This is a genomic window from Streptomyces sp. GbtcB7 (genome assembly GCF_019091445.1).
In the GTDB taxonomy this organism is placed as follows: Bacteria; Actinomycetota; Actinomycetes; order Streptomycetales; family Streptomycetaceae; genus Streptomyces; species Streptomyces mirabilis.
In genome coordinates this window covers 1-115,343 of sequence record NZ_JAGXJM010000029.1, presented here as the reverse complement: position 1 = coordinate 115,343, position 115,343 = coordinate 1, and the positions used below count along the sequence as shown (strand labels likewise).

Here is a 115,343-nt window from a genome sequence, read left to right as displayed (position 1 = left end):
AGGCCCGGCAGGTTCGCGGGGATGTCCAGGGCGAGGGTCCAGCCCGGCATCGGGAAGGAGAGCCAGCCCGGATCGCCCTCGCCGAAACGCTTGAGGACGGCGAGGAACGACGGGCACCGGCGTTCGGCGATGCCCCGCACGATGCGCCGCAGGGCCTCCTCGCGCCCGTGTCCGACGACGAACTGGTACTGCACGAAGCCACCGCGTCCGTAGATCCGGTTCCAGTGCGGCACCCCGTCGAGCGGATGGAAGAAGGCCGGGATCCGCTGTAGCTCACCGGCACGCGCACGGGGTGCCTTCCGGTACCAGAGCTCGTTGAAGAGGCCCACCGTCCCGCGGCCGAGCAGTCCCTCCGGTACGAAGGCGGGCGCGGACGGGAACCGCGGCGGTCGGAACGCCAGCGGGCGCCGGCGCGCGCGTGGGGGGAGCGCGTCCAGGGGGGCGTGTTCCCCGCGGGTGAGCACCGAGCGTCCCGTCGAGCGGCCGCGCGCGAGCAGGTCGATCCAGGCGACCGAGTACCGGTAGCGGTGGTCCGTGGCGGTGAGACGGGCCATCAGGTCGTCCAGGTCCACCGCGCGTTCGGTGTCGACGGACATCAGTGAGGTCTCGACGGGCTGGAGCCGGACGGTCGCCGTGAGGATCACCCCGGTCAGACCCATGCCGCCCGCGGTGGCGTCGAAGAGGGGGGTGCCCCGGCCCACCGTGCGGATCGCGCCGTCCGCGGTCAGCAGCTCGAAGGAGAGGACGTGGCGGGCGAACGCGCCGGACACGTGGTGGTTCTTGCCGTGGATGTCCGCGCCGATCGCGCCGCCGACGGTCACCTGGCGGGTCCCGGGCGTGACCGGCACGAACCAGCCGAGCGGGAGCAGGACTTCCATCAGCCGGTGCAGGCTCACGCCCGCGTCGCAGAGCACGGTCCCGCCGTCGGCGTCGATCGCGTGGACGCGGTCGAGGCCGGTCATGTCGAGCACGGCCCCGCCCGCGTTCTGCGCCGCGTCCCCGTACGCCCGCCCCAGGCCCCGGGCGATGCCTCCGCGGGCCCCGCAGGCGCGGACGGCCGCCACCGCTTCTTCGTAGGTGCGCGGGCGGACCACACGGGCGGTGGTCGGGGCGGTGCGGCCCCAGCCCGTGACGGAGACGGGTTCGGTCGGGTCGGAGGCGGATCCGGCCGGGTCGGAGGCGGTGTCGGCAGGCATGACCGTGACCGTATCGGCGAAAAAGGTGTGTAAAGCCCTCACCTCTCCCGTCTTCGCGGCTCCTCACCGAAATGGGTGATTAATGGGATGTCGTACAAGATTTCCGTAATTCTGCGGCCACTCCCTAGAAGAGTGAGATCACATGGACGACCTTGACGACATGGACCGCCGACGGTGGGACGGCATGGACCGTCGGCTGCTGTCGGCCCTCCACGAGCGCGGCACGGATCCACGCGTGGCGGCCGTCGCACGCGCCCTGTCCTGGAGCGGGGAGCACGGCGTGCTGTGGCTCGCGGCCGGGCTCACGGGCGCGGTGGTCGACCGCGGGCGGCGCGGCGCATGGCTGCGCGGCACGGCGCTCACCGCCACCGCGCACCTCGCCAGCATGGGCGTGAAGCGGATCGTGCGCCGTCCACGCCCCGCGCACGTCGTCCCGCTGGTGCGCACGGCCGGACGTCACTCGTTCCCCAGCTCCCACGCGGCCTCCGCGACGGCCGCGGCGGTCGCCTTCGGCGCGCTCGGAGTCCGCCCGCTGCCGCCGCTCGCCGCCGCGATGTGCCTCTCCCGGCTGGTGGCCGGCGTCCACTACCCCTCGGACGTGCTCGCGGGCGCCGCCCTGGGCGCCCTGACGGCCCGTCTGGGCGCCCGCTGGATCGAGGCCGGCCATGGCTGAACGCACGGTGCTCCTGGACCCCACGCCGACCGCCCCGGTTCCCGTGCGGACCCTCACCGGCCTCGCCCGGGGTCTCCTCAGGACCACCCGCCCCCGCCAGTGGGTGAAGAACCTGCTCGTCGTGGCGGCCCCGGCGGCGGCGGGCCGGCTCTGCTCCCGCCACGCGGTGATCCAACTCGCGCTCGTCTTCGTCCTGTTCACGGCCTGCGCCGCCGCCGTCTACCTGATCAACGACGCCCGGGACGCCGAAGCCGACCGCGCCCACCCGGTCAAGCGCCACCGCCCGGTCGCCACGGGCCAGGTCCCCGTCCCCGTCGCCTACGCCACGGGAGGCGTGCTCGCCGTCCTCGCCCCGACCGCCGCCGCCCTGCTGTCCTCCCCGGTCACCGCGGCACTGCTGACCGCCTACCTCGGCATGCAACTCGCGTACTGCGTCAGCCTCAAGCACGTCCTGGTCGTCGACCTCGCCGTCGTGACGACCGGGTTCCTGATGCGGGCGATGATCGGCGGGCTCGCCCTCGACATCCCGCTCTCCCGCTGGTTCCTGATCACCACGGGCTTCGGCGCGCTCTTCATGGTGGCGGCGAAACGGTACTCCGAGGCCGTCCAGCTGGCCGGGAACGTCGGTGCCACCCGCGCGCTGCTCACCGAGTACACGACCGGCTATCTGCGCTTCGTCTGGCAGCTGGCCGCCGGGGTCGCCGTGCTCGCCTACTGCCTGTGGGCCCTGGAGGAGGGCGGCGCGCCCAGCGCCGGGGTGCTGCCCTGGCGCCAGCTGTCCATGGTCGCCTTCATCCTGGCCGTCCTGCGGTACGCCGTCTTCGCCGACCGGGGCGCGGCGGGCGAGCCCGAGGACGTCGTCCTGCGCGACCGCGCGCTCGCCCTGATCGGACTGGTGTGGCTCGCGATGTACGGGCTCGCGGTCGTGAACTGGTGAGCCTCGCCCGGCGGCCCCTGACCCGGGAGCTCCTGGGCTTCGCCACCGTCGGGGTCCTCGCCTACGCCGCCGACCTCGGCCTCTTCCTCTGGCTGCGCGGCCCGGTGGGCCTCGACCCGCTCACCGCCAAGGCGCTGTCGTTCGTAGCGGGCTGCTCGGTCGCGTACACCGGCAACGCGCTCGGCACGTACCGGCACCGCCCCGTGCGGGGGCCCCGGCGGTACGCCGACTTCCTCGTGTTCCTCGCCGTGAACCTCGCGGGCGCCCTCGTCCAACTCCTGTGCGTCGCCGTCAGCCACTATGGCCTCGGGCTCACCTCGCGACGCGCCGACACGGTCTCCGGTGCGGGGATCGGTATGGCACTCGCCACGGTCCTGCGTTTTTGGGGTACCCGGACATGGGTTTTCCGAGGTGAGGGCAGAGTCGGATCATGGACTGGCTGAAAAAGCTCCCCGGCGTGGGGCCGTTGGTCACCCGCCTGATGGCCACACACGGGTGGCGGTCGTACGAGCGTCTGGACCGGGTGAAGTGGACGCGGCTCGCCGCCGCGATGACCTTCATCAGCTTCGTGGCGCTCTTCCCGCTGCTGACCGTCGGCGCCGCGATCGCCGCCGCCACCCTCACCAGCCAGCGGCAGAAGGAACTTCAGGACAAGATCGTCGAGCAGGTGCCGGGCATCTCCGACCAGCTCGACATCAACGCACTGGTCCAGAACGCCGGCACCATCGGGCTCATCGCGGGCGCCGTCCTGCTGTTCACCGGCATCGGCTGGGTCGGCTCCATGCGGGACTGTCTGCGCGCGGTCTGGGAGCTGCCCGACAGGGAGGAGAACCCCCTCCTGCGCAAGCTCCTGGACGCCGGGATCCTCGTCGGACTCGGCGGTGCCGTACTCGTCACCATCGCCGTCTCCACCATCGCGTCCTCGCTGGTCGGCTGGACGGCCCGGCAGCTCGGCATCGGCGAACACGACTGGGGGAGCGTGCTGCTGCAGTCGGCCGCGTTCGCCGTCGCCGTACTCACCGACTTCCTGGTGCTCCTGTACGTCCTGACCCTGCTGCCGGGCGTCGAGCCGCCGCGCCACCGGCTCGTCGTCGCCGCGCTGATGGGCGCCGTCGGCTTCGAACTGCTCAAGCTGCTGCTCAGCAGCTATATGCGGGGCGTGGCGTCGAAGAGCATGTACGGCGCCTTCGGTGTGCCCGTCGCGCTGCTGCTGTGGATCAACTTCACCTCGAAACTCGTCCTGTTCTGCGCCGCCTGGACGGCCACGGGACATGCCGACACCGGCCCGAAGCAACGCGACGACGGCTCCGACGAGCCCGCGGAGCCCGGCGGCATCGGCGCGCCGGGTCCGGCGGCGGCCGGGGGCGCCTGACCGCGGGTGGTGGTGAGGGGGTTCGGATCCGGGTGGCGCCGCGCTCGGGGCCCGCGGCGGTCGACGAGGTTCTCTCCGTCGGTGGGCCGGACCGGTCGGTGGGTCAGCGGCGGCGGCGCATCAGGTCGGGGAGCGGCCAGCGGCGGTTGACGAGGAAGACGGCGCCGGCGACCAGGGCGAGCAGGCCGCCCGTGATGGCCAGGGCGGTCCCGATCCCGCTGGAACCGCCCTTCGCCGCCGCGGAGGCGGCCACCGGCGACGACGAGGCCTTGGCCCCCTGGTCTCCGGACGACACCGGCGTGTTGGACCCGGTGGACGCGGTCGCACCCGCCTGCACGCCGGTGTCGACGCCCTTCGGCGGCACCAGCTCACCCACCGGTGCGACCTTGCCGGCCGCGCTGAAACCCCAGTCGAGCAGCCGCGCGGCCTCCTTGTAGACCTCGTTGTGCTCGTCCTTCTCCGGGTTCATCACGGTGACAAGGAGCACCTTGCCGTTCCGCTCGGCGACACCGGTGAACGTGGCGCCCGCGTTGGTGGTGTTGCCGTTCTTCACCCCCGCGATGCCCTGGTACGTGGAGACGTCGGTGTCACCGGTCAGCAGCCGGTTGGTGTTCTGGATCTCGAAGGACTCGCGGGTCGTCTTCCCCTTGTCGTTCTTCTTCGTCTCGCCCGGGAACTTCGCCCGCACCGTCGAGCAGTACTCCCGGAAGTCCTTCTTCTGCAGCCCGGAGCGGGCGAACAGCGTCAGGTCGTACGCCGACGACACCTGGCCCGGCTGGTCGTAGCCGTCGGGGCTGACCACATGCGTGTCGAGGGCTTGCAGGTCCTCGGCGTGCGCCTGCATGTCCTTGACCGTCTGCTCCACGCCGCCGTTCATCGCCGACAGCACGTGCACGGCGTCGTTGCCGGAGCGCAGGAAGACGCCGAGCCACAGATCGTGCACGCTGTACGTCTCCTCCTCCTTTATCCCCACCATGCTGGAGCCCGCGCCGATGCCCGAGAGGTCGGTGACGGCGACCTTGTGCTGCTCGGTCCTGGGGAACTTCGGCAGCACGGTGTCGGCGAAGAGCATCTTCAGCGTGCTCGCCGGGGGCAGCCGCCAGTGCGCGTTGTGGGCGGCCAGCACGTCGCCCGACTCGGCGTCGGTGACGATCCACGAGCGCGCGGTCACATCCTTGGGCAGCACCGGGGCGCCCGTACCGAGATCCACCTGCGTCCCGGCCTCTCCCAGCCGCGCACCGCCCACCGTCGACATGTTCGCCGGGGGAGTCGCGCTCGGGCTCGCCGTCGGTGACGGTGACGACGACGGCTTGTCGGCCGCGAAGACGGGGACCGTCGTCGTCAGCGAAAGGGACAACAGAGTGGCGGAAGTGACCAGCATCGATCGCCGGATGGTCTTTTTGGTGGCGGGCACGGTCGAGAAATTACAGGGCGCAGGCCGGGAAGTCCCCTCACCCGATGCTGGGGTCCCCTGGTCCCGGCCACCCCGGCGCCGGGTCCCGGCCGGCGACGGCGATACTGGACCCATGAAGCTCAGCCGCCCCGTCTCCTGGTTCCTGCTCGCCTTCGGAGTGTGGAGCTGGATCATCTGGGTCACTTTCGTCAAGAATTTGTGGAAGGACGGCAGCGGGCTCGCGTTCAACGACGCGGGGGATCCGACGGCGTACTTCTGGGTGCACCTGACGCTCGCCGTCGTCTCCTTTGTCTTGGGGACGGTCGTCGGCGGCATCGGGTTCCGCGGACTGCGCGCATTGCGCCAGACGTCATAACAACAGGGGACAAACGGGGGACAACGGAACACAGCGGCGGACAGCGGGGGGATACGGCGTCTTGGTCATCGTCTTCGTACTGGTGGGACTGCTCGCCCTTGCCGCGGTCGCGGGGCTGTACTGGTACGTGTGGCGCCGCCTGGTGCGCGACACGACGTCCGGTCCGGGGCTCGCCCGGCGCGCGGGCACGGTGGTCTTCGTCGCCGGGCCGGTGCTGATGATCGCCGCGGTCACCGCGGAGCGCGCCGGTGCGCCCTTCCGGCTCCAGCAGGTGCTGGCCTGGCCGGGGTTCCTGTGGATGGCGCTGTCGATCTACCTGCTGCTGGGGGTGGTGGCGGGGGAGGTCGTACGACCGTTGCTGCGCCGGGTCATGGAGCGGCGCGCGGCCCCCGCTGCGGCCGTACCGCAACCGGCACCCGTACGGAACCCGGCACCCATACCGCACACGGAGTCGGTGCCGCGCACGGAGTCGGTGCCGACGGGAGCGGCGGCTCCTGAGGAGCCCTCACCCGCCGAACCGCCACGGCCCGTCACCACCCCCTCGCGGCGGCTCTTCGTCTCGCGTGCCGTCGGCGGGGCCGCCGCGGCCGTCGCCCTGGGGACCGTGGGATACGGGACGTACGGGGTGCTGCGTGGGCCCCGGGTGAAGCGGGTCACCGTGCCGCTGGCCAAACTGCCCCGGTCCGCGCACGGTTACCGGATCGCCGTCGTCAGTGACATCCACCTCGGCCCCACCCTCGGGCGGGACTTCTGTCAGCGGGTCGTCGACACGATCAACTCGACGCAGCCCGACCTGATCGCGGTGGTCGGGGACCTCGTCGACGGGAGTGTGAAGGACCTCGGACCCGCCGCGGCGCCTCTCGCGCGGCTGCGGGCACGGCACGGCTCGTACTTCGTCACGGGCAACCACGAGTACTACTCCGGCGCCGCGCAATGGGTCGGGGAAGTACGGGAACTGGGTCTGCACCCGCTCGAGAACGCCCGGACGGAAATGGCCGGATTCGATCTCGCGGGCGTCAATGACGTCGCCGGGGAGAGCGAGGGGCACGGGCCCGACTTCGGGAGGGCGCTGGGGGACCGGGACACCGCGCGGGCCGTGGTGCTGCTCGCCCACCAGCCGGTCCAGATCCACGACGCCGTCAAGCACGGTGTCGACCTCCAGCTCTCGGGGCACACCCACGGCGGCCAGCTCTGGCCGGGCAACTACATCGCGGAACTGGCCAATCCCACGGTCGCGGGCCTGGAGCGGTACGGCGACACGCAGCTGTACGTCAGCCGGGGCGCGGGCGCCTGGGGACCGCCGACGCGAGTGGGCGCGCCGTCGGACATCACCGTCGTGGAACTGGCGTCCCTGCAAGCCTGAGAATCGGCTGTGAAACAGGGGCGAAACGGTCTTTCCCAATACCCCGTCTGATTCTTCGGACACCTCTTCCCACAGACGAAACACCTGTGGTTGGGTGATCCGCGTCACTGGGGAGTGACACGGGGCGTGGCCTGGGGAGGGGCGCCGATGCGATCGGTTCGCATACGGATTCTCGCGGTGCTGGTGGTGCTGGCGGCCGTGGGTGTGGGCGGCTGGCAGTTACTGCCGTCGAAGGAGAACGACAACAGGACCATCACGGTCGGGACGACGGACGCCGTCACGTCACTCGACCCGGCGGGCGCGTACGACGCCGGCTCCTGGGCCCTGTTCAGCAATGTGTTCCAGTCACTGCTGACGTTCGAGCCCGGTGGCGCCGCCCCCGTGCCGGACGCGGCGAAGAGCTGCGGGTTCGTGGGCGCGGGACTGCGGACCTATGTCTGCACCCTGCGCGACGACCTGACGTTCCCGAGCGGGAGCAAGGTGACCGCCGAGGACGTGAAGTTCTCCTTCGACCGGGTCAAGGCCATCAACTCCGAGGTGGGGCCCGCGTCCCTGCTCTCCACCCTCGGCTCGGTGGACGCCCAGGGCCTCAAGGTCACCTTCCACCTGTCCTCGCCGGACGCCACCTTCCCCTTCAAGGTGGCCACCGGAGCCGGGTCGATCGTCGACCACACCCGCTACCCGAAGCACGCCCTGCGCAAGGACGCGGGCGCCGACGGCACCGGAGTGTACGTACTGAAGTCGTATACGAAGGACAAGCGGGCCGTGCTCGCGCCCAACAAGCACTACAAGGGCTCCGTCGAGGGGAGCGGCACGCCCACCGTGCTGCGCTACTACGCGACCCCCAAGGCACTGGAGAGCGCCTGGAAGGCGAAGCAGGTCGACGTCGCGACGCGTCAGCTGCCGCCCGCGACGCTCGCCACCCTCTCGCCGAGCGACCCGAACCAGCACGTCACCGAGTCCGACAGCGCCGAGACCCGCAACCTCGTCCTCAACGTCCGCGCGAACTCGCCGCTGCACAGCCGCCTCGTACGGCAGGCCGTCGCCGTACTGATCAACCGCGAGCAACTGGTCAGCCAGACCTACAAGGGGACGACCGATCCGCTGTACGGGCTGATCCCGGCGGGCATCACGGGGCACTCGACGTCGTTCTTCGACGCCTACCCCAAGCCCGACGCGAAGAAGGCGAAGGCCCTGCTGACCGAGGCCGGGGTGTCGACGCCGGTGCGCTTCACCTACGGGTACGCCGAGGGGCGGGGCGCCGCCGGCGAGGAGGCCACCGAGCTCAAACGGCAGCTGGAGGCGAGCGGCCTGTTCAAGGTGGACATCAAGGGCTACGAGTGGACCGACTTCCAGAAGCGGTACGCCGAGGGCCAGTTGGACGCCTGGGCGGTCGGCTGGGTCGCCGACTTCCCCGACCCGGACACCTTCAGCACCCCGCTCGTCGGCACCGGCAACAGCATGAAGAACGGGTACAGCGACAAGGACGTGGACCGGCTGATTCAGGACAGTCAGCAGTACGAGGACCGCAGCCGCACGTCCGACGACTTCCAGGCACTGCAGGAAATCGTGGCCCGCGATGTTCCCCTGATTCCCCTGTGGCAGCGCAAGGAGTATGTACTCAGCAGTGAGGACGTCGGAGGCGGCCAGTATCTGTCGGACGGGACCGGTGTCTTCCGCCTCTGGCGGCTGAGCTGGATATGACACGTGACGTGATCTCGCGGGGTGGCCCCCCACCCCGGTGACATCGCGCTCTCGCCCAACGCGCCACCATGCGCGCACTATGTGCCGGAGGTGTGCGCGCGGTGAGGAGCTGAGGTGTTGAGACGCAACGCGTTCCGGCTGCCCCGGCACCCGGCGTCCGTCGGACTCGCCCGGCGCCGGGTACGCGACCATCTGCGGGACTGGGGCCACAGCACCGACGACCCGGCCCTCGCGGACGTCGTCCTGATCGTCTCCGAGCTCGCGACCAACGCCGTACGCCACGGACCCCTTCACGAAGGTCACGAAGGGGAGTTCGAGGTCGCGGTGACCGCGCTCGCCGACGGTTCCTGCTTCGTCGAGGTCTCCGACGAGGGCCTCGCCGTACCACGGCCGCGGCCGGTCTCCGTGGGGGAGGAGACCGGCCGCGGCCTGCACCTCGTGGAGGGCGTCGCCGTGGCGTGGGGGGTGTGGAGCCGGGGCCGCTACGGCAAGACCGTGTGGGCGCTCGTGGCGTCCCCGGCCCCGTGAGTCACGGCGCCGGGGTCGAGCCGTACGCCGTCAGGAAGCGGTCGCGGAAGGCGTTCATCTTCCAGACCGGGGTGTCCTGCTTCGGCTGCAGGCCGTCCGCCCAGTTCCAGCCGGCGATCTTGTCCAGGACCTTCGGGTCCTTGGCGACGATCGAGACCGGCACGTCACGGCTGGCGTGGTTGCCGCTGACCCGGGCGATGGGCTGGTGGTCGCCGAGGAAGATCAGCACGGTGTTCTTGTTGCCGTACTTCACCAGGTAGTTGATGAGGCTCGACACCGAGTACTGGATGGACTTGCCGTACTCCTGCTTCGACTTGGTGGAGTCGGTGATGATGTCCGCGGGCTTCTTGCCGGCCTTCTCGATCGCGTTGTAGATCGAGCCGTCACCGACCTGGTCCTGCGGGACCAGCTTGGGGATCGGCGCCCAGGGCTGGTGGCTGGAGGTCAGGATGATCGTCGACATCAGCGGCTTGTCGTGCTTCTTGCTGTGCACCAGACGCTCGAACGCGGTCAGCGCGTACTGGTCGGGCATGGTCGACCAGCTGAACTTCGGTCCCTTGTAGCCGAGTTTGTGGGAGTCGTAGAGCTTGTCGATGCCGTAGAACTTCTGCTCCGGCCAGGCCTTCTGGATGCCCGGCATGACACCGACCGTGTCCCAGGCGCCCGTCTTCTTGAACGCGCCGGGGAGGGTCAGGCGCTCGCCCGCGGTGACGGTGCGGTAGCGCTGCTGGTTGCTGATCCACAGGCCCGACATGAAGGTGGAGTGACCCAGCCAGCTGCTTCCGCCGTACGTCGCCGAGGTCAGCCAGCCGCTCTTCGCCGCGAACCCGGCGTCGGTCAGCTTCTTGTTCTCGGCGGTGAGCGTCGCGTCGACGCCCGGCGCCATGACCGGGTCCTCGATCGCGCTGCGGCCGTAGCTCTCGATGAAGGTGATCATCATGTCCTTGCCGCGCAGCCCGGTGAGCAGCTGGTCGGGCGGCGTGTTGGCGAAGTCGTCCTTCTTCGCGATCTTGGCGAACTCGGCTTCGTCCCGCAGCGTCCGCCGCACCTGCTCCGCCTTGAACTGGAGGGCCTGCATGGTGTGCTCCGAAGCGATGGGTATCCCCGCGGCGTACTGCACGCCCAGCGCCGCGCAGGTGACCCAGGCGATGGCCAGCACCAGCGTCGTGCGGGTCGCCGTCTCGGTGTTCCGGGCCGCCAGGTTGCCCAGCCGGATCACCGACATCGTCACGAGGGCGAGTACGGCGATCACGAGCGTCACGGCCAGGGCCGCGATGCCGAGCGCGCCACTCTTGCCGAACGTGTCCTGGAGGTATCCCTGCGCATCACTGAAGAGCGACCAGTCGAGGACGACGTTGAAGCCTCGCCCGAGGTATTCGTTGAAACCGATGTCGAGGAAGTTCACGACGGTCAGGGCGCCCAGGCCGAGCCCGGCGAACACCGCCACGGCGATCCGCGGCTTGCGGGGCAGGACGATCAGCAGGGCGGCGCCGAAGATCGCCTCCACCGGGAGACGCACGAAAGCGGCCAGCCGGAACTTGTCCGCCTGGGTCGGCATGAGCAGCGCGACGACCACGACGGCGAGGGCCACGGCAGTGGTGGTCCACCAGAGAACGCGGGCCGCGACCGGGTACTTCTCCCGCCACCCACCCCAACCACGCCGCCGCCACCAGCGTTGGTGGGGGGTGGCGGGGGTGTCGGGGGCGGGTGTGGCGGCGTCCGGCTCCGGGACTTCGGCCTCCGGAGCACTGGCCTCCGGGACTTCGGCCTCCGGTGCTTCCGCCTCGGGGGTCTCAGCCTCCGGGGCTTCCGCCTCGGGAGCCTCCGCCTCCGCGGCATCCGCTTCTGGAGTCTCCGCTTCGGGAGTCTTCGCCTCTGGAGTGCTCACCTCGGGAGTCTCCGCCTCAGAGGTCTCTGCCTCCGGGATCTCCGCTTCCGGGGTTTCCGCCTTCAGGGGGTCGGCCTTCGGGGGCTTCGTCTCCGACGCTTCAACCTGGACGGTGTCCCTCGGAGCGGGGGCGTCCAGGGGCGTGACCTCCTGCGAGGGCACGTCCTCCGGTGCCTCGTCCGTGTTCGACAGCTGTCGAGAGCTCGTGTTGAACGACAACCCGGCGGTCCTTCCGTGCGAAGCCCGGTGGTGGCGCGGCGGACCAGGCTGAGGTCGGGGCCGCCTTCATCTGTTGGGTACGAGGTCGTACCGGCCGGTGTTCAATCATCCGGGTTTGCTTATGTTCAAGCGAGTCACCGAGCTTGTTCAAGCACCTCACTGTGCTTGTTAAAGCAGCTCACCGCGTCGGAAGCGTCACCGTGACCTCGAGCCCCGCTCCCGGCGCCGTCCGTACCGCCACGTCACCCCCGTGCGCGGCCACCACTCCCTGCACGATCGCCATCCCCAGCCCGCTGCCCGCACCACCGCCCGCCCGGAAGAACCGGTCGAAGATGCGCGCCGCGTCCTCCTCCGCCAGCCCGGGCCCCTGGTCCGCGACACACAGCCGTACGGTCCCGTCCTCCCGTTCGAGACCGAGCCGCACCGGCACGTCGGCGGGCGTGTGGGTGCGTACGTTGGCCACCAGGTTGCCCAGCACCTGCCGCAGCCCCGACTCGTCGGCGTGCACCAGCAGTGTCCCGTCGGCGCCCACGGTCACCGGACGCCCGGGCTGCTGGGCCCGCAGATCCTCGGCCGCGTCCCGCACCAGACGGCTCAGGTCGACGTTCTTGAAACGCAGCTCGGGGCTCTGGTCGAGGCGGGCCAGGATGAGCAGTTCGTCCACGAGGCGTCCCATGCGGTCGGCCTCGGCGTTCATCCGGTCCCAGGCCCGCCGGCGCTCACCCGGCTCGCGCAGCATCCCCTTCTCGTACAGCTGGAGGTAGCCGCGGATCGCCGACAGCGGGGTGCGCAGCTCGTGCGAGGCGTCCGCGACGAACCGGCGCAGCTGCGCCGCGCTGCGCTCGCGGGTCCGGTACGCCGATTCCACCTGGTGGAGCATGGAGTTGAGGGCGAGCCGCAGCTGTTCGACCTCCTGGGTCGGATGGTGGCTGGAGGGCACGCGCCGGGTGAGGTCTCCCTCGGCGATGGCGGACGAGGTCTCCACCATGTCCTCCAGTGGCCGCATCCGGCGACTCACACTGATCATGGTCAGCACCGCGAGCAGCGACAACAGCAGGGTGCCGACGCCCAGATCGAGTTTGAGGGCCTTGGCGATGCCCTTGTGCAGGGCGTCGGTGGAGGCGGCGAGCAGCACGTACGTGCCGTCGGCGAGCCGGGCCCCGGTGACCCGGTAGGAGGCGCCGTGCACGGTGGTGTCGTGGAGGGCGGGGTCGTGCGCGAGGGCGCTCGGGTCGTCCACCGCGGCGACCAGCGCGCGCTGGATGTCGGTGGGCTTGAAACCGCCGACGCTGAGGGGGGTCCCGTGGCCGTCCACCGCCGCGAAGATCGAGTCGGGCTTGTCGGACCGGTCCGCGCCGGGGACCATCCGCTCGCGTACGAAGGCGAGCGCGGTGAGCGAGTCGATCTGGTGGAGGGTGAGCCGCGAACCGGTCAGCGACTCCCGCGTCTTGAACAGTTCCGTGTCGACCTGGTCGAGCAGATAGTGCCGCATGCCCATCAAACTGACGGCGGTCGCCACGATGATGCCCAGCGCCAGCAACCCCACGTTCGCGAGCGTCAGCTTGCCGCGCAACGAGTGGACCCCGTGATGACGCCGGGGGCGCCGCACACTCACGTACGCGGGAATCCCCGCACAGAGGGCGAGCTCGGTCCGGGATGCGGGTTCCGCGCGGGGGGAGGGCTCCGCGGGCGCCGCGGCGACCCCCGGGTCCGGGGATGCCGGCGTCATGCGAGGCCGTATCCGACGCCCCGGCGGGTCTGGATCACCGGTGGGCCGAGGGGTTCGAGTTTGCGGCGCAGATAGCTGATGTACGTCTCGACGACGGTCGACTCGGCGGAGTGTTCGTACTGCCAGACGTGCCGCAGGAGTTGCTCCTTGGGCACGATCCGGCCGCCGTTGCGGACGAGGAAGCGCAACAGGGCGTATTCGGTGGGGGTGAGCTCCACCGTGCGGTCCCCGCGGTGCACGGAGTACGTCGTCTCGTCCAGTTCGAGTTCGCCGTAGCGAAGGGGCGGGCGCTGGGGAAGGACGTCGTCGGGGCGGGTGCGGCGCAGTACGGCCGTGATCCGGGCGACGACCTCGTCGATGTTGAACGGCTTGGTGATGTAGTCGTCGCCGAAACCGAGCGCGCCGACGATCTCGGCGGGCGCGTCCCGCGCGGTGAGGAAGACGATCGCGAGGTCGGGCCGGCGCAGGCGCAGTTCACGGCCCAGCGCCCGCCCGTCGCCGTCCGGCAGCATCACGTCGAGCAGCGCCGCGTCGGGGCGGGTGCGTTCGGCGAGCGTGAGCGCCTGACGGACGGTGCCCGCGGTCATCACCTCGAAACGGTGGTAGCGCAGCGCGATGGCGAGGACGTCCGCGATGCTCGGCTCGTCCTCGACGACGAGAACGGTGGCCCCCTCGTGAGCGGTCATGCCCCCAGTATCCGCACGCGGGTCGCGCCAGGGGGCGGCTCCCCCTTTGGAGTTCCTTGAGAGTCATGGGCGGTCTGTGTCGTCGCTCGAGCGTGCCGGTCGATGGTTGGTCCCAGGACCTGGGGGACCAACCGACAACCGAACGACCGGATGACCGGTCGACTAAGGAGCGTTGAGCGTGGCGACATTGGCACGGTGGTGCTATCGGCACCGGCTGGTGGTCCTGTTGCTGTGGGTGGGGGCACTGCTCGGGCTCGGGGCCGCGGCCTCGACCGCGGGCACGGATTACGCGAACGTCTTCTCCCTTCCGAACACGGACTCCAAGCGCGCGTACGACCAGATGGAGAAGGCCTTCCCGGAGCGCGCGGGCGACACCGACACGGTGGTGTGGAAGGTCGACACGGGAACCGTCCGGGACCAGTCCGTACAGTCCCGGATCCAGCCCGTGCTGGAGAAGATCGGCAAGATGGCGGGGGTCGGCGGCGTCACCAGCCCGTACGCGGGCGACCGGGGCGCGGCGCAGATCAGCGCCAACGGCAGGATCGCCTACGCCCAGATCACCTTCGCCGAGCAGGCGAACGCGGTGCCCAAGGAACTGGTGCAGGACGTGGTCGACACCGCGCAGGGCGCCCGAGGCGGCGGTCTGCACGTCGAGCTGGGCGGTCAGGCGATCCAGCGCGTCCAGGAACCGCCCACAGGACTCGCCGAGATGATCGGCATCCTGGCCGCGGCGGTCGTCCTCTTCCTCGCCTTCGGCTCGCTCTTCGCGATGCTGCTCCCGATCGGCATCGCTATCTTCGGGGTGGGCACGGGCCTGTTCTCCACCCAGCTGCTCAGCCATGTGACGTCGGTGCCCGACCTGGCTCCGCTGCTCGCCACGCTGATCGGTCTCGGCGTCGGCATCGACTACGCGCTGTTCATCGTCACCCGGCACCGGCGCGGCATCCTGCGCGGCATGGACCCGGAGGAGTCGGCGGTCACCGCCCTCAACACCTCCGGCCGCGCGGTGCTGTTCGCGGGCGGCACGGTGTGCATCGCGCTCGCCGGGATGCTCGTGACCAACCTGCGCTTCCTGGACGGCGTGGTCATCGGCACCTCGCTCACCGTCGTGTTCAGCGTGCTCGCGGCGGTCACGCTGCTGCCCGCGCTGCTCGGCCTCCTCGGCTCCCGGGTGCTCAGCCGCCGCCAGCGGCGCAAGCTGGCCGCCGAGGGCCCCGAGCCGGAGCGGGCCAGCGGCTTCGCGGCACGCTGGTCGGCGAGCGTCCAGAAGCGCCCGCGGTCGATCGCCGTCATGGCCCTCGTCGTCATGGCGATCCTCGCGATCCCGGTGCTGTCGCTGCGGCTCGGCGCGACCGACCAGGGCAACGACGACGCGTCGACGACGACCCGGAAGGCGTACGACCTCCTCGCGGAGGGCTTCGGACCCGGCTTCAACGGCCCGCTCCAGGTGGTTTCCACCAGCGGCGACACGAACAAGCTGGTGCAGGGCATCCGCGCGACCGACGGCGTCGCCCAGGTCGCGGCGCTGCCGCCCGCGCAGGGCGTCACGGTGATCCAGGTCGTACCGACCACGTCACCGCAGTCCGAGAAGACGGACCAGCTCATCGACACCCTGCGGGACAAGGTGATCCCGGACGCCGGGGCGCAGGCGCACGTCGGCGGTGTGACGGCGATCTCCAAGGACTTCTCGACCGTCACGGGTGACCGGCTGCCGCTCTTCATCGCCACCATCATCGGCCTGGGCTTCCTGTTGCTGATGGTCGCCTTCCGCTCCCTGGTGGTGCCCCTGACCGCCGCCCTGATGAACCTGATCGCGGCCGCCGCGTCCTTCGGCGTCCTCGTCGCGATCTTCCAGTGGGGCTGGGGGCTGAGCCTGCTGGGCCTCGGCAAGGAGGGTCCGATCAACGCCTTCCTGCCCGTCATCATGCTCTCCCTCCTCTTCGGCCTCTCCATGGACTACCAGGTGTTCCTGGTGAGCCGGATGCACGAGGAGTGGGTGCACACGAAGGACAACGCGCGGGCGGTCCGGGTCGGCCTCGCGGAGACCAGCCGGGTCATCAACTCCGCCGCCCTGATCATGGTCTGCGTCTTCCTCGCCTTCGTCCTCAGCGGTGACTCGGGGGCGGCGATGGCGGGCGTGGGCCTCGCGGCGGCGGTCGCGCTCGACGCGTTCATTCTCCGTACGGCGCTGGTGCCGGCCGCCATGCATCTGCTGGGCAAGTCCAACTGGTGGCTGCCGGCGGGTCTGGAGAAGCGGTTGCCGCACCTGGCGGTGGAGCCGGCGGAGGAGGCGGAGTCGCTGCCGCGGGCTTCGGCGGGAGGACCGACGGTCGTGCACGGCTTCGTCCGTGACGCGGAGGGCGCGCCGGTCGACGGGGCGGTCCTCACCCTGCTCAGCAAGGGCGGGCGTCAGCTGGACCGGGTGACCTCACTGGCGGACGGTTCCTACATCGTCTCGGTACCGGCTCCTGGCACGTATCTGCTGTCGGCGACGGCCTCGTCGTACGGCGCCCGCGCCCGGCACGTCATCGTGACCGACGAACCGCTGGTGCACGACCTGGAGTTGACGGAGGGGGAGGTGGACGCCGTCAACTAGCCGTGGGGTGCCCGGCTTCGAGGATCCTTTTCACATCAAGGGTGACCTTGCCGCCGACGGACTCGGGGAGCGTGACGAGTTCGTCGGCGGTGTGGATGCCATGCACCTTGTAGCGGTCCGCGACCGGATCAGTGAGGACGTGAAGGCGCTGGTGCTGGCGGTCGACGATGACGTAGACGGGGATGCGGGCCCTGGCGTAGGAGGAGACCTTGTCCCGCAGATCCGTTTTCCAGTTGGTGGAGGTGACTTCCATGACGAGGCGGAAGCAGGTCGGGTCGTAGCAGCTGTTCTCCACCAGGTGATGGCGGTAGTCGTCGTCGACCACCGACAGGTCGGGGATCACGTAGTCCTCTGGACCGCTGGGCAGCCAGAGGCCGATTCCCGGCAGGGCTCGCACCAGGCCCAGTTGCATGAACGGGGCAGCGAAGAGCATCAGGGCCTCGGAGTGAGGGCCGTCCGGTGCTGGGCTCACGAGGATCTGGCCTCCGATGATCTCGACGCGGCGGCCCGGAAGACTCTCCATGATGAGGTTCGCCTCGGCGATCAGCGGCCGGTCCTCGTGCGGTCGCTCGACAGCTGCTGCGGACATCACGTGCCTCCCATGGGCTGGTGTCGAGAACATCATCGTAGGCCGGACGTCTCCCCCGTGTCCTGTACTGGCGGCGTCACCCGATCGTGGAGCCCCGCCCCGGATCCGGCAGCAGCTTCGTCATCCCCGGCAGGAAGTCCGTGAACAGCTCGTGCACCTCGTGGACGAGCGGGCGCAGGACGCGGAAGCGGGCCAGTGAGACGCCCCGGGTGGTGATGCGGGCGCCGCGCTCGGCGAGCCGGTAGCTGCGTTCGCGCCCCTCCGTGCGGTCGAAGACCCAGTACAGGACGAGCCCCATCTGCGACAGCCACATCAGCTCGGGCAGGACGTCCTTCAGCTCCTCCGGAACCTTCGCCTTCGACCCGGCGAGCACCTCGCGGTGTATGGCGATGGACTCCTCGCGCGGGCCCGCCGACTCGGGGGAGAAGGGGCTGAGCGGGCTCTCCGGATCGGCGGCGTTCTTGAAGAACTGCGCCGCGAACTCGTGGTACGGCTCCGCCACGTCCAGCCACGCCTTCAGCACGCCCGCGATCCGCGCCTCCAGATCCTTCTCGCGCTCCAGGACCGGCCGGATCGCCGCCTGGTGCTCGGCGCCGATCCGGTCGTAGAAGCCCTGGATGAGGTGCTCCTTGCCGGCGAAGTAGTAGTACGCGTTGCCGACGGAGACCCCGGCCTCCTGGGCGATCGCCCGCATGGTCGTCTTGTCGTACCCCCGCTCCTGGAACAGCCGCAGCGCGGTCTCCAGGATCAGCGCGCGGGTCTGCTCGCTCTTGGCGGGACCCTTTTCCTGGGCCTTTCCGGGCGCGCTGGTGTCGTCCGGGCCGGGGCTGTCTGTCGGTGCTGGCACGGGAACAGAGCCTAACGAGTCGAACAGGAGCCGTCGTCACAGCCGGGAGGCAGGTACATCCACCCGATGCTCGGCTCGTACACCCACCCGTCGCCCCGCCGGTACGCGCCTCCGCCCCACCCCTGCGGGGTGTGCGCGGAGCGCCATTTCGCGGCGGCGAGCATCGCGCCCTTGGCGAGCCGGGCCCCGGCCGGGGTGCTCAGCCGGTGGGCGAGCGGCCGGTGCTCGCGCAGCGCCCACAGGCAGACGACCCAGGCGGCGGCCCCGCGGTAGACCTGACCACCGTCCCCGACGACGGTGATCTCGTCGAGGGTGGCGCGGTGGTCGAGGGCGGGGAAGAGCGCCCTGGCCTGCTCGGAACCGGCCGGCACGAGCCGCAGCGGCACCAGCTGGGGCTGCTTGCCCAGCCAGTCGCGCAGGAAGGTGCACAGCGAGCACGAGGCGTCGTAGAGGACGGTGAGCCCGAGGACCGGGACGCGTGCGGCGTCCCGGTCACGGGTGGCCTCGAGGCCGGTCATGGTGCTCACGCCCCGGCCGTCGGCGCGACCCAGTCCGTCGGCGCGACGGGCGGCAGCTGCTCCCGCTCCATGACGCCCCGCCGCCGGATCTTGTTGAGCACGTACACGTTGCCGAGGTGCATGACCCCGAGGACGAGCAGGACGACGCCGAGCTTGGTCGACAGGGCCTCGAAGATCCCGCGGGTGTCGGTGATCTCGCCGTCGTCGCCGTTCAGGTAGAGCGCGACGAAGCCCAGGTTGACGAGGTAGAAGCCCACCACCAGGAGGTGGTTGACGGCGTCGGCGAGCTTCTCGTTCCCGTGCAGCACGTCGGCGAGGAAGATCCGCCCGTTGTGGCTGAGCGTGCGTGCCACCCAGACCGTCAGCGCGATGCTGACCAGCAGATAGATGACGTACGCGACGACCGTGAGGTCCATGTCCCCACCCCTTCTTGAACGCGTTCAAAACGCTGTCGAGAAGGAATGTAGACCTGCTTTTGAACATGTTCAAGTCAGGGCGGCGTGAAGCGCGGGGTGAGGCGGGTCACGCCTGACGGCGGCCCAGCTCGGGCCGCTTGCCGTAGTCCGTGAAGCCGATGACGTTGCCCCAGGGGTCGGCGATCTCGACGGTCCAGCCGGTGGCGACCGGGAAGACGGGGGCGAGCGGCCGGATGCCCGCCGAGGCCAGCGCGTCGGCCGTGGCCCGCGCGTCCCGGACCTCCAGCCACACCCGTGCCGAGGCCCACAGCGGCGGCCGGAGGCCGAGCTCCTCCTCCAGTCGCAGCAGCAGTCCCGGCGTCTCCTTGCCCACCTTCAGCAGCGCGATCCCGGCCTCGTCGAGCCGGAACGCCACCGGAATGCCGGCCCGCCCGTAGAACTCGACCGCGGCACCGAGGTTCCCGACGGGCAGCAGTACGTTGTCGAAGCCGAGCAGCTCGTACGACACATCATCTGACATGCCATCAGATTAGGTACGGGCCGCGCAGGGAGCCCGGTGGCTGACCGTGCGGGTCCCCCAGGTGGTGCAAGGCCGAGCGTGCCGCGTGGTAGCCGCACATGCCGTGCACGCCGGGGCCGGGCGGGGTCGCCGCCGAGCACAGGAAGACGCCGGGGATGCCGGTGTCGTAGGGATCGAGGGCCGCGCGGGGGCGCAGGACCAGCTGGCGCGGGGTGTTGGCGCCGGTGAGGATGTCACCGCCCACGTAGTTGGCGTTGTACGCCTCCAGCCGGGACGCGGACATCGACGCACGGGCGACCACGCGCTCCCGCAGGCCCGGTGCGAAGCGCTCGATCCGGTCGAGTACGGCTTCGGTGGCGTCGCCGTCGTACCCGTGCGGGACGTGCGCGTACGCCCAGACGGGGTGCACGTCTCCCGCCGAGCGGACCGGGTCGGCGAGGTACTGCTGGGACACCAGCACGAAGGGACGCTCCGGCATCCGCCCGCGCGTCACCGCCCGTTCGGCGTCCACGACCTCTTCCAGCGTGCCGCCCAGATGGACGGTCCCGGCCCGGCGGCAGACCTCGTCGCGCCAGGGCACACCGCCCTCGACGGCCAGGTCGACCTTGAAGGCGGCGGGCCCGTGCCGCCAGCGGGTGTACGCGCGGCGGGTGCGGGCGGGCAGTCGGTCGCCGCACAGCGCCACGGCGGCGCGCGGCGCGACGTCCAGCAATGTGACGCGGGCGGGCGGCAGTTCGGCCAGCGACCGCACCCGGACGCCGGTCTCCACGGTGCCGCCGAGTTCGGCCAGGCACGCCGCCAGGGCACGGGTGACGGCCCCTGAGCCACCGTGCGCCACGGGCCAGCCGTGCCGGTGCGCCGCCGCGGTCAGCATGAGGCCGATGGCGGCGCTGCCCGGCGCGGTCAGGGGCGCCATCGCGTGCGCGGCGACGCCGGCGAACAGGGCGCGGGCGCCCGGCGTGCGCCAGCGGCGCGCGACGGCGGTGGCGCCGAGCGCCGCGTGCAGTCCGAACCGGGCCAGGGGGAGGGGATGCCGGGGCAGCCGCAGCGGTGGGCGCAGCAACTCCGCCGCGAGGGAGTCGTACTGGTCCGTCAGCGGCCCGAACAGCCGCTCCCACGCGGCTCCGTCCGGGCCGAGGGAGCGTGCCGTGGCCTTGAGGGACCGGCGCAGGACGGCCGCGGGGCCGTGGTCGAGCGGATGGGCGAGATCGATCTCGGGCCGTCGCCACTCCAGGCCGTGCCGCTCCAAGTCGAGGGACCGCAGGAAGGGTGAGGCGAGCGCCATCGGGTGGACGGCCGCGCAGTGGTCGTGGAGCAGCCCGGACAGGGTCAGTTCGCTGGTCCGGGTGCCGCCGCCGAGCGTGTCGGCCGCCTCCAGGACGGTGACGGCGAGCCCGCGCCGGGCCAGGACCACGGCGGCCGCGAGACCGTTGGGCCCCGACCCCACCACGATGGCGTCCGGTGTCACCGCGGGATGCCGCCGGTACGGCGCATCCACCGCAGATAGGCGGGGGAGGGGGAACCGAGTCCGGTGGCGTCGTCGTAGCCGGGGACGGCGTGCAGGCCGTAGTCGCGGCCCAGGGCGTAGAGGACGTAGCGCTGCTGGTCGTCGGACGGGGCCTGGGCCGTCGGCGAGGGGCCGTAGTCGCGGACGACGGTGAGCGGGCCGGTACCCGCGGCGGCGGGGTGGTCGGTGACGTCGCGGAAGACCGGACTGCCGCCGAGCGCGTACAGCAGCGGGTTGGCGAAGCCCAGCGGACGACCGGTCTCCTGCTGGGCGTCGGCCTGGAGCGCGGCGAAGGCGGGGGTGGCGGCGGAGGTGCCGCCGAAGCCCACGAGCTGGAAGGTGCCGCCGTCGGTGAGCCCGACCAGGACGGGCAGCGCGCCGTCGCCCTCCATGGCCACGTCGGGGGTGGTGCGCCGCGCCGGGGTGCCGTGGCTGCCGGCGGGTGTGCGCCCGCGCTGGTACCAGGGCTGCGGGAAGTCGCTGGGGCCGCCTCCGCCGCCGAACGCGAACACTCCGGGGAGGGGGCCCCAGGCCTTTCCGGATGCCCGGGAGGCGGATGCCCGGGCGGCGGAGGTGCTGTCGGTGAGGACCGACAGCTCGTCGCCCATGCTGGTCTCCCAGGCGTAGTTCCCGTGCCGGTCGAGGGCCAGGGTGGTGCCTCCGACGGAGGTGACCCAGGGGGAGCCGCTGGGGAAGTCCGCCTGGGCGGCGGTGGTCTTCGGGTCGCAGTTGACGCCGGTCTCGGCGGCTCCGGGCGAGGAGTCTCCGCAGTCCCCGGCGGCGAAGTACACCCCGATGCCCTCCGCGGCGGCCTGCTCGAACAGCAGGTTCCAGGCGTTCACGAGGTCCGGGGTCAGATGTCCGGGGTCGGAGTGGATGATCTCGGCCCAGGAGTTGGAGATGGAGTCGGCCAGGCGGTGGTCGATGACGGTGGCCTCGGCGTCCATGAGGTCGGCGTCGAGACAGGAGTCGGCGCCCATGTAGAGGACGTGCGCGTCGGGGGCCAGACCATGGGCCATGTCGACGTCCAGCGCCTCCTCGCCGGCCCAGGACGCGGGAGGCGCACACGCGGAGCCCACGTTCCAGTCCTTCGGGGTGACCCGCTGGCGGTACTGGCCCGGACGGAAGGGGCGGTCACCGGTGGCGCGGGCGTACCGGTCGGCGTCGGCGGGCATGGTGGGGGAGCCGTAGGCGTCGACGATGGCGATCGTCGTGCCCTTGCCGGTCGCGTGGGCACCGCCCGCTCCGTAGGCGTGACGCAGTTGTGCGGGGACGTACGGGCAGGGCGCGTACGTGGGTGTCGCGCCGTAGGCGGTCGGCAGACCGGTGGCCGGGGTCCCGCCGAAGGAGGGGGAACAGACGGCGCCGGTGCCGTCGGCGACGGCGCCGGAGGGCCGCGGGTGCAGTGGGGTGGTGGTGCGGTGGGACTGCGGGTGGGCGGCGGCGGGCGCGGACAGCCCGGAGACGGCCACCACCTCGGTGCCGAGGGAGCTCGGGACGCTGAGGTCGCCGGACGGCGCGCTGACCGTCCCCCGGGCCGTGCGGTAGTGGTGGATGGGGCTTCCGAGCGCCTGCCGTACGGCTCTTTCGGGGCCGGAGACGTCCACGTAGTGCGCGGTGTCCCGGGTGACGGTGAGGCCGGACCGGGTCAACCAGTCGGCCACGGCCCGGTGTTCGGCCGGTCCGAGGGCGAAGCGCCGCTGGTAGGCGGTGGGGGTGAGGAAGTGCCGGTAGTGCGGGCTGTGCGGGTCGGTCACCTGCCGGAGGAACGCGGCCAGGCCGCCCGGGTCGCGGGAGCCGAGGTAGAGGCGGGCGGTGAGGCGTTGGTCGGCCGGCACCGCGCCCGCGTCCGCGCCGGCGGTGGCGTATCCGGGACGCGAGCCGGACAGGGTGTGCCGCTGCGGGGAGGGGTCCGCGGCGTGCGCGGCGGGCGAGGCCAGCACCGTACCCAGGAGTGCGGTGCAGACGGCGGCGGTGAGCGCGCCGGGGCGTATGCGCGGGTGTGCGGACATGGTGAGCCCTTCTGGGGAGCCGAGGTGGCGTCCGGGCCGGCCGTACGGAGGTCGCGGGCGGACGTGAAGAGACGTGACGGGTCGCGGGCGGACGTGAAGAGGGGGAGGCGCAAGGGTGGTGCGGGGTGGTCCCCGGTGTGGGGGGGGGCTTTCAGGCAGGCAGGGGACCTTCAGGTACGCAGCGTGCGTCCCCGGTGCAGCGTTCCGGTGATGCCGGTGAACCGGAGGTCGAGGCCGAGCCCGTCGCGCTCGGCGTGCAGGTGCAGATGGGGCTCGGTGGTGTTGCCCGAGTTGCCGACCTCGCCGAGGAGTTGGCCCGCGTGTACCCGGTCGCCGGTGGCCACGGTCACGGTGCCGGGCCGCAGATGCGCGAGTTTGACCAGCTCGCTGCCGGTGTCGATGAACACGTGGTTGCCGTAGGGGGGTTCGTAGCGGATGGTGCCGGGGACCTGGTCCGCGTAGTCGTCGGCGGCGGAGACCACGTCCCCGTCGCACGGGGCGTACAGCTTCGCGCCGTAGATCAGGTAGGTGTCCGGCGACGCACCGGAGCGCAGCCGGGCGCCGCGCGCGCCGACGCCGATGACGTCGATCGCCCCGCGCTGTTCGGGGTGGGGCGTGTGGTGGTTCAGGCCGGGGCCGCCGCCCTGCGCGATGAACCAGGTGCCGTCGCGCAGCGGGAAGCGCAGGGGTGCCGACAGCTCCGCCCCCCAGCGGTGGCGTCGCGCCCACGCCAGGTACCCGGCGATTCCGCCCAGCAGGACAAGACCGGTCACGAGCTCCGAGCCGAGGTGACCGGCGGGCAGCGAGGGCAGTCGCCAGGCCGAGGCGAGCGCCGCGGGCCCGCCCGCTTCCATGGCCCGGCGCAGCCACCGGGGCAGCCGGGCAGGCATGAGACGCCCCTCCATGAGGAGATACGCGGCGGCCACGATCAGGACGTCGCCGCACCAGGAGGTCACCGACGACGCGGTCCAGCACGCCGCGACGCGCACGACCAGCAGTACGCACCACAGGGCCCAGCCCACGGCGAAGCGTGCTCCGGCCGGGACGCGCAGCCGGGGCGGCCGGTAGGGGCCGGGGGCGAGACGGAGGTTGGTGAGGCGTCCGCCGGCGTCGGCGGCGGCGAAGGCCAGGGTCCGTCCCGCCGTCCCCTGGATCACCAGCCCGTCCGGGCCGTCCGTGACCGAGCGCACGTCTCCCACGTGGGCGAGTGTCGCCCCGACCACTTCGTGCAGCCGCCGGTCGCCCACGGCGTCGACGACGCGCGGCGCCAGCTCGCCCCACTGCCCGGGGTCGGCCAGGAGGAAGCGCTCCAGGGCGCGGGCGGCGTCGGTGCTGTCGTGCCTAGGCATCGGCCGCCCCTTCCCGAGGCGCGAGGACGGCGAACGCGGAGACCGTGGCGGGTCCGGCGCCGACGGCGCCGTCGGGGCGGAGCCGCTGGGCGAGGCGCGAAGTGACGCCGACCGCACGCTTTTTGAGGGACCGGTAGTCCTCGTCCCGCAGGCAGGTGCAGTCCGCGCCGATCATCAGCAGCCCGAAGCACACCAGTCCCATGCAGGCCATGATGCCCAGGTGCATGCCCTCCAGCGCCAGGGTGTTGGCCTTCCGCACCCAGGCGCGGGCGGACAGGATCGCGAACGGGAGCGCCAGTTCGGCGAAGATGGTGAAGTAGCTGACCGCGGTGCCGACATAGGCGTTGCCCATCGCGTGTGCGTACGTCGACGACATCTGGAAACCCGTGATGCGGCTGATGTAGTACATGGCGACGCCGTCCTGCCACATCTTCCCGGTGATCTTCCAGTAGCCCGCGGCGAAGTACAGCACCGCGGTCTGGAAGACGATCAGATACGCCCCCAGGTTGTGCACGACCGTGCCGACCGACGGGGCGCTGCGGGCCCGCAGCCCGGTACGCCTGGCCTTGGCCCCCGGAGCGAAGTAGGCGTTGGAGACGGTGAAGACCATGAAGATGACGAGGATCTGGGCGAGGTTGTCACCGCCCTCCAGCACGTCCTGATTGCGGTTGTGCAGCGACCACATCAGCACGGCCTGGGCCACGGTCAGCACCCTGCCGCCGCACACCATGAAGGCGGCGGAGACCAGGATCGTGGCGTGGAAGACGATCTCGAACCAGACCGTGGAGTGGCTGAAGAGGTAGAGGGAGAAGGCGCCGTGGGTCAGCGCCGCCTTCGCGGTGTGGATCGAGTTGTAGGAATCGGGGCCCCACAGGAACCGCCGGTTTCCGTAGTCGGCGAGGCAGTACATGACCGTCGCCAGCCCGATCACGATCCGCAGCAGCGCGATCCCGATCAGCCGGTGTTCGCGGCTCGCCATCCGTAGCAGCCCGGCATCGATCCGCGCCAGCCCGTACTTGGCCCATCCGCGCATCAGCGGGCCACCCCCGGAACGTAGTCCATCCACGACGTCTCCAGAATTCCCTTGCTTTTTTCTTCGGGTTTCGGAGTCACATAGCGCTCCGAGAAAGGAATGATGGGCCTGGTCTTGAAAGCGGCTTTGACGGACACGATGTCCACCCCCGGGTACATCGTGGCGGCCCGGGCGGAAAGGAAACGCTGGATTTCCTGGAACTCCGGTACGTACTGCTTGTCCAGATCGGCCTGAGCCGCCTTGCGCTGCGCCGCGGGAAGCTTTTTGAAGTCCGTCACCAAACGTGCGTACCGATTGGCGGCGGCGTCGAACGCCAGCGGGATGCCCGGAAGCTTCGTCGGATTCAGCGGGAATGCGCGCGGGGCGCGGTCGATGGCCTGCTCGATTTCCACCGGGCTGGTCTGCACGACCTGGTCGGAACCGGCGGTCCGCATGCGCACCGTCAGGTAGATGAGGTCGTCGTTGCTGCCCGGGGTGGGGCCGAAGAGCTGCCAGTCCTGCCAGAAATACGGCTGCATGACATGGGCGACCGGTCCCTGGATACGGGACTTGGCCGGAGAATCGGGCGCGTTGTAGACCAGGCAGGCGGCCGTGTACAGGGCCACGGGCAGCAGGGCCAGGAAGGCGCAGATCCGCAGCCGCGCCGTGACCGCGCGAGCGTCCGCGCGAGGGCCGTTGCCGGCGTCCGCGCGAGGGTCGTCGGCGGCGTCCACGCCGGTCGGGCCGTCGGCGGCGTCCGCGCGAGCCGGGTCGTCGTCGGCGTCCGCGGGGACTCGCCCGAAGACTCTCATCGTGCGACATCTCCCTTTCGCTGAGGTGAAGGGGTGCGCCCGGCGGCCGGGAGGACCGCCGGGCGCGTGTGCGAGTGGTACGTCACCGGATGCCGGGGCCGGTCAGGGACGCGGCCCCGGCGCGGTCAGTTGGCGTCGTACTGGACGTCCCCGGGGATGACCCCGTGCAGGCCGTTCGCGCTGATGGCGGGGCCACCGCTGGACGACGAGGAGGACTCGCTGGAGGACGAGGACCGGAGCTTCGTCGAGACCTTGACCGCCGCCTCGGTGACCTTGACCGCGGTGGCGGCGACCACGCTCTGGGCGACGGCGTGCCAGAACTGCGGCTGGACTCCGTCGTTGACGACGGTGGCGGTGGCGACCGAGTGGTGGGCGGCGGTCCGCTGCTGCGGCAACGACGTTGCCGAGGCGTTGGCGGCGCCGAGCCCCGCGGCCCCCGTTGCGGCGACCGCGGTGATGACGGTCGCCGCTATGACACGCTTGGCGTTCACGATGCTGAGCCTTCCTGTATGGAATTTGGATGGTCTTCCGGGAATTTCCGGCATGGCGAAGCCGCACCGGAAACGTGAGGGATCCCTGGAATCGATTCGCTAGCGAGATGGTGCGCATGACGCGGCAGATCTCTGGCTGCCGCAGGAAACAGTGAGGCCTCATCCGGGAGAGTGGTCAGCTCGGCCGGAGAGAAGAAGTTGCACCTGTCCCCCGTCGGGGCGCGCCGCCGAGCATCCGGGAATCTGCAGAATTCCCCACCGCGTACGCCGGCCGTCCCGATCGAAGGCCCCCGGTGGTCAGTCGGGGCGCCTTTCCCATGAGAAACCTATCAAGAGGCCAATCGCCCCTCAATGGCGAATTCGACTACGGAGAGCAAGGTCCTTCCGTACCCTCAGGGGAACCTCATATCGATGAGGTTTTCTTTACTCTGGGGTGCCCCGGCACGCCCAGGCGGGGGCGATACACAACGGAACCATTGCTTCCCATGGCAATCTTTTACCGGCGGCCCGGCCCGCGGCGCGTTCTCCACGCTTCGGGAAAGGCCGAAAAACACGGTCCGTCAACGACTGTGGGCCCCGCTCCCACAAGGGGAACGGGGCCCACGGCGCCGTACGACCGGAAGGCCGGCCGGAAGATCAGAAGCGACGCGTGATCAGCGCGCGCTTCACTTCCTGGATCGCCTTCGTGACCTCGATACCGCGCGGGCAGGCGTCCGTGCAGTTGAACGTGGTGCGGCAACGCCACACGCCGTCCTTGTCGTTGAGGATCTCCAGGCGCTGCTCGCCCGCTTCGTCACGGCTGTCGAAGATGAAGCGGTGCGCGTTGACGATGGCGGCCGGACCGAAGTACTGGCCGTCGTTCCAGAAGACCGGGCAGGACGACGTGCACGCCGCGCACAGGATGCACTTGGTGGTGTCGTCGAAGCGCTCGCGGTCCTCGGCGGACTGCAGACGCTCGCGCGTCGGCTCGTTGGTGTCCTTCGTGATCAGGAAGGGCATCACATCGCGGTACGCCTGGAAGAACGGCTCCATGTCGACCACGAGGTCCTTGAGGACCGTCAGACCCTTGATGGGCTCGACCGTGATCGGCTTGTCGGGGTTGATGTCCTTGATCAGCGTCTTGCAGGCGAGGCGGTTCTTGCCGTTGATCCGCATGGCGTCCGAGCCGCAGATGCCGTGCGCGCAGGAGCGACGGAACGTGAGGGTTCCGTCCTGGTCCCACTTGATCTTGTGGAGGGCGTCGAGGACGCGCTCCTTCGGGTCGATCTCCAGCTGGAAGTCTTCCCAGACCGCCTCTGCCGCGACCTCGGGGTTGAAGCGGCGGATGCGGAAGGTGGCGGTGATGTACGGCGAGTCGGCGAAGCCCGCCTCGGGCTGGCCGGCGCTGTCCGCCTTGTCGAGGGTCGGGGTAGCCATCAGTACTTACGCTCCATCGGCTGGTAGCGGGTCTGGACGACCGGCTTGTAGTCGAGACGGATGGACTCGGTGCCGTCGTCGCCGACCTCGCGGTACGCCATGGTGTGGCGCATGAAGTTGACGTCGTCGCGGTTCGGGTAGTCCTCGCGGTAGTGACCGCCGCGGGACTCCTTGCGGGCGAGCGCGGAGACGGCCATGACCTCGGCCAGGTCGAGCAGGTTGCCCAGCTCGATGGCCTCGAGGAGGTCCGTGTTGAACCGCCTGCCCTTGTCCTGGATCGAGACGTTCCGGTAGCGCTCGCGCAGCTCGGCGATCTTCTCGACCGCCGTCTTGATCGTCTGCTCGGTGCGGAACACCATCACGTTGGCGTCCATGCACTCCTGCAGCTCCAGGCGCAGCGCGGCGACCCGCTCCGTGCCCGTGGAGTTGCGCAGGTGCTCGACCTGCGAGACGACCTGCGAGGCCGGGTCCTCGGGCAGCTCGACATAGCCGGCCTTCGCCGAGTACTCGGCGGCGGCGATGCCCGCGCGGCGCCCGAACACGTTGATGTCCAGGAGCGAGTTGGTGCCGAGGCGGTTGGCGCCGTGCACGGACACACAGGCGACCTCGCCGGCTGCGTACAGGCCCGGCACGACGGTCGTGTTGTCGCTGAGCACCTCACCCTGGACGTTCGTCGGGATGCCGCCCATGGCGTAGTGCGCGGTGGGCTGGATCGGGATCGGGTCCGTGTAGGGCTCGATGCCGAGGTAGGTGCGCGCGAACTCCGTGATGTCCGGGAGCTTGGCGTCCAGCTGCTCCGGCGGGAGGTGGGTGAGGTCGAGGTAGACGTGGTCGCCCTCGGGACCGCAGCCGCGGCCCTCACGGATCTCCGTGTAGATGGAACGCGAGACGACGTCACGGGACGCGAGGTCCTTCATGACCGGCGCGTACTTCTCCATGAAGCGCTCGCCGTCCTTGTTGCGGAGGATGCCGCCCTCACCGCGGGCGCCCTCCGTCAGCAGGATGCCCATGCGCCAGATGCCGGTCGGGTGGAACTGGAAGAACTCCATGTCCTCCAGCGGCAGCCCGCGACGGTAGACGGCCGCCTGGCCGTCACCCGTCAGGGTGTGCGCGTTGGAGGTCACCTTGAAGAACTTGCCGGTGCCGCCGGACGCGTAGATCACGGCCTTCGCCTGGAAGACGTGGATCTCGCCGGTCGCCAGTTCGTAGGCGACCACACCGGCCGAGTGCTTGACGCCGTCGACCTCGGTGATCAGCTGGTCGAGGACGTAGAACTCGTTGAAGAACTCCACGCCCTCCTTGACGCAGTTCTGATACAGCGTCTGGAGGATCATGTGGCCGGTGCGGTCCGCGGCGTAGCAGGACCGGCGGACCGGGGCCTCGCCGTGGTTGCGGGAGTGACCGCCGAAGCGGCGCTGGTCGATCCTGCCCTCGGGCGTCCGGTTGAAGGGAAGGCCCATCTTCTCGAGGTCGAGGACCGAGTCGATGGCCTCCTTCGCCAGGATCTCGGCGGCGTCCTGGTCGACCAGGTAGTCACCGCCCTTGACCGTGTCGAAGGTGTGCCACTCCCAGTTGTCCTCCTCCACGTTGGCGAGCGCGGCGGCCATGCCGCCCTGCGCCGCGCCCGTGTGGGAGCGGGTGGGGTAGAGCTTCGTCAGCACGGCGGTGCGGCTGCGCTTCGTCGCCTCGATGGCGGCGCGCATGCCGGCGCCGCCGGCGCCCACGATGACGGTGTCGTACTTGTGGATCTGCATGAGTCGGTTACCTCAGCCCCGTGCCTAGCGGATGTTCGGGTCGAAGGTGAAGATCACCAGCGTGCCCAGCAGGATGGTGAACACCGTGGCGGTGTAGAGCAGGCCCTTGAGCCACAGCCGGGTGTTCGCGCGCTCCGCGTAGTCGTTGATGACCGTGCGCAGGCCGTTGGCGCCGTGCAGCATCGCGAGCCACAGCATCGCGAGGTCCCAGGCCTGCCACCACGGGGAGGCCCAGCGGCCCGCGACGAACGCGAAGCCGATCTTGGAGACACCGCCGTCGAGGACGAGCTGGATGAGCAGGTGGCCGATGACCAGGACGACCAGCACGATGCCGGACAGGCGCATGAACAGCCAGCCGTACATCTCGAAGTTGCCACGGGTGGACTTCGGAGTCTTCTTGGTGCGCTTGCGCGGGGCCTCGATGAACGGCGCCGGGTTGTCGACGCTGTACGCGGAGAACTCACCCGCGCCCTCGACGGGGCCGATGCCGGAAGCGGCGGTCTCAGTAGTGGACATCTGCGTCAGCTCCCGAAGACTTCGCGGAATGCGTGACCGAGGACGGGGTAGAGGGCCCCGACCATCAGCACGACCCAGATACCGACGACGGACCAGAGCATCTGCTTCTGGTAGCGCGGGCCCTTCGACCAGAAGTCGACGGCGATGATGCGCAGGCCGTTGAGCGCGTGGAAGAGGATGGCGGCGACGAGGCCGTACTCCAGCAGCGCGACGATCGGATTCTTGTACGTGGACACGACCCTGTCGTAGTCCTCGGGGGAGACACGGACGAGAGCGGTGTCCAGCACGTGTACGAACAGGAAGAAGAAGATGAGGACGCCGGTGACTCGATGAGCCACCCAGGACCACATTCCTTCCCGGCCGCGGTACAGCGTTCCAGCCGGCACGGAAGAACCCTCCGGGAGCGGGGATTGGGGCCTGCCGGCTTCTGTGTCGGTCGGCCCGGCCGGGTACGGTCCACCGGCCCCGGCCATCGTAGCGACGACTTGTCGGAACGTTTACAGCGGCCCTATCTATGTGATCAAACTGGCAATCAATCAGGCACGTTCGGGCTATTCCGGACGGCCCAGGGCCCCTCGTTCCCGAGGAGGCGCGTCAGGCGCCCCCTGGCCAGGCGGCGCAGCTCCTCCGCCGCGACGAGCCGCTCCTCTTCGGGATCGTGTGTCAATCGTGACCGGATTCCGGCGAGCACCTGATCCAGTGATTCCTCCGGGGAGAAGTCGTCCAGACAGATGACGAACACGTGCCCGAATCGGCTTTCGTAGGCCGCGTGCGCCGCGCTCAGGGCCGTGTGGGCGGCGGAGTAGGCGCCGTCCGGGAGCAGCGTGAGGGACTCGCCCGCGAGGGCCTCGGTCAGGTCGGCCGGGGTGAGGTCGTAGGCCGCCTCGTCGGCCGCGGCCAGGAAGGCGTCCAGGTCCGGGTAGGGCCGGTGATCGGCCAGCCGGTGGGCCCAGCGCAGGCTACGGCAGCAGGTCAGGAGCGCGCGCACGACGGAGTCGGCGGGCGCCGAGTTGAACGGCTCAAGGCGCGCCGGGGACGACGGCACGCTCTTCTGCTCGGGTGGGGCGACCTGGCCGGGGAGGCGTGGAAGACGGTGCGAAGGCAGCGTGGGTCCTCGGCGGTGGGATGTCGACGGGATGCCGTGGCGTCCTGTGAACGTCACGTGTGGTGTGGCAGGGGAAGAAGTGAGAGTCGTGCCGCCACGTTATCCACGATTGACGGGAGGTGTCCGACGGAGTTCCGAATTTCACCCGGACGGGAGAGTTTCGGAACCTGCGGTGGACGGGTCACGTGGAGAGGGGGACCGTGGAACGTCCGGGGGTGTACGACGTGAGGTGTACGAGGCGCTCGCTGCGTACGTCAGGGCGTGGGCCTCGGTTACCGAAGCGAAGGGCGTGGTGCGGTGAGCACGGGCAGGCGACGACGGGCGCCGGTGCAGGACGGGAAGCGGCCGGTACTGATAGCGGTCGGGGTGGCGGCGGTGACGGGTGCCGTGGTGGCGACCGTCTCGCTGTGGCCGTCCGGTGACGCCGGCGCGCCGACCGGGGCGAGCGTCACTCCGGGCCGGACGGCGGCCGGGGCCGCGAACCGGACCGGGGCCGCGCCCCCACCGTCTCCCACACCGACCCGGACCTACCCCCTCTCCCAGACCCCGCGCACCATCCCCGCCGTACACGAGCACACCCCGGCGCGCGGCCCCGGCTGGCGTCCCGCGGCGGGCGCCCGCGTGGTCGTCGACGACGCCGGCCTCGCCGACGAGGGAAAGCTGCTCGCCGACGAGCTGAAACTGTCGTACGCCGGACAGACGGCGGCCAAGGACGGTGACGTCGAGCTCGGCCTGAACACCGGCGGCGCCGACCCGGAGTCGTACACCCTGACCGTCAAGAACCGCCGGGTCACCATCTCCGCGCCCGGCGAGGCGGGCGTCTTCTACGGCACCCGCACCCTCAAGCAGGAGGTGCACGGCGGCGGTACGGCGCCCGAGGGCGTCGTGCGCGACCAGCCCGCCAAGCCGCGCCGCGGGTTCATGCTCGACATCGCGCGCAAGCCCTACTCCGCGGCCTGGATAGAGGACCGGATCCGGGAACTGGGCGATCTGAAGTACAACGAGCTGGGGCTGCACTTCTCCGACGACCAGGGCTTCCGTATCCAGTCGGACACCCACCCGGAGATCGTGTCGAAGGACCACCTCAGCAAGACGGACGTCCGCGACATCGTCGCCCTCGCGGAGAGCCGCCACATCCATGTCGTCCCCGAGATCGACTCGCCGGGCCACCTCGGCGCGGTGATCGCCGCCCACCCCGACCTCCAGTTGCGCAGCGTCGCGGGAACCGCCCCGCGCGGCACCGTCGACATCTCCAAGCCCGCCGCGGCCTCCATCGTCGACGACCTGCTGAACGAGTACGCCGGTCTCTTCCCCGGCCCGTACTGGCACCTCGGCGGCGACGAGTACCAGGCCCTGACCGTGGCCAGCCCGTCGACCTCCTACCCTCAGCTGGCCGCCGCCGCCAAGCAGGCCTACGGCCCCGGCGCCACCGTCGCGGACCTCACCACCGGCTGGCTCAACGCCCGCGCCCAGGTGGTGCGCGGCCACGACCGGACCGCACGGGCCTGGAACGACGGGTTCTTCCGCGGCGGCACGGTCCAGGCGGACAAGGACCTGGAGGTCGCGTACTGGACGGGCAAGGAGCTCGGCGCGCGCCCGCCCGTCGAGTACCTGAGCGCGGGCCGCAAGCTCATCAACTACAACGACGAGTACCTCTATTACGTCCTCGGTGAGCCGCAGACCTTCGTCTACCCGACCGGGCAGCGCATCTACGAGCAGTGGACCCCGCTCGTCGTCCGCGGCACCACACCGGTCCCCGCCAAGTACGACGGCCAGATCCTCGGCGGGAGCTTCGCCGTCTGGTCCGACCGCGCGAACTCCCAGACCCAGGACCAGGTGGCGGCGGGGATCAGGATGCCGCTGCGCGCCACGATCCAGAAACTCTGGGACCCGGGCCGGCCGGCGCTGTCCTGGACGGACTTCAAGAACCTGGCGAACCGGCTGGGCTGAGGCGTATCTTCCCTGCGATTCGTGTGCCGGGTGTGCCCCTGGAGAGCGGTCGCGGTACTGCTCGGCGTGGTCGTCGCCGTGGGTCTCTTCGCGATCTGGGCGGGCGTCAAGGTCTACGACCTACCTCGTCTGGTTCTACCGGGTGCGGATCAACGCCGAGGCGTTCGACCCGTTCGGCCACGAGATGGGGCGCGCCTGGACGGGCTGGGGCTGGTTCGTGCCGGTGGTGAACCTCTGGTTCCCGCGCCGGGTCATGCTGAACACCTGGGACGCGAGCCGTCCCGCCGGCTCCCGCACCTCGCACGGGCTCGTCAACGCCTGGTGGGCGATGTGGACCATCACGCTGGTCGTCGGCCGGACCGGGTTCGTCAGTTACCGCAAGGCCGAGACCGCCGCGGAGCTCGACGTCGCCGCGGGCGACGTGTTGTTCGCGGACGTCACCGGCGTCGTGGCCGCCGTACTCGCCGTCCTTGTCGTCCTGGCGGCGCGCCGGTTCGGCCGATTCCCTGGCCAATTCCCTTGCCCCTGTGGTGTATTCGGCGCGGCCGAACCGAAACACCACCGGGGGGAAACCGGCATGGGCTACTGGGGCTACTACGTCGTGGGCAGAAGCGAGCGGCCGCTCGCGGAGCTGGACGCACTGGGCGCGGCGCACGGGATGGTGCTGCGGACCACGGCGCCCGACGGCTGGCAGGTCTGGGAGTACCCGAGCGGTGACGGCGACGTCGGGAGCATGAACACGCTCGCCCGGGAGACCGGCGCGCCCGCGCTCTTCGGGTACGTCATGAACAGCGACTGCGTGGTCGTCGAGGCGGCCGGTCCCGGGAGCGGAGCGTGGACGACCTGTCTGGCGCGCACGGCGATGGCCGCGCACCTGGGGCAGGGCGAGGAGGGGCTCACCGTCGACGACTACTTCCTGGAGCCCTCCGACGCCGCCGCACGGGCCGTCGCGTGGGCCGCGGAGGCCGGGCACACGGTGGTCGCCGAGCCCCTGCTCGCCGTGCTGACCGCGGACGCCGACCCCTTGGCCGAAAACCTTCTCTTCCGGTTCCTCGACCGGCTCGGAGTGGTGCCCCTGTGACACTCCCGCTCCGGAGCACGCAGTAAGGGAAAGTGCGGGCTCCGTAAGCGGGAGCGCCCTGTCGAGGGAGGCGTGATGAGCCTGGTGGACCTGATCGCTCAGGCCGACGAGCGTGGTCTGGCAGCGAGCGGGCTGGCTTGTTTGGATCGGTGCGTGCCGCTGCTGGGCGGCGACGACGAGGTCCTGCGGCCGCTCTGGTCGAGCCTCGCGGACGGCGGCGCGGACGGCGACGCCTGGGGCGCACGGCTCGCCAAGGCGCGCGCGGAACTGGACTCCGCCGACCTCTCCGCCGACCCCGTCTCCGTCCCCGCCCCGGGGTCCGGTTCAGGAGCCGAGACCGAGGCCGAGGCCGCCGTGAGTGACGAGGACCGCGCCGCCGCACTCGCCCGCCGTATGCTCGCCACCGCCCCCGACGACCCCTGCGCGTCCGCCCTGCGCGCCTGGGCCGACGCCTGTTCGGCGGCGGCCCTGCAGATCCACCGGCTCCTCGATGTCGCCGCCGACGGCGACGGCCCCCTCGTCGCGGCCGAACGGCGCCGCCAGGTCGCCGTCCTGGAACTGCTCGCGGGCCGCGGCGCGGGCGGCCTGCGCCCCGCCCTGGAGGTGTCGACGGAGGGGCGGCGCGTCCTGCGCGCGGTGGTGTCGCGCCGGGCGCGCGGACGGTCGTAAACCTGTTTCCCTGAGGGGTTCCTGTGACCGTCCTGGGGCCGGAGATGGGGGTCCTGGGCCGGTGTCGCGAAGGCGCCCGGGACGCGTGACGAATCCCGTCCGGAAGGCGCTCTTCCGAGTGTGAACGCAACTAGTGCGAACCCGATCCGGGCGACCAGGCCCTCCGCCGCGACCAAGCCCGTGCGCTGGGCCGCGGACACCGTCGCGACGATGCGCGAGGGCGCCCGGCTGCGCCTCGACTACTCGGCGCAGAGCCTGTGGCGCGTCGACCGGCTGATCGAGGAGATACGCCGGGAGGGGGCGCCGTACGCCGCCCTCCACACCGTGCTGCGCGGCTTCGGCGCGTACGCCGGTGAGGTCGTCGTCCGGCGCACCGGCGCCGAGTGGTGGGAGACGGGCGGCGAGCACTGGCTGCGCACCCCCGACGGGCGTCTGTGGGACCCCATCGACGAGGCCCGCCGCTGCTACGCGGGCGACGGCTCGCTGCGGCTGCTGTGCCGCGAGGCCGTGGGATAAGGGGAAGGGTGCCGAACGGCGGCGAGATTGCCGGTTCTTAAGGTACGCGACCGTTCCCAAACGGCGGTCTCCGGAGTGAACATGAGGACAACCGCCGGACCCGGGAGGCCTCGTGGCCGACAACCGCCGTTGGTGGGCGCTCGTCGTCATCGCGCTCGCCCAGTTGATGGTCGTCCTCGACATGACCATCGTGAACATCGCCCTGCCCTCCGCCCAGAGCGACCTGCACATGTCGGACGGCAACCGGCAGTGGGTCATCACCGCGTACACCCTCGCCTTCGGCGGACTGCTGCTGCTCGGCGGCCGGATCGCCGACCTCGCGGGTCGCCGACTCACCTTCATGATCGGCCTGTTGGGCTTCGCCGCCGCGTCCGCGCTGGGCGGCGCGGCAGCGAACTCCGGGATGCTGTTCGGGGCGCGCGCCCTCCAGGGCGTGTTCGCCGCGCTGCTCGCTCCCGCCGCCCTGTCGCTGCTCACGACGACGTTCACCGACCCCGCGGAACGCGGCAAGGCCTTCGGCGTGTTCGGCGCGATCGTCGGCGCGGGCGCGGCGTTCGGGCTGCTCGCGGGCGGCTTCCTCACCCAGTACCTGGACTGGCGCTGGTGCCTGTACGTCAACGTGCCCATCGCGCTGGTCGCGTTCGCCGGCGCCCTGGCGGTGCTCAGCGGCGGCGGCCGTTACGAGGACGCGCGCCTGGACGTGCCGGGCGCGGTGCTCGGCTCCGCCGGAATGCTCTCGCTGGTCTACGGCTTCTCGGAGGCGGAGTCGAGGAGCTGGGGTGACGGACTGGTCCTCGGACTGCTGGCCGCCGGGGTCGTGCTGCTCGGCGTGTTCGGTCTCTGGCAGACCCGCGCCCGGGTGCCCCTGCTCCCGATGTCGGTGGTCAGGGACCGGCAGCGGGTCGGGGCGTTCCTCACCATCCTCTTCGTCACCATCGGGATGTTCGGGGTCTTCCTCTTCCTCACCTACTACATGCAGCGCGTGCTCGGGTACTCGCCGATGAAGACCGGACTCGCCTATCTCCCCATCACCGTCGGCATGATCACCGGCTCCACGCAGGTCGCGGCCCGCCTCCTGAACCGGGTCCCGCCGCGCGCCCTCATCGTCCCCGGGCTGCTGCTGGCCGCGGGCGCGCTGGCGATCATCGCGCAGGTCGGGGTGGCACCCGCGTACGCCTCGCACATCCTGCCCGGCATGCTGATGCTCGGCCTCGGCATGGGCACGGCGATGATGACCTCCATCTCGCTGGCCACGGTGAGCGTCGCGCCCCGGGACGCGGGCGCGGCCTCCGCCACCTTCAACACCGCCCAGCAGGTCGGCGGTTCGATCGGCACGGCGCTGCTCAACACGATCGCCGCGAGCGTGACGACCCGGTACGCGACCGCGCACGCGGCCCCCGGTGTCGACCGTCGCGCCCTCGCCTCCCGGGCCGCCGTGCACGGCTTCAACGTGGCCACCTGGTGGGCGATGGGAGCGCTGCTGCTGGCCGCGCTGATCGCCGGGGTCGTGGTGAACGCGGACCGGATGCCGGCCCCGCAGGCGCGTCCGACCCCGCTGCCCGAACCGGTGGAGACAGACGCCTGAGCCAGGACGTGTTCCGAGGGACGCCCGGGGCGCCTGACGAGCTGTGACATTTCTGTGGGGCCCGACGCAGATGACCACGTGGGCGTCGACACGGCCGACCGTGTCGCACGGTGCGCATTCTGACCGACTCGGGGCGAACGAGGACAGCGTTGGGCCAGGGAGGGGAACCCCGCCGCGTACCGGCGTACGACGGTGAGCTCGGCGCGGCCGTGGCGCGGGCGCAGCAGGGGGACGAGGCGGCCTTCGCGCTGGCGTACCGGATCGTGCAGCCCGGACTGCTCGGGTACGTGCGTGGGATCGTCGGGGACGACGCGGAGGACGTGGCGTCCGACGCCTGGCTGGAAATCGCGCGGGACCTCGGGCGGTTCAAGGGGGACGGGGCGGGGTTCCGCGGCTGGACCGCGACCATCGCACGGCACCGCGCGCTCGACCATCTGCGGAGGCAGAAGGTACGGCCCCGGGCGACCGGGCTCGAGAACGACGTACTGGAACTGCCCGGCACCCACAGCACCCACGACCAGGCGCTGGAGAGCCTCTCCACGGAGCGCGCCCTGGAACTGGTCGCACGGCTGCCCCGCGACCAGGCCGAGGCCGTACTGCTGCGGGTGGTCGTCGGCCTCGACGGTCCCGCCGCCGCCCGTGTCCTCGGCAAGCGCCCGGGCGCGGTCCGCACCGCCGCCCACCGTGGCCTCAAGCGACTGGCGCAGCAGCTCGGCGCCGACGGGGAGCCCGGGGTGTGACGCCCAAACGGCCCCTGGACGCCAAGGGATTCGGGACGAGCGTCAGGAAGCAAGCGCCGACCGGGGCGCGAGTTCAAGGGGAGCTGGAGAGCCGATGGCAACGGTCGGGGCCGCCACCCCCCACAGGAGAGGCCCCGACCGTCGCGCGGCACGGGCCGCGCGGCGACCCGTACTCTCTACAGCGCCGCGGCTGCGTTTTCTGTCACACCTCGCTGTGTCACCAGTTAGTTGCATCCTGTACGAACATGGACGGGGAGCGGTTTCAGGCCGTAACGTGCCATTCGCGCCGGGGTGCGGAGGACGGACAACCGCACCCATGAGGGGCCTAGGACCGCAACGACCAATCGAGGAACCACAACGGCGAGCAGCCCGGTCCGCGAAAGCGGCGCCGGCTTAGGCGGAGAAGGGCGCGCGGTGCTGGGGGACGACGCGGAGCTGACCGCCGCGGTGCTTGCGGCACAGGACGGGGACGAGACCGCGTTCCGGACTGTGTACCGCTCGGTGCACCCACGGCTGCTCGGATACGTACGGACGCTGGTCGGCGACCCGGACGCCGAGGACGTCACGTCCGAGGCCTGGCTGCAGATCGCCCGTGACCTGGAGAGGTTCAGCGGTGACGCGGACCGCTTCCGTGGCTGGGCCGCCCGGATCGCCCGCAACCGCGCCCTCGACCACATACGCATGCGCGGGCGCCGCCCCGCGATCGGCGGTGACGAGACGGAACTGACCGCGAAGGCGGGGGATTCCGACACCGCGGGCGAGGCGATCGAGGCGCTGGCCACCGACAGCACCCTCTCGCTGATCGCCCAACTCCCCCAGGACCAGGCGGAGGCGGTCGTACTGCGCGTGGTCGTCGGCCTCGACGCCAAGACCGCGGCCGAGACCCTCGGCAAGCGTCCCGGAGCCGTCCGCACCGCGGCGCACCGCGGTCTCAAGCGGCTCGCGGAGCTGCTCGGCGCGGATCCGGAATCCGCCGGCGGCCTCGGTGCCGTCCCCCCACAAAGAGAGTCACGAACAGAGTCGCGCACACGCGCGGTGACGTCCGCGGGTGTGACGCATACGCGTTCGCGGACGCAGAAGGACATGTGATGGCCGACGAGCAGGACAAGTGGCTGGACCGTGACGCCGCGGAGCGTCTGCTGCGTGGTGAGCCGCTGGAAGCCGTCGACGCCGACACCCAGGGCCGGGCCAAGCGGCTCGCCGACGTGCTCGGTGCGCTGGCCCCCGAACCCGCGCCGACCAGTGCCGAACTCCCCGGCGAGGCTGTCGCGTTGGCCGCGTTCCAGCAGGCGCGCGCGGGCCGGAACGGCGAGGTCGCCCAGCGCGGCGGACGGGTGCGCCCGGGGGCCGCGGCCCACTCCGCCGACACGGGTCTCGTCCGGCTGGGCCGTCCGGCTCCGGCCCCGCGGGGGCCCCGTTGGGGCCGTCCGGTGCGCCTCGGGGTCGTCGCCGCGCTGGCCGCGGGGATGATCGGCGGGGTCGCCGTCGCGGCCGGAACCGGAGTGCTGCCGACTCCGTTCCGTGACGACTCGCCGCACCCGGCCGCGACGATTTCCGCGGCACAGACACCGCGGCAGCCGTCCCTCTCGCCGTCGCCGGGAGCGTCGAAGGCCGATGGTTCGCAGGCGCCGGTCCCGGGCGCCACCACGAGCGCGCCGACCGGTTCCGGCGACGACGAGGCCCAGGGGCCCGGCGCGCCGAGCGGACAGCCCGACTCCTCCGACGCGGGGCGGTCGGCCCGCGCCCGCGAGTGGTGGGCCAAGACACGCTCGTACTGCCGCGACGTGCTGGACGGCAAGACCCTGGAGTCCGGCCGCAGACGTGTCCTGGTGGACGCCGCGGGCGGCGGCCGGCGCGTGACGAAGTACTGCAAGGGCGTCCTGGGCCGCGCGGGCGAGGACCAGGGCCGGCAGGGCGACGAGGGCGCGGACTCCGGCTCCGACCAGGGGGCCGTGGGCGGTTCCGGCGACGGCTCCGGTGGCGGGGACAGCGGCGGTGACGGCGACGGCCTCACGGGCTCCGGCGGCACGGGGGGCCACCACGGCCACAACGGGATCCTCGCCCCGTCGCCGAGCTCGGTCGTCGCGCCGCTGCAGTCGGCCCTCTGAGCGAGCTTTCGGCCATCCGGCCCGGGCATGTTCTCAGCCACCCGGACTCCTGGAACCCTGCAATCTTCCCTCTGACCTGCGGTTTCTCACTCCCTCGGAATTTTCTTCCGCACGGGTGTGACGTTTTCGGCCGCGCCGACGCAGTACTGGGTGAGCCGACTGGTCATCGGCCGTCGCACCGCGCCGGGGTTCCCCCCGTACCCAGGCCTGGTGCACATCGGCGCGGGCGGGACACGTTCCCCCGGTCCCGCCCGCGCCCCATCACTCCTTCCGCCCCTCCGGGCCGGCCGTCACCAGTAGACGACGACCTTGTCCCCGTTCCGGACCTGCGCGAACAGCGCCGCGATCTTCCCCTCGTCCCGTACGTTGACGCAGCCGTGCGAGGCGCCGTAGTAGCCGCGGGCCGCGAAGTCGGGGGAGTAGTGGACCGCCTGGCCGCCGCTGAAGAACATCGCGTACGGCATGGACGTGTGGTAAATCGTCGACACGTGGTAGCGCGATTTGAAGTAGACGCTGAAGACCCCTTCCCGGGTCGGCGTGTACTGCGAGCCGAACCGCACGTCCATCTCCCGTCGATCATCCAGCGCAGGGTGCGGCTCGTCTTGCTGACGCACAGCACCCGGCCCGTCATGCAGCGCGGGTCGGGCCGCGCGGCGGGCTGCCCGCCGTACGGGTACAACTCCCACGCGGCCGGCTTGTGCGTCATCCCCCGCAGCCGCTCCCAGGTGACGGCGTCCAGTTCGCCGGTCCGCGGCAGCCCGCGCTTGCCCTGGAACCCCTTCACCGCGGTGACCGTCGGGGTGTCGTACGTCCCCGTCGGCGCCGGGATGAGCCAGGCGAGCTGGTGCAGCCGGGCCTGGACCTCACGGACGTCGTTCCCCTTGTCGCCGCGGGACCAGAGGACCTTGGGGGCGGCGGACGGCGTCGTGCCGCCCGGCTTGTCGTCCCCGGGCGTGGCCGAACGGTCCGTCTTCGAGGCGGACGGCGGCGTGCTGCCCCGCGTGCTGCCCGGCGTCTTTCCCTGCGTGCTCCCGTGCGTGCTCCCGTGCGCGTCCACGGCCTGGGCCGTACAGCCGCTCACCGCGACGAGTGCCACAAGGGCGGCCAGCGATCTCCCCATACCAGTCGTACGCATTCCAACCCCCGGTGCGTCGTCGTGTCCCCTGAGATGCTCCCCACGCGCGCCCGGTTGCGAACGACGCGCCATCCTGGGGAATGAAGCGTGTGAGCAATGAATCCTGAGAGCGATGAAGCCTGTGAGCAAGGTCCCAGCGCGGTCCTCTCCATCCCGCGCACGGCCGCCGCTACAGTCCGTGGCGAGGGTCGGACCTACCAGTAAGTAACTTCAGCGGGAGGCACAGCAATGGCGCGCGAGTCGGAGTCCGGACTGCCCATCGAGCCCCTCTACGGACCCGAGGTTCTGGAGGGCTGGGATCCGGCCGAGAAGCTGGGCGAGCCGGGCGCGTACCCCTTCACCCGCGGTGTCTACCCGTCGATGTACACGGGCCGCCCGTGGACGATGCGCCAGTACGCGGGCTTCGGCACGGCCGTGGAGTCGAACGCGCGCTACAAGCAGCTGATCGCGAACGGCACGATGGGCCTGTCGGTCGCCTTCGACCTGCCCACCCAGATGGGCCACGACTCGGACGCGCCGATCGCGCACGGCGAGGTCGGCAAGGTCGGCGTGGCCATCGACTCGGTGGAGGACATGCGGATCCTGTTCGGCGGCATCCCGCTGGACAAGGTGTCCACGTCGATGACGATCAACGCTCCCGCGGCGCTGCTCCTGCTCATGTACCAGCTGGTGGGGGAGGAGCAGGGCGTCCCGGCCGACGAGCTGACGGGCACGATCCAGAACGACGTGCTCAAGGAGTACATCGCGCGCGGCACGTACATCTTCCCGCCCAAGCCCTCCCTGCGGCTGATCGCGGACATCTTCAAGTACTGCAAGGCCGAGATCCCGAAGTGGAACACGATCTCGATCTCCGGCTACCACATGGCCGAGGCCGGCGCCTCACCCGCGCAGGAGATCGCGTTCACCCTCGCCGACGGCATCGAGTACGTCCGCACGGCCGTGGCCGCCGGCATGGACGTCGACGACTTCGCCCCCCGCCTGTCCTTCTTCTTCGTCGCCCGTACGACGATCCTGGAGGAGGTCGCGAAGTTCCGTGCGGCCAGGCGCATCTGGGCGCGGGTGATGCGGGAGGAGTTCGGCGCGAAGAACCCGAAGTCGCTGATGCTGCGCTTCCACACCCAGACCGCCGGGGTCCAGCTGACCGCCCAGCAGCCGGAGGTGAACCTGGTGCGCGTCGCGGTCCAGGGCCTGGGCGCGGTCCTAGGAGGCACGCAGTCGCTCCACACCAACTCCTTCGACGAGGCGATCGCGCTCCCGACGGACAAGAGCGCGCGCCTGGCCCTGCGGACGCAGCAGGTCCTGGCGTACGAGACGGACGTGACGGCGACGGTCGACCCCTTCGCCGGCAGTTACGTCATCGAGAAGATGACCGACGATGTCGAGGCGGCCACGGTCGAACTGATGGCGAGGGTCGAGGAGCTGGGCGGCGCGGTGTCCGCGATCGAGCACGGCTTCCAGAAGGGCGAGATCGAGCGCAGCGCCTACCGGATCGCGCAGGAGACCGACTCCGGTGAGCGGGTCGTGGTCGGCGTCAACCGCTTCCAGCTCGACGAGGAGGAGCCGTACGAGCCCCTCCGCGTCGACCCGGCCATCGAGGCCCAGCAGGCCGAACGCCTCACCAAGCTCCGCGCCGAGCGCGACCAGTCGGCGGTGGACGCGGCCCTCGCCCACCTCAAGAAGGCGGCCGAGGGCACGGACAACGTCCTCTACCCCATGAAGGACGCCCTGCGCGCCCGCGCGACGGTGGGCGAGGTGTGCAACGCGTTGCGGGGGGTTTGGGGCACTTACGTGCCGTCGGATGCGTTCTGAGGGTGCCGATCCGGATACGCTCTGTGAAAGGGGTGTATCCGGGGAGGAGTTGGCGCAGTGGTGTCATCACGGCGGCGGACGACTGTCATCGAGGCCGAGGCCTGGCTCACTCGTGAGCTGACCGGGGGGAGATCCTCTACGGGAGGCTCACCGCCACGCCGTGGGCCGACGGTCCGCATCAGCGGACGTTGACGCGCCTCATCACGAAGTTCTTTGACGCCGGACTGGATCAGGCAGGGCTCACGTGCCTGCTGGGCATCGGGCTGTGGCTGCCCACAGGGCCGGAGGACTTCGCCGTTCCCGACCTCTCGATCGTCGAGGCGGACTTCCTGAGCACGCACGTCCAGATCAACTGTTATGCGCCCCGCGCCTTCCGGATGGTCTTGGAGGTGACCGCCTGCAACTGGTCCGACGACCTCGGCCTCAAGGTCGCCTGCTACGCCGAGGCGGGAATTCCCGTCTACGTCGTGGTCGACCGCCGGCACGACGAGGTGCTGCTCCACCAGAACCCGGTCGACGGGAGATACCCCGCGCCCCAGCGCTTCAGGCGCGGTCAGACTGTCCCCGTGCCCGAGTTCGTCGGTGTCACGCTCGACCTCTCCGTCGACACCCTCCTGGACGGGGATTGACCCTCGGCACCCGTTGGGTCCGTTGTCGTACTCTCGTGCGACACTCCACCTCATGCTTGGTGTTATCGACCTCCCGACCTATCTCGCGGGACTCGTGCTGATCGTTCTGCTTCCCGGTCCGAACTCGCTGTACGTGCTGTCCGTCGCCGCCCGCAAGGGCATACGCACGGGGTACACGGCCGCCGCGGGTGTCTGGTGCGGGGACGCCGTGCTGATGACCCTGTCCGCGGCCGGAGTCGCCTCGCTGCTGCAGGCCAACGCCGTGCTGTTCGGGATCGTGAAGTACGCCGGGGCCGGATATCTGACATGGCTGGCGTTCGGGATGCTGCGCGCCGCCTGGGGCATGTGGCGCGCCCGGCACGAGCGGGCCGAGGAGAGCGAGGCCGCTGCGGCGCCGGCCGCCGAGGAGCGGCCCTACCGGCGGGCGCTGGTGATCAGCCTGTTCAACCCGAAGGCGATCCTGTTCTTCGTCGCCTTCTTCGTGCAGTTCGTGGACCCGGGCTACGCCTACCCGGCCCTCTCCTTCGTCGTCCTCGGCGCCTTCGCCCAACTCGCCAGCTTCCTGTACCTCACCGCGCTGATCTTCAGCGGGACGAAGCTGGCGGCGGCCTTCCGGCGGCGCAAGCGGCTCTCGGCGGGGGCCACGACCGCGGCGGGCGCCCTGTTCCTGGGCTTCGCCGTGAAGCTCACCCTGGCCAGCGCCTAGGACGGCTCTTCGGCCAGGTCCTGGGAGAGGCCCTGGCCCAGGACGCCCAAGCGCCTCGCGTACTCCCGCAGCCCCGAAGCCGTGTCGCCCGTCCACCCCACGTAACCGTCGGGGCGGATCAGGAAGAGGCCGGTGCCGTACGACTCGTGCGCGGGGATGCCGACCGTGCGGACGGGGAGTGCCGCTGCCTGGACTTCCGGGCCGGCCGCGAGCAGGGTCCAATGGGGGCCGCGGAAGGCGTCGAAGAGCCGGGTGCCGTCGGGGAGGGTGCCGTCCGGGGCGCGGTCGCCGGCCCGCAGGGCGTTCTCCGGGAGGCCCTCGCGCAGGTCCGTCGAGACTGACGAGTCCCGGTAGCCCAGGCCGAGTTGGCCCGTCGTCCGCTTGCTGCGCCGGGCCTCGCCGCGGTGGACGGCCGTGGACAGGCCGAGCATGCGCGCGGCGACGGGCCGTCGTTCCTCCTCGTAGGAGTCGAGGAGTGCCTCGGGGGCGCCGTCGCCCAGCACCGCGCCCAGTTTCCAGCCCAGGTTGTAGGCGTCCTGGACGCTGGTGTTGAGGCCCTGGCCGCCGGCCGGGGAGTGGATGTGTGCCGCGTCCCCGGCGAGGAAGACCCGCCCCGCGCGGAAGCGGTCCGCCAGCGCCGCCCGCGGGCGGAAGTCCGAGGCCCAGCGCACCTCGGTCACGGCCTCGGGGGCGAGGTGCGAGCGGGCGGCGACGACCTTCCGTACGCCCTCCAGGGACAGGTCGGGTTCGGTCCCCTCCGGGAACCGGGCGGCGAGCTGGAAGTCCTCGGTGCCGGCGAGCGGGCAGATCGCCAGGAAGCCGTCGTCGTCACCCCGGGGCGGGAACACGTGCCAGTGGTCGCGGTCCAGGCCCCTGACGCGGACGTCGGCCACCAGCGCCGGATGCGGGTCGACCGTCTCGCCGGACATGGCGATCCCGAGCGTGCGCCGCACGGTCGAGCGGCCGCCGTCGGCGCCGACGAGGTACCGCGCGCGGACGGGAGCGCCGGCGGCGAAGTGGGCCGTCACCCCGTCCGGGTCCTGGGCGACCGTCAGCAGTTCGCGCCCGAAGGCGACGCTTCCGCCCAGTTCGACGAGGCGCGCGCAGAGGATCTCCTGCGTACGCCACTGCGGCACCATCCACGGCTCGGTGTACGGCGAACCGTCGCTCGCCTCGGCCGGGTCGAACATCCGGTGCTCGCCCTGCGGCTTCCCGTCCTGCCAGATCATCCCGACCGGGTAGGGGCCACCGGCCGCGCGGATCGCGTCGAGTACGCCGAGGTCCTCGAAGACCTCCATCGTGCGCGGCTGGATGCCCTTGCCGCGCGACCCCGGGAACAGACCGTCGGTCCGCTCCACGACGAGCGCGTCCACCCCGCGCCGGGCGAGGTCGACGCCGAGGGCGAGACCGGCGGGGCCCGCCCCCACGATCAGAACGTCCACGTCCACATCCACGTCCGAGTCCACGTCCCGGCCCGCGCCCGCCGTCGTTGTCTGTGCTGCCATGACCACACTCTCCTTAACGCTGTTAAGTCCCGGCGTTTCCGGGCGTGGCCTTAACGGTGTTAAGTTGTCAAGTGTGAGTACGGAACGACGAGCGCCGCTCGACCGCAAGCGCGTCGCGGACACCGCCCTGAGACTCCTGAACGAGGGGGGACTGGAGGGCCTGACCCTGCGCGCCATCGCCAAGGAGCTGGACGTCAAGGCACCCGCCCTGTACTGGCACTTCAAGGACAAACAGGCGCTGCTCGACGAGATGGCGACGGAGATGTACCGCCGGATGACCGAGGCCGCGCCGGTCGACCCCGACGCCACCTGGCAGGAGCGGCTCCTGGCGGCCAACCGCGCACTGCGCGCCGCGCTGCTGAGCTACCGCGACGGTGCCAAGGTCTTCAGCGGCTCACGCTTCACCGGCACTCTGCACGCGGTCGAGATGGAACAGAACCTGCGCCTGCTCACGGACGCGGGCTTCACCCTCGCCCAGGCGGTCCGGGCGGCCACGACGGCCTACCTCTACACCCTCGGGTTCGTCACCGAGGAACAGGGCGTCCAGCCGCTTCCGGGGGAGCGCCGCGCGGGGTACGACGTGGACGACCGCGCCCGCCGGATGGCCGACTTCCCTCTGTCGGCCGCGGCGGGCGCGGAGATGTTCGAGGACTACGACCGGCACTTCGAAGAAGGGCTGGCCCTGGTGATCGCGGGGATCGGGACGCGGTACGGGGTCGGCTGAACCCGCGCGGTGTGCCCTACGGCCGAGACGTCCCCACGGTCGGCCGGGGCTTCGCCAGCGCCGTGCGCAGTTTGGGCGTCAGCCAGTTCTCCACGTACCGGTTAAGCAGCCAGGCCAGGAGCAGCATGCTCGCCGCCGTCAGCAGGAACGTGGCGTACGACGGGATGTGCAGCCCCTGGTGGAGGGCCTTGATGACGACCCAGCCCAGGTGCTCGTGGACGAGGTAGAAGGGGTACGTCAGCGCGCCCGCGACCGTCAGCCAGCGCCAGTTGGCCCAGCGCAGCCAGCCCAGGGCGATCGCGGCGACCGCGACGTAGCCGAAGGTGACGACGAGGACGATGCCGTAGGTGGTGCGGTAGGAGAAGCCGCCTGCCTGCGGGGCGTGCCACAGCCCCTGCACCGCGTAGTGCTGGCCGATCAGCCAGCTCACGGCCACGATGCCCCAGGCGTACACGTCCTTGCGGTCGCGGTGCACCAGGTAGAGGCCGACGCCGCCGATGAAGTACGGCGCGTACTCGGGCATCAGGACGATGTCCAGCAGCGGCATCTTGGCGCCCTGCGCGATGACGTAGGCCAGCGTCCAGCCGGCGCAGAACATGATCACGCGGCGGCGGTTCGCGCCGGGCAGGACGATGCACAGCGCGAAGAGGGCGTAGAAGCGGACCTCCGCCCACAGCGTCCAGCACACGCCCAGCACGCGGTCGACGCCGAGCGGATACTGCAGCATCGTGAAGTTGACCAGGGTGTCGCTCGGCGAGACCGTCTTGAACGCGACCATCGGCAGCGCGAACACCACCGTCACCAGGATGATGGCGGCCCAGTACGCGGGCAGCAGCCGGGAGGCGCGGGAGGCGAAGAACGAGCGCAGCGGGCGGCCCCAGCCGCTCATGCAGATGACGAAGCCACTGATCACGAAGAACACCTGGACGCCCAGGCAGCCGTACGCGAAGTACCCGTGCAGCACGGGGAACTGGTGGCGCGGCGAGCTGCCCCAGGCTTTCGCGACCTCGCCGTCGCGCCCGCCGTAGTGGTACGCGGCCACCATCAGCGCGGCGACCAGCCGCAGTCCGTCCAGTGCGCGCAGCCGCGTCTCCCGGCGCTTGGCCGGTATCGCGGGGGGCGGTGCGTCCGTGGGCGGCAGGACGGTGCGGGCCACGGTGCCCGTGGAGGCCACTTGGACGGCCTCGCGCGAGTCGATCACAGATTTCCCCTCAACGGGACTCAGTGGACCCACAGCACACTAATCCGATTAATAAGGTTTACCTGGCCACCTGACCGACGATTCGCCCGACGGTCCCTACGCGTTCACCTGCACGTCGTTTCGGGTTCCTGGGCCGGTTCGCGCGGCCCGGCCCAGGAACCGGATCAGCGACCCACCGCCCGCTTCAGCGAGCGGGCGCGGCGTGCCACGCGGCGCACGGTGGCGTTGCGCGGGATGAACGCCAACTGCGCCGGGACCGCGCCGGGCAGCGCCAGCGAGGTGAGGCGCTTGCGCTTGAAGTAGCGCCGGGTGTGATGGTTCAGATGCCTGGTCAGGTAGGTCTCGGTGGCCGGGCGCAGGTCCGGGTAGATCTTCGGCTGCATCGCGAAGCCGACGGCCCGGACGAGGTCCGTCAGTTCCGTCACGTCCATGCTCCGGCGCTGCTCGTTGACCGCCGCCTCGTCCGTCAGTTCGGGCAGCAGCGCGTCCACGATCGTGACGGGGACGCGGTTGCTGTTCTCGTACGGCGTGAGACGGTCGAGAAGGGGGCCGGTACCGACGCGGGCGACCGGCAGGCCGTACAGCGCCGACGCGGTGAGCAGCGCGGTGGAGAAGCAGCCGACCACCAGGGCGGGGCGCATCCGCTGGTAGAGCACCTCGGCGAGGACCGGGGTGTCGAGCACGGTGAGGTCGGCGCCGAGCTTCTCGGCCTCCTTCTCCAGCAAGCGCGACCAGCGGGCCGGGGCCGAGGGGTGCGGCTTGAACACCACACGCGTGTGGCCGAGCGCGAGGGCGCCCTTCAGCATCCGTACGTGGAGGTTCTCCTCCTCCTCGGCGGTGAGGATGTCCAGCGCGGAGAGGTACTGGCCGAGCAGGAGGGCCGGTTCGTCGATGAAGGGCAGCTCGTCGCCGGTGTCGACCAGCTCGGCGAGCACCTTCGAGAACGCGTCCGTCGGCACGATCTCCGGCTCGACGCCGAACTCGGTGAGGAGCAGCGGCTTGAGGCCGGGGACGAGGTCCAGGTGGAGCAGGCGGGTCACGCGCGTGCCGACCAGCGGGTCGATCTTGTTGCGGGTGGGGCCGTAGCTCATCAGGCCGTCCGCGTACACGGTGACGGGCGCGCCCATGAAGATCTGCGAGATGCCGAGTGCCGGGTTGACCTGGATCGACTCGACGGCCAGCTCGATGTCGTCGTCGCCGAGGTTCCAGGCGAGCCGCAGATGCCGCTCCCACAGGGGGACGTCGTCGAGCCGCGGGGCCCAGCCGCCCGGGTGGAAGGGGGAGATGGTCTCGTTCCACGAGATCACGTCGTCGAAGCGGCCGCGCAGCTGCTCGAACCCCGGCATCTCGTCGAGGCCGGGCGTCGTCTCGGGCGTCGCCGCGTTGTTGGAGACGAGCAGGATGCGCCGGTCGGCGGGGCGGAAGCAGTCGGTGTCCAGGGCCGCGGCGAGCGTGGCCGTGCCGTACAGCGTGGACGCCATGAAGATCTGGGTGGTCACGCGGCGACCCCCGTGGTGGAAGCCGGACGGCGGCGCAGCCGGCGCAGCCGCGTGGCGCGCTGCACGTCCATCGAGTCGAGGGCGTCGTCGAGCACGTCCTGCGGCATGTTCCGCAGAGCGACGGCGCTCATCGACTTCAGTTTCCGTGCCACTGCCGGCTCGAACCTTTCGATGGATCCCAGATGATGGGAAATAATCGCGCAATAGGTGCGCACGGCCTTGGGCAGGAGTTTTTCGGCGTCGCGGTCCGCCGCGGTTTCCGCCACCACCTGGTCGAACGCGCGAATGAAGTCGAGTTGGCGCACGTCCCCGATCTGGGTGAGGGAGGAGGCCACACCACGCCGGTAGAACACACCGAGAAGCCCCACCGTGGCGAAGGATTCCGCCTCCCGGTGCAGCTTCCAGATCCAGGGCCGGTCCTCGGCCGTCCGCAGGCCGTCGGTGAAGTGCAGCAGCCCCCGGTCGACCAGCCGGCGGTGGTAGATGCCCGCCCAGGCGTAGGCGTAGTCGACGGAGGTGGAGCGGTCGGCGGGCAGTATCGCGTCGCGGGGGTTCAGTACCACTCCGCGCCGGCCGTGCGGGACCCGGTGGATGGTGCGGGCCCGCGCGGTGCACTGGACATGGTCCGTACGGACGAAGTCGCAGCCCAGCTGCTCGATGGAGGCGACAAGTTGTTCGTAATAGCCGGGGGCGAGCCAGTCGTCCCCGTCGAGGAACGTGAGGTATTCGCCGTGCGCCGCGTCGATGCCCGTGTTGCGCGCGGTCGCCAGTCCTCCGTTCTTCTCGTGTCTGACATACACCGCGCCCGGGAGCTCGCGCTCCGCGCGCGCGAGAATGTCCGGAGTCTCGTCTCGTGAACAGTCGTCCACGAGAACGAATTCGAAGTCCTCACGTGCGTTCGCACGCAGGCTCTTCAAGGTGTCGGGTGCATATTGCTGCACGTTGTAGAACGGCACGATGACGGAGAGCTTGACCACCCACGTGACGTTAGGCGGCGGCCCGGCATTCGTCTTGACCGTTGGTGAGATGTCAGGTGAACGACGCGTGGCGAAGCCGTGAACCCAGCTGATTTCCGGCTGGATCACGGCCTGATTCGCCATTCGTCGATGTGCTGTTAACCGTTTGTTGCATTCAGGTTGGGCCGCAACTCGGAATGGCTTCCTAGCGTCTTGGACGTGCCAGCAAGTACCAGGAAGTCCCTGCGGGTCGCCGTTCTCGCGGATTCCGACACCCGGTGGAAATGGGGTTCGCTCACCGCGAATCGCATTTCACCGGCTGAATCGGACATTCTGCTAGACGGTTATCTCCTGCGTGGCCGAGCCACCCCCACCGCCCGCCAGCTCGAAGAAGTCGGCGTCCGCGCGGATTCCCTCCGCGAGGTCACCGCCGTCGAATTCCTGCGCGCCATGGAAGGGGAGCCGTACGACGTCCTCGTCATCGCCCTCGTGGGCGGCGGTGTGCAGGCGATCCTGCACGGCCTGGCCCACGTCTGGGAGGGGCGGAGCAAGCGGCCCGTGGTCGTCACCGGCTATGTCGGCGTCGTCTACGAGAAGCTCGCCGACGGCTTGCTGCTGCGGCACGGCGCGGACCTCGTCCTGGCGAACTCCCGACAGGACGCGGAACGGTTCCGGGCCGTGTACGAGGGAGTGGGCGCCGACGCCTCCTCGGTGACGGAGGTGGCACTGCCCTTCCTGGGCGGCGCCGCCTACGAGAAGCACGACCCGTACACGGTCGTCTTCGCCGCCCAGCCCTCGGTCCCGGAGAACCGCAAGGACCGCACGTACCTGCTGAACCGGCTGATCCAGCACGCCCGCCTCCACCCGGACCGCGAGGTGCTGCTGAAGCTGCGCTCCAAGCCGGGCGAGCACACCACGCACATCGAGGAGCTGCCCTACCAGAAGCTGGCGCAGAAGACCGATCCGCCCGCCAACTTCCGGCTGGTGTACGGCCACATGGGCGAGGTGCTCGACCGCACCGACCTGCTGGTCACCATCAGCTCCACGGCGGCCCTGGAGTCCCTGCACCGCCGCATCCCCACCGTCGTCCTCAGCGACCTCGGGGTGCGCGAGGCGCTCGGCAACCACCACTTCGTGGGCTCCGGCTGCCTCGCCTCCTGGGACCAGCTCGACGCCGGGTACGAGCCGACGCCCGACCCGGCGTGGGTGGCCCGGCAGGGCGTCGCGGCCGACGGCTCGTACGAGACGGCGTTCGACGAGGCGCGCGCCCGGATCACCGGCCTGCTGGCGGCCCCCGGACTGCTGCCCCTCGCCCCCTACTACACGCCCGTCACCGCCCCCGGCTACCTCCCCGGGATCCTCGCCCGCCACCACCTCGCCCCGGACGGCAGCCCGCTGCCCGGCGCCCCCGCGGCCGACAAGGAGCCCAGCCCCGTACGGCAGATCGTCCGCCGGGCGGCCCGCGGCGCCTACCGCCACGGAGTGCAGCGCGTGGCCCCCGTGATCCGGCGGATGGGGGAACTGTGACCACCGCCGATCCCGCAGGCCTTCCGCCGATCCCTCAAGCCTTCCCCGTGTCCCTCGTCAAGGAGAACAGCGCATGACCAACTCGGAAGCGGGTCACGCGGCGCCGGTGCGCCGGGTGCTCGCGGTGATTCCCGCGCGCGGCGGCTCCAAGGGCGTCCCCGCCAAGAACCTCCTGCCGGTCGGCGGAGTGCCGCTGGTGGCCCGCGCGGTGCGCGAGTGCCGGGCGACGCGGCTCGTCACGGACGTCGTGGTCTCCACCGACGACCAGGCGATCGCTGCCGCCGCCCGCGAGGCGGGCGCCGAGGTCGTACTGCGCCCCGCCGCCATCGCCGGTGACACCGCCACCTCCGAGGCCGCCGTCCTGCACGCCCTGGACGCCCACGAGGCGCTGCACGGATCCGCGGTCGACGTGGTCCTGCTCGTCCAGTGCACCAGCCCGTTCATCACGCGGGAGGACATCGACGGGGTTGCCGGGGCGGTCGTCGAGAACGGCGCCGACACCGCGCTGACGGTGGCCAACTTCCACGGCTTCATCTGGCGCGACGCCGCCGACGAGTCCACCGAGGGCGGCAACGGCGTCAACCACGACAAGTCCTTCCGGCCCCGCCGCCAGGACCGGCCCCAGGACCTCCTGGAGACCGGCGCGGCCTACGCCATGGACGCGGCGGGCCTGCGCGAGCACCAGCACCGCTTCTTCGGCCGCACGGAGCTCGTCCGCACCGACCCGGCCCGCGTGCTGGAGATCGACGACCCGCACGACCTCGCCCGCGCCCGCGCGCTGGCCCCTCTCTTCGACGCGAACCGACCCGGTTCGCTCCCGACCGCGGAAGACATCGACGCGGTCGTCCTCGACTTCGACGGCACCCAGACCGACGACAGGGTGCTGATCGACTCCGACGGACGGGAGTTCGTCTCCGTGCACCGCGGGGACGGCCTCGGTATCGCCGCCCTCCGCAAGAGCGGGCTGACGATGCTGATCCTGTCCACGGAACAGAACCCGGTGGTCGCCGCCCGGGCCCGGAAGCTCAAGATTCCGGTCCTGCACGGCATCGACCGCAAGGACCTCGCACTGAAGCAGTGGTGCGAGGAGCAGGGCATCGCGCCTGAGCGCGTGCTCTACGTCGGCAACGACGTCAACGACCTCCCGTGCTTCGCCCTCGTGGGCTGGCCCGTGGCGGTCGCGAGCGCCCACGACGTCGTGCGCGGCGCCGCACGCGCGGTCACCACCGTCCCCGGCGGCGACGGCGCGATCCGAGAGATCGCCAGCTGGATCCTCGGCCCTTCTCTCGACTCCCTCGACAAGTAAGGAACTTCTCCACCATGAGCACCAACTCCCGTCTGCGCCAGTTCGGTTCGAAGACCGCCGGCCCCGGCCACCCCGTCTACGTCGTCGGCGAGATCGGCATCAACCACAACGGCGAGCTCGAGAACGCCTTCAAGCTGATCGACGCCGCCGCCGAGGCCGGCTGCGACGCGGTCAAGTTCCAGAAGCGCACCCCGGAGATCTGCACCCCGCGCGACCAGTGGGACATCGAGCGCGACACCCCCTGGGGCCGCATGACCTACATCGACTACCGCCACCGCGTGGAGTTCGGTGAGGACGAGTACCGCCAGATCGACGAGTACGCCAAGAGCAAGAACATCGACTGGTTCGCCTCCCCGTGGGACACCGAGGCCGTCGCCTTCCTCGAGAAGTTCGACGTCCCCGCCCACAAGGTCGCCTCCGCGTCCCTCACCGACGACGAGCTGCTGCGCTCCCTGCGCGCCACCGGCCGCACGGTCATCCTCTCCACGGGCATGTCGACCCCGAAGCAGATCCGCCACGCGGTCGAGGTCCTGGGCAGCGACAACATCCTGCTCTGCCACGCCACCTCGACGTACCCGGCGAAGGCCGAGGAGCTCAACCTCCGCGTCATCAACACCCTCCAGGCCGAGTACCCGAACGTCCCGATCGGCTACTCCGGCCACGAGACGGGCCTGCAGACCACGCTGGCCGCGGTCGCCCTGGGCGCCACCTTCGTCGAGCGTCACATCACCCTCGACCGCGCGATGTGGGGCTCCGACCAGGCCGCCTCCGTCGAGCCGCAGGGCCTCACCCGCCTCGTCCGCGACATCCGCACCATCGAGGCCTCCCTCGGCGACGGCGTCAAGAAGGTCTACGAGTCCGAGCTCGGCCCCATGAAGAAGCTGCGCCGCGTCACGGGCGTCGTCGCCGAGGCCGAGATCGCCGCGGCCGCGGGCGAGCCGGTCGCGGTCTGAGGTCCTGACCTCCAGAACCCCCCACGCGTTACCTCCCACCTCCCTACGACAACTCCTCACGACAGGACGGTCGTACGTCGATGAGCCCCCGCGCCGGATCCACCGGCCCCCACACTCTCGCCTTCGTCGAGAGTCCGGTACAGCTCCTGAACGTGCTGGAATGGGCACACACCTCTGCCCACCACGGCACGGCGCCCGGCGCGGGGCTCACCCTCGTCGTCCTGTCCCCCAACGACCCGATGACCCGTGGCCAACTGCGCCGCATGGCCGAACTGGCCCGCGACGAGGGCCACTCGGTCCGCTGGGAGGAGGCGCGCGGTGGCACCACGGCGCCCTTCCACACCATCGGCGGCCTCGCCCCGCTGCTGCGCAGGGCCCGCCGCATCGTCATGGGAGACCCGTTCTCCCGCTATGTGCAACTCCTCCTGACCATCACCCGCGCCCCCGACCTCGTCGTGGTCGACGACGGCACGGCGACGATGGAGTTCGTCGCCCAGCTCGCCCGTGGCGAACGACTGGTCCGCTGGCACCGCAAGGGTGGCCGCCCGGGCCCGCGCGACCTGCTCTTCGCCCCGGTGTCCTCCTTGGCCAGGCGCCGGCTGACGCCCAGTGAGCGGCGTACGGTCGAGGTGTTCTCCTCGATGCCGATAGACGAGACCCCGATCGGTGTGCGCGTCACCGCCAACGACTTCTCCTGGACCCGGGCCCGCTTCGGGCCGCCCCGCCTCACCAAGGGCGCGGACCTGGTCGGCACGTCCCTCGTCGAGACGGGTGTCGTCGACGGGGACCGCTATCTCCAGGCGGTCCGCACCCTCGCCAAGTCCCACGGCGCCACCCGCTACTTCGCCCACCGCCGCGAGAGCGTCGAAAAACTCCACCGGCTGGCCGCGGAGACGGGCCTGGAGATCGTCCGCCCCGATCTCCCCCTGGAACTGATCGCCCGCCGCGGCCCCATCGGCCGCACGATCCTCAGCTTCCCCTCCACGGTCGTCCACACGCTGCCGCTGGCCCTGGCCGGCACCGAGGTCCGCGTCGCCGTCTGCGACATCGACCCGGCCTGGCTGACGGAGAACGCCTCTCCGCGCGCCCAGGGCTTCCTGTCCGGGGTGACGGGAACGGCACGGGACGTACACCGGTTGTCGGCGGTGACTTCGGCGTAGGGCAGCCGTGCACCGTCCGGCGAGTCACTGCATGAGACTGATGAAGTCGATCGATCCGGGGTTGAGGTCGAGGTCTCCAGGTTTCGCCGGGCCGTTCTCGTGAGCGGCTCGGCGGAGGTACTGCGGGCGCTGCGGGCCCACGGAACGATTGCGTGGTTCCGGATCTCGGCCGGGGTGGATCCGCTGGATTCCCTCGTCCGCCCGCCCTTGGCCGGCTGGCGCTACGCCGACCCGCAGGACCGGGTACGCCACCGGGCGGGACACAGGAACCCCGAATCTTCTCCACACCGGTTGCACTGAACGGACACGTGCTGTTCGTCAACCATCCATAGGTCGCGCGTTGGACCGACACGATCCAGCCATTGAATCTCCCCGCACGGCACCAATCGGTCGCCGCACGCCTGTTCCGTTTACGCAGTGGGGGGACCACACGTGGCGTCCGCACATGCGGAGTCCGACAGATCGGACTCCGACAGACCCGCGCCCCGGCGGCCGTACGCCGCCCGTGGGCTCGGTGACCGCATCTTCAGGTACCAGCTGACGGCCGCCGGTGTCGTCGTCCTCGCCATCATGGCGGGAGTCGGCCTCTTCCTGCTCCTGAGAGCCGGTCAGGCACTCAAGGCCACCGGCTTCTCCTTCCTCACCACCGCCGAATGGCAGCCGGACGTCCACCGGTTCGGCATCGCGGCCGTCCTCACCGGCACCCTGCTGATCGCCGCCGTCGCGGTGACGCTCTCCGTGCCGCTGGCCGTGGGGACCGCGCTGTTCATCTCCGACGTGGCCCCGCGCAAGCTGCGCCGCACTCTGGTGACGATGGTCGACCTGATGGCGGCCGTACCGTCGGTGGTGTACGGACTGTGGGGGCTGTTCTTCCTCCAGCAGCATGTGATCGGACTGTCGCGCTGGCTGTCCAGCTGGCTCGGCTGGATACCGCTGTTCACGGTGGACGGCGCCCAGCCGGGCGAACCGCTCGCCTCCGACAGCGTCTACACGGCCTCCACCTTCGTCGCCGGGATCGTCGTCGCCCTCATGGTCGCGCCGATCCAGTGCTCGGTGATGCGCGAGGTCTTCGCGCAGGCCCCGGCGGGCGAACGCGAGGGCGCCTACGCGCTCGGCGCCACCCGCTGGGGAATGATCCGCTCGGTCGTCCTGCCGTACGGCAAGGCCGGCATCATCGGCGGCACCATGCTGGGCCTCGGCCGGGCGCTCGGCGAGACGATCGCGGTCTACCTGATCATCTCGCCGGTCTTCACCATCCAGCCGCACATCCTGCAGACCGGCTCGAACTCGGTCTCCTCGCTGATCGCCCTGCACTACGGCGACGCCTCCACCTTCGGCATGTCGGCGCTGATGGCGGCGGGCCTGGCGCTGTTCCTGCTCACCCTGGCGGTCAACTTCACCGCCTCCTCGGTCGTGGCCCGCTCCCGGTCCGGCGCACAGAGCGAGGCATGAGATGACCGTCGTAGAACAGACTCCCGCCCCGACCGCCCCGGCCGCCACCCCTTCGGCCCCCGCGCCGGAGCCCGCCCTGCCCCCCGACCGGCCGCGCCGCATCGGCGGCGTCAGCCGCTCGGGCGTGCTGTCCCTCACCGGCGCCGCCGCCTCCGGGCTGTGCGTGACGATCCTGCTGTACGGCGAACTCGCCCCGTTCTCCGGCGCCTTGGGCTTCACCCTCACCGCCTACCTGTTCTTCCTCGCGATCTACGCGGTGTTGACGGGATTCGAGGAGGACGGGCAGGCCGTACGGGACCGCGTCATGACCGTCGTGCTGTGGACCGCGGCCACACTGCTGTTCCTGGCACTCGTCCTCGTCGTCGGCTTCACCGCCTGGCGCGGCCGGGAGGCGCTGCCGCACGGCAACTTCTTCACCCAGGACATGCAGGCGGCGGGTCCGCTCGACCCGCTGACGAACGGCGGCATCGCCCACGCGATGCTCGGCACCCTCACCATGACCGCCATCGCGCTCGCGATCACGATCCCGCTGGGCCTGGCCTGCGCCGTCTACCTGAACCAGATCCCGGGGCGCTTCTCGCGCTTCGTGCGCACCATCGTCGAGGCGATGACCGCGCTGCCCTCGATCGTGGCGGGCCTCATGGTGTACGCCGTCTGGATCCTTGGCCTCGGCATGCAGAAATCGGGCCTCGCGGCCGGGTTCGCGATCAGCGTGATGATGCTGCCGATCGTGATCCGCGCGTCGGACGTCGTGCTGCGGCTGGTGCCGGGGACCTTGACCGAAGCGGCCGAGGCGCTCGGCGCACCCCGCTGGAGCACCGTCTGGCACGTCGTCCTGCCCACCGCCCGCTCCGGGCTCGCCACCGCCGTCATCCTCGGCACCGCGCGCGGCATCGGCGAGACCTCTCCCGTCCTGCTGACCGCCGGATTCACCGCGGCGCTCAACACCGATCCCACCAGCGGGCCGATGGTGTCCCTGCCGCTGGCCGTCTTCAACTTCGTCAAGTCGCCCCAGCCGACCATGATCGCTCGCGGTTTCGGCGCGGCGGCCGTCCTCATGGCCCTGGTCCTGGTGCTCTTCGTGATCGCCCGTGTGATCGGCGGCCGCGGCCCCGGCCACCAGACCAAACGTCAGGCCCGCCGCACCGCCCGCGCCTCGCGGCAGGACGTGGCGCGCTACGACGAACTGCACGCCCCCGGCCTGTCCCTGTTCCAGGCCGAATCTCCTGCTGAAGCGTCCGCCACAGCCGACCCCACCGCCTCCGGAGAGAACGACTGATGCGCAGCCACCTCCATACCGTCCTCGGGCGCCTGCGCGCCCTTGGGACCCTCGGCGCCCTGCTCGGCATGATCGCCGGGCTGCTGGCCGGGCCCGCGGCGGCGACCGCCACGGCCGAGAGCTACACCCCGGTCGCCGGGGCCGGCTCCACCTGGGCCGAGAACGCCATCGACCAGTGGCGCAAGGCCGTCAACCAGTACGGGATGCGGATCAGCTACGCCGGCAACGGCTCCTCCGACGGCCGCCGCCAGTTCCTCAGCAGCACCGTCGACTTCGCGGTCTCGGACATCCCCTTCCAGACCCACCCCACCGACGGCTCGGCCGCCGAACGCCCGTCGGTCGGCAGCTACGCGTACATGCCGATCGTGGCCGGCGGCACCGCCTTCATGTACCACCTGACCGTCAACGGCAAGCGGGTCACCAACCTCCGCCTCTCCGGAGACGTCGTCACCAAGATCTTCACCGGCGTCGTCAAGACCTGGGACGACCCGGTGATCAAGGCCGACAACCCGGGGCTCCAGCTTCCGCACCGCTCCGTCGTGCCCGTCGTCCGCTCCGACGGCTCCGGCTCCACCGCCCAGTTCACGATGTGGATGGCCAACCAGCACAAGTCGCTGTGGCAGGCGTACTGCGGCAAGGTCGGCCGTTCCGGGGCCTGCGGGCAGACCTCGTACTACCCGACCGTGCCCGGCATGATCGCCCAGAACGGCGACCCGGGCGTGGCGGGCTACGTCGCCCAGAACTACGGCGAGGGCGCCATCGGCTACGTCAACTACTCGTACGCCATCAACGAGGGCTATCCGGTCGCCAAGGTCCTCAACCACGCCGGCTACTACACCGAGCCGACCCCGAAGAACGTCGCCGTCTCGCTCCTCAAGGCGAGGATCAACACGAACAAGAGCTCCGCCGACTACCTCACCCAGCAGCTCGACGGCGTCTACAACGACACCGACAAGCGCAACTACCCGCTCTCCAGTTACTCGTACATGATCCTGCCGCTGCGGGTGCAGGGCATCTTCACCGAGGCCAAGGGCAAGACGCTCGGCGCGTTCTCGTACTACTTCATGTGCCAGGGCCAGCAGCAGATGCCCAAGCTCGGCTACTCGCCCCTGCCCATCAACCTGGTGCAGGCGGGCTTCGACCAGATCCGCCGGATCCCGGGCGTGCAGGCCAAGAACATCAACATCAAGGGCTGCAACAACCCGACCTTCTCCTCCGACGGCCACAACAAGCTCGCCGAGACCGCCCCCTACCCGGCCGCCTGCGACAAGAAGGGCGCACCGGCCTGCACCACCGGCAGCGGCGGCGCCAAGTCGGGTGGCGGCAGCGGGGGTTCGGGGGCGACGGGCGGTACGAGCGGCGGCGGCACGTCGGGCGGTTCCGCGAACGGCGGTACGAGCGGCGGGAGTTCGGGCAGCGGCGGCGGCACGGGCGGCTCGGGCGGCACGGCGGGCGGCAGCGCCCAGCCCGTCGTCGACCCCGACACCGGACAGACCCTGGCGCCCGGCACCGGCGGCGGATCGGGCACCGGCACCGGCGGCGGCACCGCCGCGGACGGCACCATCGCCCTCGCCCAGCCGGTCGCCGTGGCCGGACACAGCGGCTGGACCACCACCCAGACGCTGATGCTGCTCGCCGTGGCCCTGGTGCTCGGGCTGCTGCTCCTGCCGTCCCTCGTCTCACGGGCGATGGCCGGGCGGGGCGGGAACGGCGGGATCGGTGGGGCTGGTGGGGCCGGTGAGGTCGGCCGGAAGGACGACTCGGAGAACCTCACGGACGGGGGCGCGCGATGAAGCGCATACGCAACCTGCTGGTGCGCCTCGTCGCCGGCGCCGCCGTGGGCGCGCTGGCCGGCCTCGCGGTCGCCCAGACCGCCGCGCCCGCGACCGCGGCGAGCGGCGATCAGGCCACCGACTCCGCCGTCACCGTCTCCGGCCGCGGCGAGTTCAAGGACATGAGGTTCACGGTCAGCCAGACCAAGCACCTCACCAGCCAGGCGATCACCGTCTCCTGGACCGGCGGCGCCCCGACGACCCTGGCGGGCACGCTGTTCAACACCGACTTCGTCCAGATCATGCAGTGCTGGGGCGACGACGACGGCACGATCCCCGCCAACCCCGGCCCGTCGCGCACCCAGTGCCAGTACGGCGCCTCCCCGACCACCGACCGGGGCAACTGGCCGGGCAACGAGTACGACGACACCCGCAAGATCTTCTACAGCGCCGACCCCACCAACTACGGCCAGGACGACCGCTACGGCGCCGGCGGCGTCTCCGGACAGGGCGAGGTGCCCTTCAAGTCCGTCGACGGCACCCTGATCACCTCCGGCACCCAGAACAACGCCCTGTACAGCCGCAACACCACCAACGAGGTCGACTTCGCCCGCACCGGCGCCGACGGTCACGGCCAGGAGTTCTTCGAGGTGCAGACCGCCAACGAGGCCCCGCACCTGGGCTGCGGCGTCCCGGTCACGGCGGGCGGCCGCACGACCCCGCGCTCCTGCTGGCTGGTGATCGTCCCGCAGGGCCACCTCGACCTCGACGGAAAGCCGTACGCCGACACCAGCCAGGTCAACGCCGGCTCCCCGGTCTCCTCCACCAACTGGCAGAACCGCGTCGCCGTCAAGCTCGACTTCAACTCGGTCGGCACCAACTGCGCCCTCGGCTCCGACGAACGCGCTACCACCGGCAGTGAACTCGCCGCCGACGCCATGACCAGCTGGCAGGCGGCCCTGTGCGGAACCGGCAAGGTGTTCGGCTACACCGAGCTCGGCGAGCCCGACACCCGCTCCCGCCTCGTCGGCGACGGCTCCTCCGGGCTCGCCTTCACCACCCGCGCCCTCGGCACGGACCCCGGCACGACCGCCCCGACGGACAGCACCGTCTACGCGCCCACCGCGCTCTCGGGCACCGTCATCGGCTTCACCATCGAACGCAGACCCAGGGCCGGAGCCTCCGAAGCGACCCGCCGCCTCGCCGGAACCAAGGTCGACTCCATCGACCTCACTCCCCGGCTGGTCGCCAAGCTGCTCACCGAGTCCTACCGCAACTCCCCCTGGGGAGCGGTCCTCGGCTCCAACGTCGCCAAGGGCTACGGCTGGGCCAAGAACAACCCGGCGGGCCTCGCGAGCGACCCCGAGTTCCTCGCGCTCAACCCCGAGTTCGCGGAGCTGTCCATCCCCGAGACCCCAGCCACCGACACCGATCTGCTGACCTCGCTCGGCCGCACCGACTCGGCCCGCGCCGTCTGGCAGTGGATCGTCTCCGACAAGGAGGCCCGCGGCTTCCTCGCGGGCGTGTCCGACGACTGGGGGATGCGCGTCAACCCGTACTTCAGCACCAACGCGGACCTGAACCCGACCGGTGTCGCCTTCGACCCGGCGAACACGGACACGTACCCCAAGAGCGACCCCTGGTGCACGGTCCCGCCGAACTCCGGCGCCACCGAGGACAACAAGCAGTGCATGATCGACTTCCATCCGTATGTGACGGACATGCACTCCAGCGCCCTGCACACCCGGCGCGCCGACAGCCTGTGGAAGGCGACCTGGGACCCGCTGGCCAGCCCGCCCGCGTACAAGAGCCCCGGCCCGCAGACGGTGGGCTCCCGGTTCGTGATCACCGTCACGGACGCGGCCTCCGCCGTCCGCTACGGACTGCAGACCGCGCGGCTGCGCAACACGGCCGGCACGTTCGTCGCGCCCACGACCGCGTCCCTCACCGCCGCCGCGGCCACCGCGTCCGGTGCCCACGCGGCCGAGATCAGCCCCGCCAAGGCCACCGCGAAGGGCGCCTACCCACTCGCGCAACTCGTGTACGCGGCGGTGCGCCCGGCCAAGCTCGACGCGGCCGCCCGCAAGGCCTACGCGGCGCTGCTGACGTACGCCGCCGGCACCGGCCAGATCCCCGGCGCGGACCCCGGCCTGCTCCCGGCCGGCTACGCCCCGCTGTCGAAGGCACAGCGCGCGAAGACGACGCATGCCGCCGACGCCCTCGTCCACTACACCGGGCCGTCCGCCACCGACGGCGGCTCCTCCGGCGGGACCTCCGGAGGATCGAGCGGCGGTACGGGGGGCACGGGTGACTCCGGCGGTACGTCGACCGGGGGCGGCACCGACGACACCGGCGGCACGGCCGACTCCGGCGGTGCGGCGTCCGGCGGCGGGAGCGCGAGCCCCACGCCCAGTGGCGCGCCCTCGTACGACGGCGGCAAGGCCGTCGCGACCACCGCCCAGGGCACCACACCGGCCGACCCCGCGAACGCGCTGCGCTACGCCGTCCCGGTCGGCGCCGCGCTCGGCGCCGCGGCCGGGCTCGGCGCGCCCTTCGCGGGCGGCGGCAGGCTCCGCTTCCCGCTGCGTGTGCCGCTGCCCGGCGGCCGCGCCCTGACCATCCCCGCCCCCACTTTCCCGGAACGGCTGCGCAGGCTGCTGCCCCCGGGACGGGACTGAGCCCCGTGCCCGGCCCGCCGGGCCGTGGCTCTCGGCCAGGGAGTCCGGCCCGCCGGGCTGAGGCTCTCGGCACAGGGGAGTCCGGCCCGCCGGGCTGAGGCTCCTGGATGACGGAGTCAAGCCCTTCTGGGCCCACGCTCCCGTACGACGGGGGCCGGCCTGCCGGGCCTGGGTCTTCGAGCAGGGGAGTCCAGGTCCACCGGGCTCGGGCTCCCGAACCACGGAGTCCGGCCCACCGGCCGCGGCTCCCGAACCACGGGGCCGGGGCCTGCCGGGCCGAGGCTCCCCGAGGAGAGAGCCCTGCCCGCCGGGCCAGGGCTCCATGACGACGGAGTCAGGTCCCTCCGGGCCAGGGCTCCATGACGACGGAGTCAGGTCCCCCCCGGGCCAGGGCTCCACGACGACGGAGTCAGGTCCGACCGGGCCGGGGCTCCCCACAGACGGCCGCCCGCCCCGAAAGGCAGTGGGGGCGGGCGGCCTGACCCCCCACCCTGCCAGATCCACCCACGCAGAACCGCCGTACAACCGACGCTCAACCACAGGAGAACCTCGATGCGCACAACGCGCCTCACCGCGGCCATGGTCGCCGCAGCCGTGGTGTCCGGCACGCTGGCTCTCGCGAGCCCGGCGTCCGCCGACCCCACCCCCGCCGGGACCTTCCGCCAACTTGTCGGCGTGGGTTCCGACACCACCCAGGACGTCCTCAACGCCCTCGCCGGTGACATCGTCAACGGCAAGAGCTACGCCGACACCGCCGTGAAGGCGGGCGACGCGGGCATCGCCTCGTACGACGCGTTCGTGCCCGGCGCCGCCACCTCCACCATCCAGACGCGCTCCGGCGGCCCGACCTTCCTGCGCCCCAACGGGTCCGGCCCGGGCCGCGCCGCCCTCAGCATGTCGCTGACGGGTGACAAGTTCCCGAACGCGACCGGTGTCGCCGTCAAGGGACAGGTCGACTTCGCCCGCTCCTCCGGCGGCCCGAGCACCTCCGGCAACACCCTCACCTACATCCCGTTCGCCCGGGACGCGGTGGGCGTCGCCGTCCGCGGCTCGGCCCTCGACACCCTGACGGTCGACCAGCTGCACGACATCTACACCTCTGGCGACACCCGCCTGAAGGTGCTGAAGGGCCAGACCCTGCACGCGGTCCTCCCGCAGGCCGGCTCCGGCACCCGCAAGTTCTTCCTCGCGGCGATCGGCCTGACCGAGACCACGGTCTCCTCGGAGATCCCGACCGTCCAGGAGAACCAGGGCAACGCCGCGCTCACCGAGGACGGCGCGCTCGTCCCGTTCTCCGTGGGCAGCTGGATCGCCCAGAACAACGGCATCGCCCCCGACTACAGCAAGACCGCGGTCGCCGCCGGAGCCCACCTGGCCAGTGTCCAGCTGCCCGGCGACACCGGCGCCACCAGCCCGGTGACCACGGTGAACGGCAAGCTCACCCCGGTCGGCGGCTACTTCGAGAACGCCACCTTCGGCCGCGACGTCTACAACGTCGTCCCGAGCCGCGCGATCGACCCCTCCAGCGTCTTCTTCGACAAGGCGCTGTACGACGTCTTCGTCACCAGCGGCACCCACGAGGCGGCCCTCGCCACCGACACCGCCGAGAAGGTCATCGCCGACTTCGGCTTCCTGAACGAGTCGTACAACGGCTCGGTCAACCCGGCCAAGCACGCCAAGCTCGGCGGCCTGGAAGTGTCCGGCATCGACACCGCGACGCCGTCCGCCCCCGCCCTGAAGGCCACTCCCGGCGACGCGAGCCTCAAGCTGACCTGGACCGCCCCCACCCCCGCGCCCGCGCTGCCCGTCACCGACTACCGCGTCACGCTGACCGGTTCGGACGGCGCCGTCGTGGCCGTCAAGGACGTCCCGGCCACCACCACGTCGTACAGCTTCACCGGCCTGGCCCTCGGCACCTACACCGCCTCGGTCTCCGCCGCCAACCTCAACGGCAACGGCAACGCGGCCTCCTGGACCGGCGCCGTCAAGTACACCAGCGCCGTGAAGGCCGCCGCCGCCACGACCGCGTACGGCAAGACCCCGAAGGTCGCCGTCACCGTCACCGACTCGCACGGCGTCGTCCCGAGCGGCAAGGTGACCGTCAAGGACGGCACCACCACGCTCGGCACCGGCACCCTGGGCAGCTCCGGCATGGTCATCATCGGCCTGTCCAACCACCTCAAGGTCGCCACGCACACCCTGTCGGTGTCCTACGGCGGCAGCACCAAGCTCAACGCCTCCGCCACGACCGCCAAGCTGACGATCACCAAGGCGACCCCGTCGGTCAGCTCCACCGCGCCCACGTCGATCAGCCACACCGGCCGCGCCAAGGTCGGCGTGAAGGTCACCGCGACCGGCACCACGCCGACCGGCACGGTCCGCGTCTACGAGGGCTCCCGGGTGATCGCCACCGGCACGCTGAGCGGCGGCAAGGTGACCATCACCCTGCCCAAGCTGAGTCGTGGCAAGCACACCATGCACGTGTACTACACGGGCTCCACGACGGTGAACTCGAAGAACGGCGCGATCTTCACCATCAAGTCCACCTGACGCACCACCCGTCGGGGAGGCCGCGACGGCGGTCTCCCCGACGGCCCCACCAGTGAAGCCATACCAGTGAAGCCATACCAGTGAAGCCATACCAGTGAAGCCATGGAAGGAGACGCGTCGCCGTGACGGTCGCCGTACAGACCACGCTCACCACGCCCGTACCGCGGCTGGGCGTTCGGGGAGTCACCGCCGTCCGGCACCTCGCCCGGGGCGGTCTGCTCACCCTGGCCGCCCTGCTGCTCGGCCTCACCGCCCAGCTGCTGCTCGTCAGCGGCATCCAGGAACGGGCCGCGCAGCATGCCTCGTACGACGCACTGCGCACCCAACTCGCCCTCGGCACCGCCCCGGTGGCCCAGATCGACCAGCAGGGCAGACTGCTCGCGCCCGGCACACCGGTCGCCCTCATCGACATCCCCGCCGTCGACGTCCACCAGGTCGTCCTGGAGGGCACCGACTCCGCCGTCCTCACCGACGGCCCCGGCCACCGCCGGGACACCCCACTGCCCGGACAGTCCGGCACCAGCGTGCTGATGGGCCGGGCCGCCGCCTACGGGGGTCCCTTCGGCCGTCTCGACCAGCTCGCCGCGGGCGACACGTTCACCGTGACCACCGGCCAGGGCAAGGCGAAGTACCAGGTGCTCGGTGTACGACGGGCCGGCGACCCGGCGCCCGCCGCCGTGGCCTCCGGCAAGGGCCGCCTGGTCCTCGTCACGGCCACCGGCCCGCACTTCATGCCCGGCGGGGTGCTGCGCGTCGACGCCGACCTGATCTCCACCCCCGCCCAGACCCCGGCGGCCGTCATCCGCTCCGGAACGCTCCCGGAGTCCGAACAGCCCCTCGCGCACCCCTCCGGCGTGCCGTGGCCGCTGGTCATGTGGCTCCAGGCGCTGGTGGCCGCCGCCGTCGCCGCGGTGTGGACCTGGCACCGCTGGGGCCGGCACCAGACGTGGATCGTGTTCGCCCCCGTGGTCGCGGTCCTGGGCCTCCAGGTGGCCGTCCGCACCACGGAATTGCTGCCCAACCTGCTGTGAACTCTCCTGTGAACTCCCCGTGACCCGCCACTCTTACGAGCAAGACGAGGTGCCCGACGTGACCGATGCGACCGCTACCCCCGATACGACGGTGGCCGACACCGTAGTCCTGCCGCCCCTCGCGTCCGTCGCGCCCATCGAGCCCGGCGCGGCGGTGGGGACCGCGCGGGGAGCCGCGAAGGGGGCCGTCGCTCCCGCGACCCTCGAAGCCCGCGCCGTCTCGGCCTGGTTCGGCAGCCACCAGGTGCTGCAACAGGTCTCCCTGACGATGCCCGCCGGGCAGGTCACCGCCCTGATCGGCCCTTCCGGCTGCGGCAAGTCGACGTTCCTGCGCACGCTCAACCGGATGCACGAGCTGATTCCCACGGCCGCGATGGGCGGCGAGGTGCTCTTCGACGGCGAGGACATCTACGCCCCCGAGCGCCGCCTGACCGACGCCCGCCGCAGGATCGGCATGGTCTTCCAGAAGCCCAACCCGTTCCCCGCCATGTCGATCTACGACAACGTGGTGGCGGGTCTGCGCCTGACGGGCACGCGCGTCGGCCGTCGCGAGAAGGACGAGCTGGTCGAGGAGAGCCTGACCAGGGCCGGCCTGTGGAAGGAGGTACGGGACCGACTCCGCCAGCCCGGCGGCGCGCTCTCCGGCGGCCAGCAGCAACGCCTGTGCATCGCCCGCGCCCTGGCCGTACGTCCCCAGGTGCTGCTGATGGACGAACCGTGCTCGGCGCTCGACCCCACGTCCACCCGCCGGGTCGAGGAGACCATCCACGAACTCGCGGGCCAGGTGACCGTGGTGATCGTCACCCACAACATGCAGCAGGCGGCTCGCGTCTCGCAGCAGTGCGCGTTCTTCCTCGCCGAGCAGGGCACCCCCGGCGGCATCGTCGAACACGGTCCCACCGAACACATCTTCGGCACCCCTGAGGATCAGCGCACGGCGGACTATGTGGCGGGCCGCTTCGGCTGACATCCTCGGCTTCCGTGATGATCAGACGCCGTACTCTCCTGACCGCGCTCGCGACCACCCCCGTCCTGAGCGGCGTCGCGGTGACCACGACCGCCACGCCCGCGGCAGCCGCCGAACAGGCCTCGAACACGGCCCTGTACGCCAACCCCGCCTGGACGGAGGGAACGGACTGGGGCCGCCGCTCCAGACGCCACCTGATCGACGACCAGAGCAGGACCGACCGCGCCCCCTTCCTCCGCTCCACGGTCATCGCCCCGCACGGCGGCGGCATCGAAGGGGGCACCTCGGAACTCTGCCTGGCGATAGCCGGTTACCACCCCGCCGACCTCGCACCCACCCCGGTGGCCGGCCCGGTGCACGACTTCTGGATGTTCGAGGGCCTGATGAGCAGTGGAAACGGGGCACTGCACGTCACCTCCACCCACTGCGACGACACGATCGCCCGCTCCCTGTGCGCGGGCAGCCTCAACGTCCTCTCCCTCCACGGCTGCAAGCCGGAGCAGGCGGGCCTGGAACCAGGCGCCGCGACCGTCCTCGTGGGCGGCCTCAACCCCGCCTTCCGCCAGTACCTGATGGAGGAGTTCACCGCGGCCGGCATCCGCGCGGTGACGGCCTCGGGGGAGGAGGAGATCGCGGGCATCGACCCGGACAACATCTGCAACCGCACACTCCTCGGCATGGGCGCCCAGCTGGAGATGACCACGGCCCTGCGCACCGCGATGTTCGCCGCCGACAAGAACACGATCGCCGACCGCGCCACCAACCTCCTCCCGCCCTTCTGGACCTTCACCGCCGCGACCCGCAAGGCGATCGACCGGGTGGAGGCGGGGCAGACGGTGCTGTGACCGTCCCCTCACCGAACCCGACCGCCGAAAGGGAGCCGCGATGCCGACGCCGGATGCTCGGGCCTGGGCCGAGGCGCTCAGCATGTACGAGCGGCGGTACTCGTACGTGTTGGTGGGGCCCCGCGCCCACCAGGACTGGGTGCGGGACGTCGCGGCAGTCATGCGCCGGGAGGTGACGGATCCACGGTCCTGGAGGTGGCTCGATGTCGACGAAGGCGAGGAGGAACGGCTGGAGGAGCCGTTCTTCCCCTTCGTCCTGCCGCCCTCCGCTCCGCAAGGCGCGGCCGCGTGGCGGCGCGGACTGCGGACGGTGCCCCGGACATCGGTGGAAAGACTGCTGGTCATGCTGTCCACCACATGGCTGGACGTCCCGCGCGAACGCGCCCGCAATGACTTCGAGACCCGTCGTCCCGAACTGGAGCGGAAGGCCCGGGTGATCCTCTCCCGCTTTCCGGAGGAGACGTCCTTCCACACGAACACCGGGTACCCGAGAGCGAGTACTGACAGCCGCACCGACGCCCCGGACTTCTACGAGGCGACCACCGGCTGTACCCCTCTCTCCCAGTACGACTGGGACCTCGGCCTGATCGCGGTCTCCGGGACCGAACTCGGCCTCTTCTGGTCCTTCGACGCCACCTGAAACCTCGTAAGATTCTTGGGCGTACGTGACGTGCGATGCCGATGTGACGGGGGCGGAGGTACGGCATGAGAGTGCACGGAGCAGGCGGGGGACAAGGAGGCGGTAGCCCCGACCTGAGGGTGTCAGGGCAGAGCCTGACGAAGCTGGCTGACGACCTCGACGACATGCAGGACCACTTGGACCAGCAGGTCAAGCGCATGGACTCGATCGTCGACCGCATCGAGGCGGGCTGGCGGGGCCCGGCGGCGACGGCGTACCGCGAGTTCCACCGGGCGGCGACCGAGGACGCCGTACGCATCCGCGAAGTGATGAAGCTGCTGGAGCAGGCCGTACGGCTGAGCCGCGACGGTTTCAGCGAGCGCGACCTGGACGTGCTCGAGCAGATGCGGCGGATCCAGGTGGACATCGACAGCGAGGTAGACAGACTCTCCACGCCGAATCCGGCGGCAGGGGCGAAGGGTGAGTCGCCACCGGCGCGCAGCAGCCTCGACTCCTTCTGATTCCGACGTTCCTAGAGAATCGCCAAGTACTCGTTTCGCACCCGCTGTTGCCGACACCAAGGGGGATCATGCCGACCGGGGCCACCGACGACGACCACATAGCCGTCTCCTTCGCCACGCTCCACGACCTCGCCGCAGAACTGGAAGACATCCTCAAGCAGCTCAACGGCAAGCTCGACGACCTCTACGACCGCGCGGAACCCGTTGTCCTGTCATGGAAGGGCGAGGCCCGCGAGGTCTTCGTCGAGAAGCTCGACGAGTGGGACCGCTCGGCGCAGGACCTCCAGGCGGCCCAGAAGTGGCTGCACGAGTACGTGACCACCGGCCACGCCAACTATGCGGCGGCGCACCGGGCGGTGCTGCGGGGCTGGGGAGGTGCCTGATGGCAACGCCCTCACCGTTGCCCTCAACCACGCCCCCGGCCACCACCGGCAACGGCTCGCTGCCCACCCCGTCGTCCGGCTCGGGCGCGCCCCCTGCCCCTTCTCCCGGTTCCCTCAAGGACCCCCAGGGCAAGGACATTTCGCAGCAGGACACAGGCGCGGCACGGCGCCAACGCTCCGACGAACTGGCGGCGATGAAGCCCGCCGCGCCGGGCAACGCCGTCGGCTTCGACGTCCAGCCGAAGCACGTGTACTACGCGTCGTACGTACTGCGGAACGCCCAGTACGACTTCGCGGACCGGGCCAAGAGTCTCGTCGACACCCTGGACGGGTACGCGCACGCGGCGGGCTGCGGATCGGGCCCGGAGGCCTTCGCCAAGGCGTACGCCGAGACCGCCGCTCTCTTCCTCGATGCGTGGGACAGGGCTACGGAGGGCGTCGGCGGCGCGGCCGTGGGCCTCACGGTGACGGCCAACAACTACGCGGAGGCAGAGCACGCCACCAATGTCCTGACCCCGGCCGTGGTGAAGAAGAGCCCGCCGGCCGTCCTCAAGAAGGCCGGCGCGGGCGGCCCGGTCGCCGAACTCGGCTGGGGCAACGCTCCCGCCGAGGACGGCTGGGGCAACGCGATCATCGACGACGTCTCCGGCGTGGTGAGCTGGGTCGGAGACCACATTCTGCGCCCGGTCCTCAAGTACGCGCTGCAGCATGGGAAGGTCTCCGACATCACGCCCGGCGGCGACGACGTCGAACTTCCGAAGATCGCGCAGGCCTGGCGCCAGGCGTGTACAGATGCCAAGAAGTCCGCGGACGCCTTCGATGACGCGATCGCCTACATCACCAATCCCGCCGCGGGGAACGACGAGTGGCAGGGCGCGATGAAGCAGTTCTGCTCGGCGATCTGGGGAACGTCGGACTGGGGCAAGGAGCACCACGGCTACAAGTGGGCCCACAAGGACGGTCAACAGCCCGCGCTGGATGTCCTCCAGGACACCGCACGCGCCATCGCGACCGCGTGCGACGGAGTCAGCGCCGAAGTGACGAAGATCAGGTCCACGATCACTGACGTCTACAAGGATGCCGCGGCGAAGACTTTCGCGGTGAAAGGAGTCATGGATGCCCTGGAAAAGCTCGGCGAACTCCCCGAGTTGGCAGCGGAGTTCATCTCTAACATCGACACAGGCCGCCTCAACCATGCCGTCGACTCCTACAACAGTGAGATGCACAGGTACGGGGACGACTTAACCAATCTCAAGGACGCATTGGAAGAGGCCGAACGTAGTGTGCCCACGTATGCCGCCGAGGAGGCACGGGCTGAGTCATTCGGTGCGCGATCGCTGAACGAATTCAAGACGGAGCACAAATACATCAGGGACGGGGACGAGCAGAACCACTTCTACGCCTTGGACTTGGCGAGCCAGGAGGGAATTCACGACAGCCACGTCATCGACAAACACGTTGGCAAGACGGACGAGCAGCTTGCGCAACGCCTCAGGGATCAGCAGATACTGCGTGACGGGACGGTGAGGCCCGTAGCCGCGTCCAGCTTCACGAATATGGCCTCCGCCCAGCGATTCACCCAGGAAGCAATGGACGACGTCGGGAATGCGGAGAAGATTGAAAACTGGTTGAGAAGGTTGGAAAATAACCCGAATGAAAGATCGACGCTCAACTTGTCTCTTTCCTTCAATGATGTGACCGGCCGGACGGTCCTGCGGAGCGAGTACGATCAGAAGGGCCTGAGCGCTCAGGGCGCCGACGTGCACAGTGTCGAAGTGGTGCTGCGCTACAAACAAGCCGTAGAACCGAAGTTTGTAGTCCTCACCTCCATGCCCACGACGCCGTGAGCCGTCAGTGCGGGTTTCGTGAGCGTTCAAGAAGAAGCAAGGAAGGTGTCGCCGGCGTTGACCACATACATCGGGGCAGTGTTCAATAACGGATTTGTTTCGCGGTTGCTCGACCTGTCCCTTCGCGTGAACACCTCGGAGAACGAGGACTTCGAGCACGAGATTGCCCGCCTCTGCCGGAACATGCAGCGTGCGCAGGGTGCTTCCTGGGCGCTGCCGCTGGCCACTGCCGCGGCGACGGTAGATCTTGTAGCAGAGGTGTTGGCGAGTTCCTTGCGAACCCGACTTCCGGCAGGTTTTGAGGAGAGGCTGAGCCTCGCGGCCGGCAGTCGTCCGGTGGAGGAGTATCTGTCGGACGCCGCCTCGGCCATCCGCAAGCTCGACAGTGAGGTTGTGCCCGGCTACGGGGAGCTTCCCATGGCTCCCTGGGAGGTCTCCCTCGCGTTTCCGGAAGTGATCGACTTCAAATACTGGGTGGAGACCGACGAGTTCGAAACACTCGACGAGTGTTTGTGGGCCGGGTTCGACAGCATGCATCCCGGAGAATGCGCGAGCAGGGCAACGGCTCTCATAGCGCAGACACAGGAAGCCCTGCTCCTCTTTCCTGATCCGGACGTTCTGCGCTCGACGCTTTCGCAGAGCATCCCGTGGGTGTCTCGCAACGTTCTGCGGGAGATCGTCCGAAAGGGAAATGAACACCTCGCCGAGTTGCATGGAGTCTCGGGACGATGACAGTGCCGACTGCCAACAGAGCCGCCACCTACCCCGACCGCGAAACCGCCCAATGGGCCACCCAGCAGGTCGTCACCGCGAATGAGCAGCTGATCCACCGCTGGCTCGCCCAGGCCACCCGCGCCCGTCTGACGATCGAGGCATCGTGGCCCTCGCGCACCGAGCCGGTCGGCCGGGTGCTGATCCAGGCGATGATGCTGGCGGGCCGCGAGCCCGTGGACGTACGCGCCGCCCGCGTGGTGCTCAAGCGCGACGCGACCCGCCCCCATGGCTTCGTCGTCCAGGCCACGTTTCCCATCTATCTGTAGAGCCCCGTAGAGACCAGTAGAGGCTGATCACCGTGCCCCTGAGCCCCCTCGAACACGACCGCCGCTACGGCGAACTGGACCAGGTGATCCGCACCTACGCCGGGCAGCCCGCCGACGACACCCCGGACAAGCCCAGCCAGGCCCTGACCGCCTACCTCCGCCACACCTGGCACACCCGTCCCTGGGCACTGGCCACGGCGGAGACCCAGCTGCGGGAGTACGCCCGCAACCCGCCCGGCCGACTCCGCCTGCGCCTCGGCGAGTTCTACGCGATCCCGGACGTCGGGCTACCCGAGTCGGACATCGAGCAGTGGCTGACCTGCCTCGCCGACCACATCAAGCACAGCGTCGAGACCGGCGAGGCCCCGCCCCCGGCCACCCCCGCCACCCACTGGGAATGGCACGCCCGCTTCCCCGAACTCGCCCAGTTCCTCGGCGGCTGGTTCTCCCAGGACATGCCGGACGAGTTCGACGACCACGAGTCGGCCGTCGACGACTACGCGGCCGGCACCCACCCTCAGCTGGTCGCCCGCCTGGTCGGCGAACTGCGCGAACTCCTCGCCCTGGACCTGGACGAGCCCGACTACGCCCTGGCCGTCGCCGAACTGGGCATGGAGGTCGACCCGCCGGCTCCCTACAGCCCCAGTGGCTGGCTCACCCTCGTCTCCCAACGACTCGAGCAGCCGCGCGCGGACTACGGGCCGGACGCCGGTCAGTGAAGCGCTCGGGCCGTTCGCTGCCCCACGTACACCGCGAACGCCGTCCAGGTGGACGAAGCGACCACGACTACGGACCCGTCCACGTCCTTTGAGTCACGGACCGCGACGGTGCCGGGTATGTTGCGGGCGACTTCGACGCACTCGCCGTTGCCGCTGCTGTGACTGGACTTGGCGAACTCGAACTGCGGCACGGCTCACAACTCCTTGCGGATACGTTCGATCAGGGCGGTGGAATCGCGAAGAGCGAGTCCGCTCCGGGCGATCCGCTCGAATGTTGCGTTGTGGCGCGCGGCGTCGGCCTCGCTCTCCAGCCACAGGGTAGATGAGGTGGTGTCCATGTAGACCACGTCCATCGCGCCGGGTTCGGCGAACGAGACGATGCTGAAGGCGCTGGTCATCCCGGGATGGGAACCGGCGAGGAAGGGAAGCACCTGAAGCCTGACATTGGGCAGACGGGACGCTTCCGCCAGGTGCGCCAGCTGTACGCGCATGACCTCGCGGCCGCCGACAAGTTGGCGCAGTGCGCCCTCGCCCACGACAGCCCACAGGCTGAGAGGGTTCGTGTCCGTCAAGCGTGCCTGCCGCGCGATCTTCGCCTCGACGAAGCGCTCGATGTCGTCGGGGTCATCCCAGTCGGCGTTGCCGATCGCGAGAGCCCGGGCGTAGTCCGGAGTCTGCAAGAGGCCAGGGACGAAGGCTCCTTGCCAGGTACGGATTCCGGTCGAGATGTCCTCGAGGGCCACGTACTCAACCAGAGAGCGAAGCTCGGGGTACTGGTTCCACCATCCCTTGGCCTTACGGCGCCCCCGGTCGGTCTTGGCGAGGTTCAGCAGTCGTTCCACGACCTTCGGGTCGGTCACGCCGTACAGGTCGCACAGGATCCGGATGTCGGGATCGCGGAACGGAACCCAGCCGCGCTCCATCTTGGCGACCTTGGCCGCAGTTGCCGACAGCGCCTCCGCGGCTTGTGGCTGCGTCAGGCCGACTGTGTCGCGCAGCGTCAGCAGCTCACCGCCCAACTTGCGGGCGAGGACGGTGGATACGCGGTTGCCGCGCGTGAACGGGACTGCGGTCACGTCGGATTACCTCCCGGGTCGCGGCCAGTGTGCAGGTCGCCGAGCAGGGTCGCAAAGCTAGGAGACATATTTCCCTGAGACTCATTGCCCGCTATGCCGCCACTCCACTACTGTCAGTTTTCAAACGACTACCCAACGGCATCAGTTGGCGGAAGTGCACCGTGCTGCCCAAACCGGCCCGCGCGGCATGGCCACCCCACCTGGCGCCCGCCCTCGCGCAAGGAGACGCCCCCCGTGACCAACTCCTGCCCTCCCCCTCGCTTCCCCAAGGGCAACGACCGCTACGACTCCGTGGACTACACCCCCTACCCGGGCAACATCCCCCACGCCCGCAGACGCGTCGCCCAACTCGCCGTCGACTGGGGTCACCCCGACGTCGCCGGTGACGCGGCGCTGCTGGCGAGCGAGTTGTGCACGAACGCCCTGCTCCACGGGTGCTTACGGGGCCGCCTGTTCCGCGTCGAGACGTCGCTGACCGGCAACGCGCTGCGCGTCGCCGTGACCGACCCGAGGGGTGAGCGGCTTCCGTATCCGCCCACGCCCGTCGCGGATGACCAGTTCGGCCGAGGTCTCCTCATCGTCCGCACACTCGCGAACCGCTGGTCCGTGGAGAAACTCACCGTCGGCAAGACCGTCTGGGCGGAGCTGGAAATGCGCGGGGATCTTGATGCCTGACCACGCAGGAAACGGCGTAGACACCGTCGCGATCAAGATCCTCATGATCGGCAGCACGGCTGTCCCACGCCGTCGACCGATCAGGCGCCCCAGGTCATCCCCGCGCCCCTACGGCGCGGACCCCGGCGGCCCCTCGCGCCCGGGTCGACAGGGAGTGGTGTTCAGGCGTCCGTGCGCATGATCTTGGTCAGGTCTGTGGGACCGTAGGGCACGGGAATGGGTTCGGACACCCCGAGCGTTCCCTATGGGAGTGCGCCGGCAGCCCCGGCGGACTGGATCGAGAGAGGGGCGGCGGCCGCATCAAGGGCCCGCGTCACCCCGTGGTCACGGGCCGTCACCGCAGTCGGCCATCGGGGCGGACATGGCAGTCGGCCATCGTCCCGGACGCGACAGTCGGCCTTCGGCCCGGATGCGGTCCGGGCGCGGCGCGCATACCGTCTGGCTCAAGATCCCATCGTCCGGAAAGACGGGCGAGCATACCCATCCCACTGGAAACCTATGCGGCGCGTGGCCAAGTTTCTTCCCCTAACGGGCTGAAGTTTTGTTGATCGTGGGTCAGTTGGCCGCCCCGCCGCCCTACCCTTCAAAGGGTGAACCAATTGATGTCCCGAGAGTACGAGGCCGATGTCCCCGGGGGAGCAGCGCTCCCCGGCACCCTGCCCGACGCCCTGCGTGCCGAGCTGATCGCGTTCCGGCGCGACATGCACATGCACCCGGAGCTCGGCAACCAGGAGTTCCGCACCACCGCGGCACTCAAGGCGCGCCTGGAGCAGGCGGGCCTCAAGCCCCGCGTGCTCGACATCGGGACCGGGCTCATCTGTGACATCGGGATCGACGCCGGTGAAGGTGCGGGGGAGGGTGAAGGGGACGGGGCACGTGACCGCGTACGGGACCGTGTGGTCGACGGTGGACGCGGCATGCTCGCCCTGCGCGCCGACATCGACGCGCTGCCCATCCCGGACACGAAGAGTGACTGCGCGTACCGCTCGACCGTGCCCGACCGCGCGCACGCCTGCGGCCACGACGTGCACACGACCGTCGTCCTCGGCGCCGGGCTCGTCCTCGCCGAGCTGCATCGCCAGGGGCTCCTGCCGCATCCCGTACGGCTGATCTTCCAGCCCGCCGAAGAGGTCCTGCCCGGGGGCGCGCCCGACGCCATCGAGTCCGGAGTGCTGGACGGCGTGGGGCGGATCATCGGCGTGCACTGCGACCCGAAGGTCGACGCCGGACGGATCGGACTGCGCCACGGTCCCATCACCTCCGCCTGCGACCGGCTGGAAGTCTCACTCGACGGCGCCGGCGGCCACACCGCGCGCCCCCATCTCACCACCGACCTCGTCACCGCGGCCGCGCGCGTCGTCACCGACGTGCCGTCCCTCGTCGCCCGGCGCGTGGACGCCCGCAGCGGGCTCGCGGTGACCTGGGGACGCGTCGAGTCCGGGCACGCCTGCAACGTCATCCCGCAGCACGCCGAGCTGTCCGGGACCGTCCGCTGCCTCGACCTCGAGGCCTGGCGGCAGGCGCCCGACCTGGTGCACGCGGCCATCGACGAGATCGCGAACCTGTACCGCGCCAAGTCCGAGATCAACTACATCCGGGGCGTCCCGCCGGTCGTCAACGATCCGGCGGTCACTGAACTCCTCCATGACGCCATGACCTCGCGGCGCGGCGCGCACTCCGTCGAGGACACCGAGCAGAGCCTCGGCGGCGAGGACTTCTCTTGGTACCTGGAGCACGTGCCCGGAGCCATGGCGCGCCTCGGCGTCCGTACGCCGGGCGAGCGCACCACCCGTGACCTGCATCGCGGCGACTTCGACGCCGACGAGTCGGCCATCACGGTCGGAGTCGAGCTCTTCACCGCGGCGGCCCTGCTGGACGCGATCCGCTAGGACCTGCTGGGCCTGTAGGACCTGGAGGACCTAGGGCCTGTCCGGCGCGATGCGCCGGACAGGGTCTGGACGCGGTCCCGCGAACACGAGAGGCTCACTCGGAGATGGCGCACAGGTGACGTAGGGGTCCCGGGCCGCCGGTCCGCCCGATGCCCCGATCGGCACCCCTTTGTCCGCTTGCGTCACCCCGCCGTAACGGGTGGCGCGCAAACGTAACCCGGTGGCGGCACGGTTCGATAACGGCCCGGAGAAACCCCGTTCCTCTCCCCTTCTACGCGCGTTACTGTGCGCCGAAATCGCTGCGTCGGCGGCGTGTTGGGGAAGCGGACCGGCGACGGCCGTGGGGATGAAGGGTGCTTGCTGTGCGTCTGATGTCTCGGAGGACCAGGTTCTCCCAAGCAGCGGTGGCCGTCTCGGTCATCGCCCTCGCGGCGGTCGGTTGTGGCAAGTCGAGCACCGACACGAGCAGCGACTCCAAGAAGAGCTCGTCGGGTTACAGCGGGAAGGGCATCGGTCTCGCGTACGACATCGGTGGCAAGGGTGACCAGTCCTTCAACGACGCCGCGTACGCCGGTTTCCAGAAGGCCGAGACCGAGTTCAAGATCGGCGGCCGGGACATCGAGCCGCAGGACGGCGAGTCCGACGCCGACAAGGTGCAGCGCCTGGAGCAGCTCGCCAAGTCCGGCTACAACCCGGTGATCGGCGTCGGCTTCGTGTACGCGCCGGCCGTCAAGGAGGTCGCGGCGAAGTACCCGAAGGTGACCTTCGGCATCATCGACGACGAGCAGGACAAGGCCGCCAACATCGCCGACCTGGTCTTCCACGAGGAGCAGTCCTCCTACCTCGCGGGTGTCGCGGCGGCGAAGGCCACCAAGAAGAACCACATCGGCTTCATCGGCGGCGTGGACATCCCGCTGATCCACAAGTTCGAGGCGGGCTTCGACCAGGGCGCGAAGTCGGTCAACCCGAGCATCAAGATCGAGTCGCAGTATCTGACGCAGACGCCCCAGGAGGGTGGCTTCTCGAGCCCCGACAAGGGCAAGGACGCGGCGGCCGGCCAGATCGAAAAGGGCGCCGACGTGCTCTACCACGCGGCCGGCCTGTCCGGTCAGGGCGTGATCTCCGAGGCCGCGTCCAAGAAGGTGTGGGCCATCGGCGTCGACTCCGACCAGTACGCGCAGAGCTCTCTGGCCAAGTACAAGGACTGGATCCTCGGCTCGGCCCTGAAGAACGTCGGCGGCGCGGTGTACGACCTGGCCAAGTCCGTCGTCGACGGCAAGCCGCTGAGCGGCGTCGTGCGCGGTGACCTCAAGTCGGGCGGCGTCGGCTTCGCCGACTCCAACCCGAAGTACAAGGCCCTGACGGACGTGGTCGCGGCGGTCGACAAGGCCAAGCAGGACATCATCGACGGCAAGGTCACCGTCAAGACCACCCAGTGAGTCGCGCCCGTCGTCACTGATCACCGACCTGGCGTCACTGGTCACCGATGAGGGAGCCCCCGGCCCGATGTACCGGCCGGGGGCTCCCTCATTCATGCGTTCATGCGTTCATGCGGGGTCGTTCCGGCTCGACGGTGATCCTGGCGAAAAGATCAAACCTGGGCAGAATTTCGCAAAGTACCATGGTCTGGTACATGGCATCGCATACGTCGATGCCGCGTCGATGGTGTGTCGACACCGCGTGGACACCGCGCCCGGGGTCCGGGCGCCTTTGCCGAGTGGAAGCCCCAGGTGCGCCCTAGGTGTTCGGAGATTGTTCGCCGAGGGTTCAAAACGGTCGGATAACACTCTGGCGACGTGGGTTCTCTGCTATGTCTACGCGCGTTACGCTGCGGCGGAATCAGCGCCTGGTTTGGGCGCCTGCACAAAGGAGTCACGTTCATGCGCCGGGTGTCCCGAATCGCGGTTGCGGGCGTTGCGACCGCATCCCTCGCCGTTGTCCTCTCCGCCTGTGGCGGCTCGTCCACCGAAGCCTCGAGCGGCGGCTCGGCCAAGACCAAGGGCATCGGCCTTGCGTACGACATCGGCGGCAAGGGCGACCAGTCCTTCAACGACGCCGCGTACGCCGGTTTCCAGAAGGCCGAAACGGACCTCAAGATCAGCGGCCGGGACATCGAGCCGCAGGACGGCGAGTCCGACGCCGACAAGGTGCAGCGCCTGGAGCAGCTCGCCAAGTCCGGCTACAACCCGGTGATCGGCGTCGGCTTCGTGTACGCGCCGGCTGTCAAGGAGGTCGCGGCGAAGTACCCGAAGACCACCTTCGGCATCATCGACGACGAGCAGGACAAGGCCGCCAACATCGCCGACCTGGTCTTCCACGAGGAGCAGTCCTCCTACCTCGCGGGTGTCGCGGCGGCGAAGGCCACCAAGAAGAACCACATCGGCTTCATCGGCGGCGTGGACATCCCGCTGATCCACAAGTTCGAGGCCGGGTACGTCCAGGGCGCCCAGTCGGTCAACCCGAAGATAAAGATCGAGAAGCAGTACCTGACCCAGACGCCCCAGGAGGGTGGCTTCTCCAGCCCCGACAAGGGCAAGGACGCGGCCGAGGGTCAGATCGAGGCGGGCGCCGACGTGATCTACGCCGCCGCGGGCCTGTCGGGTCAGGGTGTCATCCAGTCCGCCGCCTCGCACAAGGTGTGGGCCATCGGCGTCGACTCCGACCAGTACAAGCAGGACGCGCTGGCCAAGTACAAGGACTACATCCTGACTTCGGCCACCAAGGACGTCGCCGGGGCGGTCTACAACCTCGCGAAGTCGGTGGCGGACGGCAAGCCCGCGACCGGCGTCGTCCGTGCCAGCCTCGCCACCGGCGGTGTCGGCCTCGCCGACTCGAACCCGGCGTTCAAGAACAACGCCGACCTGCAGGCCGCGCTGAAGAAGGCCGAGGCGGGTATCAAGGACGGCTCGATCACGGTCAAGACCTCCTGACCGGAGCCCTGATCCCGGCCCAGGTCACGACGTCATCACCAGACGTCGAAACCATGGCCATGGCAACGCTGTAATGGCAGCGTTACGGCCACGGAACGGGGTGTGGGGAGGATGACCTTCCCGTGCCCCGTTCGCGCGGCAGAATGCTCGGATCGGATCGGACCGGACCGAAAGCAGTCCGAAAAGAACCCGGTCCGTCCGAGTGCAATTCAAAGCAGGGGCGCTACGCGCGTAGATAGGCCCCTTTTCCAAGGAGAGTGCGCCATCGACGCGTCCAGCAGCCCTCCGCTCACCGCGCAGTCGACCGCGGTCGAGCTGGCGGGGATCACCAAGCGTTTCCCCGGTGTGGTGGCCAACCATGACATCCACCTGACGGTCCGCAAGGGCACGGTCCACGCCCTCGTCGGCGAGAACGGTGCCGGCAAGTCGACGCTGATGAAGATCCTCTACGGCATGCAGAAGCCGGACGAGGGCACGATCACCGTCGACGGCGAGCAGGTCACGTTCCACAGCCCCGCCGACGCCATCTCGCGCGGCATCGGCATGGTCCACCAGCACTTCATGCTCGCCGACAACCTCACCGTCCTGGAGAACGTGGTCCTGGGCAGCGAGAAGCTGTACGGCATCGGCGGCGGCGCCCGTAGGAAGATCAAGGAGATCTCCGACCGGTACGGCCTGAACGTCCGCCCGGACGTCCTGGTCGAGGGCCTCGGTGTCGCCGAGCGTCAGCGCGTGGAGATCCTCAAGGTCCTCTACCGCGGCGCCCGCACCCTGATCCTGGACGAGCCCACCGCCGTACTGGTGCCGCAGGAGGTGGACGCACTCTTCGACAACCTGCGCGAGCTCAAGTCCGAGGGCCTGGCCGTCATCTTCATCTCGCACAAGCTGGGCGAGGTTCTCTCGGTCGCCGACGAGATCACGGTCATCCGGCGCGGTACGACGGTCGGTACGGCCGTCCCCGCCGAGACGACCCCCCGCCAGCTCGCCGAGATGATGGTCGGCAGCGAGCTCCCGACCCCGGAGACCGCCGAGTCCACCGTCACGGACAAGCCGGTCATCCAGGTCGAGGGCCTCACGGTCTTCGCCAGCGGTGCCCCCTCCCTCGGCGAGCTCGCCGAGCCGACGGGCGCCGGTCTGCTCACCGAGGACACCGCCGAGACCGCCGCCGCGGTGCGGCGCATCCTCGACGACGTCACCTTCACCATCCACGCGGGTGAGGTGATGGGCATCGCCGGTGTCGAGGGCAACGGTCAGACCGAGCTCATCGACGCGCTGATCGGCCTCAAGGCCGCGGACGCGGGAGCCATCACCTTCCTCGGCGACGAGATCACGGGGTGGGCCACCCGCAAGCGCCGTGAGAAGGGCATCGGGTACATCCCCGAGGACCGCCACCGCCACGGCCTGCTGCTGGAGTCCCCGCTCTGGGAGAACCGCATCCTCGGCCATGTCACCGAGGCCCCCAACGCGAAGGGCTTCTGGCTCGACATCAAGGGCGCCCAGGAGGACACCAGGCGGATCGTCGAGGAGTACGACGTCCGCACCCCCGGCATCGACGTCACCGCCGCCTCGCTCTCCGGCGGCAACCAGCAGAAGCTGATCGTCGGCCGCGAGATGAGCCACAAGCCGCGCTTCCTGATCGCCGCCCACCCCACCCGCGGTGTGGACGTCGGCGCGCAGGCCGCGATCTGGGACCAGATCCGCGAGGCCCGCCGCGAGGGCCTGGCCGTGCTGCTGATCTCGGCCGACCTGGACGAGCTGATCGGCCTGTCGGACACCCTGCGGGTGATCTACAACGGCAGGCTCGTGGCGGACGCCGACCCGGCGACCGTCACCCCGGAGGAACTCGGCTCGGCCATGACCGGTGCCGCCTCCGGACACCTGGAGCACGTAGCGGAAAGCGCCGCCCCGGAGGACGAGGCCCGATGAAGAAGTTCGACAAGGAGCGCGTGCTCCTCGCGGTGGCCGGCCCGGTCATCGCGCTCGTCGCGGCGATCGCGCTGACCTCGGTCGTGCTGCTCGCCTCGGGCAAGAGCCCGTTCGAGCCGTACTCCCTGATGCTTCAGCAGGCGACGTACTCCGACGTCCAGGTGCTGATCATCAACCAGGCATCGCTGTACTACTTGGCGGCGCTCGCGGTGGCCATCGGCTTCCGCATGAACCTGTTCAACATCGGTGTCGACGGTCAGTACCGCCTCGCCGCGATGATGACCGCGGTCGTCGGCACGCACATCGCGCTGCCTGGCGTCCTGCAGGTGCCGCTGCTGCTGCTCGTCGGCATGCTCACCGGTGCCTTCTGGGCCGGCATCGCCGGTGTCCTGAAGGTGACCCGGGGAGTGAGCGAGGTCGTCGCGACGATCATGCTCAACGCGATCGCCACCAGCCTCATCGGCTACCTCACCCTCGACAACATCTGGGGTGTGCAGGTCGGCAACAACAACACGACCGGCGTCATGAAGAAGTCCGGCTGGGTTCCCGGCATCAACCTCGGCTCGGACGTCGGCGAGATCTACGGCCTGGTCTTCCTCGCGGTCCTCATGGGCGTCCTGTACTGGGTGGTCCTCAACCGCACCCGCTTCGGCTTCGACCTGCGCGCCACCGGTGCCTCCGAGACCGCCGCCGCGGCCTCCGGTGTCGACGCCAAGAAGATGGTGCTCACCGCGATGCTGATCTCCGGCGCGGTCGCGGGCCTCTCCGGTCTGCCGCTGCTGCTCGGCGACGCCCACAGCTACAGCCTGAGCTTCCCGACCGGACTCGGCTTCACCGGCATCACGATCGCCCTGCTCGGCCGCAACAACCCGGTGGGCATCGCCTTCGCCGCCCTGCTGATCGCCTTCCTCGACAAGGCGTCCCCGGCGCTCGACTACGCGACCCCGGTGGCGTACGAGAAGGAGATCGCCACGATCATGCAGGGTCTGATCGTCTTCGCGGTCGTCATCTCCTACGAGGCCGTACGTGTCTGGGGCCTGCGCCGTCAGCAGAAGCGGGTCGGTGAGGAACTGGCCGCGGCCGCCGCCAACAACAACTCCCCGAAGGAGGTGGCTGCCCGATGAGCACCGCGACCGTCGCCAAGCCGCAGGCGCAGAAGCCCGGCAAGGGCAGCCGCCGATTCTCGCTCCCCGTGCTCCTGCTGATCATCGCGGGCGTACTCATCCTGACCTCGGCTGTCCGCCTGATCACCGGCGCGGACGGCATCACCTCGACCGGACAGATGTCCACGGCGCTGCGCCTCGCCGTGCCGATCGGCCTCGCGGGCCTCGGCGGCCTGTGGTCCGAGCGCGCGGGCGTCGTCAACATCGGCCTCGAAGGCATGATGATCCTCGGCACCTGGTTCGGAGCCTGGGCCGGCTATCAGTGGGGCCCGTGGACCGGTGTCGCCTTCGGCATCATCGGCGGTGTGCTCGGCGGCATCCTGCACGCCATCGCCACGGTGACCTTCAACGTCAACCACATCGTCTCCGGTGTGGCCATCAACATCCTGGCGCTCGGCACCACCCGCTACCTGTCGAAGTTCACCTTCGAGAACGCGCCGCAGGGCTCCTCCAAGCAGTCCCCGCCCATCGACTCGCTCGGCACCTTCGACATTCCGGGGCTGTCGAGCGGTCTGGACACGCTCAACGGGAAGCACTGGTTCCTGATCTCGGACATCGCGGGTCTGCTCGGCGGGCTGGTCACCGACCTGTCGCCGCTCACGGTCGTCGCCGTGGCCCTCGTGCCGGTGACGTGGTGGGTGCTGTGGCGTACGTCCTTCGGCCTGCGGCTGCGCTCCTGCGGCGAGAACCCGATGGCCGCCGAGTCCCTCGGCGTCAACGTCTACAAGTACAAGTACCTCGCCGTGATCATCTCCGGTGGCTTCGCCGGCCTCGGCGGTGCCTTCCTGTCGATCGTCGCGTCCAACGTGTACCTCGACGGACAGACCGCGGGCCGCGGCTACATCGGTCTCGCCGCGATGATCTTCGGTAACTGGATGCCGGGCGGTCTCGCCCTTGGAGCGGGTCTGTTCGGCTACACCGACAGCCTCAACCTGCGCGGCGGCACCACCAACGTGCACGCGCTGATCCTGCTGATCGCGATTCTGCTGGTCTTCGGCGCCGCCTACCTCGCGTGGAAGAAGCGGCTCGTGCCCGCGCTGATCACCGCCGCGGTGTCGGCGCTGATGCTCGTCTGGTACGCCACCACCAGCGATGTCCCCAAGCAGGTCGTCAGCGCGACGCCGTACATCGTGACCCTGCTCGTTCTCTCGCTGTCCGCACAGCACCTGCGGATGCCGAAGGCCGACGGCATGCCGTACCGGAGAGGACAGGGCAAGTGACGTCCGCCGACGCCGGGTCCACGGCCGTCGACTGGGAGGCTCTGCGGGAGCACGCGCGGGACGCGATGTCCCGGGCGTACGCCCCCTACTCGGGCTTCCCGGTCGGCGTCGCGGCCCTCGTCGACGACGGCCGGACCGTCACCGGCTGCAACGTCGAGAACGCCTCGTACGGGCTCGGACTGTGCGCCGAGTGCGGTCTGGTCTCCCAGCTGCTGAACACCGGTGGCGGTCGGCTGACGCACTTCACCTGCGTCGACGGACAGGGCGAGATCCTCGTCCCGTGCGGACGCTGCCGCCAGTTGCTGTACGAGTTCGGTGGGGCCGATCTGCTCCTGGAGACCCCGGCCGGAATCCTGCCGCTCTCCGAGATGCTGCCGCAGGCCTTCGGGCCGGAGAATCTCACCAAGTAACGCCTGCGCGGCCCCTCCCGACGACCGGACGATGAACGACCGATCGGGAGGGGCCGCGGATTTTCGGAAGTCTTCGGAAGGAAAGCCATGGCCATGGACGCCGTCTCCGTCATCCGCACCAAGCGGGACCGCGCCGAGCTCAGCGACGCGCAGATCGACTGGGTCATCGACGCGTACACCCGCGGCGAGGTCGCCGACTACCAGATGGCCGCCCTCAACATGGCGATCCTGCTCAACGGCATGAACCGTCGCGAGATCGCCCGCTGGACCGCCGCGATGATCGCCTCCGGCGAGCGCATGGAGTTCTCCTCCCTCTCCCGCCCGACCGCCGACAAGCACTCCACGGGCGGCGTCGGCGACAAGATCACCCTCCCGCTGGCGCCGCTGGTCGCCGCCTGCGGCGCGGCGGTCCCGCAGCTGTCCGGACGCGGCCTCGGCCACACCGGCGGCACGCTGGACAAGCTGGAGTCGATCCCCGGCTGGCGCGCCCTGCTGTCGAACGAGGAGATGCTGAACGTCCTCGACACGACCGGTGCGGTCATCTGCGCGGCGGGCGACGGCCTGGCCCCCGCCGACAAGAAGCTGTACGCGCTGCGCGACGTCACCGGCACGGTCGAGGCGATCCCCCTCATCGCCTCCTCCATCATGTCGAAGAAGATCGCGGAGGGCACGGGCTCGCTGGTCCTGGACGTGAAGGTCGGCACCGGCGCCTTCATGAAGACCATCGAGGACGCCCGCGAACTCGCCTCCACGATGGTCGGGTTGGGCACCGACCACGGTGTGAAGACGGTCGCGCTCCTCACGGACATGTCGACCCCGCTGGGCCTGACGGCGGGCAACGCGCTCGAAGTACGGGAGTCGGTGGAGGTCCTGGCGGGCGGCGGTCCGGCCGACGTCGTGGAACTCACCATCGCCCTGGCGCGCGAGATGCTGGACGCGGCGGGCATCAAGGACGCCGACCCGGCGAAGGCCCTCGCGGACGGCTCCGCGATGGACGTCTGGCGCCGGATGATCGCCGCGCAGGGCGGTGACCCGGACGCCGCGCTGCCCACCTCCCGTGAGCAGCACGTGGTGACGGCCCCGTCCTCCGGCGTCCTGACCCGCCTGGACGCCTACGACATCGGCATCGCCGCCTGGCGCCTGGGCGCGGGCCGCGCCCGCAAGGAGGACCCGGTGCAGGCCGCCGCGGGCGTCGAACTGCACGCCAAGCCCGGCGACACCGTCACCGCGGGCCAGCCCCTGCTGACCCTCCACACCGACACCCCCGAGCGCTTCGAGTACGCCCTGGAGTCGGTCGAGGGTTCCTACGACATCGCGGCCGCGGGCACGGACTTCAAGGCCACGCCGGTCGTGCTGGAACGTATCGCCTGACTCCGTACGGCAGTTGCCCCGTCCGGCAGCTGATTCCGTACGGCGGTGGAGGGGCCGGCGCGTCTGCGCCGGCCCTTTCGCGTGCCCCGTGCGGGTGCCGTCAGCCGAGTACCCGTCAGCCGAGTACGGCCGCGATCACCACCAGCACCGGCACCGACAGGATCGTCGACAGCAGGATCGACTCCCGGGCCAGCGTCTCGCCGACCCGGTAACGCGAGGCGTAGGTGAAGAGGTTCTGCGCGGCGGGCAGCGCCGAGGTGACCACGACGTCGAGCAGCGGCGCGCCGTGCAGCCCGAACAGGCCCACGGCCAGGGCCCAGGCGGCCAGCGGCTGGCCCACCGACTTCAGGGCGACGGACAGCAGCACCGGGTACCGGTCCGCGCCCCGACCGGGCAGCGTGCTGCCGCACAGCGAGATGCCGAACGCCAGCAGCACCGCGGGCACCGACATGTTGCCGATCAGCGTGAGCGGGTCCATGACCGGTCCCGGCAGCGTCAGACCGGTCGCCGACACCGCGACCCCGCTCAGCGAGCCGACCGCGATGGGGTTGCGCAGGGGAGTGATCAGCCGCTGCCACAGGGGGCCCTTCTCGCCGTCCCCCGACAGGTCCAGGACGGTGAGTGCGATGGGCGTGACCATGATCTGCTGGAAGAGCAGTACGGGGGCGACGAGCGAGGCGTCCCCCAGTACGTACACCGCGATCGGGATGCCGAGGTTGCCCGAGTTGACATAACTGGAGCAGAGCGCGCCGATCGTCGTCCGGCCCACGCCCCAGCCGCGTACGACCCCGATCGCGACGAAGACGCCGGCCGCCGCGGCCGTGCTCATCGCCGTCACCAGGAGCCGGCTGGAGAAGATCACCGACAGGTCGGCCCGGGCGAGCGTGGTGAACAGCAGGGCGGGGGAGGCCACGTGGAAGGCGAGCTTCGTCAGTACCTCCCGCCCGTTCTCCCCGAGATAGCCGCGGCGTCCGATGACGTAACCGACCCCGATGACGACGGCGATGACCGCGAAGCCCGTCAGCACCCCTTGCACGGTGCCCCCTTCGTTCGGAGGAGGCCGTCGGGTATCACGGAAGGCGCTGATTCATGGGGCATACACCCAACCCTCTGGGGTGGGAGGGGCGCAGGTCAATGTGATCCTTTGCGGGCGCGCGCCTCGAACGGGTCGGCTCTCCGCGATGAGTTCCGTGCCCCCGGCCGGTCTACTGACCGTGGACGCCACGACACCCGCCGTACTCGTGCTGCCCGGCCCCGTCACCCGTGACCAGGTGCCGGGGCTCTGTGACGACGTGCACGCGCGGCTGGCGGCGACCGGTGCCGGGGTGGTGGTCTGCGATGTCGCGGGCCTCGGCCCACCCGGCCTGGCCACCGTCGACGCCCTGGCCAGGATGCAGCTCGCCGCCCGCCGGGCCGGGGGCCGCGTCCGTCTGCGCGCCCCGGCCCCCTCCCTCCTCCTGCTTCTCGATCTAGTCGGACTCCGCTTCGAGGTGGAGGGGGAGGCCGAAGAGCGGGAACCAGCGCTTGGTGTCCAGGAAGCAGTGGAACCCGGTGATGCGGCCGTCTGAGATCTCCAGCGCCTGGATCGCCCAGGCACTGAAGCCGCCCTCCTCCGGATCCGGCTTGTAGTGCGCGAATCCCGGCAGACCGTTGACCGCGACCGGCAGCAGGCGCGAACCCGCGCACGAGGCACCGAGGGTCGTCATGAAACCGGTGATGTCGCCCGTGCCGCGCAGCCACAGGTCGAACGGCGGCATCGTCATGATCGCGTCCTCGTGGAGCAACGCGGTCAGCGCCGTCATGTCGTACCCCTCGAACGCGGCGACATAGCGCTCGAGCAGCTTCTGCTGCTCCTCGTCGAGCGGGTCGGAGACGGCGGCCTCGGCGCTGTCGCTCTCCGCGAGGGTCGCGCGGGCCCGCTGCAACGCGCTGTTGACCGAGGCGACCGTCGTCCCGAGCAGCTCGGCGACCTCCGACGCCTTCCAGGCCAGGACCTCGCGCAGGATGAGCACGGCGCGTTGCTTGGGCGGCAGCTGCTGCAGGGCGGCCATGAAGGCGAGGCGCACCGACTCCTTGGCCACCGCGGCCTCGGCCGGGTCACCGACCGTGGGCAGCACGCGCGCGTCGGGCATCGGCTCCAGCCAGGTGTTGTCCGGGCGCGGGGTGAGCGCCGCCTGAGCCAGGGGTGAGGGACCGCTCAGATCCATCGGACGCGCCCTCCGGTTGCCCGCGTTCAGCATGTCGAGGCAGACGTTGGTGGCGATCCGGTACAGCCAGGACCGCATCGACGAACGGCCCTCGAACTTGTCGTAGCTCCGCCAGGCGCGGACCATCGTGTCCTGCACCGCGTCCTCCGCCTCGAAGGAGGAGCCGAGCATCCGATAGCAGTACCCGGTCAGCTCGACCCGGTGCTTCTCCAGCCGCACGTCCAGATCTGTCGTCGCCATACCGTCGCTCATAGCCAACCCGCCCCTGTGGCCGTTCCGTCGCACCGTCGCCTCGTTGCGCCGGCACTTCGGAAGCTACCGCAGCCCACTGACAATGGCCCCCGGAGTGGGAAAAAGCGGAGCTCAGACCAATTGCTTCACGGACATGAGCAAATGCCGGTGCGCGCCGCCCACTTCGCCCCCGGTTCCGTCCCCCGCCTCGGCCCCTGCTTCGGCCCCGCTCAGCAGCGCCCGCTGCCCCGGCCCCAGCAGCTCCAGCCGTACCCGCGGCTGCTCGAAGGAGTTCAGGGCGTCCAGCAGATAGGCCGGGTTGAAGGCGACGGTGATCTCCGCCGTGCCGGTCAGCGCCGCGGGCAGCCGCTGCGAGGCCACGTCGTCGGCGTATCCGGCGCGCAGTAGAACGGACCCCTCGCCGTCACCGGTGAAGTCCAGCCGTACGGGACTGTTCACCTCGGCGACGACGGCGACGCGCCGTACGGCCTCCGCCAGCGCCTCGCGCTCCACCTCCGCGACCGCGGCGTCGGGCACCGAGAACAGCGAGCCGTGCCGCGGCAGCCGCCCCTCCATCAGCCGCACCGCCGTCCGCATCGGCCCACCCTCGAAGCCGAACATCCCGCCGCCCGCGGGGTCGAGCCCGATGCGCACGTCACCGGAGCGGGCCAGCGAACGGGCGATCTCGTGCAGCCGACGCGCGGGCAGCAGCGCCTCCACGACGCCGTCGAGCGGGGCCTCGGGTTTCCAGGCCAGGGTGCGCACGGCGTACCGGTAGCGGTCCGACGCGGAGAGTGTCATTTCCTCGCCGGACAGCCGCAGCTGTACGCCGGTGAGGACCGGCAGCGTGTCGTCGCGCCCGGCCGCGACGGCGACCTGGGACACGGCGGTCGCGAACGCGGCGGCGTCCACGGTGCCGCGCGGCTCGGGCGGCACCGGCAGCGCCGGGTACTCGTCCTTGGGCAGCGTCGACAGACCGAACCGGGTGCCACCCGCCTCCACCGCGAACCGTGTTCCCTCCAGCGCGCAGCTCACCTGCCCCTGCGGCAGCACCCGGCAGATGTCCAGCAGCCGACGCCCCAGCACGAGGATCAGACCGTCCGCCGCCGTCTCGGCATCGATCTCGATCCTCGCCGCCGCCTCGAAGTCGAACCCCGAGATGCCGAGCCGTCCAGGACCGGCCTCCAGCAGCAGTCCGCCCAGCACCGGTACCGGCGAGCGGGTGGGCAGGGCGCGGGCCGCCCAGGCCACCGCCTCGGCGAGGTCGTCGCGATCGACGCGGAACTCCATGAAAGATCCCCCTGTTCGGGCCAGTTGACCGGGTGGAGGCTAGATGCCGCCACTGACAACGGGGTCCGACCAGGGGGAACGTAGGAGCGTCCGGGACGCTCAGTGCGCCAGGGCCGGCTCGTGGCGGGCCTGGGTGCGGGCCGCGTGCGAGCCGAGCAGCGTGATCGTGACGACGCCGAGGACCGCGAACAGTCCGAGTGCCACCGTCCCGGCCCACCCGCCCGCGTGGAAGGCGACCGCGCCGAGCGTGCTGCCCGCGCTGGAGCCGATGTAGTACGCGGACTGGTAGAGGGCGGAGGCCTGGGCGCGGCCCTGCTTGGCGGTGTGGCTGACCGACGAGGACGCCACCGCGTGGCCCGCGAAGAAGCCCGCGGTGATCAGCACCAGGCCGAGCAGGACGAGGGGGAGGGAGTCGACCAGGGAGAGGAGCAGGCCGGCGGTCGTGGTGCCGCCCGCCAGGTACAGGGAGCCGCGCCGGCCCAGGCGGGCGACCAGCCTGCCCGCCGTGGACGCCGACACCGTACCGACCAGGTACACCAGGAAGATCGAGCCGATGATGCCCTGGGGGAGGGAGAACGGGGCCTCGGTCAGGCGGTAGCCGATCACCGTGTAGACCCCGCCGAAGACCATCATGAACAGCGCGCCGATCGCGTACAGCCGGCGCAGCAGCGGGTTCGCGAGGTGGTCACGGACCGTACGGGCCAGCACCCGCGGTCGCAGCGAGCCGGGCGTGAAGTGCTTCGGCGCGGGCAGGAGCATACGGAAGGCGACCGCGCAGGCCACCGCGATGATCCCGATCGTGGCGACGGCCACCCGCCAGCCCCACTCCTGCGCGACCCAGCCGGTGATGACCCGGCCGCTCATCCCGCCGACGCTGTTGCCCGCGACGAAGAGGCCGATCGCCGTGATCAGGGCCTTGGGGCGGACCTCCTCCGCCAGATAGGCCGTCGCGGAGGCCGGAAGGCCCGCCAGCGCCGCGCCCTGCACCGCCCGCAGCGCGACCAGCGCGCCGATCGACGGGGCGAAGGGGACCAGGAGCCCGACCGTCACCGCGACCGCCAGCGACGCCGTCATCAACGTACGCCGTCCGAACCGCTCCGACAGCGCGCTCATGGGGAGGACGAACAGTGCCAGCGCACCCGTCGCCGCGGACACCGTCCAGCTCGCCTCGCTCGCGCTGACCCCGAAGTCCGTGGAGACGAGCGGGAGGAGGGCCTGCGTGGAGTAGAGGAGCGCGAAGGTCGCCACACCCGCGAGGAAGAGCGCGAAGCTCATGCGGCGGTAGCCGGGCCCACCCGGGGTGAGACGGGAGTCGACGGCGGCGGTGGAGGACGTGACGGAGGAGGTGGCGCCCACGGTGGTGGACGCCCCGGTACTGGCGGAAGGCATGCTTCGAAACTAAAGAGCCGCCGCTCATCCGTCCAATGCATGGAATCGCCATAATCGTTCCCATGGTGCATCAGCAAAGGTCACAGCCTCACCTGTCACCGTCCAGTGACACAGAAGACAGCGCGGGCATGTCGAGGCTGCTCGCCCCACGCCTCGCGTACTTCGCCGGGGTCGCCCGCACGGAGCACGTCACGCGCGCCGCGCAGGAGATGCGGGTCCCCCAGTCGACCCTGTCGCGGGCCATGGTCCGGCTCGAACAGGACCTGGGTGTCGATCTGTTCGCACGCCGGGGCCGCACGGTCTCCCTCACCCCCGCGGGCCGTACGTTCCTCTCCTCCGTCGAGCGGGCCCTCGCCGAGATCGAGCGCGCCGCGGAGGAGGTGCGCGCGGACGCCGACCCGGCCACCGGCAAGGTCGCCTTCGGCTTCCTGCACACCATGGGCTCGGAGACCGTCCCCGGCCTGATCCGCGCCTTCCGCGCCGACCACCCCCGGGTCCGCTTCAGCCTCGTCCAGAACTACGGCGAGGCGATGCTGGAGGGACTGCGCTCGGGCGAGCTGGACCTGTGCCTCACCTCGCCGGTGCCGGACGCGCCCGACCTGGTGGGCCGCCTCCTCGACGAGCAGAAGCTCCGGCTCGTCGTCCCGGCCGACCACCGCCTCGCCGCCCGCAAGCGCATCCGCCTCGCCGAGGCCGCCGACGAGACCTTCGTGACCCTCGAACCCGGCTACGGCATGCGCCGCATCACCGACGACCTCTGCCAGGAGGCCGGCTTCAAGCCCCGTATCGCCTTCGAGGGCGAGGAGGCCGAGACCCTACGGGGCCTGGTGGCCGCCGGCCTCGGAGTCGCCCTCCTGCCCCCACCGGCCGTGCCCCGCCCAGGGGTGGTCGAACTGACGGTCACGGCCCCGAGAGCGGTCCGCGAGATCGGAGTGGCATGGCTGGACGGCCACCCGGACACCCCACCGGTGGCCGCCTTCAAGAGGTTCCTACTGTCGCGAAGGGGCCATCTGCTACCCGACTAGGGGCACCAGGAGCGCCCCTTCAGGGGCGCGGGGAACTGCGCGACAAGCCCCCACGCACCCGCAGACACCAAACAACCTAACGACGCAACGCCCGCCCGAAGCCGGAGGCAAGCGGCATCCGCAACCCCAACGGCGGCGGCGCGGCCAACGCGTCCTCCAGAGGGCGCGACACCCCGTGTCCGAACAACGCCCCCATCACGAAGTCCTCCGCCAGCGCGTGCACTTCGGACCGGTACTGGTGCAACCCGTGCCCGTCGGAGTGGACCTCGAACCGGCAGATGTCCCGGTTGGACTTCTTCGCCCGCGCCGCGAGCCGGAAGGACAACTCCGGGTCGGTGCGCTCGTCGTTGGTGCCGTGCACGATCAGCACGCGCCGCCCGGCGAGCTGCTTCACCGGTTCGGGTGGCGCCGCCACGTCGTCCTCGGGCAGCCAGGGGGCGAGCGCCAGAACGGAGTTGACGGCCGTGTGCCCGGCCGCACGCAGCGCCGCCCGGCCTCCCATGCCCACACCGGCGAGGCACACCGGCACGTCCCCGTAGCGGCGTACGACCTCGTCGGCGGCCCAGGACGCGTCGTTCGCGAGATGCGCCTCGTTGCCGTTCCAGCCGCGGAAGCGGTAGTGCACGACATGGGCGGCCAGGCCTTCCGCGTGTCCCGCGCGCATGAGCCGACGGCCGAGCGCGCGTACGGAGGCGGTCGCCAACATCGGGGACGGTCTGCGCGCGGAGACCTCGTCGCCGCCCGGGAGCAGCAGAACCACTCCGCTGACGGCCGTCGGCTCCGGGCCGATCGTCCTCCCCAGCCGGGCCCTGCGAACCGGCGTCGCTTGCTGTGCCATGACAGAACAGTGTCAGAAGTGACGGTGTACGCCACCCGTCCGCCGGGTCACCGTTACGTATCGACGGACGGCACGACAGGAGATCTACGCGCGTAGGGGCTACAGTGCGAAAATGACGAGCCAGATCCAGAACACCCCGAGCTCGGAACAGATCCGCCGGGCGCCCAAGGTCCTGCTGCACGATCACCTCGACGGGGGCCTGCGCCCCGGGACGATCGTGGAACTCGCCCAGGAGACCGGCTATTCCGGGCTCCCCGAGACCGACCCCGACAAACTCGGCGTCTGGTTCCGCGAGGCCGCCGACTCCGGGTCCCTGGAGCGGTACCTGGAGACCTTCGCCCACACCTGTGCCGTCATGCAGACGCGCGAGGCGCTGGTGCGGGTCGCCGCCGAGTGCGCCGAGGATCTCGCCGAGGACGGGGTCGTCTACGCCGAGGTGCGGTACGCGCCCGAGCAGCACCTGGAGACCGGGCTCACCCTCGAAGAGGTCGTCGAGGCCGTCAACGAGGGCTTCCGGGAGGGGGAACGGCGTGCCCGGGACAACGGCCACCGCATCCGGGTCGGCGCCCTGCTCACCGCCATGCGGCACGCGGCCCGTGCCCTGGAGATCGCCGAACTGGCCAACCGCTACCGCGACCTGGGTGTGGTGGGCTTCGACATCGCGGGCGCCGAGGCGGGCTTCCCGCCCACCCGTCACCTCGACGCCTTCGAGTACCTCAAGCGCGAGAACAACCACTTCACCATCCATGCCGGCGAGGCCTTCGGGCTCCCCTCCATCTGGCAGGCGCTCCAGTGGTGCGGTGCGGACCGGCTCGGCCACGGTGTGCGGATCATCGACGACATCCAGGTCGCGGCGGACGGCTCGGTGAAGCTCGGACGGCTGGCCTCGTACGTCCGTGACAAGCGCGTCCCGCTGGAACTGTGCCCCAGCTCCAACCTCCAGACCGGCGCCGTCGACTCCTACGCGGAGCACCCGATCGGTCTGCTGCGGCGCCTGCACTTCCGGGCGACCGTGAACACGGACAATCGGCTCATGTCAGGGACGAGCATGTCACGCGAATTCGAGCACCTGGTCGAGGCGTTCGGTTATTCGCTCGATGATATGCAGTGGTTCTCTGTCAATGCTATGAAGTCAGCATTCATTCCTTTCGATGAACGACTGGCCATGATCAATGACGTGATCAAGCCTGGATATGCGGAACTCAAGTCCGAATGGCTGTTCCAGCAGACCGCCTCCACCAGCGGTTCCTTGAGGGAACAGGGCTGATCGAAGGAGCGAAAAGCAGCCGGGTCTTCACTTGTTCTCCATGATTCGGCTGCTTTCCGATGTTTGCGGAGGGTGGCTCTGCGTGTTTACGTTTTTGGACCGCTCACATCCCCGTCACACGGATCCAAGGACGCATTCAATATGAAGCAGTCTGCTGCCAAGACCCTCGGTGTCGCCGCTCTCGGTGCCGCATTCGCCGCCGTCGGCGCGGGCGCCGCGAACGCCGCCCCGGCCGTGCCGGACGCCTCCCAGGCGCTGGACACCGTTACCCAGACGCTGCCCGCGCAGAACGCCGCGGCGGCGCTCCCGGGTGCGGGAGAGGCGCTCGCCCACGGGCAGGGCGCGCTCGGCGCGGGGGTGGCCGCGGCCCAGCCCGCCGTCGCGAAGGTCCTCGCCGACGGGCCGGCGGCGCCGTTGGCCGGTCTGCTCGGGGGGCTGCCGCTGCAGGGCCTGCCGACGCACGGTCTGCCGGTGAACGGGCTGCCGCTCGGCTGACGCCTTCCGCTTGTTTCGGTCTTTCGCCTGTACGAACGCCGGTGGGGCGCACCCTGATTGGGTGCGCCCCACCGGCGTGTCATGCCGTGAGCCGGGCCGGGGGTCACCAGGCCGTGCGGGCCTTGTCCTCGGAGGGGAACAGGATCCACAGCGCTATGTAGAGCAGGAACTGCGGGCCCGGGAGCAGGCAGGAGAGAACGAAGATCACGCGCATCGTGGTCGCGGAGGTGCCGAAGCGCCGCGCCAGCGCTGCGCACACTCCGCCGATCATGCGGCCGTTGGTGGGGCGGGCAAGGGCGGTCATGATGGCTCCTTCGTGAACCGTGGCGGGATGCCGGGGTGTTGGGACATCGACGCCTTCTTCGGCGTCTTCTTCGATGTCTCCGGCTTCGATGTCTTCAACGCTACGGTGACGAAGGGGGCGAAGCGTCGCTCTATGGGGCGATGCCGACCCTGGGAATCGTCGGGGTCCGACCCTGAGCCGTGTCCTCCCGGGGGAGGGCCGCGCGCCGCCGGGTCTCGGCCCGGCGGCGGAGCCTGACCCTGGCGGCCGGCACGATCGCGAGATGGGCCAGGGCGACGCCGACCGTGTTGAGCAGCAGGGAGTCGACGTCCACGACCTGGCCGGGAACGCCGGTCTGCAGCAGTTCGATGCCCAGCGAGATCAGGGCGCCGGCGGCGACCGTGCGGACGAGGGAGCCGAGCGGGGACGCCGTCAGCTTGCCGCCGGCCATGGGGAGCAGGACGCCGAGTGGGGCGAGCAGGCCGAGGCCCTGGCCTATCCGGCGGGCGGCTTCCGCCGGGCCCAGCGCGAGATCGGCTCTGATGCCGGCGAAGGGGCGGAGGTTGGCGGGGCTCACCCAGGGGACGTCCAGGGGACGCAGGGTGATCCAGGCGACGAGCGCGAGATGTGCGACGAGGAGGAGAGCTCCTGTCGCACGGACGCGGGTCACGGCGCTGCCGCCGCCTTCGCCTTGACGTTGCACGCCTCCCAAGACGCGGGGGTCGGCAGGATCGGTTCCGGGTTGTTGGTGAGCTTGGGGCTGAGGGGTGAGGGATGCGCCACACGTACGGGGCGTAGCGGGCACGGTTCGGCGTCCGCGGGCCGGTGGGGGCGGGTCGCGCGGTTCCCCGCGCCCCTGAGGCCGGGGCTTCGCCCCGGATCCCCGGGCCGCGCGTATGAGTTCGTCTGCGGGCCGGTGGGGGCCGGTCGCGCAGTTCCCCGCGTCCCTGAAAGCCTGCACTCCGGCCGGCGTCTTCAGCCCGTCCGGCGTTTGAGGACGAGGCCGTTCAGGCCGATAGGGGGTCTGGGGGCGGAGCCTCCAGGGGATGGGAATGGGTAGGGGCGGCGGGGGCGAGGAAACAGTTGCCCGAAACGATTACGCGCCGGAGATCGGTGTGGACGGCGGGGACTTGGTGGTGGGGTTGGCGCGGACGTCGGTGGGGCACTCGTAGCTGCGCAACGGGGTGGCGTCGGGGCCGCCGAGGACGACCGAACCGTCGTCCCGCGCGGCGGCGGAGTCGGAGAAGGTGCAGATGATCTGGGCGAGTGCGGCGGAGGTCAGGTCCTGGGGAGGGGTACTGAGGCGGAGCGCGTCCTCGGGGTCCTTGGGCCGAGGCCCGCTCACCGTCATCCCGCCCCGCACGTCGGTCGTGTAGCCGGCCTGCTGCTCGGGCGTGGAGGGCGTCTCGGCGAGCTCGTCGAGGAGCCCCTGCGCCACCAGAACCCGCCGCGCCCCCTCCGCCGTACCGTCGGGAATCCGCACGGACCGGTCGACCGTCACCAGTTGCCCGGAGCAGATCAGGAAGACCTGGACCGGGATGCCGCGGGAGGACTGGGTGGTGATGTCCTGGCCGGACAGCGCGCACGGGACCCGGGACGGCGCCGGGCCGAAGTCCGTCGGGACCTGGGTGGAGCGGATACCGCAGCCCGCGAGCAGGACGGCGAGGAGGGGGAGCGAGAGGAGGGAGAGAGAGGCGAGAGGCGCCCGTCGGCGCCCGCCCCGGCCTCGTACCAAGGTCGTCATCCGGCGCTGCCCTCCGTACCGTTCCCGTTCCGTCCGCGCTCGCGCTCGTCGTCGGCGAGCAGCTCCGACGCGTCCTGGGGGAGGCGGAGCGTGAAGACGGCGCCCCCCTTGGGCGCGTTGGCCGCGATGATCTCGCCGCCGTGGATGTGCGCGTTCTCCAGGGCGATGGACAGGCCCAGACCGCTGCCCTCGGAACGGGGCCGGGAGGCGCTCGCCTTGTAGAAGCGGTCGAAGACGTGCGGGAGGACGTCCTCGGGGATGCCGGGCCCGTGGTCCTGGACCTCGATGAGAAGGTCGTCGGCCTCTACGCGGACCGAGACACGGACCGGGCTGCCGCCGTGCTTGAGCGCGTTGCCGATGAGGTTCGCGAGGATCACGTCCAGGCGGCGCGGGTCGAGGCGCGCCATGATGCCGCGCTCGGCGTCCAGGTCGACGGCGTCCAGCCAGGCGCGCGCGTCTATGCACGCGGTGATCTGGTCGGCGATGTCCACGTCGTCGAGGACCAGCCGGGCGGTGCCCGCGTCGAAGCGGGTGACCTCCATGAGGTTCTCGACGAGGTCGTTGAGGCGGCGGGTCTCGCTGACGACCAGCCGGACGGCCGGTTCGATCATCGGGTCGACGCTGCCGGTCTCCGCGTCGAGTTCCTCTTCCAGGATCTCCGTCACGGCGGTGATCGCGGTGAGCGGCGTACGGAGTTCGTGGGACATGTCCGCCACGAAGCGGCGGGACGCCTCCTCGCGGGCGCTCATGTCGTCCACGCGCTTCTCGAGGGACTCCGCAGTGTGGTTGAAGGTACGGGAGAGGTCCGCGAGTTCGTCCGTACCCGAGACGCGCAGCCGGGTGTCGAGCTTGCCCTCGCCCAGGCGGCGGGCCGCGATGCCGAGGCGGTGCACGGGCTTGAGGACCGTCGTCGCGGCGGCCTGGGCGAGCAGCGCCGAGCCGATCAGGGCCAGGCCGGTCGCGATGCCCAGTGACCAGGCCAGCGAGTTGAGGTCCTTGGCCTCGGGCTCCAGGGACTTGAGCATGTAGCCGGTCGTCGTCCCGCCGATCACCTTCGCGCCGCCCACCAGGTACGGCTTGTCGTGGTCGGTGATGCGCTGCCAGTACAGGTGATAGGCCGACTTGTTGTTCGAGGAGAGCGGCTGCTCCTTGTTCACGGCCTTCTGGAGGGACTTGGGTACGTCGTCCAGCGTGAAGGTGTCCAGCGCGGAGTTGCCGATGACCTTCTTGCCGTTGCCGTCCTGGGCGACGAGGAGCACGCTGAAGCGCTGGCTGCTGTTGGCCATCTGGCCCGCCGTGCGCTGCAGTTCGTCCTGCGCCGGGTGCACCGGCAGCATGCTCGCGTGGTTGCGCATCTCCTGCTGGAAGTCGCGCAGCACCGCGTCCTGCGTACGCGTCAGCACGGCCTCGCGGTTGAGCCAGTACGCGATGCCCGACGCCGACACGGCGGCCGTGAGCGCGACGAGTCCGAACACCACGACCAGCCGCAGCCTCAGGCTCGTGAAGCGCAACCCCGCCAGGATCGCCCGGCGCGCCGCGGCCCAGCCGCGGAGCTCGTCGTGCGGTGGGGTCACTGAGGAGTGTCCAGTCGGTAGCCGACTCCGCGGACCGTACGGATCAGGGTGGGCGAGGACGGAACGTCCTCGATCTTCGCGCGCAGCCGCTGGACACACGCGTCCACCAGCCGCGAGTCGCCCAGGTAGTCGTGCTCCCACACCAGTCGCAGCAACTGCTGGCGGGACAGCGCCTGTCCGGGCCGGCGGCTCAGCTCCAGGAGCAGCCGCAGCTCGGTGGGTGTCAGCTGCAGATCCTCGCCGTTCTTGGTGACCGTCATGGCCGCACGGTCGATGACGAGGGAACCGAACGTCGCCGAGTCGTTGGCCTCGCGCTCCCCGCGCCGCAGCACGGCCCTGATACGGGCGTCGAGCACCCGCCCCTGCACGGGCTTGACGACATAGTCGTCGGCGCCGGACTCGAGTCCGACCACGACGTCGATGTCGTCGCTGCGCGCGGTCAGCAGAATGATCGGCAGCTGGTCCGTGCGCCGGATGCGCCGGCACACCTCGAACCCGTCGATGCCGGGCAGCATCACGTCCAGCACGATCAGATCCGGCCGCTGCTCACGCAACAGCTTCAGACCGTCCTCGCCGGTGGCAGCGGTGGCCACCCGGTGTCCCTGGCGCGTCAAAGAGAGCTCCAGGGCCGTCCGGATGGCGTCGTCGTCCTCGATCAGCAACAGGGAAGGCACGAACGTCATTCTGGCCCATGGCGAGGGACTCTTTCGACAGTTGGAGCGCTCCCATCCATCTCCCGCACAGAAGGGGGCGCCCGAAGGGCATCCGCGCAGCCGTACCGCCCTCCTCTGTGACCGCGCTGTGATCGTGCCGTGACGCGCCTGGGGAGGGGCCCTGTGACAGGTCTGTGACAGTCGGCGGACACGGCCATGAAGTGGCCCGGGCAAGCTTTTCGACACAAGCAAGAGAGCACGACGGCAAGACAGCGACACAGCACGACGGAACGAACCGAAGAACCGGAACTCCACGACGGGGGGCGCGAGATGAACACGCTGCACAGCACCAGCACTAGCGCAGTTGTCACGCGGCTCCACGACGTCAGGGGTTCGGAGAAGTCCGGTGCCGTGAGCGGGCGGGGGTGCGCTCGCGGCACCGGGCGTCAGCACACCACGTACATGACGGTGGTTGACGCCTTCACGGGGGAGAGCGGCGGTAGCGGGGGAGCTCACGGGGGAGCCGCGTACAGGGAGGCCACGGGGGAACGTCGCTCGGTGTCGGAGGCGGAGTTCACCGCCTACGTCCAGGAGCGCCGCGCCTCCCTGTACGCAACCGCCTACCACCTGACCGGGGACCGCTTCGAGGCAGAGGACCTGCTGCAGAGCGCGCTGTTCTCGACGTACCGGGCCTGGGACCGGATCAGTGACAAGGCCGCGGTCGGGGGCTACCTCCGCCGCACCATGACCAATCTGCACATCAGCGCGTGGCGCCGCCGCAAGCTGAACGAGTACCCGACCGAGGAACTGCCGGAGACCGCCGGTGACACGGACGCGATGCGCGGCACCGAGCTGCGCGCCGTGCTGTGGCAGGCGCTGGCCCGGCTGCCCGAACTCCAGCGCACCATGCTGGTCCTTCGTTACTACGAGGGCCGCACGGACCCGGAGATCGCGGAGATCCTCGACATCAGTGTCGGCACGGTGAAGTCGAGCATCTGGCGGTCGCTGCGCCGGATGCGTGAGGACGAGGTCCTCAGCTTCGGCCGTGACGAGGAGGAGTCCTTCGGGGAGCTCGTCGCCTGAAGGTCTGTGGGGGGAGCGGGCAACCGGTAGTACCGGTTGGTACGGGGGAGCAGTACCGGGGGGAAAACCAACGGGGTCGGGGGACCCCTGAGGAGCACGGGGGAAACGAGAAAAGGTCCGGGCGGACGGGGGGTCCGCCTGGGCCTCTTTTCGTGTGGTGGCCCCTTTGGGCGAGTGGCCTCTTCGCGTGTCTCGGCGCAGGGCCCCTGACTACGCCGGTGTCGTGCAGCGTCCGTCGGCCGCCGCGGCCAGTCGGCCCAGGGCCTCGGCCTTGTCGCAGGGGTGGGCGCCCAGCGCGCTCTGCCGGGCCACGATCGAACGTTCGGCGCGCATCAGGCGCCAGCCGCGGCGCAGCAGGAACGGGACCGACTTGCGGCCCTCCCGCAGATCCCGCAGGAAACGGCGGCGGAACGTGGTCAGCGGGCCGCGCGACAGACACAGCGCGTCGGCCAGCATCCCCAGCTCCCGGCAGCGCTCGACGATCTCGGCGGCGAAGATGCCCTCCGCGATGAACAGCGGCGTCCGCTCGATGTGCAGCGCCTCCGCGCCGGTACGGGCGCTCAGCGCGATGTCGTAGACGGGAACGGTCGTACGTCCCGTACGGCACAGCTCCTCGATCGCCGCGACCGCGATGTCCGCGTCCCACGACTGCGGATGGTCCCAGTCGATGTCGGAACTGCCCTCGACCTGGGGGAGCGTCGGGTCGGTGCCCTCTTTGTAGAAGTCGTCGAGGCGGAGCACGGGAAGTCCGGAGTCGGCCGCGAGAAGGGACTTTCCAGAGCCGGAGGGGCCGCAGAGCAGCACCACACGGGTGGGTATCGGAGGATGGGAACCCAATTCTCTGTACCTTCTGTGACTCGGCCGGGCCACGCCGCGCTTCGGCAGGCCTCCGGAACATTATCCCGAAGGATTATCGGGGTTACGTCCGTATGTCTGTTGACCCTCACAGGGGAATCCGCCGCCATCGCCGCCCGGAACGGCATCCGGGTCAACTACTCTGCGTGCGAATCCCGTTGCTCTCCGCTCGCATTCGTTACGTTCACCGAAGAGGACATCCGATGGCGCGACACGCACACCAGCAGACCCCCCTGGCCCGCACCACCACGCGCATCGCCGTCGCGCTCGGGGTGGTCGCCGCCGGTGCGGCCGCCGCCGCGAGTCCGGCCGTCGCGGACACGGCCCCCGCCGTGGATCTGATGCGCACCCAGCCCACCTCGCTGGGCAACGTCGACCCGCAGGCGGGTCTGGGGGCTCTGACCGGCACGGTGGGATATGTCACCGGTCCGATCGCGGGCCTCAAGCCCAACCCGCTCGCCGGCACGGGGGTCGACCCGCTCGACAACGGGGTGGGTACCCAGCTCGCCGACTTCAAGCCGCTGTCCTCGCAGGCCCTGACGGGGCCGCTGGCGCAGGCGCGGTCGGTGGGGAGCGTGCCGGTGGTGGGGCAGGCGTTGGGGTCGCTGGGGGGTGCGTGAGTTGCCCCGTGTCCCACGACGGGGCACGGGGCAACACTCAGTAGGACGAGCCGGAGGCGCCGAGGGCGCCCGTCGGGTGCCAGACCGTCTTCGTCTCCAGGAAGGCCGTCAGGCGCTCGATGCCGGGCGTCCGCGAATAATCCACAGCCTGTGGACGGACGACCCGCTTCAGGTTGTCGGCCGCGGCGATCTCCAGCTCCTTCGCCAGTACGTCGTCCGCGCCCGCGAGGTCGATCGCGTTGACGTCCTGGTGCGCGGCGAGGGGCGCCGCGATCTCCGCCGTCTTTCCGGAGAGGACATTGACGACACCGCCCGGCAGGTCGGAGGTCGCCAGCACCTCGCCCAGCGACAGCGCCGGGAGCGGGGACTTCTCGCTCGCGATCACGATCACCGTGTTGCCGGTCGCGATCACCGGGGCGATCACCGAGACCAGGCCCAGGAAGGACGACTCCTGGGGCGCGAGGACGGTGACGACGCCCGTCGGCTCCGGGGTGGACAGGTTGAAGAACGGTCCCGCGACCGGGTTGCCGCCGCCCACCACCTGGGCGATCTTGTCGGTCCAGCCCGCGTACCAGACCCAGCGGTCGATCGCCGCGTCGACGACCGCGGCAGCCTTGGACTTCGACAGGCCCTCCGCGTCCGCGACCTCACGGACGAACTGGTCCTTGCGGCCCTCCAGCATCTCGGCGACGCGGTAGAGGATCTGACCGCGGTTGTACGCCGTCGCGCCGGACCAGCCGCCGAACGCCTTACGGGCGGCGACCACCGCGTCACGGGCGTCCTTGCGGGAGGAGAGGGGCGCGTTGGCCAGCCACTTGCCCTTGGAGTCGGTCACCTCGTACACCCGGCCGCTCTCGGAACGCGGGAACTTCCCGCCCACGTACAGCTTGTAGGTCTTGAAGACGCTCAGTCGCTGCTGCTCGGTCTTGTCGGTCTTCTCAGACATCGAGGTACGCCTCCAGGCCGTGGCGACCGCCCTCGCGGCCGAAGCCCGACTCCTTGTAACCGCCGAACGGCGAGGTCGGGTCGAACTTGTTGAACGTGTTGGACCAGATGACGCCCGCGCGCAACTTGCTCGCGACGGCGAGGATCCGGGAGCCCTTCTCGGTCCAGATGCCGGCGGAGAGGCCGTACTGGGAGTTGTTGGCCTTGGCGACGGCCTCGTCGGGGGTCCGGAAGGTGAGGACGGACAGGACCGGGCCGAAGATCTCGTCGCGCGCGATGGTGTGCGCCTGGGTGACGTTCGTGAAGAGCGTCGGGGCGAACCAGTAGCCGGAGGAGGGGAGTTCACAGGCCGGGGACCATCGCTCGGCGCCTTCGGCCTCGCCCTGCTCGACGAGCGAGGTGATACGGGACAGCTGCTCGGCGGAGTTGATCGCGCCGATGTCCGTGTTCTTGTCCAGGGGGTCGCCGAGGCGGAGGGTGGACAGGCGGCGCTTGAGCGAGTCCAGCAGCTCGTCGTGGATCGACTCCTGGACGAGGAGACGGGAGCCCGCGCAGCAGACCTGGCCCTGGTTGAAGAAGATGCCGGTGACGACGCCCTCGACGGCCTGGTCGATGGGGGCGTCGTCGAAGACGATGTTCGCGCCCTTGCCGCCGAGTTCGAGGGTGACCTTCTTGTCCGTGCCCGCGACCTGGCGGGCGATCGCCTTGCCGACGGCGGTGGAGCCGGTGAAGGCCACCTTGTTCACGTCGGGGTGCTCGACGAGCGCGGCGCCCGCGTCGCCGTATCCCGGAAGGATGTTGACGACGCCCTTGGGCAGGCCCGCCTGGCGGCAGATGTCCGCGAAGAACAGGGCGGACAGGGGGGTCGTCTCGGCGGGCTTGAGGACGACGGTGTTGCCGGTCGCCAGCGCCGGGGCGATCTTCCACGCCAGCATCAGGAGGGGGAAGTTCCAGGGGATGACCTGGCCCGCGACGCCCAGGGGGCGGGGGTTCGCGCCGAAGCCGGCGTGGTCGAGCTTGTCGGCCCAGCCCGCGTAGTAGAAGAAGTGCGCGGCGACCAGGGGGAGGTCGGCGTCGCGGGTCTCCTTGATCGGCTTGCCGTTGTCCAGGGTTTCCAGGACGGCGAGCTCGCGGGAGCGCTCCTGGATGATCCGGGCGATGCGGAAGAGGTACTTGGCGCGCTCGGAGCCTGGCAGGGCCGACCACTTCTCGAAGGCCCTGCGGGCGGCCTTCACGGCGCGGTCCACGTCCTCCGCGCCCGCCTGGGCGACCTCGGACAGGACCTCTTCGGTGGAGGGGGAGACGGTCTTGAAGACCTTGCCGTCCGCCGCCTCGGTGAACTCGCCGTCGATGAACAGGCCGTAGGAGGGCGCGATGTCGACGACGGAGCGGGACTCGGGCGCCGGTGCGTACTCGAAAGCGGATGCGGATGCGGATGCCATGGTGATCAGTCCACCGTCACGTAGTCGGGGCCGGAGTAGCGGCCGGTGGCCAGCTTCTGACGCTGCATCAGCAGGTCGTTCAGGAGCGAGGACGCGCCGAAGCGGAACCAGTGGTTGTCCAGCCAGTCCGCGCCCGCGGTCTCGTTCACCAGGACCAGGAACTTGATGGCGTCCTTGGTGGTGCGGATGCCGCCGGCGGGCTTCACGCCGACCTGGACGCCGGTCTGGGCGCGGAAGTCGCGGACCGCCTCCAGCATGAGGAGCGTGTTCGCCGGGGTCGCGTTGACGGCGACCTTGCCGGTCGAGGTCTTGATGAAGTCCGCGCCCGCCAGCATGCCGAGCCAGCTCGCGCGGCGGATGTTGTCGTACGTCGAGAGCTCGCCGGTCTCGAAGATGACCTTCAGGCGGGCGCTGGTCCCGCAGGCCTCCTTCACGGCGGTGATCTCGTCGTACACCTTCAGGTACTTGCCCGCGAGGAACGCCCCGCGGTCGATGACCATGTCGATCTCGTCGGCGCCGGCGGCGACCGCGTCGCGTACGTCGGCGAGCTTCACGTCGAGGGCCGCGCGGCCGGCCGGGAAGGCGGTGGCGACCGAGGCGACCTTCACGCCGGAGCCGGCGACGGCGTCCTTGGCGGTGGCCACCATGTCGGGGTACACGCAGACGGCCGCGGTGCTGGGCGTCGTACGGTCCGTGGGGTCGGGGTGGACCGCCTTGGCGCCGAGCGCCCGGACCTTGCCCGGGGTGTCCGCGCCTTCCAGCGTCGTCAGGTCGACCATCGAGATGGCGAGGTCGATGGCGTACGCCTTCGCGGTCGTCTTGATGGAACGGGTGCCGAGCGAGGCGGCGCGCGCCTCCAGGCCGACCGTGTCGACGCCGGGGAGCCCGTGGAGGAAGCGGCGCAGCGTGCTGTCCGACGCGGTTACGTCGCCGAGTGCGGGTGCAGTGGTGGGCATGGTCACGAGCTGAGCATATCTACGCGCGTAGCGGCTGTACAGCCCCGGGGGTGGGTGTGGGGGAGTGCACGCCCGGGCGTTTCCCGCCGCCCCTACCCTCCCCAAGCTCTCGGCTCCGCTCGAGCGGGGGGACTCCATAATCCCAGGGGCTCCGCCCCTTCGACCCCACCGGGGGTCCCCCTGCACCCCCGGCGGGGCTCCGCCCCTGCACCCCACCGGGGCTGCCGCCCGCGGCCCCGGTGGGGCTGCGCCCCGGTCATCCCACGGGGGCTGCCGCCCCGGACCCCCTCGGGGTCATGCCCCCGGCCCCCCCCTCGGGGCTCAGCCCCTGCACCCCGTCAGGGGCTCCGCCCCTGGATCTCCGCATCGCCCGGAGGGCTTGCCCTCGAACGCCGGGGGCACCGAGGCTTTTAGGGGCGCGGGGAACTGCGCGACCGGCCCCCACTCGCCCGCGGCCGGGCGACCAGGAGTGGCCGGGGATTCGGGGCGAAGCCCCGCCCGGGCGCGGGGACCGTGCGATCCGTTCTCATCGACCCCGGGGGGCAAGGCACTCGGCCCGGATGGGGATTCGGGGCGCAGCCCCGTCCCCAGGGGCGCGGGGAACTGCGCGATCAGCCCGCGTCCACCCGCAGACGAACGAATCCCCGCCCGTCCGTGGCGACGCCGCGGCGTGGGGCGGGGGTGAAGGAAGTGTTCAGGGGGCGTCGGGCAGAATCGGAGGCATGACGACCCCGGATGACCAGCCACCCCTGCCGGACGCCTCGCGACCCGAGTCGCAGGACCGGATCTACCGGTCGCACGCCGGTATCGCGGGCGGCGTACTGCTGCTCGCCATCACGGGCTGGCTCGGCATCGACGCGCTGGTCTCCGGTCACGGCCGCACCCCCTGGCTGGCACTCGCCGCACTGATCCTCCTGGTTCCGCTGGTGGCCGCCTTCACCCTGCGCCCCGCCGTCTACGCCAACGAGGACCGGCTGCGCGTGCGTAACCCGTTCCGTGTCGTCGTGCTGCCCTGGAGCAAGGTCGCCTCACTGCGCTCCGGGTACTCCAACGAGGTGGTCGACGCCGAGGGCACCAAGTTCCAGCTCTGGGCGATCCCCGTCTCCCTGCGCGCCCGCAAGGCCGCGGCCCGACGGCAGGCGCGCAGCGCCGCCGCCGACAGCAGCGGCCGCACCTCCTCGGTGGCGAGCGGGCCCACCCGTTCGCACTCCGACCAGGTCATGGACGACCTGCGCGAACTCGCCGAGGCCCGGGCGGCCTCGGAGGGCGCGCAGGGCGAGGTGAGCGTGCGGTGGGCGTACGAGGTCATGGGTCCCGCGCTCGCGGGGGCCGTGGTCCTGGTGATCCTGCTGGCGGTGGGGTAGCCACCCCGGCTGCCGCACGCGGGCCCCGTATCCGCTCTCGGTGTCCGCTCCCGGCTCGTCCCGGCCCGTCACGGCGCGCTCGGCCACACCAACGCCATGTACGCGCTCCAGTACGCCGAACTCAGCAGCGCCGCGGTCACGGCGAGGGCCCGGAAGCGGGGTGAGGCGCGGGACAGATGGAGGGCCAGCGGGAGCAGGAGCGGGAAGCCGGGCAGGAGGAAGCGGGCACGGGGGAAGTAGACGCCGCCGCTGCCCAGCACGATCAGCAGCAGGACGCCGGTGAAGACCAGCAGAGGGAGCGGCTGCCGGTCCCAGGCGCACAGGGCGTAGAGGACCACGGACACGATCAGCGTGAGCGTCACCATCACCAGGAACAGCTCCGGCCTGGAGTCCTGCGAGAGGACCTCCCGCACACGGCGCAGGGTCTCCGCGCCGCCGTCCCAGTCGTTGTGCCACAGCCGCTGCACGGCGAAGTAGCCGTCCCATCGGCCCAGGCGCACGCCCACCCAGCCGACGTAGGCGAACCAGCCCGCCGGGGCGAGGGCCGCGGCCGCGAGGACGCGGGGCGAGAAGCGGTGCCGCAGGGAGAGCAGGGCCGTGACGGTGACCGCGGCCGCCGCCGCGATGCCCGTCGGGCGGGTCAGGCCCGACAACGACGCCAGGGTGCCCGCCCAGAGCCAGCGGCCGGTGAGCACCGCGTACAGCGACCAGGCGGCGAACGCCGTGAAGAGGGACTCCGTGTAACCCATCCACTGGACCAGGCCGACCGGAAGAGCCGCCCACAGGAACGTCAGCAGCAGGGCCACGCGCCGGCCGTGGAGATGGTGGCCGACGGCGAAGACCCCCCACGCGGCGAGGAAGGAGGCGACGATCGAGATCGCCAGGCCCGTCGTGGCGCGCGTACCCGGGGTCAGGACCGCGGCCGCCTTGACCAGCAACGGGTACAGCGGGAAGAACGCGAGGTTGTTCGCGTCGTACCGGGTGCCCAGGTGGTGGGTGTAGCCGTGCTGGGCGATGCCCAGGTACCAGTCCGCGTCCCACTGCGTGGCCAGGACGGGCCACACGCCATGGTGTTGATGGTGCGCCCACTGGGTGAGGAGCAGCAGACTCACGAGGCGTACGGCCCCGTAGGCGAGCAGGGCGGGGGCCGCCCGGCGCAGCTGGGTGCGGAGGGAGCACAGGATGCCTGTGCTCCTACTCGTCCCCGTGCCCGTACTCGCGTTCGTGTTCGCGTTCGTGGGGAATTCGCCGGGAGCGTTCCGGGGTGGGGACGATGTCGGCCGGGAAGCGGTCGAGGACACGCGGCAGCTCCTGGTGCTCGGCGGTGCGCTACCGCCAACCGTTCCTCGGTCGGATGGTGGCGCACCGGAGCGCTGCGTCAACTGCCGGGCGGAAATCACCCGTACGTGGCTGGGTCCTGGGCTCGGGCCCTCGCGGAGGCGCGGGATCCGAGATGCGGGATCCGAGGCGTGGGATCAGATGCCGGCCGCCGCCGACAGGTCCCGCTTGATCCCCGCGAGCAGCTCGGCGGCCTTCGCGTGGGCCGTGGGCAGCTCGGCGTGCGAGCCGACCGGGACCACGACCTCCAGGTAGCACTTCAGCTTCGGCTCGGTGCCGCTGGGGCGGACGATGGCGCGGGCGCCGTCCAGCGTGTAGCGCAGCCCGTCGGTCGGCGGCAGCGTGTCCGTGCCCTTCGTCAGGTCCTCGGACCTGGTGATGGACAGGCCCGCCAGCTCCGTCGGGGGCTGCTCGCGCAGCCGGCCCATCGCGTTCGCGATGACCGACAGGTCCTCCACCCGGACCGAGAGCTGGTCGGTGGCGTGCAGACCGTGCGCCACGGCGATGTCGTCGAGGAGATCGAGGAGGGTGCGGCCCGCGTCCTTCAGCTCGGAGGCGAGTTCCGTGATGAGCAGGGCCGCGGTGATGCCGTCCTTGTCGCGTACGCCGTCCGGGTCGACGCAGTATCCGAGCGCTTCCTCGTAGCCGTAGCGCAGGCCCTCCACCCGGGCGATCCACTTGAAGCCGGTGAGGGTCTCCTCGTAGGGGAGGCCCGCCTTCTCGGCGATCCGGCCGAGGAGGGAGGAGGAGACGATCGACTCCGCGAAGGTGCCGCGCGCGCCGCGGTTCACCAGGTGCTGGGCGAGCAGCGCGCCGACCTCGTCGCCGCGCAGCATGCGCCAGTCGGCACCGTCCCTGACGGCCACCGCGCAACGGTCGGCGTCCGGGTCGTTGGCGATGATCAGATCGGGGTCGCTCTCGCGGGCCTTCGCGAAGGCCAGGTCCATCGCGCCGGGCTCTTCCGGGTTGGGGAAGGCGACGGTGGGAAAGTCGGGGTCCGGTTCCGCCTGCTCGGCGACGAGCACGGGCTCCGGGAAACCGGCCCGGGCGAAGGCGGCGAGCAGGACGTCCTTGCCGACACCGTGCATCGCCGTGTAGACGGTGCGGGCGGTGCGGGGGGAGTCCTGGGCGAGGACGGCGTCCGTACGGGCCAGGTAGGCGTTCAGGACGCCCTCGTCGAGGGTCTCCCAGCCGGAGTCCGGGCGGGGGACGTCGGCGAGGCTGCCGACGGCGGCGATCTCGGCGGCGATCTCGGCGTCCGCCGGGGGGACGATCTGCGAACCGTCGCCCAGGTAGACCTTGTAGCCGTTGTCGCGGGGCGGGTTGTGGCTGGCGGTGACCTCCACGCCGGCCGCGGCGCCGAGATGCCGTATGGCGTACGCCAGGACGGGCGTGGGCAGGGGGCGGGGGAGGACGGCGGCGCGCAGGCCCGCGCCCGTCATCACCGCGGCGGTGTCGCGGGCGAAGTCGGCGGACTTGTGGCGGGCGTCGTAGCCGATGACGACGAGGCCGTCCGTCTCGCCCTGCTTCCTGAGGTACGCGGCCAGGCCGGCGGCGGCACGGATGACCACCGCGCGGTTCATGCGCATCGGGCCCGCGCCGAGTTCGCCCCGGAGGCCGGCGGTGCCGAACTGGAGGGTGCCGCTGAAGCGTGCGGTGAGCTCGGGGACGTCCTTGGCGGCGATGAGCTCGGCGAGTTCCTCGCGGGTCTCCGGGTCGGGGTCCTCGGCGAGCCACGCCTCGGCCCGTGCGATGAGTTCGTCCTGCACGTCGGGTGAACCTCTCTGTTTGTGCTGCCCTTGCTTGTGCACCCGGCCAGGGGGTGGGTGTGTCGGCTGCGGGCCGGTGGGGGCTGGTCGCGCAGTTCCCCGCGCCCCTGAAGGGGCGCTGCGCGCACCCTCCAGCCCGTCCGGCGTTTGAGGACGAGGCCGTTCAGGCCGATGGGGGTCTGGGGGCGGAGCCCCCAGGGATGGGACGGGTAGGGGCGGCGGGGGCGATGAAGCCCTACAGGCGGTCCAGGACCTGGGTGAGGAGGGCGCCCATGCGGGTCGCGGAGTCGCGGCCCGCCTGGAGGACCTCCTCGTGGTTGAGAGGCTCGCCCGTCATACCGGCGGCGAGGTTGGTGACGAGGGAGATACCCAGAACCTCCGCACCGGCCTCACGCGCGGCGATCGCTTCGAGAACCGTCGACATGCCGACGAGGTCCGCGCCGAGGACACGGGCCATCCGGATCTCAGCCGGCGTCTCGTAGTGCGGCCCGGTGAACTGCGCGTAGACGCCCTCCTCCAGGGTGGGGTCGACCTCCTTGCAGAGGGCGCGCAGCCGCGGCGAGTACAGGTCGGTGAGGTCGACGAAGTTCGCCCCGACGATCGGGGACGTCGCCGTCAGGTTGATGTGGTCGCTGATCAGCACCGGCTGGCCGGGGCGCATGTCGGCGCGCAGACCACCGCAGCCGTTGGTGAGCACGATGGTCTTGCAGCCCGCGGCGACGGCGGTACGCACGCCGTGCGCGACGGCGGCGACCCCGCGGCCCTCGTAGTAGTGGGTGCGGCCGAGGAAGACCAGGGCCCGCTTGTCACCGACCTTGTACGAGCGGATCTTGCCGCCGTGCCCCTCGACCGCCGGCGGGGGGAACCCGGGCAACTCGGTGACCTGGAACTCGGCCTCGGGGGTGCCGAGGGCGTCCACGGCCGGAGCCCAGCCGGAGCCCATCACGAGCGCGACGTCGTGGGTCTCGGCGCCCGTGAGCTCCCGCAGGCGGGTGGCGGCGGCGTCGGCGGCGGCGTGGGGGTCGCCCTGGATGTCGTCCGGAAGAAGAGATGCGTTCACGCGCATGAGGGTAGCTGGTCCAGGCCTACGCGCGTAGATGACAGAGGTCACGGTCTTGCGATCGTTGTCTTGTCGTTTCCAACGAAGGGGTGGGAACGGGGTGGACCGGCGTTCCCCACCAGGGGTGCCCTCGGCAGGGCCGCCCGGAGCGCGGAAGGGCCCCTCAGCAGGGACGCTTGCGCAGTTCCATCACATAGTCGTGGGGCGCGCCCGCCGACTCCGCCGCGTCGGCGATCTCACCGAGGTAGCGCGCGGAGGGGAGTCCGCCCTCGTACCCGTTCAGTACGTACACCCACGCGGGTTCCTCGCCCTCCAGCGTGTGCACCCGTACGCGCATCCGGCGATATATGTCGAGGCCCACGCCCTCCCAGCGGTCCATGGAGTCCTCGTCCAGGGGGGCGATGTCGTACAGCGCCACGAAGACCTGCGAGCGGGGGGCCTCGACGAGGGTCACCAGCGCGCCTTCCCAGCCCATGTGCTCGCCCCCGAACGTCAGCCGCCAGCCGTTCAGCCAGCCCGTGGCGCGCAGCGGCGAGTGCGGGGCGCGGCGCGTCATGAGCCGCGGGTCGAGATTGCCGGCGTACGCGGCGTAGAGCGACATGAGGTCGAGGGTACGGCAGGGAACACAGGAGCCTCTTGCGTAACAGAACGCATAAGCGCATAACGGAGGAGCACATAACGGAAGGGGCTCGGATAGGGGCGGGCGCGGCCCCCGGGCGGAAGCATCTTGAAGCGTGCGGGACAATGGAGTACGTGACTCGGATCGTGATCATCGGTGGCGGACCCGGCGGATATGAGGCGGCGCTGGTTGCCGCCCAGCTCGGCGCGGAGGTGACCGTCGTCGACTGCGACGGTCTGGGCGGGGCGTCGGTGCTCACCGACTGCGTGCCGTCGAAGACCCTTATCGCGACGGCCGAGGTGATGACCACCTTCGACTCGTCGTACGAGGAGCTGGGGATCATCGTCGCCGACGACACCCCTCCCGCGGAGCAGGCGGCCCGGGTCGTCGGCGTCGACCTCGGGAAGGTCAACCGGCGTGTGAAGCGGCTCGCGCTCGCGCAGTCGCACGACATCACGGCCTCCGTGACGCGGGCCGGCGCGCGGGTGCTGCGCGGGCGTGGGCGACTGGAGGGCATGCAGTCCCTGGACGGCTCGCGCAAGGTCGTCGTACGGGCCGCGGACGGGACCGAGGAGACGCTCGTCGCCGACGCGGTGCTGATCGCCACCGGCGGGCATCCGCGTGAGCTGCCCGACGCACAGCCGGACGGCGAGCGGATTCTGAACTGGACGCAGGTCTACGACCTCGACGAGCTCCCGGAGGAGCTCATCGTCGTCGGTTCCGGCGTCACCGGTGCCGAGTTCGCCGGTGCCTACCAGGCGCTCGGGTCGCGCGTCACGCTCGTCTCCAGCCGTGACCGCGTGCTGCCGGGCGAGGACCCGGACGCCGCCGCCGTGCTGGAGGACGTGTTCCGGCGCCGTGGCATGAACGTCATGGCCCGCTCCCGCGCCGAGTCCGCCAAGCGGGTCGGCGACCGGGTCGAGGTCACGCTCTCCGACGGCCGGGTCATCAGTGGCTCGCACTGTCTGATGGCCGTCGGCGCCATCCCGAACAGCAGCGGAATGGGTCTGGAGGAGGCCGGGGTCAGGGTCAGGGACTCCGGGCACATCTGGACCGACAAGGTCTCCAGGACCACCGCCCCGGGCGTGTACGCCGCCGGTGACGTGACGGGCGTCTTCGCCCTCGCCTCCGTCGCGGCGATGCAGGGACGTATCGCCATGTACCACTTCCTGGGCGACGCGGTCGCTCCGCTGAACCTGAAGACCGTCTCGTCCAACGTCTTCACCGACCCCGAGATCGCCACCGTCGGCTACTCGCAGGCCGACGTGGACGCGGGCAAGATCGACGCCCGGGTCGTCAAGCTGCCCCTGCTGCGCAACCCGCGCGCCAAGATGCAGGGCATCCGGGACGGCTTCGTCAAGATCTTCTGCCGCCCCGGCACCGGGATCATCGTCGGTGGCGTGGTCGTCGCGCCGCGCGCCTCGGAACTGATCCATCCCATCTCGATCGCGGTCGACAACAATCTGACGGTCGAACAGATCGCGAACGCGTTCACCGTCTATCCCTCCCTTTCGGGCTCGATCGCCGAGGTCGCACGGCAGTTGCACACCCGCAAGGCGGGCGACGAAGTCTGACGCCCCACCCCGACTTCCCGCTGGTCACGGGGAGTTGTCGACCATTCGTACGGCATAGGCGGAGCGAGTAGGCGCGTATACCACTTCGCGTACTGCCATGCGAACAACTTCTGTTATTCGGCGCAAACTGCTGAAAGCAGACGGTCGTTGGGGTTACTGTCAGTTTCGTGTTCGCTGCAGAACGTCGCCAATTGATCCTCGAAATGGTGCGAGCGAACGGGGCCGTGTCGCTCCGTGAGCTCGCCCGCGTCGTCCAGACCTCCGAAGTGACCGTACGGCGGGACGTGCGCGCACTGGAGGCAGAAGGACTCCTCGACCGCCGGCATGGCGGTGCGGTATTGCCGGGCGGGTTCACGCGGGAGTCCGGCTTTCCGCAGAAATCGCATCTCGCGACCGCCGAGAAGACGGCCATCGCCGATCTCGCCGCGGGTCTCGTCGAAGAGGGCGAGGCCATCGTGGTGGGCGCGGGCACCACTACGCAGGAGCTGGCGCGCCGGCTCGCGCGGGTGCCCGGGCTGACCGTCGTCACCAACTCTCTGTTGGTGGCGCAGGCGCTGGCCCATGCCAACCGCGTCGAGGTCGTGATGACCGGCGGTACCCTGCGCGGTTCCAACTACGCCCTGGTCGGCAGCGGCGCCGAGCAGTCCCTCCAAGGGCTGCGGGTCTCGCGGGCCTTCCTCTCCGGCAGTGGGCTCACCGCCGAGCGCGGGCTGTCCACCTCCAACATGCTGTCGGCGTCCGTCGATCGCGCGTTGGTGCAGGCCGCCGCGGAGGTCGTCGTCCTCGCCGACCACACCAAGCTCGGCACCGACACCATGTTCCAGACGGTGCCGACCGATCTGATCACCCGCCTGGTCACGGACGAGCCGCCGGCGCACGACGACCGAGCGGTCACCGAACTGCAGGCCCTGGCGGACCAGGGCGTACAGATCGCGGTGGCCGGGCAGTCGGGCGCCGGCACGGGAGGGGATACGGTCCCGGCGGGGCGCCAGCCGCGCCGGGACATGCCCCTCCCCGGTCCGCGCCGCGGCCAGGTGCCGGGTGCGGGACCGCAGTTGCGCAGCGCTACCGTCCTGGGCGAGCAGTCCCCGGGAGAGCGGGCGCGAGTGGCGGATTTGCGCCGCCGCTGACCGACTCGACCGGCGTGCACCCCCATGGGCCGTATGGCGTACGCCGGGCACCCTCCACTCGGCCGTCCCCCGGCCGCGCTACGGGGAAGCGGCCCAGCTCACGGCGTACGGGTGCGGTTTGTCCGCATGCGTCCCGGCTTGCGACGGCTCCTCGTCCACCCGCAACCTGTCCCTGACACGGCGACGGGAGGCGGTGACGCACAGGTGAACGACGGATCGCGCCGTTCGCACCGGCGACGGATGCGGTACGTCGTCCTGGGGAGCCGGCCCGCCCGCGGGTCCGCCCGCGGGGTGAAGGCGGTGGCACGGGCCCGTACGGCGGGGACGGCGATCCGGCGTGCCGCGGAGCGCGACGACGTGCCGGTGAACCAGGGGCTTCGGGTGGCCGCGGCGTACGGATGGCGGCTGCTGGTGCTCGGGGTGGCCGTGTACGCGGCCTTCAAGGTCCTGGGCCGGTTGCAACTGGTCGCCGTGGCGCTGTTCCTCGCGCTGGTGGTGACCTCGGTGCTGCGTCCCCTGGCCGATCTGCTGGCGCGGCGCATGCCCCGGTCCCTGGCCGTCGTGGTGAGCGTGGTGGGCAGTCTGGTGCTGATGCTCGGGCTGCTGGCGCTGGTCGGCAGCCTGGTCGCGGGCGAGTCGGACCAGTTGGGGCAGCAGTTCGCCGGGGGCATCGGGCGGATTCAGCGGTGGCTGGAGGGCCCTCCCTTCCGCGTCCGCCACACCGTGCTGTCGAACCTTCAGGGCAAGGTGACGACGTACGTCAAGGAGCACCGCTCCACACTGATCAGCAGCGCGCTCAGCGGTGCCGGGCGGGCGGTGGAGGTGCTGACCGGGGCGGTCCTCGCGCTGTTCTGCTCGCTGTTCTTCATCCACTCCGGGGACAGGTTCTGGCACTGGTTCCAGGGCCTGCTCCCCGAGAGCGCCCGGGATCCCTGGGGCCGCGCGGGACGGGTCGCGTGGCGGACGTTCGCCGGGTACACCCGCGGCATCATCATCGTGGCCGCCACCAACGCCGTACTGGTCGGGATCGCCCTGTTCGCGCTGCGCGTGCCGTTGGCCCTGCCGTTGACGTTGCTGGAGTTCTTCGCCGCGTTCATCCCGCTGGTGGGCTCCCCCATCGCGCTGGCCGTGGCCACGGTCGTCGCGCTGGCCTCACGGGGGCCGGTCATCGCGCTCGTGGTGCTCGCCATGATCGTGGTCGTCGGCCAGATCGAGGGCCATGTCCTGCACCCCCTCGTGCTGAGCTGGGCGGTCCGGCTGCACCCGGTGGTCGTGGCCCTGTCCGTCATCTCGGGCGGGATCCTCGCCGGAGTGATCGGCGCGGTCGTCGCCGTCCCGATGGTGTCGGTCGCCTGGTCCGTAATCAGCGAGATCCGAACCCGCCCCGCCCCGGATCATCCCGGCCGCTCACCTGGCTGAGGCGACGAATTCTCCGGCGTGGAGCCGGGGCGGGGGCGGGGGGAGAGAGACGGTCTGTGGGTCGCGACCGGGTGAGGTGGTCTGTAGGTCGCGGCTGGGGAGGCGGCCTGCGGCCGGGAGGATGGTCTGCGGCCTGCCGCCGGGAGAGGCGTTCTGTGGGTCGCCGCGGGGAGGACGGTCTGCGGGCCGTCGCGATCAGCGAGGTGCGGGTCCGGCGCGGGCCGGACCGTCCCGGTCGCCCGCCGGCTGAGGTGACGATTTCCCCGGCCCGCGGCGGGGCGAGACGGTCTGCGGCCTGCGGCTGGGTGAGGCGGTCTGCGGGTCGCGGCTGGGGGAGGCGGTCTGCGGCGTGCCGCCGGGAGGACGGTCTGCGGGCCGTCGCGATCAGCGAGGTGCGGGTCCGGCCCGAGCCGGGCCTTCCCGGCCGCTCGCCCGGCTGAGGCGACGATTTCCCCGGTCCCCGGTCCCCGGTCCCCGGTCCCCGGTCCCCGGTCCCCGGTCCCCGGTCCCCGGTCCCCGGTCCCCGG

The 115,343-nt window shown here is 70.6% G+C and carries 104 protein-coding genes and 2 pseudogenes (1 of these 106 running past the window's edge); 60 read left to right on the top strand and 46 right to left on the bottom strand.

The window, feature by feature from the left end; all coding sequences use genetic code 11:
• Positions 1–1,196 carry the 5' portion of an FAD-binding oxidoreductase gene (locus tag KVT44_RS38265; RefSeq protein ID WP_217572138.1) on the bottom strand. The gene continues 196 nt to the left of window position 1, outside the view, so 1,196 of the gene's 1,392 nt are visible here — the first part of the coding sequence; its start codon is at positions 1,194–1,196; the stop codon falls past the left edge of the window.
• Positions 1,197–1,338: 142 nt separating this feature from the next.
• Here KVT44_RS38265 and KVT44_RS38260 point away from each other — a divergent pair, with 142 nt between their 5' ends.
• From KVT44_RS38260 to KVT44_RS38245, 4 genes are read left to right on the top strand one after another with little or no spacing between them, the layout of a single operon-like run.
• Positions 1,339–1,869: a phosphatase PAP2 family protein gene (locus KVT44_RS38260; protein ID WP_190170036.1), complete on the top strand. Its 531-nt coding sequence runs from the start codon at positions 1,339–1,341 to the stop codon at positions 1,867–1,869.
• Positions 1,862–2,806, top strand: a complete 945-nt coding sequence (locus tag KVT44_RS38255; protein WP_217572136.1) for a decaprenyl-phosphate phosphoribosyltransferase — start codon at positions 1,862–1,864, stop codon at positions 2,804–2,806. Before KVT44_RS38260 ends, KVT44_RS38255 begins: the two co-directional genes overlap by 8 nt.
• Positions 2,803–3,249 (top strand): GtrA family protein, encoded by a 447-nt coding sequence (locus KVT44_RS38250; protein ID WP_099921023.1) that lies wholly within the window; start codon positions 2,803–2,805, stop codon positions 3,247–3,249. Before KVT44_RS38255 ends, KVT44_RS38250 begins: the two co-directional genes overlap by 4 nt.
• Positions 3,237–4,178, top strand: coding sequence for a YihY/virulence factor BrkB family protein (locus tag KVT44_RS38245; protein ID WP_217572134.1), 942 nt, complete (start codon positions 3,237–3,239; stop codon positions 4,176–4,178). The genes KVT44_RS38250 and KVT44_RS38245 overlap by 13 nt, the downstream gene beginning before the upstream one ends.
• Positions 4,179–4,281: 103 nt before the next feature.
• On the opposite strand, the gene KVT44_RS38240 is transcribed toward KVT44_RS38245, so the two are convergent.
• The gene (locus KVT44_RS38240) at positions 4,282–5,592 is read right to left on the bottom strand and encodes a D-alanyl-D-alanine carboxypeptidase family protein (protein WP_368857599.1); all 1,311 of its coding nucleotides are present in this window, start codon (positions 5,590–5,592) and stop codon (positions 4,282–4,284) included.
• Between the two features lie 112 nt (positions 5,593–5,704).
• Here KVT44_RS38240 and KVT44_RS58685 point away from each other — a divergent pair, with 112 nt between their 5' ends.
• The 4 genes from KVT44_RS58685 to KVT44_RS38225 all read left to right on the top strand — a co-directional run bounded on the left by KVT44_RS58685 (position 5,705) and on the right by KVT44_RS38225 (position 9,542).
• Positions 5,705–5,947 carry an SCO4848 family membrane protein gene (locus tag KVT44_RS58685; protein ID WP_054233715.1) on the top strand — a complete coding sequence of 81 codons (243 nt, stop codon included), beginning with the start codon at positions 5,705–5,707 and terminating at the stop codon, positions 5,945–5,947.
• Positions 5,948–6,008: 61 nt separating this feature from the next.
• Positions 6,009–7,310 carry a metallophosphoesterase gene (locus KVT44_RS38235; protein ID WP_217572130.1) on the top strand — a complete coding sequence of 434 codons (1,302 nt, stop codon included), beginning with the start codon at positions 6,009–6,011 and terminating at the stop codon, positions 7,308–7,310.
• 147 nt (positions 7,311–7,457) lie between these two features.
• Positions 7,458–9,014, top strand: a complete 1,557-nt coding sequence (locus tag KVT44_RS38230; RefSeq protein WP_190170041.1) for an ABC transporter substrate-binding protein — start codon at positions 7,458–7,460, stop codon at positions 9,012–9,014.
• A gap of 114 nt (positions 9,015–9,128) precedes the next feature.
• A complete protein-coding gene (locus KVT44_RS38225) occupies positions 9,129–9,542 on the top strand; it encodes an ATP-binding protein (protein ID WP_099921018.1) in 414 nt (137 codons plus the stop codon).
• Between the two features lies 1 nt (position 9,543).
• Here KVT44_RS38225 and KVT44_RS38220 read toward each other — a convergent pair whose 3' ends face one another.
• From KVT44_RS38220 to KVT44_RS38210, 3 genes are all read right to left on the bottom strand, one after another.
• Positions 9,544–11,649 (bottom strand): sulfatase-like hydrolase/transferase, encoded by a 2,106-nt coding sequence (locus KVT44_RS38220; RefSeq protein ID WP_254650468.1) that lies wholly within the window; start codon positions 11,647–11,649, stop codon positions 9,544–9,546.
• 178 nt (positions 11,650–11,827) lie between these two features.
• Positions 11,828–13,378 carry a HAMP domain-containing sensor histidine kinase gene (locus KVT44_RS38215; RefSeq protein ID WP_099921017.1) on the bottom strand — a complete coding sequence of 517 codons (1,551 nt, stop codon included), beginning with the start codon at positions 13,376–13,378 and terminating at the stop codon, positions 11,828–11,830.
• Positions 13,375–14,064 carry a response regulator transcription factor gene (locus KVT44_RS38210; RefSeq protein WP_054233711.1) on the bottom strand — a complete coding sequence of 230 codons (690 nt, stop codon included), beginning with the start codon at positions 14,062–14,064 and terminating at the stop codon, positions 13,375–13,377. The genes KVT44_RS38215 and KVT44_RS38210 overlap by 4 nt, the downstream gene beginning before the upstream one ends.
• 187 nt (positions 14,065–14,251) lie before the next feature.
• Here KVT44_RS38210 and KVT44_RS38205 point away from each other — a divergent pair, with 187 nt between their 5' ends.
• Positions 14,252–16,660 (top strand): MMPL family transporter, encoded by a 2,409-nt coding sequence (locus KVT44_RS38205; RefSeq protein ID WP_217572194.1) that lies wholly within the window; start codon positions 14,252–14,254, stop codon positions 16,658–16,660.
• On the opposite strand, the gene KVT44_RS38200 is transcribed toward KVT44_RS38205, so the two are convergent.
• The 16 genes from KVT44_RS38200 to KVT44_RS38125 form a co-directional block, all read right to left on the bottom strand.
• Positions 16,653–17,249, bottom strand: coding sequence for a Uma2 family endonuclease (locus KVT44_RS38200; protein WP_217572128.1), 597 nt, complete (start codon positions 17,247–17,249; stop codon positions 16,653–16,655). The genes KVT44_RS38205 and KVT44_RS38200 overlap by 8 nt on opposite strands.
• Positions 17,250–17,325: 76 nt before the next feature.
• Positions 17,326–18,096 (bottom strand): TetR/AcrR family transcriptional regulator, encoded by a 771-nt coding sequence (locus KVT44_RS38195; RefSeq protein WP_217572126.1) that lies wholly within the window; start codon positions 18,094–18,096, stop codon positions 17,326–17,328.
• An 11-nt stretch (positions 18,097–18,107) separates the two neighbouring features.
• On the bottom strand, positions 18,108–18,614 hold the full coding sequence (locus KVT44_RS38190; RefSeq protein ID WP_190170124.1) for a thiol-disulfide oxidoreductase DCC family protein: 507 nt from the start codon (positions 18,612–18,614) through the stop codon (positions 18,108–18,110).
• 5 nt (positions 18,615–18,619) lie between these two features.
• On the bottom strand, positions 18,620–19,030 hold the full coding sequence (locus KVT44_RS38185) for a hypothetical protein (RefSeq protein WP_190170044.1): 411 nt from the start codon (positions 19,028–19,030) through the stop codon (positions 18,620–18,622).
• A gap of 106 nt (positions 19,031–19,136) precedes the next feature.
• The gene (locus KVT44_RS38180) at positions 19,137–19,550 is read right to left on the bottom strand and encodes a VOC family protein (protein WP_099921012.1); all 414 of its coding nucleotides are present in this window, start codon (positions 19,548–19,550) and stop codon (positions 19,137–19,139) included.
• A 4-nt stretch (positions 19,551–19,554) separates the two neighbouring features.
• Positions 19,555–21,018: an NAD(P)/FAD-dependent oxidoreductase gene (locus KVT44_RS38175; RefSeq protein ID WP_308314213.1), complete on the bottom strand. Its 1,464-nt coding sequence runs from the start codon at positions 21,016–21,018 to the stop codon at positions 19,555–19,557.
• A complete protein-coding gene (locus KVT44_RS38170; RefSeq protein WP_217572124.1) occupies positions 21,015–23,069 on the bottom strand; it encodes a protease pro-enzyme activation domain-containing protein in 2,055 nt (684 codons plus the stop codon). The genes KVT44_RS38175 and KVT44_RS38170 overlap by 4 nt, the downstream gene beginning before the upstream one ends.
• Before the next feature lie 170 nt (positions 23,070–23,239).
• Positions 23,240–24,418, bottom strand: coding sequence for a M23 family metallopeptidase (locus KVT44_RS58680; protein ID WP_254650467.1), 1,179 nt, complete (start codon positions 24,416–24,418; stop codon positions 23,240–23,242).
• Entirely contained in the window at positions 24,411–25,451 is a 1,041-nt protein-coding gene (locus KVT44_RS38160; protein WP_217572122.1) for a hypothetical protein, read from the bottom strand. Before KVT44_RS38160 ends, KVT44_RS58680 begins: the two co-directional genes overlap by 8 nt.
• A complete protein-coding gene (locus tag KVT44_RS38155) occupies positions 25,451–26,164 on the bottom strand; it encodes a DUF5819 family protein (RefSeq protein ID WP_217572121.1) in 714 nt (237 codons plus the stop codon). The genes KVT44_RS38160 and KVT44_RS38155 overlap by 1 nt, the downstream gene beginning before the upstream one ends.
• A gap of 203 nt (positions 26,165–26,367) precedes the next feature.
• On the bottom strand, positions 26,368–26,733 hold the full coding sequence (locus KVT44_RS38150; RefSeq protein WP_099921007.1) for a hypothetical protein: 366 nt from the start codon (positions 26,731–26,733) through the stop codon (positions 26,368–26,370).
• A 636-nt stretch (positions 26,734–27,369) separates the two neighbouring features.
• Positions 27,370–28,149: a succinate dehydrogenase iron-sulfur subunit gene (locus KVT44_RS38145; RefSeq protein ID WP_075028383.1), complete on the bottom strand. Its 780-nt coding sequence runs from the start codon at positions 28,147–28,149 to the stop codon at positions 27,370–27,372.
• Complete coding sequence (sdhA, locus tag KVT44_RS38140) at positions 28,149–29,903, bottom strand: succinate dehydrogenase flavoprotein subunit (RefSeq protein ID WP_099921006.1); 1,755 nt, start codon at positions 29,901–29,903, stop codon at positions 28,149–28,151. The genes KVT44_RS38145 and sdhA overlap by 1 nt, the downstream gene beginning before the upstream one ends.
• A gap of 24 nt (positions 29,904–29,927) precedes the next feature.
• Positions 29,928–30,419, bottom strand: coding sequence for a succinate dehydrogenase hydrophobic membrane anchor subunit (locus tag KVT44_RS38135; RefSeq protein ID WP_054233701.1), 492 nt, complete (start codon positions 30,417–30,419; stop codon positions 29,928–29,930).
• Between the two features lie 5 nt (positions 30,420–30,424).
• On the bottom strand, positions 30,425–30,805 hold the full coding sequence (gene sdhC / locus KVT44_RS38130; RefSeq protein WP_075028381.1) for a succinate dehydrogenase, cytochrome b556 subunit: 381 nt from the start codon (positions 30,803–30,805) through the stop codon (positions 30,425–30,427).
• Between the two features lie 146 nt (positions 30,806–30,951).
• Positions 30,952–31,464, bottom strand: coding sequence for a 2-oxo-4-hydroxy-4-carboxy-5-ureidoimidazoline decarboxylase (locus tag KVT44_RS38125; RefSeq protein ID WP_308314212.1), 513 nt, complete (start codon positions 31,462–31,464; stop codon positions 30,952–30,954).
• A gap of 411 nt (positions 31,465–31,875) precedes the next feature.
• On the opposite strand from KVT44_RS38125, the gene KVT44_RS38120 reads away from it, so the two are divergent.
• From KVT44_RS38120 to KVT44_RS38080, 9 genes and pseudogenes are all read left to right on the top strand, one after another.
• A complete protein-coding gene (locus KVT44_RS38120; protein ID WP_217572190.1) occupies positions 31,876–33,474 on the top strand; it encodes a glycoside hydrolase family 20 protein in 1,599 nt (532 codons plus the stop codon).
• Between the two features lie 142 nt (positions 33,475–33,616).
• Positions 33,617–33,898, top strand: a pseudogene (locus KVT44_RS58675) (DUF4328 domain-containing protein); the annotation flags it as partial.
• 153 nt (positions 33,899–34,051) lie between these two features.
• On the top strand, positions 34,052–34,555 hold the full coding sequence (locus KVT44_RS38110) for a hypothetical protein (protein ID WP_060901438.1): 504 nt from the start codon (positions 34,052–34,054) through the stop codon (positions 34,553–34,555).
• A gap of 75 nt (positions 34,556–34,630) precedes the next feature.
• The gene (locus tag KVT44_RS38105; RefSeq protein ID WP_217572119.1) at positions 34,631–35,224 is read left to right on the top strand and encodes a hypothetical protein; all 594 of its coding nucleotides are present in this window, start codon (positions 34,631–34,633) and stop codon (positions 35,222–35,224) included.
• 120 nt (positions 35,225–35,344) lie between these two features.
• Complete coding sequence (locus tag KVT44_RS38100) at positions 35,345–35,740, top strand: hypothetical protein (protein ID WP_060899930.1); 396 nt, start codon at positions 35,345–35,347, stop codon at positions 35,738–35,740.
• Positions 35,741–35,852: 112 nt separating this feature from the next.
• Positions 35,853–37,325: an MFS transporter gene (locus KVT44_RS38095; RefSeq protein ID WP_190170051.1), complete on the top strand. Its 1,473-nt coding sequence runs from the start codon at positions 35,853–35,855 to the stop codon at positions 37,323–37,325.
• A gap of 149 nt (positions 37,326–37,474) precedes the next feature.
• Positions 37,475–38,065 (top strand): RNA polymerase sigma factor, encoded by a 591-nt coding sequence (locus KVT44_RS38090; RefSeq protein ID WP_190170052.1) that lies wholly within the window; start codon positions 37,475–37,477, stop codon positions 38,063–38,065.
• A gap of 414 nt (positions 38,066–38,479) precedes the next feature.
• Positions 38,480–39,154, top strand: coding sequence for an RNA polymerase sigma factor (locus KVT44_RS38085; protein WP_099920998.1), 675 nt, complete (start codon positions 38,480–38,482; stop codon positions 39,152–39,154).
• Positions 39,154–40,173, top strand: a complete 1,020-nt coding sequence (locus KVT44_RS38080; protein WP_217572117.1) for a hypothetical protein — start codon at positions 39,154–39,156, stop codon at positions 40,171–40,173. The genes KVT44_RS38085 and KVT44_RS38080 overlap by 1 nt, the downstream gene beginning before the upstream one ends.
• A gap of 290 nt (positions 40,174–40,463) precedes the next feature.
• Here KVT44_RS38080 and KVT44_RS38075 read toward each other — a convergent pair.
• Positions 40,464–41,308 (bottom strand): annotated as a pseudogene (locus KVT44_RS38075) (peptidoglycan-binding protein).
• Between the two features lie 228 nt (positions 41,309–41,536).
• Between KVT44_RS38075 and KVT44_RS38070 the strand changes: the two are divergent.
• The 3 genes from KVT44_RS38070 to leuE all read left to right on the top strand — a co-directional run bounded on the left by KVT44_RS38070 (position 41,537) and on the right by leuE (position 44,452).
• Entirely contained in the window at positions 41,537–43,117 is a 1,581-nt protein-coding gene (locus KVT44_RS38070) for a methylmalonyl-CoA mutase (protein ID WP_190170056.1), read from the top strand.
• A 131-nt stretch (positions 43,118–43,248) separates the two neighbouring features.
• A complete protein-coding gene (locus tag KVT44_RS38065) occupies positions 43,249–43,746 on the top strand; it encodes a Uma2 family endonuclease (RefSeq protein ID WP_217572188.1) in 498 nt (165 codons plus the stop codon).
• 52 nt (positions 43,747–43,798) lie between these two features.
• A complete protein-coding gene (gene leuE, locus KVT44_RS38060; RefSeq protein ID WP_217572115.1) occupies positions 43,799–44,452 on the top strand; it encodes a leucine efflux protein LeuE in 654 nt (217 codons plus the stop codon).
• On the opposite strand, the gene KVT44_RS38055 is transcribed toward leuE, so the two are convergent.
• Positions 44,449–45,957 (bottom strand): FAD-dependent oxidoreductase, encoded by a 1,509-nt coding sequence (locus KVT44_RS38055; protein WP_254650465.1) that lies wholly within the window; start codon positions 45,955–45,957, stop codon positions 44,449–44,451. The genes leuE and KVT44_RS38055 overlap by 4 nt on opposite strands.
• Before the next feature lie 73 nt (positions 45,958–46,030).
• Between KVT44_RS38055 and KVT44_RS38050 the strand changes: the two genes are divergently transcribed.
• Positions 46,031–46,681 (top strand): TetR/AcrR family transcriptional regulator C-terminal domain-containing protein, encoded by a 651-nt coding sequence (locus tag KVT44_RS38050; RefSeq protein WP_099920994.1) that lies wholly within the window; start codon positions 46,031–46,033, stop codon positions 46,679–46,681.
• A 16-nt stretch (positions 46,682–46,697) separates the two neighbouring features.
• On the opposite strand, the gene KVT44_RS38045 is transcribed toward KVT44_RS38050, so the two are convergent.
• The 3 genes from KVT44_RS38045 to KVT44_RS38035 all read right to left on the bottom strand — a co-directional run bounded on the left by KVT44_RS38045 (position 46,698) and on the right by KVT44_RS38035 (position 50,358).
• Positions 46,698–47,822 (bottom strand): acyltransferase, encoded by a 1,125-nt coding sequence (locus tag KVT44_RS38045; RefSeq protein WP_254650481.1) that lies wholly within the window; start codon positions 47,820–47,822, stop codon positions 46,698–46,700.
• A 224-nt stretch (positions 47,823–48,046) separates the two neighbouring features.
• Positions 48,047–49,381, bottom strand: a complete 1,335-nt coding sequence (locus tag KVT44_RS38040; RefSeq protein WP_217572113.1) for an alpha-2,8-polysialyltransferase family protein — start codon at positions 49,379–49,381, stop codon at positions 48,047–48,049.
• Positions 49,378–50,358: a glycosyltransferase family 2 protein gene (locus KVT44_RS38035; protein WP_054233676.1), complete on the bottom strand. Its 981-nt coding sequence runs from the start codon at positions 50,356–50,358 to the stop codon at positions 49,378–49,380. The genes KVT44_RS38040 and KVT44_RS38035 overlap by 4 nt, the downstream gene beginning before the upstream one ends.
• 198 nt (positions 50,359–50,556) lie before the next feature.
• On the opposite strand from KVT44_RS38035, the gene KVT44_RS38030 reads away from it, so the two are divergent.
• The 19 genes from KVT44_RS38030 to KVT44_RS37940 all read left to right on the top strand — a co-directional run bounded on the left by KVT44_RS38030 (position 50,557) and on the right by KVT44_RS37940 (position 72,986).
• On the top strand, positions 50,557–51,864 hold the full coding sequence (locus tag KVT44_RS38030; protein WP_217572111.1) for a DUF6716 putative glycosyltransferase: 1,308 nt from the start codon (positions 50,557–50,559) through the stop codon (positions 51,862–51,864).
• A 73-nt stretch (positions 51,865–51,937) separates the two neighbouring features.
• On the top strand, positions 51,938–53,170 hold the full coding sequence (locus tag KVT44_RS38025; protein WP_075028355.1) for an N-acylneuraminate cytidylyltransferase: 1,233 nt from the start codon (positions 51,938–51,940) through the stop codon (positions 53,168–53,170).
• Between the two features lie 14 nt (positions 53,171–53,184).
• On the top strand, positions 53,185–54,123 hold the full coding sequence (locus KVT44_RS38020) for an N-acetylneuraminate synthase family protein (protein ID WP_099920991.1): 939 nt from the start codon (positions 53,185–53,187) through the stop codon (positions 54,121–54,123).
• Between the two features lie 80 nt (positions 54,124–54,203).
• Positions 54,204–55,283, top strand: a complete 1,080-nt coding sequence (locus KVT44_RS38015; protein WP_217572109.1) for a hypothetical protein — start codon at positions 54,204–54,206, stop codon at positions 55,281–55,283.
• Between the two features lie 432 nt (positions 55,284–55,715).
• Positions 55,716–56,735 (top strand): phosphate ABC transporter permease subunit PstC, encoded by a 1,020-nt coding sequence (pstC, locus tag KVT44_RS38010; protein ID WP_229888977.1) that lies wholly within the window; start codon positions 55,716–55,718, stop codon positions 56,733–56,735.
• A gap of 1 nt (position 56,736) precedes the next feature.
• Positions 56,737–58,014: a phosphate ABC transporter permease PstA gene (gene pstA, locus KVT44_RS38005; RefSeq protein ID WP_217572107.1), complete on the top strand. Its 1,278-nt coding sequence runs from the start codon at positions 56,737–56,739 to the stop codon at positions 58,012–58,014.
• Positions 58,014–59,807: a substrate-binding domain-containing protein gene (locus KVT44_RS60190; RefSeq protein ID WP_217572105.1), complete on the top strand. Its 1,794-nt coding sequence runs from the start codon at positions 58,014–58,016 to the stop codon at positions 59,805–59,807. Before pstA ends, KVT44_RS60190 begins: the two co-directional genes overlap by 1 nt.
• The gene (locus KVT44_RS37995) at positions 59,804–62,464 is read left to right on the top strand and encodes a hypothetical protein (RefSeq protein ID WP_217572103.1); all 2,661 of its coding nucleotides are present in this window, start codon (positions 59,804–59,806) and stop codon (positions 62,462–62,464) included. The genes KVT44_RS60190 and KVT44_RS37995 overlap by 4 nt, the downstream gene beginning before the upstream one ends.
• Positions 62,465–63,016: 552 nt before the next feature.
• The gene (locus tag KVT44_RS37990; RefSeq protein ID WP_217572101.1) at positions 63,017–65,014 is read left to right on the top strand and encodes an Ig-like domain repeat protein; all 1,998 of its coding nucleotides are present in this window, start codon (positions 63,017–63,019) and stop codon (positions 65,012–65,014) included.
• A gap of 122 nt (positions 65,015–65,136) precedes the next feature.
• Entirely contained in the window at positions 65,137–66,045 is a 909-nt protein-coding gene (locus KVT44_RS37985; RefSeq protein WP_217572099.1) for a sortase, read from the top strand.
• Between the two features lie 244 nt (positions 66,046–66,289).
• Positions 66,290–67,012 (top strand): phosphate ABC transporter ATP-binding protein, encoded by a 723-nt coding sequence (locus tag KVT44_RS37980; RefSeq protein ID WP_306459636.1) that lies wholly within the window; start codon positions 66,290–66,292, stop codon positions 67,010–67,012.
• Positions 67,013–67,029: 17 nt separating this feature from the next.
• Positions 67,030–67,857, top strand: coding sequence for a poly-gamma-glutamate hydrolase family protein (locus KVT44_RS37975; RefSeq protein WP_217572097.1), 828 nt, complete (start codon positions 67,030–67,032; stop codon positions 67,855–67,857).
• Between the two features lie 40 nt (positions 67,858–67,897).
• Positions 67,898–68,497, top strand: coding sequence for a hypothetical protein (locus KVT44_RS37970; RefSeq protein ID WP_217572095.1), 600 nt, complete (start codon positions 67,898–67,900; stop codon positions 68,495–68,497).
• Positions 68,498–68,562: 65 nt separating this feature from the next.
• Positions 68,563–68,997 carry a WXG100 family type VII secretion target gene (locus KVT44_RS37965; protein ID WP_217572093.1) on the top strand — a complete coding sequence of 145 codons (435 nt, stop codon included), beginning with the start codon at positions 68,563–68,565 and terminating at the stop codon, positions 68,995–68,997.
• 68 nt (positions 68,998–69,065) lie between these two features.
• Complete coding sequence (locus tag KVT44_RS37960; protein ID WP_217572091.1) at positions 69,066–69,380, top strand: WXG100 family type VII secretion target; 315 nt, start codon at positions 69,066–69,068, stop codon at positions 69,378–69,380.
• A gap of 194 nt (positions 69,381–69,574) precedes the next feature.
• Positions 69,575–71,227, top strand: a complete 1,653-nt coding sequence (locus KVT44_RS37955) for an RNase A-like domain-containing protein (protein WP_217572089.1) — start codon at positions 69,575–69,577, stop codon at positions 71,225–71,227.
• Between the two features lie 57 nt (positions 71,228–71,284).
• Positions 71,285–71,959: a hypothetical protein gene (locus KVT44_RS37950; RefSeq protein WP_217572087.1), complete on the top strand. Its 675-nt coding sequence runs from the start codon at positions 71,285–71,287 to the stop codon at positions 71,957–71,959.
• The gene (locus tag KVT44_RS37945; protein ID WP_217572085.1) at positions 71,956–72,267 is read left to right on the top strand and encodes an RNase A-like domain-containing protein; all 312 of its coding nucleotides are present in this window, start codon (positions 71,956–71,958) and stop codon (positions 72,265–72,267) included. The genes KVT44_RS37950 and KVT44_RS37945 overlap by 4 nt, the downstream gene beginning before the upstream one ends.
• 32 nt (positions 72,268–72,299) lie before the next feature.
• The gene (locus tag KVT44_RS37940; protein WP_217572083.1) at positions 72,300–72,986 is read left to right on the top strand and encodes a contact-dependent growth inhibition system immunity protein; all 687 of its coding nucleotides are present in this window, start codon (positions 72,300–72,302) and stop codon (positions 72,984–72,986) included.
• Here KVT44_RS37940 and KVT44_RS37935 read toward each other — a convergent pair.
• A complete protein-coding gene (locus KVT44_RS37935; RefSeq protein WP_217572081.1) occupies positions 72,980–73,177 on the bottom strand; it encodes a DUF397 domain-containing protein in 198 nt (65 codons plus the stop codon). The genes KVT44_RS37940 and KVT44_RS37935 overlap by 7 nt on opposite strands.
• 3 nt (positions 73,178–73,180) lie before the next feature.
• The gene (locus KVT44_RS37930) at positions 73,181–74,005 is read right to left on the bottom strand and encodes a DUF5753 domain-containing protein (protein WP_254650461.1); all 825 of its coding nucleotides are present in this window, start codon (positions 74,003–74,005) and stop codon (positions 73,181–73,183) included.
• Positions 74,006–74,296: 291 nt separating this feature from the next.
• Between KVT44_RS37930 and KVT44_RS37925 the strand changes: the two genes are divergently transcribed.
• From KVT44_RS37925 to KVT44_RS37885, 9 genes are all read left to right on the top strand, one after another.
• The gene (locus tag KVT44_RS37925) at positions 74,297–74,737 is read left to right on the top strand and encodes an ATP-binding protein (RefSeq protein ID WP_308314211.1); all 441 of its coding nucleotides are present in this window, start codon (positions 74,297–74,299) and stop codon (positions 74,735–74,737) included.
• 602 nt (positions 74,738–75,339) lie between these two features.
• On the top strand, positions 75,340–76,626 hold the full coding sequence (locus KVT44_RS37920; protein WP_099920974.1) for an amidohydrolase: 1,287 nt from the start codon (positions 75,340–75,342) through the stop codon (positions 76,624–76,626).
• 371 nt (positions 76,627–76,997) lie between these two features.
• On the top strand, positions 76,998–78,065 hold the full coding sequence (locus KVT44_RS37915; RefSeq protein ID WP_099925426.1) for a BMP family protein: 1,068 nt from the start codon (positions 76,998–77,000) through the stop codon (positions 78,063–78,065).
• 441 nt (positions 78,066–78,506) lie between these two features.
• Positions 78,507–79,556, top strand: coding sequence for a BMP family protein (locus tag KVT44_RS37910; RefSeq protein WP_217572075.1), 1,050 nt, complete (start codon positions 78,507–78,509; stop codon positions 79,554–79,556).
• A gap of 264 nt (positions 79,557–79,820) precedes the next feature.
• The gene (locus tag KVT44_RS37905; RefSeq protein WP_229888991.1) at positions 79,821–81,482 is read left to right on the top strand and encodes an ABC transporter ATP-binding protein; all 1,662 of its coding nucleotides are present in this window, start codon (positions 79,821–79,823) and stop codon (positions 81,480–81,482) included.
• A complete protein-coding gene (locus KVT44_RS37900) occupies positions 81,479–82,606 on the top strand; it encodes an ABC transporter permease (protein ID WP_075028334.1) in 1,128 nt (375 codons plus the stop codon). Before KVT44_RS37905 ends, KVT44_RS37900 begins: the two co-directional genes overlap by 4 nt.
• Entirely contained in the window at positions 82,603–83,865 is a 1,263-nt protein-coding gene (locus KVT44_RS37895) for an ABC transporter permease (protein ID WP_217572073.1), read from the top strand. The genes KVT44_RS37900 and KVT44_RS37895 overlap by 4 nt, the downstream gene beginning before the upstream one ends.
• Positions 83,862–84,275, top strand: coding sequence for a cytidine deaminase (locus KVT44_RS37890; protein WP_075028332.1), 414 nt, complete (start codon positions 83,862–83,864; stop codon positions 84,273–84,275). The genes KVT44_RS37895 and KVT44_RS37890 overlap by 4 nt, the downstream gene beginning before the upstream one ends.
• Positions 84,276–84,362: 87 nt before the next feature.
• Positions 84,363–85,646, top strand: a complete 1,284-nt coding sequence (locus KVT44_RS37885; RefSeq protein ID WP_099920969.1) for a thymidine phosphorylase — start codon at positions 84,363–84,365, stop codon at positions 85,644–85,646.
• Positions 85,647–85,761: 115 nt separating this feature from the next.
• Here the strand turns inward: KVT44_RS37885 and KVT44_RS37880 are convergent, their stop codons facing one another.
• Entirely contained in the window at positions 85,762–86,682 is a 921-nt protein-coding gene (locus tag KVT44_RS37880) for an AEC family transporter (protein ID WP_054233651.1), read from the bottom strand.
• A gap of 145 nt (positions 86,683–86,827) precedes the next feature.
• Between KVT44_RS37880 and KVT44_RS37875 the strand changes: the two genes are divergently transcribed.
• The gene (locus KVT44_RS37875; RefSeq protein WP_217572071.1) at positions 86,828–87,214 is read left to right on the top strand and encodes an STAS domain-containing protein; all 387 of its coding nucleotides are present in this window, start codon (positions 86,828–86,830) and stop codon (positions 87,212–87,214) included.
• Here the strand turns inward: KVT44_RS37875 and KVT44_RS37870 are convergent.
• The 3 genes from KVT44_RS37870 to KVT44_RS37860 all read right to left on the bottom strand — a co-directional run bounded on the left by KVT44_RS37870 (position 87,116) and on the right by KVT44_RS37860 (position 90,763).
• Entirely contained in the window at positions 87,116–88,105 is a 990-nt protein-coding gene (locus KVT44_RS37870; RefSeq protein ID WP_217572069.1) for a sigma-70 family RNA polymerase sigma factor, read from the bottom strand. The genes KVT44_RS37875 and KVT44_RS37870 overlap by 99 nt on opposite strands.
• 111 nt (positions 88,106–88,216) lie before the next feature.
• Positions 88,217–89,374: a DNA polymerase III subunit beta gene (gene dnaN, locus KVT44_RS37865; RefSeq protein ID WP_217572067.1), complete on the bottom strand. Its 1,158-nt coding sequence runs from the start codon at positions 89,372–89,374 to the stop codon at positions 88,217–88,219.
• Between the two features lie 99 nt (positions 89,375–89,473).
• The gene (locus tag KVT44_RS37860; protein ID WP_190170081.1) at positions 89,474–90,763 is read right to left on the bottom strand and encodes an MFS transporter; all 1,290 of its coding nucleotides are present in this window, start codon (positions 90,761–90,763) and stop codon (positions 89,474–89,476) included.
• A gap of 62 nt (positions 90,764–90,825) precedes the next feature.
• Between KVT44_RS37860 and KVT44_RS37855 the strand changes: the two genes are divergently transcribed.
• Positions 90,826–91,788, top strand: coding sequence for a LysR family transcriptional regulator (locus tag KVT44_RS37855; protein WP_190170082.1), 963 nt, complete (start codon positions 90,826–90,828; stop codon positions 91,786–91,788).
• A 76-nt stretch (positions 91,789–91,864) separates the two neighbouring features.
• Here the strand turns inward: KVT44_RS37855 and KVT44_RS37850 are convergent, their stop codons facing one another.
• Positions 91,865–92,626, bottom strand: coding sequence for an alpha/beta hydrolase (locus tag KVT44_RS37850; RefSeq protein ID WP_217572065.1), 762 nt, complete (start codon positions 92,624–92,626; stop codon positions 91,865–91,867).
• Positions 92,627–92,738: 112 nt separating this feature from the next.
• Here KVT44_RS37850 and KVT44_RS37845 point away from each other — a divergent pair, with 112 nt between their 5' ends.
• Both KVT44_RS37845 and KVT44_RS37840 read left to right on the top strand, forming a co-directional pair.
• Complete coding sequence (locus KVT44_RS37845) at positions 92,739–93,893, top strand: adenosine deaminase (RefSeq protein ID WP_217572063.1); 1,155 nt, start codon at positions 92,739–92,741, stop codon at positions 93,891–93,893.
• 141 nt (positions 93,894–94,034) lie between these two features.
• Positions 94,035–94,388 (top strand): hypothetical protein, encoded by a 354-nt coding sequence (locus KVT44_RS37840; RefSeq protein WP_054233644.1) that lies wholly within the window; start codon positions 94,035–94,037, stop codon positions 94,386–94,388.
• A 103-nt stretch (positions 94,389–94,491) separates the two neighbouring features.
• On the opposite strand, the gene KVT44_RS37835 is transcribed toward KVT44_RS37840, so the two are convergent.
• From KVT44_RS37835 to afsQ1, 5 genes are all read right to left on the bottom strand, one after another.
• Positions 94,492–94,692: a PspC domain-containing protein gene (locus tag KVT44_RS37835; RefSeq protein WP_054233643.1), complete on the bottom strand. Its 201-nt coding sequence runs from the start codon at positions 94,690–94,692 to the stop codon at positions 94,492–94,494.
• 130 nt (positions 94,693–94,822) lie between these two features.
• A complete protein-coding gene (locus KVT44_RS37830) occupies positions 94,823–95,374 on the bottom strand; it encodes a VanZ family protein (RefSeq protein WP_075028324.1) in 552 nt (183 codons plus the stop codon).
• Between the two features lie 393 nt (positions 95,375–95,767).
• Entirely contained in the window at positions 95,768–96,415 is a 648-nt protein-coding gene (locus tag KVT44_RS37825) for a hypothetical protein (RefSeq protein WP_217572061.1), read from the bottom strand.
• Positions 96,412–97,989 (bottom strand): HAMP domain-containing sensor histidine kinase, encoded by a 1,578-nt coding sequence (locus KVT44_RS37820; protein WP_217572059.1) that lies wholly within the window; start codon positions 97,987–97,989, stop codon positions 96,412–96,414. Before KVT44_RS37820 ends, KVT44_RS37825 begins: the two co-directional genes overlap by 4 nt.
• Complete coding sequence (gene afsQ1 / locus KVT44_RS37815; protein WP_054233761.1) at positions 97,986–98,663, bottom strand: two-component system response regulator AfsQ1; 678 nt, start codon at positions 98,661–98,663, stop codon at positions 97,986–97,988. Before afsQ1 ends, KVT44_RS37820 begins: the two co-directional genes overlap by 4 nt.
• 309 nt (positions 98,664–98,972) lie before the next feature.
• Here afsQ1 and KVT44_RS37810 point away from each other — a divergent pair, with 309 nt between their 5' ends.
• Positions 98,973–99,725: a SigE family RNA polymerase sigma factor gene (locus KVT44_RS37810; protein WP_217572057.1), complete on the top strand. Its 753-nt coding sequence runs from the start codon at positions 98,973–98,975 to the stop codon at positions 99,723–99,725.
• 210 nt (positions 99,726–99,935) lie between these two features.
• Here the strand turns inward: KVT44_RS37810 and KVT44_RS37805 are convergent, their stop codons facing one another.
• The gene (locus KVT44_RS37805; protein ID WP_217572055.1) at positions 99,936–100,562 is read right to left on the bottom strand and encodes a uridine kinase; all 627 of its coding nucleotides are present in this window, start codon (positions 100,560–100,562) and stop codon (positions 99,936–99,938) included.
• A 221-nt stretch (positions 100,563–100,783) separates the two neighbouring features.
• Here KVT44_RS37805 and KVT44_RS37800 point away from each other — a divergent pair, with 221 nt between their 5' ends.
• On the top strand, positions 100,784–101,200 hold the full coding sequence (locus tag KVT44_RS37800) for a hypothetical protein (protein ID WP_217572053.1): 417 nt from the start codon (positions 100,784–100,786) through the stop codon (positions 101,198–101,200).
• Positions 101,201–101,237: 37 nt separating this feature from the next.
• On the opposite strand, the gene KVT44_RS37795 is transcribed toward KVT44_RS37800, so the two are convergent.
• The 3 genes from KVT44_RS37795 to deoC are packed head-to-tail and all read right to left on the bottom strand — an operon-like array spanning position 101,238 to position 104,543.
• Entirely contained in the window at positions 101,238–102,146 is a 909-nt protein-coding gene (locus tag KVT44_RS37795) for an aldehyde dehydrogenase family protein (protein WP_097285999.1), read from the bottom strand.
• Positions 102,139–103,587: an aldehyde dehydrogenase family protein gene (locus tag KVT44_RS37790; RefSeq protein ID WP_099920961.1), complete on the bottom strand. Its 1,449-nt coding sequence runs from the start codon at positions 103,585–103,587 to the stop codon at positions 102,139–102,141. Before KVT44_RS37790 ends, KVT44_RS37795 begins: the two co-directional genes overlap by 8 nt.
• Before the next feature lie 5 nt (positions 103,588–103,592).
• Positions 103,593–104,543 carry a deoxyribose-phosphate aldolase gene (gene deoC / locus KVT44_RS37785; protein WP_099925423.1) on the bottom strand — a complete coding sequence of 317 codons (951 nt, stop codon included), beginning with the start codon at positions 104,541–104,543 and terminating at the stop codon, positions 103,593–103,595.
• 722 nt (positions 104,544–105,265) lie between these two features.
• On the opposite strand from deoC, the gene KVT44_RS37780 reads away from it, so the two are divergent.
• Positions 105,266–105,907, top strand: a complete 642-nt coding sequence (locus KVT44_RS37780; protein WP_099920960.1) for a PH domain-containing protein — start codon at positions 105,266–105,268, stop codon at positions 105,905–105,907.
• Positions 105,908–105,975: 68 nt separating this feature from the next.
• On the opposite strand, the gene KVT44_RS37775 is transcribed toward KVT44_RS37780, so the two are convergent.
• The 4 genes from KVT44_RS37775 to KVT44_RS37760 all read right to left on the bottom strand — a co-directional run bounded on the left by KVT44_RS37775 (position 105,976) and on the right by KVT44_RS37760 (position 110,675).
• Positions 105,976–107,091, bottom strand: coding sequence for a mannosyltransferase family protein (locus KVT44_RS37775; protein ID WP_217572183.1), 1,116 nt, complete (start codon positions 107,089–107,091; stop codon positions 105,976–105,978).
• Positions 107,092–107,382: 291 nt separating this feature from the next.
• Entirely contained in the window at positions 107,383–109,014 is a 1,632-nt protein-coding gene (locus KVT44_RS37770) for a phospho-sugar mutase (protein ID WP_217572051.1), read from the bottom strand.
• A gap of 235 nt (positions 109,015–109,249) precedes the next feature.
• On the bottom strand, positions 109,250–110,074 hold the full coding sequence (locus KVT44_RS37765) for a purine-nucleoside phosphorylase (RefSeq protein ID WP_060896436.1): 825 nt from the start codon (positions 110,072–110,074) through the stop codon (positions 109,250–109,252).
• A gap of 163 nt (positions 110,075–110,237) precedes the next feature.
• Positions 110,238–110,675, bottom strand: coding sequence for a gamma-glutamylcyclotransferase (locus KVT44_RS37760; RefSeq protein WP_054233631.1), 438 nt, complete (start codon positions 110,673–110,675; stop codon positions 110,238–110,240).
• Positions 110,676–110,818: 143 nt separating this feature from the next.
• On the opposite strand from KVT44_RS37760, the gene KVT44_RS37755 reads away from it, so the two are divergent.
• The 3 genes from KVT44_RS37755 (at position 110,819) to KVT44_RS37745 (ending at position 114,816) form a co-directional block, all read left to right on the top strand.
• The gene (locus KVT44_RS37755) at positions 110,819–112,267 is read left to right on the top strand and encodes an NAD(P)H-quinone dehydrogenase (protein ID WP_190170091.1); all 1,449 of its coding nucleotides are present in this window, start codon (positions 110,819–110,821) and stop codon (positions 112,265–112,267) included.
• Positions 112,268–112,434: 167 nt separating this feature from the next.
• Positions 112,435–113,397: a DeoR/GlpR family DNA-binding transcription regulator gene (locus KVT44_RS37750; protein WP_217572049.1), complete on the top strand. Its 963-nt coding sequence runs from the start codon at positions 112,435–112,437 to the stop codon at positions 113,395–113,397.
• Positions 113,398–113,637: 240 nt separating this feature from the next.
• Entirely contained in the window at positions 113,638–114,816 is a 1,179-nt protein-coding gene (locus tag KVT44_RS37745; RefSeq protein WP_217572177.1) for an AI-2E family transporter, read from the top strand.
• Positions 114,817–115,343 lie beyond the last annotated feature (527 nt).

Bases quoted from the DNA above. Each gene is read 5' to 3' on its own strand.
- KVT44_RS38245 (WP_217572134.1), top strand. From the start codon at position 3,237: ATGGACTGGCTGAAAAAGCTCCCCGGCGTGGGGCCGTTGGTCACCCGC.
- KVT44_RS37955 (WP_217572089.1), top strand. From the start codon at position 69,575: ATGAAGCCCGCCGCGCCGGGCAACGCCGTCGGCTTCGACGTCCAGCCG.
- KVT44_RS37850 (WP_217572065.1), bottom strand. From the start codon at position 92,626: ATGGCACAGCAAGCGACGCCGGTTCGCAGGGCCCGGCTGGGGAGGACG.
- KVT44_RS37885 (WP_099920969.1), top strand. From the start codon at position 84,363: ATGGCCATGGACGCCGTCTCCGTCATCCGCACCAAGCGGGACCGCGCC.
- KVT44_RS38180 (WP_099921012.1), bottom strand. From the start codon at position 19,550: ATGTCAGATGATGTGTCGTACGAGCTGCTCGGCTTCGACAACGTACTG.
- KVT44_RS37760 (WP_054233631.1), bottom strand. From the start codon at position 110,675: ATGTCGCTCTACGCCGCGTACGCCGGCAATCTCGACCCGCGGCTCATG.
- KVT44_RS37795 (WP_097285999.1), bottom strand. From the start codon at position 102,146: ATGTCTGAGAAGACCGACAAGACCGAGCAGCAGCGACTGAGCGTCTTC.
- KVT44_RS38255 (WP_217572136.1), top strand. From the start codon at position 1,862: ATGGCTGAACGCACGGTGCTCCTGGACCCCACGCCGACCGCCCCGGTT.
- KVT44_RS38070 (WP_190170056.1), top strand. From the start codon at position 41,537: ATGGCGCGCGAGTCGGAGTCCGGACTGCCCATCGAGCCCCTCTACGGA.
- KVT44_RS38170 (WP_217572124.1), bottom strand. From the start codon at position 23,069: ATGTCCGCACACCCGCGCATACGCCCCGGCGCGCTCACCGCCGCCGTC.
- KVT44_RS37780 (WP_099920960.1), top strand. From the start codon at position 105,266: ATGACGACCCCGGATGACCAGCCACCCCTGCCGGACGCCTCGCGACCC.
- KVT44_RS37810 (WP_217572057.1), top strand. From the start codon at position 98,973: ATGAACACGCTGCACAGCACCAGCACTAGCGCAGTTGTCACGCGGCTC.
- KVT44_RS38230 (WP_190170041.1), top strand. From the start codon at position 7,458: ATGCGATCGGTTCGCATACGGATTCTCGCGGTGCTGGTGGTGCTGGCG.
- KVT44_RS37855 (WP_190170082.1), top strand. From the start codon at position 90,826: ATGGTGCATCAGCAAAGGTCACAGCCTCACCTGTCACCGTCCAGTGAC.
- KVT44_RS38260 (WP_190170036.1), top strand. From the start codon at position 1,339: ATGGACGACCTTGACGACATGGACCGCCGACGGTGGGACGGCATGGAC.
- KVT44_RS37920 (WP_099920974.1), top strand. From the start codon at position 75,340: ATGTCCCGAGAGTACGAGGCCGATGTCCCCGGGGGAGCAGCGCTCCCC.
- KVT44_RS37945 (WP_217572085.1), top strand. From the start codon at position 71,956: ATGACAGTGCCGACTGCCAACAGAGCCGCCACCTACCCCGACCGCGAA.
- KVT44_RS38015 (WP_217572109.1), top strand. From the start codon at position 54,204: ATGAGCCCCCGCGCCGGATCCACCGGCCCCCACACTCTCGCCTTCGTC.
- KVT44_RS38190 (WP_190170124.1), bottom strand. From the start codon at position 18,614: ATGACCGGCCTCGAGGCCACCCGTGACCGGGACGCCGCACGCGTCCCG.
- KVT44_RS37860 (WP_190170081.1), bottom strand. From the start codon at position 90,763: ATGCCTTCCGCCAGTACCGGGGCGTCCACCACCGTGGGCGCCACCTCC.
- KVT44_RS37840 (WP_054233644.1), top strand. From the start codon at position 94,035: ATGAAGCAGTCTGCTGCCAAGACCCTCGGTGTCGCCGCTCTCGGTGCC.
- KVT44_RS37990 (WP_217572101.1), top strand. From the start codon at position 63,017: ATGCGCACAACGCGCCTCACCGCGGCCATGGTCGCCGCAGCCGTGGTG.
- KVT44_RS38055 (WP_254650465.1), bottom strand. From the start codon at position 45,957: ATGGCAGCACAGACAACGACGGCGGGCGCGGGCCGGGACGTGGACTCG.
- KVT44_RS38160 (WP_217572122.1), bottom strand. From the start codon at position 25,451: ATGCGCGGATGGGCCAAGTACGGGCTGGCGCGGATCGATGCCGGGCTG.
- KVT44_RS38145 (WP_075028383.1), bottom strand. From the start codon at position 28,149: ATGGCTACCCCGACCCTCGACAAGGCGGACAGCGCCGGCCAGCCCGAG.
- KVT44_RS38215 (WP_099921017.1), bottom strand. From the start codon at position 13,378: ATGACGCCGGCATCCCCGGACCCGGGGGTCGCCGCGGCGCCCGCGGAG.
- KVT44_RS37745 (WP_217572177.1), top strand. From the start codon at position 113,638: ATGCGGTACGTCGTCCTGGGGAGCCGGCCCGCCCGCGGGTCCGCCCGC.
- KVT44_RS37895 (WP_217572073.1), top strand. From the start codon at position 82,603: ATGAGCACCGCGACCGTCGCCAAGCCGCAGGCGCAGAAGCCCGGCAAG.
- KVT44_RS37910 (WP_217572075.1), top strand. From the start codon at position 78,507: ATGCGCCGGGTGTCCCGAATCGCGGTTGCGGGCGTTGCGACCGCATCC.
- deoC (WP_099925423.1), bottom strand. From the start codon at position 104,543: ATGCCCACCACTGCACCCGCACTCGGCGACGTAACCGCGTCGGACAGC.
- KVT44_RS38210 (WP_054233711.1), bottom strand. From the start codon at position 14,064: ATGACCGCTCACGAGGGGGCCACCGTTCTCGTCGTCGAGGACGAGCCG.
- KVT44_RS37995 (WP_217572103.1), top strand. From the start codon at position 59,804: ATGAAGCGCATACGCAACCTGCTGGTGCGCCTCGTCGCCGGCGCCGCC.
- KVT44_RS38200 (WP_217572128.1), bottom strand. From the start codon at position 17,249: ATGTCCGCAGCAGCTGTCGAGCGACCGCACGAGGACCGGCCGCTGATC.
- KVT44_RS38020 (WP_099920991.1), top strand. From the start codon at position 53,185: ATGAGCACCAACTCCCGTCTGCGCCAGTTCGGTTCGAAGACCGCCGGC.
- KVT44_RS38025 (WP_075028355.1), top strand. From the start codon at position 51,938: ATGACCAACTCGGAAGCGGGTCACGCGGCGCCGGTGCGCCGGGTGCTC.
- KVT44_RS37835 (WP_054233643.1), bottom strand. From the start codon at position 94,692: ATGACCGCCCTTGCCCGCCCCACCAACGGCCGCATGATCGGCGGAGTG.
- KVT44_RS37970 (WP_217572095.1), top strand. From the start codon at position 67,898: ATGCCGACGCCGGATGCTCGGGCCTGGGCCGAGGCGCTCAGCATGTAC.
- KVT44_RS37960 (WP_217572091.1), top strand. From the start codon at position 69,066: ATGCCGACCGGGGCCACCGACGACGACCACATAGCCGTCTCCTTCGCC.
- KVT44_RS38135 (WP_054233701.1), bottom strand. From the start codon at position 30,419: ATGTCCACTACTGAGACCGCCGCTTCCGGCATCGGCCCCGTCGAGGGC.
- KVT44_RS58680 (WP_254650467.1), bottom strand. From the start codon at position 24,418: ATGCCTAGGCACGACAGCACCGACGCCGCCCGCGCCCTGGAGCGCTTC.
- KVT44_RS37900 (WP_075028334.1), top strand. From the start codon at position 81,479: ATGAAGAAGTTCGACAAGGAGCGCGTGCTCCTCGCGGTGGCCGGCCCG.
- KVT44_RS60190 (WP_217572105.1), top strand. From the start codon at position 58,014: ATGCGCAGCCACCTCCATACCGTCCTCGGGCGCCTGCGCGCCCTTGGG.
- KVT44_RS38105 (WP_217572119.1), top strand. From the start codon at position 34,631: ATGAGCCTGGTGGACCTGATCGCTCAGGCCGACGAGCGTGGTCTGGCA.
- sdhA (WP_099921006.1), bottom strand. From the start codon at position 29,903: ATGCAGATCCACAAGTACGACACCGTCATCGTGGGCGCCGGCGGCGCC.
- pstA (WP_217572107.1), top strand. From the start codon at position 56,737: ATGACCGTCGTAGAACAGACTCCCGCCCCGACCGCCCCGGCCGCCACC.
- KVT44_RS37975 (WP_217572097.1), top strand. From the start codon at position 67,030: ATGATCAGACGCCGTACTCTCCTGACCGCGCTCGCGACCACCCCCGTC.
- KVT44_RS37870 (WP_217572069.1), bottom strand. From the start codon at position 88,105: ATGAGCGACGGTATGGCGACGACAGATCTGGACGTGCGGCTGGAGAAG.
- KVT44_RS38110 (WP_060901438.1), top strand. From the start codon at position 34,052: ATGGGCTACTGGGGCTACTACGTCGTGGGCAGAAGCGAGCGGCCGCTC.
- KVT44_RS38080 (WP_217572117.1), top strand. From the start codon at position 39,154: ATGGCCGACGAGCAGGACAAGTGGCTGGACCGTGACGCCGCGGAGCGT.
- KVT44_RS37800 (WP_217572053.1), top strand. From the start codon at position 100,784: ATGGCGCGACACGCACACCAGCAGACCCCCCTGGCCCGCACCACCACG.
- dnaN (WP_217572067.1), bottom strand. From the start codon at position 89,374: ATGGAGTTCCGCGTCGATCGCGACGACCTCGCCGAGGCGGTGGCCTGG.
- KVT44_RS37755 (WP_190170091.1), top strand. From the start codon at position 110,819: ATGGAGTACGTGACTCGGATCGTGATCATCGGTGGCGGACCCGGCGGA.
- KVT44_RS37965 (WP_217572093.1), top strand. From the start codon at position 68,563: ATGAGAGTGCACGGAGCAGGCGGGGGACAAGGAGGCGGTAGCCCCGAC.
- KVT44_RS58685 (WP_054233715.1), top strand. From the start codon at position 5,705: ATGAAGCTCAGCCGCCCCGTCTCCTGGTTCCTGCTCGCCTTCGGAGTG.
- KVT44_RS37845 (WP_217572063.1), top strand. From the start codon at position 92,739: ATGACGAGCCAGATCCAGAACACCCCGAGCTCGGAACAGATCCGCCGG.
- KVT44_RS37825 (WP_217572061.1), bottom strand. From the start codon at position 96,415: ATGACGACCTTGGTACGAGGCCGGGGCGGGCGCCGACGGGCGCCTCTC.
- KVT44_RS37875 (WP_217572071.1), top strand. From the start codon at position 86,828: ATGAGTTCCGTGCCCCCGGCCGGTCTACTGACCGTGGACGCCACGACA.
- KVT44_RS37915 (WP_099925426.1), top strand. From the start codon at position 76,998: ATGTCTCGGAGGACCAGGTTCTCCCAAGCAGCGGTGGCCGTCTCGGTC.
- leuE (WP_217572115.1), top strand. From the start codon at position 43,799: ATGCTTGGTGTTATCGACCTCCCGACCTATCTCGCGGGACTCGTGCTG.
- KVT44_RS37790 (WP_099920961.1), bottom strand. From the start codon at position 103,587: ATGGCATCCGCATCCGCATCCGCTTTCGAGTACGCACCGGCGCCCGAG.
- KVT44_RS38185 (WP_190170044.1), bottom strand. From the start codon at position 19,030: ATGGACCTCACGGTCGTCGCGTACGTCATCTATCTGCTGGTCAGCATC.